Below are 91,173 nucleotides of genomic sequence, written 5' to 3' on the forward strand. Positions count from 1 at the left end.
CGGAGGCCCCGGTCTCCAAGATTTCTGCCGCACGCCCAAATCGCGAAGTTTTTGCTACTTGTGCTACCGTTTGCCCTCGCGCCCCCGGTCGCGTAATCGAACACACTGTGTGCCTTCCACGAGCCGGGGGCGCACATGCGTTCTGTCCGCTCGCTCGGTTAGAATCAATAGCGTTCGAAATGGGGTCGAAGGGCCTCGAGGATATTCTCAGCACATCAGTTAGGAGCCATAGCACATGGCATTCGTCCACCTGCACAACCATACCGTCTACTCCATGCTCGACGGCGCGACGCGCATCGGCGACATGGTCAAGCGCGCGGTCGATCTTGGCATGCCCGCCGTGGCAATCACCGATCACGGCTACATGTACGGCGTCCCCGAGCTCGGCCTCGCCTGCGACGCCATTAACCACGGCACGCCTGAGTACAAGGTATGGAGCAAGGACAAGTCGTTCCTCGAGAAGGGCCGCCGCGACGAGCTCGAGTGCCCCGACTCCGAGAAAGATCCGCGCGGGTACGAGCAGCATATGAAGGACCTCGCGATGTGGGATGCCCAGGGCAACATCGATGAGCTCAAGCCACCGCTGGTCATCAAGCCCATCTTTGGCTGCGAGGTCTATTTCACCCCCGACGAGACGCTCGCGCGCGACCGCAAGCCCGAGCTCTACCACATGGTGCTCTTCGCACAGAACGAAACGGGCTACGTCAACCTCATGCAGACGGTCTCCGAGGCCGCCGTGCAGGGTTTTTACTATAAGCCGCGTGTGACGTTGGACAATCTGCGCCGCCACCGCGAGGGCCTCATCGCGAGCTCGGCGTGCATCGCGGGCATCATCCCCAAGTGCATCGACCGCGGCGAGATGGACAAGGCGATCGAGTGGGCGGAGACCTTCCGCGACACCTTCGAGCCGGGCAATTTCTACATCGAGATCCAGGAGCACGGCATTACCACCGACTCCGGCATCACCGACGAGGAGCTCTCCAAGACCCTTATCGAGATCGCCCGCCAGGTGGGCGTCAAGGTCATCGCCACCAACGACTTCCATTACCTCACGCGTGACGACGCGCCGGTCCAGGACGTGGTCATGTGCATCGGCACGAACTCCAAGATCGACGACCCCAACCGCATCCGCATGGAGGGCTCCGAGTTCTACATGAAGACCGAGGAGGAGATGCGCGCGCTGTTCCCCTATTGCCCCGAGGCGTGCGACAACACCCTCGAGATCGCGGAGAAGTGCAACGTCGAGCTCGACTGGGACAGCATCATCTTGCCGAACTACCCGCTGCTCGATCCCGGCGAGACCCATGAGAGCCAGTTCCGTCGCGAGTGCGAGGAGGGTCTGGCCAAGCGCTACGGCGACGATTGGGATGGCAAGGAGATCGGCGGCGTTGACATCCGCGAGCGCTTCGAATTTGAATACAAAGTCATCTGCGAGAAAGGTTTCGCCGCCTACTTCCTCATCGTGGCAGAATACGTGCGCTGGGCAAAGCAAAACGGCATCGGCGTGGGTCCGGGCCGTGGCTCGGCAGCCGGCGCGCTCGTCGCCTACGCCATGGACATCACCACCTTCGACCCGCTATCGAACGGCCTCATGTTCGAGAGGTTCCTCTCTCCCGAACGAACTGAGATGCCCGATATCGATATGGACTTCGACGATGAGCGAAGGCTCGAGGTAATCGAGCACGTTCGCCAGCTCTACGGTCCCGAGAAGGTCACCCACGTCATCACGTACTCGACCATCAAGGCAAAGCAGGCCATCAACGACGCTGCGCGCGTGCTCGACTACCCGGTCTATATGGGCCAACGCCTGTCCAAGATGGTGTCGAGCGATCCCGGCGTCAAGCTCAAGCAGGTGCTTGAGAAGCAACCTGGCAAAGAGGACCTGTACAGCCCGGATTTCGTCGAGGCGTATCAGAAGGACGAGGACGCCCGCCGCATCATCGACACGGCGCTGTCCATCGAGGGCCTCACGCGCGGCGAGGGCGTTCATGCATGCGCGGTGCTCATCTGCCGCGACGCGGTGAACGAGCACGTGCCCACCAAGCTCGATACCAAGGGCGGTGTGGAGATCACCCAGTACGAGGGCCATACGGTTGCGGATATGGGCCTGCTCAAGATGGACTTCCTGGGCCTGCGCACCCTCACGGTCATCTCCAAGGCCAAGGCCAACATCAAGAAGAACTTCGGCATCGACATCGACGTGGACGCCATTCCCTTCGACGACCCCAAGATCTTCGAGCTCATGTGCGCGGGCCGCACCGCCGGCGTGTTCCAGGTCGAGTCCGCGGGCATGACCGCGACCATCAAGAACATGAAGCCGACCGAGTACAAGCACGTGGTCGCTCTAATCGCCCTGTACCGCCCGGGCCCTCTGGGCGCGGGCATGGTCGCGAGCTACATCAACCGCATGAACGGCAAGGAGGCGGCGGTCTCCTACGACCCTCGCCTTGACGGCATCTTGGGCGAGACCTACGGCACGATGGTCTACCAGGAGCAGGTCATGCTCATCTCGGTCGAGATGTGCGGCTTCTCCAAGGGCGAGAGTGACTCCCGTATCCGTAAACCCGTGGCCAAAAAGAAGATCAAGATGCTCACCGACCAGGTGTTCAAGTGGTCCGATGGCGAGGAGGAGACCATCTACGACCACTGGATGAACGGCGCGGTGCGCAACGATTACAAACGAGAGACAGCCCAAAAGATCTGGGACGACGTCCTTGAGTTCGCGTCCTACGCGTTCAACAAGTCCCACTCCGCGGGCTATGCCATCCTCGTCATGCAAACCGCCTGGCTCAAGGCCCATTACCCCAACGAGTACATGGCGGCGGTGCTCACCTCCTACACCGGCAAGACCGACAAGATTGTGCATTACGTCTCGGCGTGTCGCCACGACGGCATCGCGGTCCTGCCTCCGGACATCAACGAATCCGGCACCGAGTTCACGGCGACCGCCGAGGGAGTGCGCTTTGGCCTCGCGGGCATCCGCGGCGTGGGCGAGGGTGTGACCGAGGCGATCATCGCCGAGCGCGAGAAGGGTGGGCCCTTCAAAAACTTGCACGACTTCGTGGAACGCGTGGATTCGAGTCAGGCGAATCGCCGCGTGATCGAGGCCCTCATCAAGGGTGGTGCCTTCGATTCGACGGGGTATCCGCGTCGTCAGCTCATGCACTTCGTCGATCGCGAGAACCCCGAGAACATCATCGACGCCGCGGTGAAGCGCCAAAAGGACCGCGCGGCGGGTCAGACGTCGCTGTTCGATGTCTTCGGTGACGTCGAGGGGTCGGGCTTTGAGGTCATCGTCCCCGAGCCCGACGGGCAGGAGTGGGACCGCCACATGAAGCTCTCTTTCGAGAGGGAAGTCTTGGGCATTTACGTCTCCGACCATCCGTTGCGCCCGTACGAGTACGCGTTGGCGAAGGCGCGCGAGTTCACCCTTTCGCAGATCGACACGGGTTTTGAGACCATGGGCCCCACGGGCAACGCCGTGAACCAGGAGATTCCCGAGGGTAAAGCGTACTGGTGGGCGGGCATGGTGTCGAGCGTGGGCAAGCGTGTGACCAAGAACGGCGACCCCATGGCGATTGTTCAGCTCGAGGACATGGAGGGTGAGGCGACGGTCGTCATCTTCCCCAAGACGTACAAGCAATGCGAAGGGTATCTCTACGGCGAGGTGGACCCTGAGACGGGAGCGCAGCTCTCCGACGCCTTCATTCGTGTGAAGGGTAAGCTCGAGCGCTCCGACCGCGGCGATCAAATCATCGCGCAGGAGATCGAGCCGCTCGTGCTGAACGACGAGAGCAATCGCCCCAAGGTGTTCGAGATCATGATTCCGAGTGCCCGGTTCTCGCAGTCCAACATGGCGCGTTTGGCGACAGTGCTGAGCACCAATCCCGGTGGAGACCGCGTCGAGCTCTTCATCGAGCAGGGCGACGGGCAGACCATGCGGGCCGAGATTCCCACGCGAGTCAATGCGCGCTCGATTCCGCTTATTGCCGAGGTCAAGGGCATCGTGGGCAACAAGGGCCGCGTAACGGTGATCTAGTCCCAGCCGCCGCCGGAGTCCGCGAGCGCCCGGCTCTTATCCGGCGCTCGGGCAGTCCTGCGCAAGACGGAGCGTCCACTGGACGCTCCTTTGCGTGCGGAACTCGCGGCGGACAAGAGCCGGGCGCTCGCGGACTCCGGCGGCCTGCGCTTTCGATGCGTTCGCACCTCTATTCTGAGTTGATTGTCCCGGGGGTGCGGGACGATATGCCCCGCACTCACGGGACGACGCGTTACGTTGGAGCATATTTGGGCATACTATCCTTTGATTGCATCTGCAACGAAGTCTGAAAGGATCTACTGATATGGCAACGTTTTTCAAGAATGATGAGACGGGCAAGTTCCTCGCCGCCATCGATGCCGACATGGTCGCGCCCGCGGGGTATGCCGAGGTCGTCGCGAACTCGGTGGACGCCGCCACTGAGAAGCACGTCCCTGTAATCGATGTGCAGCGTGAGGGCCATGTCCTTAACGTGACCGTGGGCGAGGTCGAGCATCCCATGGAGGCCGAGCACTACATCGAGTGGATTGCGCTCGAGGCCGCCGGTCGCTTGGAGGTTCACTACCTCAAGCCCGGCCAGGCTCCCACCACCTTCTTCGCCGGCGGGGCCAAGACCGGTATCGCTTACGCCTATTGCAACCTTCACGGCCTGTGGAAGGCCGAGTTCTAAGGACTCGCTCTCTTAGTCGTCAGTCTGATGCAGGGGCCTGGCCCTCATGGTGCATCGCCGTCCGTCGGATGGGGGCACTGTGGGGGCCAGGTCCTTTGTCGTGCGGCTGCGAACTTCCAAGAGGGTATACTCGGTTGCATGCAATGTCCCGACACGCAGTCGGGGAACTCACGAACAAGAAAGATGGATTTCGCAGATGAAACTCGCACTTGCGCAGATACACGCTCGTCTCGGCGACTTGGATGGCATCTGCGCGCGCGTTGAGCAACAGCTCGCCATCGCCCATGAGGCGGGCGCGGACCTGCTCTGCCTGCCTTCGCCGCTCTTTTGCGGCGTCACGCCTGGCACACTCGTCGAGAGCGCTGACTTCGAGCACGATCTGCTATGCGTCCTGCAACGCCTCGCCCGCGTCGCCGACGACTTGGGAATGGCGTGCCTGGCGCCCGCCGTTCTCGCACTCGAGTCGGGTCAGCTGTTCGAGATTTTCATGCTGAGGAAGGGCCGCGTCGTTCCCTTGCGCCTCACGATGGTACGGCATCAGGAGATTCTGCCCGTATCGCCATGGAGCCCCCCGATCTTCGAAGTTGCCGGCACGAGGATAGCTGCCACCTTCGATGCCGCGCGCGACCTCGATTCCATTCCAAACGGGTGCGATATGGTCATCTTCTTCCCGGTGAATGGCTTTGACATGACCGATCCATCTACCACGGCCGTCGCCTCGGTGTCGCAGGGCGGTTTTCGTTCCGAGGTCGAGCGGGCGGGTGTTTGGTTCGCCTGCATGGAGCCCTTGGGTGGCTATGATGACGCCGTGTACACAGGCGGTTCCTTCGTCATGGATGACGGTGGCCGTGTGGTCGCGCAGGCCCCCTGTTTTGAGGAGGCCCTCCTTGTCCAGGAGGTGCGGCGCGGGGTGATGGTGGATGCGGTGGCACTGCACGATTTACCCATGTACCGCCGGGAGATCTGGTTGTGGGAGGCCCTTCGCCTGCATGTGCGCGACGCCGTCGCCGCCCATGGGTTTGGACGCGTGATCGTGCCCCTTACCGGCGATCTTCCGAATAGCCTGCTCGCCGTTTTGGCGGTCGATGCGCTGGGGCCGCGCAACGTCCTCGGCTTGCTTGTTGGCCATGAAGACGCCCTGACCTCTGCACAGGAGGTGGCCGAAGCCGAGCGCTCTGCCCTTGCGCGCGAGGTCGCCACGGGACTCCACATGCGCCTTCTCGAACGGACCGCCCCGAGCGCGACGCTTCTTGTCGATCGTGACGTTCCGGCTCCTGACGACTCGGGCATGCGCCGCGGCATCGACGCCCTTTTGTTGGCGGATACGGCCCGTGAGCTCTCTGCCCTCGTGCTCGCTCCCTTCACCAAGACCGATTACGCCCTGCGCGCGAACACGCTCGCAACGCTTCAACCATGTTGCCTCGCGCCTTTTGGCGACGTATATCTCTCCGCGCTCGAGTGGGTTGCCAAATTCCATGCGCGGGTCTCATCTGCACTTCCCAATCGGCTGATGGGATCCGAGGCGGTCTCCCATGTCCAAGCCACGATTGTGCGCGACGCGATTGGCCAGCTCAACATAGACGAGGCACTTGATCAGCGTGCCCGGCATCTGCTGGAGTCGATCGATTCGGCTCAAATCGACGCGACGCTCGAGGCGCACGTCGATCGCAACGCGGCCATCGATGCCCTGCCCCTCTCGACGATTTCTCCCGAGGCATCCGCTCTGCTGCTTATGCTTGTGCGCCACAATGAATCCGGTCGCCGGATGCTGCCACCTGCGCCCATCGTCTCGGCACGTGGGTTCACCGAACGACTTTGGCCTGTGCAGCTTGCCTGGTCCGACATGGGTACGCGTGGTGAGGAGCGCCTGCGCGCCTCAGATTTTGCCGAAGCGGAGTACCGTCGTATGGAGCGGAAGGGCTCGGAGCGCAGCGAGCAGGCGCGTGGCGAGATTTTCGGAATGCTCGGCGAGATGTTGGGGCTCACGCCCGAGCAACAGGCAGAGCTCATGAGTGAGGAAAGCCAGGAGCGCATGCGCGAAGAGCTGCGTGAAATGGAGGGCAATCTGCGCGAGCTGTTCCGACGCATGGCGGAATCTGGAGAGGGCTCCGAAGGGCCCGGCGCGTCACCCACCAGCGGGTTCAGCTTCTTCTCCTTGAACTGAGGCTGCGCGAGTTTTTAGCGTACTGCCGTGTCTGCTCATGTTATAGTAGAACAAACGTTCGAACAGCGGGAGGGGGCGCATGGTCATCTTGGGGATCGATCCGGGCTTGGCGAATACCGGCTGGGGCATCATCGAGGAGCGCCGAGGTGAGGTGCGGTGTCGTGCCTATGGCTGCATCGAGACCTCTTCCGGGTCGGATTTGGCAGCCCGCCTCCGTCGCATCGCCGATGAGCTGACGGCCGTTGTCGACCGTTATCACCCCCAGCAGGCGGCTGTTGAGGGAATATACTTCGGGGCCAACGTCCGTTCCGCCATCCCGACCGCCCATGCACGCGGTGCCGCCCTCGTGGCCTGCTCGCTTTGCGGGGTTGAGGTGGGGGAGTACACCCCTATGCAAATCAAACAGGCGGTGGTTGGCACCGGATCGGCAGATAAAGCCCAGGTGACCTACATGGTCCGTACGCTTTTGCACCTCGATCACGATCCCAAGCCCGATCACGCCGCCGATGCACTCGCGTGCGCCGTGTGCCATGCGCATCTGCAACGCACTCAAGTGCTGACCGGCGGCGTGTTCGCTCAACAGAAGGGAAACCCGTACGCATGATTTCTCAACTTCATGGCAGCGTGCTCGAGGCCACGCCGAGCATGGTCGTCATCGATGTCAACGGCGTGGGATTCGAGCTCGGCATCTCCGGCACGACCGCCGCGGCTCTGCCCGGGGTGGGCGGGGACGTTCGCCTGTACACGCGCATGGTCGTGCGCGAAGATTCCTGCACGCTCTTCGGCTTTGCCTCCAAGGACGAGCGGACGATGTTCGACAAGCTCGTCGCGGTGAGCGGCGTGGGCGCTAAGCTCGCGCTCGCCGTGCTCTCCAAATTCAGCGTCCCGCAGTTGTACACACTGGTCATGACCGAGGACGACAAGGGCATGGCGACGGTGCCCGGCGTGGGGAAAAAGACCGCGCAACGACTGATTCTCGAGCTCAAGGGCGTGTTCTCCAAAGACCGTAGCCTCGCCGGCTCAGAGGCGCCCGGATCCGTCCCGCTTCCACTCGAGCTCGTCTCCCCGGCGGCTACTTCGCCCGTGGACGACGCCACCTCTGCACTTCTATCCATGGGCTTTACGCCTTCGGAAGTCTCCTTGGCGTTAGGCGGGTATGATGGCAGGGATATGCGCGTCGAGGATCTGCTGGCCGCGGCGCTCAAACGCCTTGGAATGGATGCATGATGTGGGAAGTGGATGAATCGACCGATCTATGGGCCGACACGCCGGCGGCGCGGGGCTCCCATGGGGAGGGCGAGCGCTTCGTGACGGGTGAGCTCATCTCCGATGATCTCGATGTCGAGCGCAGCCTGCGTCCGCAGCGTCTCGATGACTATTGCGGGCAGGAGCACATCAAACAGAGCCTGAAGATCCTCATCGAGGCGGCTCAAACACGCGGTGAGAGTCTTGACCACGTGATATTCTCTGGACCCCCCGGCTTGGGAAAGACCACGTTGGCGGCGGTCGTCGCGAATGAGATGGGCGCGCAAATCAAAACGACTTCCGGTCCCGCCATCGCCCGTACGGGCGATCTTGCGGCGATCCTCACCAACCTGCAGCCGGGTGACGTGCTGTTTATCGACGAGATCCATCGCCTTAACCGTCAGGTCGAGGAGATCCTGTATCCGGCGATGGAGGATTTCTCCCTCGATATCGTGATTGGCAAAGGCCCGGCAGCTCGGTCCATTCGTCTGGACATCCCGCATTTCACCCTCGTGGGCGCCACTACGCGTTCGGGCATGCTCACGGGTCCCCTTCGCGACCGTTTTGGCATTTCGTTCAGGCTCGATTACTACGGCATCGAGGATCTTGCCGATATCGTGTGTCGCTCCGCGTCCATCTTGTCCGTGGATATCGACCGTGAGTCCGCAAAGGAGATCGCCTCACGCTCCCGCGGCACGCCGCGCTTGGCGAATCGCCTGCTCAAACGCGTGCGCGATTACGCTCAGGTGCGGGGAGGCGGGAGTATCGACTTGGCCATTGCGCAAGAGGCCATGGCGTTCTTCGAGATCGACGAGCTCGGTCTCGACTGGATGGACATCCGCATTCTCGAGATGCTCTGCAAAACGTTTCGCGGCCGTGCCGTGGGCCTGTCTACTTTGGCGAGCGCCACGGGAGAGGACGCCAACACGCTTGAGGACGTCTATGAGCCTTATCTGCTGCAATGCGGCCTGATTGTCCGCACTCCGCAGGGACGCATGGCAACGCCCGTTGCCTTTGAGCATCTGGGCCTGGAGACGATTGCCTTGTGACGCTTCTGAGCTTCATGCCCGTGCTATGCTGAACAAGTTATTCCTCGTGCAGAAGGGACCTTGCCATGTTGACCGACATCGAGATTGCCCATTCCGTTGAACCGTGGCCCATCCAGCAGGTCGCCGAGGCCGCTGGGGTGGATCCTAAGCACCTCATCCCGTACGGCTTCGACAAGGCAAAGGTCGACTATTCGCTGCTGAACGAGCCTTCCGACCACGAGGCCAAGCTCGTGCTCGTGACCGCCATCAACCCCACGCCCGCGGGCGAGGGCAAGACCACCACGACCATCGGCCTGGCCGATGCCCTGCGCCGTCGCGGCGTCAAGAGCGCCGTGGCCCTGCGAGAGCCCTCGCTCGGCCCCGTGTTCGGCGTGAAGGGCGGTGCCGCCGGCGGCGGTTACGCGCAGGTCGTTCCCATGGAGGACATCAACCTGCACTTCACGGGCGACTTCCACGCCATCGGCGCGGCCAACAACCTGCTCGCCGCCATGCTCGACAACCACATCCAGCAGGGCAACGCCCTCGGCATCGACGTCAAGCGCATCACCTGGAAACGCGCGGTCGACATGAACGACCGCCAGCTCCGCCACGTGATCGACGGTCTGGGCGGCAAGGCCCAGGGCGTCCCGCGTGAGGATGGTTTCGATATCACCGTCGCGTCCGAGGTCATGGCGATTCTGTGCCTGTCCACCTCCATCTCCGACCTCAAGCAGCGCCTGGGCGAGATTGTGGTGGGCTACACCTATACCGGCGAGCCCGTGCGAGCCAGCCAGCTCAAGGCTCAGGGTGCCATGGCGGCCCTGCTCAAGGACGCGCTCAAACCCAACCTCGTGCAGACGCTCGAGCACACGCCCGCGTTCGTCCATGGTGGTCCGTTTGCCAACATCGCGCACGGTTGCAACTCCGTGATGGCCACCCGCATGGCCATGCGCTTCGGCGATATCGCCATTACCGAGGCGGGCTTTGGCGCCGATCTTGGCGCCGAGAAGTTCCTCGACATCAAGTGTCGCATGACGGGCATTCGTCCGAGTGCCGTTGTGGTGGTTGCCACTGCGCGTGCCCTCAAGTACAACGGCGGCGTTGCCAAGGCCGAGCTCAACACCGAGAATCTCGATGCCCTGAGCGCCGGTATGCCCAACCTGCTGCGTCACGTCGACAACATCCAGAACGTCTATGGGCTGCCCTGCGTGGTCGCCATCAACCGCTTCCCGTCCGACACCGAGGCGGAGCTCGCGCTCATCGCGGAGGAGTGCGAGAAGCTCGGTGTGAACGTTCGCCTGTCCGAGGTGTGGGCCAAGGGCGGCGAGGGTGCCCTCGATCTCGCCGACGAGGTGCTGCGCCTGGTCGAGGAGCCGAGCGAGTTCCGCTTCGCCTACGAGGATGGCGCCGATGTCGCCGGTGCCCTCGAGGCGATCGCCACCAAGGTCTACCATGCCGACGGCGTTGACTTCACGCCCGCTGCCAAGCGCCAGCTCGCGGAACTGCGCGACAACGGCTTCGGCAACCTGCCGGTGTGCGTGGCCAAGACCCAGTATTCCTTCACCGATCAGGCGGCGATCCTCGGCGCGCCTGAGGGCTTCCGCATTACGGTGCGCGAGCTCAAGGTGAGCGCCGGTGCGCATTTCGTCGTGGCGCTTACGGGCAATGTCCTCACCATGCCCGGCCTGCCCAAGGTCCCTGCAGCCGAGAATATCGATGTTGACGACAACGGCGTGATTTCCGGCCTGTTCTAGTGGATGTATGAGGTGACGCGTGCCAAAGGGGGACGTATCCCTTTGGCACGCATGCCATTGGGGGACGTACCCTTTTGGCGCGCGCCCCTTGGCATGCGCGCGGTCCGATTATTCGATCTAAGAGAAAGCGACTTCATTGGCGACGATTATCGATGGTAAGAAACTTGCTGCCGACGTGCGCAACCGCGCGGCAGCCGAGGTTGAGGGCCTGACCAAGCAGGGGGTTGCCTGCGGTCTTGCCGTGGTGCTCGTGGGAGACGACCAAGGCTCCGCCACGTACGTACGTGCCAAGCTTCGCGACTGCGAGCAGTGCGGCATCCCGTCGCGGGACTTCAAGCTTCCCGAGCAAACGACGCAAGAGGAGCTCATGGATCTCGTCGTGCGCCTCAACGCCGATCCGGATATCGCCGGCATCCTCGTGCAGATGCCGCTGCCGAGTCACTTGGACGCGGAGGCGGTCGTCGCCGCAATCGATCCAAAAAAGGACGTCGACGGCTTTCATCCGGAGAACCTCGGCAGGCTCGTGCGCGGTCTTACCGGCTTGCGTCCTTGTACGCCCGCGGGCATCATGGAGATGCTCGAGGCATATGGCATAGACCCGTCGGGCAAGAACGCCGTGATCGTGGGCCGCTCGTCTATCGTTGGCAAGCCCATGTCGCTCATGCTGCTCGCCAAGAACGCCACCATCTCCGTGGCCCACTCGCACACCGACCCCCGCGAGCTCGCACGGATTTGCCAGAGCGCCGACATCTTGGTCGCCGCGTGCGGCATTCCCAAGATGATCAAGGGGCCGTGGATCAAACCCGGCGCCGCCGTCATTGACGTGGGTATGGACCGCGATGATGCCGGCAGGCTCTGCGGTGACGTCGATTTCGACTCCGCCGAGCTCGTGGCAGGTGCCATCACCCCCGTTCCGGGGGGCGTGGGCCCTATGACGCGCGCCATGCTCATGAGCAATGTGGTGCTCGCCGCAAAACTACAACATGGTTTGGAGGACTAATGGCTTGTACAACTATTCTGGTCGGCAAAAACGCGAGCTACGACGGTTCGACCATCATCGCACGTAACGAGGACTCGCCGAACGGACAGTTCGAGCCCAAGAAGATGAAGGTCGTGCATCCCGAGGAGCAGCCCAAGACGTATACGAGTGTGCTTTCCCACCTCAGCTTCGAACTCCCGGATAATCCGATGCGCTACTCGAGCGTCCCGGATGCGCTTCCGGGACATGGCATCTGGGCAGCTGCGGGCTTCAACACCGCCAACGTGGGCATGAGCGCCACCGAGACGATCACGAGTAACGAGCGCGTGCTCGGTGCCGATCCACTTGTCGAGTACATCCCCGCTCAGGGCACCGAGGGCGAGGAAGGCTACGTTCCCGCCGTTCCCGGTGGCCTGGGTGAAGAGGATTTCGTCACCGTGGTCCTGCCGTACGTTCGCACCGCCCGTGAGGGCGTGCAGCGTCTGGGTTCCCTGCTCGAGCAGTATGGCACCTACGAGATGAACGGTATCGCGTTTTCTGACGAGGATGAGATCTGGTGGCTCGAGACCATTGGTGGTCACCACTGGATCGCCAAGCGTGTGCCCGATGACGCCTACGTCACCATGCCCAACCAGCTCGGTATCGACTATTTCGATCTTCTCGATGCTGAGGGCGAGCAAGTCGAGCACATGGCCAGCCCCGACCTTCGCCAGTGGATGTCCGAGAACCACCTGAACCTCACGAACGCGAATCGCCTTGAGCCCGAGGACATTCTCGACGAGGAGTATTTCGATGAGGATCTCGAAGACTTGGATGAGGACGAGGCGGACGCCTATGAGGAGTACGTCGCCGACCTCATGGACCTCATCGCCGACGTGCGCGAAGGTATGATCTCCGGCGAGATCTTCAATCCACGCGAGGCTTTTGGCTCCCATTCAGATTCCGACCATGTCTACAACACGCCGCGCGCCTGGTACATGCAACGCTGCCTCAATCCTCGCGACGGCTGGGATGGTCCGGATGCGCCGTTCAGCCCGGAGTCGGATGATATTCCGTGGAGCCGCGTGCCCGAGCGCAAAGTCACTATAGAGGACGTCAAGTACGTTCTTTCCGCCCACTTCCAGGGCACGCCGTACGACTGCTACGGTTCCAAGGGAACTCCTGCGAGCCGCAACGCCTATCGTCCAATCGGCATCAATCGCAATAGCCAGCTTGCTGTCTTGCAGATTCGTCCGTACGTGGCGGAGCCTCTGCGCTGCATCCAATGGATGGCCTTCGGTTCGAACGTGTTTAATGCCCTGGTCGCGCTGTACGCAAATGTGGATGAGTTCCCCGCGTATCTCTCCAACACCACGGAGCGTGTGACCACGGAGAATTTCTACTGGGCAAATCGCGTTATCGCCGCCTTGGCCGACGCACGCTTCCACGAGACGTCCGCCAAGGTCGAGTCGTACCAAGAGAAGGTCGGCGCACTTGGTCACAGGATGCTTCGCGAGACAGACCGCGCCGTGTCTGACCTCGCAAACGCCGATATCCCCGCCTCCCTTGCCCGTGCGAATGAGGACCTTTGTGAGACTCTCAAGGGCGAGACCGAGAAGCTCCTCGCGACCGTGCTCTATACCACGAGCTGTGCGATGAAGAACGGTTTCGCGATGTCCGACAACGAGCGTTAGCTTTTCGCACGCCAAAGGGTTTGTCCCCTTTGGCGTGTTTTGGGTACAAGGGATTCATCTGGATGCGTCCATGCGCACAAAAGAGGAGCAAGGAGGCTCTCATGGCTATCAAGTTCGAGGAGCTCATTAATGGAATGGTCAATGTCGGTTTTGGCGCCGCCGCCGTCACGGCCGAGAAGGGCAAGGAGATCTTCGAGGATCTGAACGCCCGTGGTGAAGAGGTGCTGCGCGACCTTAACTCGCGCGGTGAGCACGTTCGCCATGATAGAGAGACTCCCGATTTCGCGCGCTCCATGTCCGATATTTTCGAGCAGGCCGGCGGCACCTTCTCCGATGTCACCGAGCGTCTGAGCGAGCGGGGTGCAACGGCAGCGGAGCGCGTGCTTGACGAGCTGATTCTCGCTCGCGTGCGTCTGTTGACCAAGACCGAGCGCGTCGAGTTCATGGCGCATGTGCGTGACCTCATCGACTCGGTCGACGACGATACGGTGACCGTCGAGGTCGAGGACGCTGTCGTCGTCGACGCCGACGAAGCCGATCTAGGCGCGGACGAGGCTCGAGACGCGTAATAGGCGAGAAACCGATATGGCAAGCGAAGTGGAACAAGAACGGGATGCCCGCGGGCCCGCTGCGACCAAGGCGGCGGGTATGCCGCTGAGTCCCGACGACACGGTCAACCTGGAGGGCGTTGAGGAGGCACTGAGGACTTCTTGGCGCGCCCCCCGTGCGGTCGACCTGTTCCCCGAGGAGCCTGAGGCCATGGCCCCCTCGGAGGAATTCAAGCTTTCCTCCGAGGGGCGTCGCAAGCGCATTGGCGAGATTCTCGGCATAGTGCGGAAATACGAGGCATGGCACAATATCACGCCGCGCCGTTTGCGCTGCATGCTCGAGGACCTTGGTCCCATGTTCGTCAAGATGGGGCAGATTCTGGCGAATCGCTCGGAGATCCTACCGCAGGAATACTGCGACGAGCTTCGCCGCTTGCGCTCGAATGTCGAGCCGGTGCCGTTTGCCGTGGTGCATGATTGCCTTGTCGCCGAGTACGGTCGCCCCCTTAACGAGATCTTCTCCCATATCGACCGCAGGCCCCTGGGCAGTGCCTCGCTCGCACAGGTGCATCGTGCCACGCTCGTGACTGGCGAAGACGTTGCCATCAAGGTGCAGCGTCCCGGTGCCCAACAGGTGATGGCTCAAGATATCGACATCATGCGTTCGATTGTGCGTCATGCGTCGCGCTTTGTGAAAACCGACCAGTTCATCGACCTCAAGGGCGTAGTCGAGGAGTTGTGGCAGTCGTTTCGCGAGGAGACGAATTTCCTCATGGAGGCCCGCAACCTCGATGACTTCCATCGTTTTCACGAGGGCTCGTCGTCCATATCCTGCCCGCGTTCCTACCTTTCGTACTGCACCGAGCACATCGTGGTTATGGATTATGTGGACGGTATCTCCATTGCCGATCCCGATCTCCTTGTCCGGGCGGGCTATAGCCTCGAAAAGGTCGGGGCGTCCATTGTGGACGATTACGCCACGCAGGTGCTCGAGGACGGTTTTTTCCATGCGGACCCCCATGCGGGGAACATCATCGTGAAAGACGGGGTCGTCTACTTCATCGACCTCGGCATGGTCGGTCGCATGTCGAGCCATGACCGCGGAATCGTTAAGGATATGATCTACGCCGTTGCGTCGGGTGACGTCCCTAAGCTCAAGGATTCGCTCATGCGTTTCGCGGTGACGCGCGGGGACTCATCGGAGCTCGATCACTCGACCTTCTTGACGGACCTCGATTTCATCGTCGCCGATTTCGCCAGTCTGGATTTGAAGGACCTGGACATCGGCGAGTTCCTCACGTCGCTCATCAGCTTGGCGCGCAAGAACGACGTGGAATTGCCCAGCGTGGTGACGATGTTCGCACGTGGCATGGTGACGCTTGAGGGGTTGCTCACCGAGTACATGCCCGATGTGAACATGATCGAGATCATCACCGACCACATTCGACATGAAAAGAGCTCGTACCGTCGTGCGCAGGAGGCTGCCGAGGAGCTCGCGGGAGCCTCCTATCGGGCACTCAAGGGTCATCTCGAAATGGCGGAGCAGCTCGGCTTGGCGTCGCGTATGCTCACCCGCGGCCAGCTCAAGATGAACATGCAGGTCCTTGGCAGTGAGCAGGTGCTGCGCCGTGTGGGCGGCATCGTCGACCGCATGTCGATGGCAATTGTGATCGCCGGACTGTTCATTGGCTCGTCGGTGGTTTATTACGCCAAGATCGAGCCGGTCATTTTCGGCATTCCCGTCATCGGCTTTTTTGGGTATACGAGCGCGTTGGTTTTGGCCCTCGGTTTGGGCCGCGAGATTTGGCGCAACGGCCACGCCAAGAAGTGATGCGCGGGACTGCCGCCCGGGGTGGCGGGCATACAGTTCCCTGCTCGGACAGTCCTGCTCGCGCGAAGGCCCCACTGGGGCCTTCGGCTCGTGCGGAACTCGCATGGGACTGTATGCCCGCCACCCCGGGCGGCAGCAACCGACTTGACGGAAGGGGCGTTTGGGCTGCTAAACGCCTTTTGTATCCCCTAAGGTTGCGTTGTTGGGGCCTACCTCGTCTCCTGCCCATGTGGACGGGCGCAGAGGACTTCGGCATCGACGGTGATGTTCGTCAGCTTGTCGAGCTCGAGTTCATCGGGGTCCATGCCGAAGGTTACGGGGCTCATGCGAACGAGGTCACGCGCGAGTTCGGGTGAAACGTAGCTCGTTTGCGTTACGCGTGCGCGGGTTGTCAGTTCCATATGGCGGGACAGGGGCTCGGCGACACCATGGTCCTGCATTGCGGAGTGAGCAAGTCTATCGCAGGCGAGATCGCGCAGCTCGTGCACATGGTCTGGTCCGGGTATGACTTTTACGAGCATTCCGTCGTGTTTGAGAATGCGCTGGAATTCGGTGTAATTTGCCGGCGTGAACACATTCAGGACAACATCGACGGAATGATTTCGGATCGGCATGTTCGCCAGGTCTGCCACAAGCCAGCGCTCGGCACCACCGCCACGAGCGGCGCAGCGGATGGCGTCCTTGACGATATCAATGCCGATGCATGTGCCGCAGAATCTCGATGAGATGGCTTTAAGATACGAGCCCTCCCCGCACCCCGCATCGATGATAATCGGGTCGTCAGGCAGGTCGAGATTCTCAAGCGTCTGAATAAGCGCTTCGTTCAGGATGCGATAGACCTCGGCCTCCATGACGCGTTGACGACTGGTGAAGAACGCCTCGTCGTACCCCTTGAGGGGTCCTTGCTGGGGGATAAGGTTGAGAAATCCCTTGGATGAGATCGCAAAGTCGTGGCCACGCGCACAGCGCAGCGAACACGTTATTGCGTGCAGGCGCTCATGGCAGAGGGGGCATTGCAGGAGCGATGCGATATCGAGGTGCTTTTGGATGCCGGGGCGTGCCATGGGCTATAGCAGTTTCTCGAACGCGATGCGCAGCGGGTCGGCTTCGCCCTCATAGGGGAGTGTGATGACGCCGCAGCGCGTATATCCGCATTTGGTTGCAAGCCCCTGCAACGGGAGGTTCCTCTCGTGCGTGTCGATGCGCAGGCTTTTCATGCCGTGCTCGCGCGCGATGCATTCACCCTCGGCAAACATGGAGGTCATGACGCCGCAGTGCGCTGCCTGCGCGCGTACCGCACAGCGGTGGATGACGCCGTAGGTGGGGGAGTTGGAGGAGGATTCGGTCAGCCATGCGCCATCGATGGCGTCGTAGGTCTTCTCGCCGTCAAACGAGAGTGCCATGACGCCCAACACTGTGCCGCCCTCATCGACAGCGACATATGAGGCACCGTGAGCCATATCGTCTTCGATATCGATGCGATCCGGATACTCGCCCTGCCATTGTGGGATATCGAGCGCGGCCAGGGCAGCCTTGCCGTCCTCGAGGGCGCGCTCGGCCGCCTCGACGTCTTGCGGGAGCGTTTGGCGTATGGTGAATGCCATGGGGGTCCTTTCGAGTGTGGACACGGGCGCGGCGCGCACCTCGACGGTTTAATACTGGCTCGGGTGCTTCTCGAAGAAGTCGAAGCGCGGCGGCAGCACCTTGATGGCGTGCGTACCCGCCTGTTCGCCCAGCTCGGCTACGAGCTCGTCGCAGGTCTCGAAGATGTGCTCCCAGCTAAAGAAGACCTCTGGTGCGATGGCAAAGTGCTCGCAGATCTTCTCGCAGCCCGAGGGCACGATGCCGTGCATGAGGACGGTGGCGGCGCGCAGCTCGTGGAAGGCGTCAACGAGTGCTTGCGTCATGAGTTTATCGTCCTCGGCGTTCTTCGCCGCCTTGCTCGCGTCGCTCCAGCGCTTGTTCGCGGCGCGGAGGAACTCGTCGCACACGCCGAGGGCGTGGTGCAGCTCGAAGGTGTGCATGGCCTGCTCGAAGGCGATAATTGCTTGCTCGGTTTCGGCGATGACCTCGTCACTGGGGGTGCCGGCGGGAATGCAGCCGGTGCGATACAAAGCCTCATCGCCCTCTTTCACCGCGACACCGTAGAAACACGAGCGGGCCAATCGGTTGAAGACGCCCGTGAGCATCGCGCCTTCCTTGAGGACGGGGTCGATCACGCGCTTGTCGTTGCAGGCGAGGATCTCGGTGCCGTCTTTATCCTTGCCGCTCACGCGCGTGTCGAAGGCCTTGGGGCTAAAGCTGACGGGCTTTTCTCCTAGGCCAAGTGACAGCCAGTGGGCGCGGAGCTGCTCGGGCGTGTAGTGCTCGAGCATCTCGTGGGCCAGCGGGGGCGGGGTCTGGGAGCTCGAGCTCGCCTTCTTGCCCATGTAGAGGATGTGGTAGTTGGCCGCGACGCAGGACTGCTGCATGTTCCAGTCGAGCGCCTCCCACATGCCGGATTGTGCGATGCAGTAGAAGTAGATGTTGTCCTGGCCGATGAACTGGTACGCGCGCGCGTCCTCGCTCGCCCACCAATCGCGCCAGTCGAGGCTGGCATGCGTGTACTCGGGCTCCGCCATGATCATCGCGGGGGCATCACCAACGAGCTCGGCATCGGAGACGGCGCATTCGGCGAGGCCGGAGGGGTCCGCGCCCGCGGCCTCGAGTTTGGCGGCGTCGCGCGCGAGCACCGCGCGGGTGAAGCTGATGGGCGCCCATAGGCTCTCTGGCCAGACCCAGCAGGTGAGGTCGGTGCAGCCGCAATCGTTGGGGACGGGCACGCCCCACTCGACGTTTCCCGTGATGCGGAAGGGGACGAGCGCCTTGCCGGAGCGGAAGCGCACGCCGCCGGCGTTGAGCATCTCATGGGCCTCATCTCGCTCGCGCCAGCTGGGAAACGCGACGGTGAAGGAGCTCTTGTTGCCCTCGGGCTCGATGACGGTGTGGGCGGGCAGCCCTCCCTCGATGGCGTCGAATGCCTCGCGGAACTTGTTCTGGATGTAGAGCTGAGCCGGATTGAGCCACTCCTCCATGGTCTTGGAGACCACCGAGCGCACCGTGGGGTCGTGCTCGAGCTGTTTGGTGTACGTCTTCAGGTACTCAAGGTGCTCGGGAAGATCGAAATAGAGGTTGTCGACGGGGACGAGTTCAGGCGTCTCGCCGGTGAGCGCGCTCTTGGGGGCGATGAGCTCCTCGGGCTCGAACTGGTGGCCGAGGTCGCACTCGTCCGCATAGGCCTTTTCGGACTTGCATCCCTGGATGGGGCAGCGGCCGAGCACTTGGCGGCCGTTGAGGAACTGGCCCGCCTTCCTGTCGTAGAACTGCTTGGTCGAGCGCTTCTCCAGCGCGCCTTTCTCATGTAGGCGACGGATGATCTCGCTGGTCACGCGCTCGTGGATGTGCACGGCGGGCTCCAGCGCGCTGCCGGCGTACAGGTCGCAAGACACGCCAAAGCTGGCAAGGTCGGCTTCCTGGCTGTCATGGTTCTCGCGCACGTAGTCTGAGATGTGCTTCTTGTAGTCGTCGGCCTCTTGGCGTTTGCGGAAGCCCTCCATGATGGGGGAGCCGTAGCAGTCGGTGCCCGAGACGAAGATCACGTTCTCGCGACCCAGGCGGTCGCGAAGGAACCGGGCGTAGAAGTCGGCGGGCACGAACACGCCGCCCACGTGGCCGAAGTGCAGACCCTTGTTGCCGTAGGGCATGCCGGCAGTGACGACGGCGCGCTTGGGCCAGGCGGGACGATCGGCGCGGGTGAGCTGTGTAGTCATGGCTATCCTTCTTTCGGCTGTGTTCTCAGTCGTTGGCGTGCGTCTGCGTTCGGGCGAGGCGAGGACGTAGACGTGGAGTCAAGTAGTCGCCACCCGGTGTAACCTCACATTATCGCACAGGTGTCCGCACGAGGCGTTACACTTAGGAACATGAGAAGAATTGGAGACATACACGTATTTGAGGACGATGCGTTTCTTCGCTTCATGCGCAGGGCGTCGGGCTTTACGGTGCTGGCGGGTATCGCCGCTGCTGTGGTCTGGGGCCTCGGCATGAGCGCCCTGCACCGCGTCCTGGGTGCTCCCGTGGTGCCTTTCGAGCTCGGTGCCATGTTCGGTGCCTGGGGCAATGGCGTCTTGGGGGTGGAAGGCGGGCAGAAGTTCCAGTTGTGGTGGTGGATCCTGCTCGTATTGGTTCCCCTTGCCTCCCTTGGTCTGCACGAGCTTGTGCACGCGTTCTTTTTCAGCCAATTTGCTCCACCCGGTTCTCGGGTGACCTTTGGGTCCAACTGGGAGATGGGCATGATTTACGCGAGTGCCGAAGGGATTATGTATACGCGAGACCAATACCTGGTGATCGCGCTTGCCCCGAGCATCGTCGTTTCTCTGCTGCTTATGGTCTTGGGCATGGGGCTCAGATGGCCCTTGTGGACCGTCATTGTGGTGACGGTACATTTGACAGGCTGCTCAGGCGACTGGGGCTATGTGCGTGCAATCAGGAACGATCCCGCCATCGCGTATTGCGAGGATACCTCGTACGGCGTCGCGTTCTATGGGATCGATCACGTTATTTCGCGCCCTACCTTGCACACGCGCGCGGAGGGCAGCGCCGGAGCAAGAGGAGTGGCCAGGGCAGACGAAGCTGCCGGGGTGGCCGGAGCTGCCGGAGCGGATGGGGTAGAGGCTGGCCGTTGTCCCGCTTCGCTTTCGGGAGATGACAGGGGCTTTACCGTTGTCGAGGGAGGACGCCGTTCATGACCGCCCTGCTATTGCATGCCTGCTGCGCCCCGTGCTCACTCGAGCCGGTTCGTTTGCTTGTGGAAGAGGGCTTTGAGCCCACCATCTGCTGGACGAACCCGAACATCCAGCCGCTGACCGAGCATGAGAAGCGGCTTGAGGAGCTGCGCCGCTGGGCTGCTGAGAACGGGTTGCCGCTTATCGAGGCCGGTGACGACCGCGCTCGCTGGGATGCATCGGTCGCGCGCCTGGGCGCCGATCGCGAGCGGCGCTGTCGCGCGTGCTACGCCCTGCGTCTCGCGGAGGCATGTCGGGTGGCCGAGCGCGAGGGCTTCTCGCATATCGCCACCACGCTCGCGGTGTCGCCGTACCAGCTATTCGACACCTGTAATGACGTGTTGGAGAAACTGTCGGCGGCACACGGCCTCACCCCGGTGATCCGCGATTTCCGCCCCTGGTACCCCCAGGCCACGCGGCGCTCCCGCGAATTGGGTATGTACAGGCAGAACTATTGCGGTTGCCGCTTCTCGGCCGCCGAGGCCGCCCTTGACCGCGCCCGCCTGCGCGATGAGCGAAAAGCGCAGAAGGCGCGCCGCGCCGCATCCCGGGGATAGGGCCCGCTGAGCTGCGCTATCATGGACGGCTGTTCGACAACTCGACTGCTCGGCCTTGGCCACGCGGCGCTCATATGAAAGGCGACTCCATGCGCACCGATGATTTCGATTACAACCTCCCCGACGAGCTGATCGCCCAGGCCCCCGCCGAGCCGCGCGACTCCTGTCGTCTGCTGGTGCTCAACCGCGAGCTCGAGGGCGGTGCGCCTCGCGCGGGCGATGCCGTGGCGCTCGAGCACGGCGGCTCCGTGGAGCATCGGCACTTCTACGACATCCTCGATTACCTGGAGCCCGGGGACCTGCTGGTGGCCAACCAGACGCGCGTCATGCCGGCGCGCCTGATCGGCAAGAAGCCCACGGGTGGTGTGGCCGAGACGCTGCTGCTTCGTCGCCGCGAGGACATCGATCCGCTCGGTCATGTGTGGGAGTGCCTGGTGAACCCCGGCAAGCGCCTCAAGCCGGGCAACGTGGTGGAGTACCGTGCCGGTGGCCTGCTCGCCCCCGAGGGCTCACCCGTGGTGCTCAAAGCCGAGATCATCGATTTCGTGGACGACTCCAAGGGCGGGCGCCTGGTGCGTTTCGAGCCCGTGGGCGTGAACGAGCAGGGGGTTGAGCGCACGCTGGATGAGGCGATTCACGCCGCGGGCCACGTGCCGCTGCCGCCCTACATCACCAGCTATGAGGGAGATCCCGAGAAGTACCAGACCGTGTACGCCATGAGCGAGGAGCATTCCGCCGCCGCGCCCACCGCGGGCCTGCATTTCACCCCGGAGCTCATCCAGCGCATCAAGGATAAGGGCTGCGGTTGGGCGGCCGTCGAGCTCGAGGTGGGCATCGACACGTTCCGCCTGGTGGAGGAGGACGATCCCACCGAGCACGTCATGCACACCGAGCGCTACCACGTGCCCGCCGAGGTCGTGGAGGCCGTGCACGCCACCAAGGCCGCCGGTCACCGTGTGATCGCCGTGGGTACCACCGCGGTGCGCTCGCTCGAGAGCGCGTGGGACGCCGCCGCGCCCTCGAGCGCCCCCGCCGTCACGGCACGCGGCTTCGAGGGCCGCGCGGACGGCGCCGACGTGTGCGGCGAGGGCGACATCACGGTGCGCGAGGACGCCACCACCAATCTGTACCTCATGCCGGGCTCGACGTTCCACGTTGTGGATGCGCTTATCACGAACTTCCACGTGCCGCGTTCCACGCTCATGATGCTCGTCTCGGCCCTCGCCACGCGCGATCAGGTCATAGATGCCTACGAGGAGGCCGTGCGGGAGGAGTACCGCTTCTTCAGCTTCGGCGATGCGATGCTCATCGAGTAATCTGCTTGAGGCACAGTTCTGTATGCCGTCTACGGATAAAAAGCTACCGTTTGCGGTTGAGTGGCCTCATTCATGAAAGACCAATGGTCGTCGGGGCATAAGCAGGTTGTACTAAAAGAGTCGCAACGTTACCGCGACCGAGACGGGAGGTGTGTCCGATGGGTTTTGAAGATATAGCAGCTTTCGGGCCCGCCGCTTGCGACACCGAGATCGGTTAGATGTGAAAAGCGAGCGTTCGCGCCGTTCTTTAGTTCCACCGGTTGGTTGGCAAGACGATCGATGAGGGAACGCGTCGGCGGGCTCGATGAATCGGATAGCCCCGTCCCAACGGTAAGAGATAGCGGGTGAGTCCACCGTAGGATTTGTAAAGGCGGCGGCATCGCGAGGAGCGGTGTCGTCGCCTTTTGTTGTGCCAGAAGACGATGCATGCGATAGGCCGGCATCGAATTTGGGTAGGTACGGGTAGAGATTAATCCGAGCGCTCTTGTGTCATTTTCCGAGCGCTCCCTTTGATTGGAGCCCCATGAACGAGCCCCTCATGACGAACCTGCGAAATTCCGACCCCACCATCGCCCAGGCCCTGGCGGGAGAGCTCACGCGTCAGCGCGGCACCATCGAGCTGATCGCGTCCGAGAACTTCACGAGCCCCGCCGTGCTCGAGGCCGTGGGCAGCGTGCTCACCAACAAATATGCCGAGGGCTATCCGGCGCATCGCTACTACGGCGGGTGCGAGCAGGTCGATGTGGTCGAGGACCTGGCCCGTGAACGCGCCTGCGCCCTGTTCGGCTGCAAATTTGCCAACGTGCAGCCCCATTGCGGCGCCAACGCGAATCTCGCCGCATACGCCGCCCTCGTCGAGCCGGGCGACACGATCTTGGGCATGAGCCTCGACCAGGGCGGGCATCTTACGCACGGCAGCCCGGTCAACTTCTCGGGCAAGCTGTACAACTTCGTGCCGTACGGCCTGGACCTTAAGACGGAGACCATCGATTACGAGGAGCTGGAGCGCTTGGCCGAGCGCGAGCGCCCCGCGCTCATCGTCGCGGGCGCCTCGGCGTATCCGCGCGTGATCGATTTCGAGCGCATGGCCGCGATCGCCCATGGCGTGGGCGCGCGCCTCATGGTGGACATGGCCCATATCGCCGGCCTGGTGGCGACCGGCGCCCATCCCTCGCCGTTCCCGCATGCGGACGTCGTGACCTCCACGAGTCATAAGACCCTGCGCGGTCCGCGCGGCGGGTTCATCCTCACCAACGACGAGAAGCTCGCCCGCGCCATCGACAAGGCGGTGTTCCCCGGCACGCAGGGAGGCCCACTCATGCATGTCATCGCGGGAAAGGCCGTGGCGTTTGGCGAGGCGCTGCGCCCCGAGTTCTCAGCCTACATCGATCATGTGGTGGAGAATGCCGCCGCGCTGGGCGAGGGCATGGTCGAGGGCGGCCTGCGCCTCGTGTCCGGAGGAACCGACAACCATCTGTGCCTGGTTGACCTCACGCCTGCGGGCATCTCGGGCAAGGAGGCCGAGACGCTGCTCGATGCGGTCGGCCTCACGGTGAACAAGAACTCGATCCCGGGGGAGACGCGCTCGCCGTTCGTGACGAGCGGAATTCGCGTGGGCTCCGCCGCCGCAACCACCCGCGGCTTCACGGCCGAGGAGTTTCGCGAGATCGGCGGCCTGGTCGCGCGCGTGGTGTTCTCCCCGCAGGATGCGCGCGAGCGCATGTGCGTGCGTAAGCGCGTTGAGACCCTGCTGGAGGTGCACCCGCTGTATCCGGGAATGGCGTAGCGCGAGTATGACGATTCTCGTCTGTCAAGGAAAAATCTGTTGACGTTGTCATTTTGCCGGCTGTATGGTTGATTGCATGTTCAATCACTGCCGACATATCTTCTGGCTCGTCGTTCGCCGCGACCTCCACGCGTTCAGTGGGGAGCGGACGTTGGCGGGTGCCAGCCGCACTATGAGGTCGTGCTCGCTGATCTGATGGGCGCGCCGGTGATTCCGGCTGGCGGGGGCACAGCGCCCCGTCGCAGGGAGGGCGCATCGCCCTCCCGATCTCTATAGCTTCACTGCAATCGAATACCGGCATCGACCCCGTTTCCAGCATGTATGGCACGGGTGCGATGCCATGTGTCCCGCATGCACATGCGGGGGAGAGGAGTGCGCGCATATGTCACATGCCGCATCCAAGCCGCGCGTCGATAAAGACGCGGTTGTCATCGTCGGGGTCATCACGCTCGGCGCGTTCGTCTCGCTGTTCAACCAGACCGTCATGGCGCCCGCGCTGCCGGCGCTCATGCGCGAGTTCGGGGTGACCGCCGGTGCCGCCCAGTGGGTCACGACCATCTACATGCTCGTCTCGGGCATCATGGTGCCGATCTCGGGCTACTTCATGGACAAGTACCCCACCCGCAAGCTCTTCTTCCTCTCGATGGGGCTGTTCGTGGCGGGTACGGTGATGTGCGCCCTGTGCCCCAGCTACCTGCTGCTCATCGCCGGCCGCGTCCTGCAGGCCGCCGGCGCCGGCATCCTCATGCCGCTCGTGGGCACCGTGCCCCTGCTCGTGTTCCCCGTCGAGCTGCGCGGCACCGCCATGGGTGTCGCCGGCATCGTGATGGCGGCCGGCCCGGCCGTGGGCCCGGTGCTGGGAGGCCTGGTCATCGACGCCTGGGGCTGGAGGCCCATGTTCCTCATCATCGCCGCCCTCGCCGGCGCGATCCTGCTGCTCGGCATCCCGCTCATGAGGAACGTCGGCGCCCTCAAGAACCCGCGCCTCGACATCGCCTCCGTCGTGATGTCCACGATCGCCTTCGGCGGCCTGCTCCTCGGCTTCTCCAGCGCCTCCGATGCCGGCTGGATGAGCCCCATGGTGATCGTTCCCGCCGTCATCGGCCTGATCGCCCTCGTCCTGTTCATTCGCAGGCAGCTGTCCCTCGAGGTGCCCATGCTCGAGTTGCGCTGCCTCAAGACGCGCAACTTCCTCGTCGCCGCGCTCATGGTCACGCTCATCAATGCCGCGGTCGCCGGCACCAACGTGATCTTGCCGCTGCTTGTCCAAAACGGCATGGGCGCCTCCGCGACCACGACGGGCATGGTCATGCTTCCCGCCTCGATCGCGGGCATCATCCTGTCGCCCATCTCGGGCATGCTGTTCGACCGCATGGGGCCGCGCCTGGTCACGGTGGGCGGTATGGCGGTCATCGTCGGCTCTCTGCTCGGGTTCGGCGTGATGGGCACCGGCCTGACGGTCGTCATGGCCGCCACCTTGTGCGCCCTGCAGGCGTGTGGCCAGGGCCTCGCCAACATGCCGGTGAACACCTGGGGCGTCAACGCGCTGCCCGATGAGCTCATCGCGCACGGCAACGCCATCGCCAACACGGGGCGCCAGGTCTTCGGCGCGATCTCGACCGCGCTGCTGGTCACCGTGATGTCGTCCGTTCAGGCCAATGCCCTGGCCGGTGGCGCGAGCACAGCGGCGGCGACGGTCGCCGGCGCGGGCGCGGCGTACTTCGGCTGCGCGGCGATCGCCCTCGTGGGCCTGGTCATAGCCGTGCTCTTCGTGCGCGAGAATAAGCGCGGGACCGCTGCCCCGGCGCGCGTGAACAAGGTCAAGTAGGGCTGAATCGGCCAGGCTTGTCGCAAAGAATAAGGGCCCGTTCCTGCGAACGGGCCCTTTCTCATGCCGATCGGCGCTTTGGTTTGCGCGCTTCGATGGTGGGTCGGCGGCCATCGGGGACCGCGCTAATCCCGTTTGACGCTCATCGCGCGCATGGCGTTGAGGATGGCGATCACCGCGACGCCCACGTCGCCGAAGACCGCGAGCCACATGTTCGCGATGCCGACGGCAGCCAACGCGAGGATGAGCACCTTGACGCCGATGGCGAACACGATGTTCTGATGCACGATGCGCATGGTCTTGCGCGCCACGCGGATGGCGCGGGCGATGTTGCTCGGCTTGTCGTCCATGAGGACGATGTCCGCGGCCTCGATGGCGGCGTCCGAGCCCATGGCGCCCATGGCGATGCCCACGTCGGCACGGGTGAGCACCGGGGCGTCGTTGATGCCGTCGCCCACGAAGGCGAGGTTGCCGCGAGCGGTTTCGAGGATGCGCTCGACCTGCTCGACCTTGTCGCCGGGGAGCAGCTGGGCGTGATACTCGTCAAGGCCGAGCTGCTTCGCCACGGCGTGCGCCACCTCGTCGCGGTCGCCGGTGAGCATGATGCAGCGCTCGACGCCCGCAGCGTGCAGGTCGGAGATGGCCTGCTCGGCGTCATCCTTCACGACGTCGGCGATGACGATGTGCCCGGCGTACGAGCCGTCGATGGCGACATGCAGGATGGTGCCGGTGATCTTGCAGTCGTTCCAGCTCACATCATGGGCGGCCATGAGCTTGTCGTTGCCCACGAGCACCTCGCGACCATCGATGGTGGCCGCGACGCCGTGGCCCGATTCCTCGGCCGCCTGCTCGACGCGCCCCTGTTCGATGACGCCGTCATAGGCTTCCTTGATGGAAACGGCGATGGGGTGGTCGGAGAACGCCTCTGCGTGCGCCGCCATGGACAGCATGTAGTCGGGGTCGACCCCGCCCTCGGCGTGGATCGCGACCACGTTGAAGGTGCCGTTGGTGAGGGTGCCGGTCTTGTCGAACACGACGGTGTCGACCTCGGACAGCGCCTCGAGGTAGTTGGAGCCCTTGACGAGGATGCCGAGTTTGGATGCCCCGCCGATGCCGCCGAAGAACGACAGCGGCACCGAGATCACGAGTGCGCACGGGCAGCTCACCACGAGGAAGGTGAGACCGCGCAGGATCCAATCGGGCCATGCGCCCATGCCCAGCAGCGGCGGGATCACGGCGATGCCGAGCGCCGCGAAGGTGACGATGGGCGTGTAGACGCGTGCGAAGCGCGTGATGAAGTTCTCGGTGTGCGCCTTCTTCTCGCTCGCGTTCTCCACGAGCTCGAGGATGCGGCTCACGGTCGAAGCGCCGAAGAGCTTGGTGGTGCGGACGCGCAGGACACCCGTCATGTTGATGCAGCCGGAGATGACCTCATCCCCCTCATCTGCCCGGCGCGGCACCGATTCGCCGGTGAGGGCGGCGGTGTCGAGTTGCGAGGCGCCGTCGACGACGATGCCGTCGATGGGCACGCGCTCGCCGGGCTTGATGACGATGATGTCGCCAATCTGAACCTCGTCGGGATCGACCTGCACGAGGGCGCCGTCGCGCTCGATGTTGGCGTAGTCGGGGGCGATGTCCATCATGGCGGCGATGGACTTGCGGCTCTTGCCCACGGCATAACTCTGGAACAGCTCGCCGACCTGGTAGAAGAGCATGACGGCCGCACCCTCCGCCATATGCGGCTCGGTGTCGGGGAAGAAGATCATGGCGAACGCGCCGATGGTCGCGACGGCCATGAGGAAGCTCTCGTCGAAGGCCTCGCCGCGGCGGATGTTGCGCCACGCCTTGAGAAGTACGTCGTGCCCGGCGATGAGGTAGGGGATGAGGTAGAGCGCGAAGCTCGCATACAGCGCGCCGGGCTCCCCGAAGATGCCCGCTAGCACGCCGAACTCGTCGAGCGCCATGACGGTGAAGAAGATGGCGAGCGCGAGGAGGATGCGCTTGAGCCACTTCTTTTGCTTCTTGTTCATGAATGGTCCAATCGATAGGGAGCGCCGGTCGTCGGCGGTCCACGGGTAGCTATGCGGGCTTGGCGGGGCGGTCGGCGACCGCGCGGTTCGCACGGTGCCGGCGGTGGGCGTCGCGCAGCGTGCGCGTCTTAGCGCAGGATCTCGCAGTCGGGCTCGACCTCCGCGGTGAGCTTGACCACGGACTCGAGGACGGCGTCGAAGTCCTCGTCGGCGGCCTCGAGCGTGAGCTTCTGGGTGAGGAAGTTGATCTTGGCGTCCTGCACGCCGTCGAGCTTCTTGATGGCCTCCTCGAGCTTGCCGGCGCACACGGCGCAGTCGATCTCGTCGAGCTTGAATACCTTACGCATGATGGGTTCCTTTCCGTTGGTTTGGAAAACTATCGAGAGCGCCCGGATGGGCGTTTACTCGCGGCTCCTCAATTGAGGGACTGCCCCCCCAATTGAGATGAGGGGCTACTCGCAGATGTGGGTGAGGCCCTGATCGAGGATGGTCAGGACGTGGTCGTCGGCGAGCGAGTAGTGGATGTTGCGGCCGTCGCGACGGAATTTGACCAGATGCGCCTGCTTGAGGATGCGCAGCTGATGTGAGACGGCCGATTGCGAGGCGCCGAGGCTCTCGGCGATCTCGTTGACGCTCTTCTCATCGTTCATGAGGGCGTAGAGGATCTTGATGCGCGTGGTGTCGCTGAAGACCTTGAAGAGGTCGGCGAGGTCGTAGAGCAGCTCTTCCTCGGGAAGGGACTCCGCGGCGTCGTCCAGAGCGCGCTCCGGGGTGCCGGCGTTCGGGCCGTGCTGGTTCTCGTGTGTATCCATGGCTCCTCCTTTCATATGAACACATGCTCATACATCAACTACAAATGATTATATGAACGTATGCTCATATGTCAAGGAAAAGTCTTGGAGCGGATGGCAGGTTTGCCGTTTGCCGGCAATTCGCTTCCCTTCGCCCTGTCACTTGCAAATAATTAATGACAAACATTAATAGTGGGGAATAACGTGGGCAGAACGAAAGGGTGTTCGAGATGGTTGGGAGATGGTGACGATGAAGGTTCCCGTCATGTTCGCGCAAGAAGTGCCGATCCATCGCGATGAGGCAGTTGGCGCGCTATCGACGTTCGCCCATCGGGCCGCATATGTGTGCGCGGGAGCGGCGGCGCTGTGCCTGGTGGCCGCCGTGCTCCTTGCCGTCTCCGCGCTGAACCGCTTTCCCGCCGCTGTGCCCGAGGTGTTGAGCTGGGTGTCCGTCGGGGAGGGGGCATCGTTCAACGGAGAGGTCGACCATCCCGTGTACGGGTATCTCGCCAAGGACCCGTATCGGGATGTCGCGGACGACGGCTCTGTGTCGACGGAATCGGATGACCGCTATCTTCTTTTTGACTGGGATAAATCGGTGCCCGCCGCCCAAGAGGCGGCTGACGTCCTTACGACGCTGATGGGGGCGTTCCTGCTGCTTCAGGGTGTGCGCTTCTTCCGTGATATCGAGCGCGAGGGAACCCCGTTCACCGCCGCGGCGGCGTGCCGCCTGAAGTCCGCAGGCCTTATCGCCGTTTTCGCCGTCGTGCTCTCCAATGGTGTGGGGTGGCTCATCTCGTCTTTGGCGCAGACGTTTTACCTGACCCCCGTAGGGATGTGGAAGATGGGTGTATGGGAGATCGGCGCGGAGGCGGGATGGATGCTCGCACTGGGCATGCTGCTCATCGCCGTGGGCATCGCTTTCGATTACGGTGCCGTCTTGCAGCGTCAAGACGACGAGCTCCTGTAAACGGATGGTGTGCGCATGATCGTGCTGCGATTGGACCGCATGCTCGCGGAACGCAAGGTGAGTGGAAAGGAGCTTGCCGAGCGCATCGGGTTGTCACCGGTTAACTTGTCGCGAATCAAGACGGGCAAGGTCAGCGCGGTGCGCTTCTCGACGCTCGAAGCCATGTGCCGCGCCCTTGATTGCCAGCCCGGCGATCTGCTGGAGTACATCCCCGATGACGAGGTTGAGGACCATTTGGGGCTACGCGGGCATGATTGACGGGCGCGGCGGCGCTTCTTCTAGAACGCGATGCCCAGCACGGAGGTGACGAACAGCGCGGCGGCGATGGCGCCGGCGAACGGCGCGATGCCGGGCACCACCAGGCCGTAGAGCCAGTTGTTATCGACCTTGCCGCGGATGGGCAGCAACTGGTAGGCGATGCGGGGGCCGAGGTCGCGCGCCTGGTTCATGGCGAAGCCCGTCACGCCTCCGAGCCCCATGCCCACGGCCCAAACAAGCAGGCCCACGCCGATGCCCAGCGCGAGCAGGTCGTCGCCCGCATGGGCCGCGATGCACAGGATGCCGGTGAGGAACACGAAGGTGTCGAACGCCTCGATGCAGAAATTACGCACCAGGTTGTAGGACTCGGGCGTGGGGTTGGTCGAGAAGATGTTGCGGATGGCGACGCCATCGACCTCGCCTTCGGAGGCGCGGAAGTCATCTGCGTAGATAAGCCATGCGATGCATGCGCCTGCAACGCCGCCCAGCATCTCGGCGATGGCGAAAGGCACCACGCTGTTCCAGGGGATGAGGCCAACGATTGCCTGGCAAAGGGCCATGGCGGGGTTCATGCACACGCCGCCAAAGATGAACAGGCACACGCTGATGCCAAACGACCAAGTGGTGATCGCGAACATGTGGCCGGAGTCGCGGTACTTACTGCCCTTGAGCGTGATGTCGCAATGGACGCCGACGCCGAAGACGATCATGAGGGCGGTTGAGGCGAACTCGGCGAGGATGGGGGTGATCATGTGGTTCCTTTCGATGGTCGTTTCGTCTGAGGCGATCGTTGCCGCCGTGTGTCGTGCTGGTCTGTCGGCGGCGGCGATCTTATTTGGCGGGCCGAGTCGTCAGCGCTGAACGACAACGCCGAGCCCATCGGGGATGACGGCGAAGCGCGCGTTCGGCCCCTTGAGCTCGCGGGCCAGCTGCACGGCCTCGTCGACGGTGCTTGCGGGCGTCATGTGCATGGCTCGAATCATGTCGTGGTCGCATAGGTCGCTCACGAGGATGACCGGATGATGGGCGAGGATGCGCGCGAAGATTTGGGCGGTCCACTGGTCGGGCAGCGTCTGGTCCTTGGGACGGTCGATGCAGGAGCGTTCGAACGCAGCGGGGTCGTTTTCCGCGATGTTCTTGAAGAAGCCCTCTCCGCCGTGGCCGTCGGCGCATCCCGCGACCGCGATGATGACGCCGCCTTCGTCGAGTGTCGCCTCGGCGGCGGTCATACCCTTGACGGCCTGGTAGATGTTCTGGTCGAGCGGGTAGCCGCCGTTGGTGGTGATGGCAACGTCGCAGTCCACGGCGCGCACGCCGGCGAGCCCGCGTACAAAGTCGCAGCCCGCCTCGTGCGCCGCATGGATGTCACCCGCGAACGCCCCGATGACACGGTGCTCTCCGTCCAGAACGACGTTCAGGATGAAAGCGAGGCCCGCCATTTCGGCGGCGGCCATCATGTCGTCGTGCACGCGGTTGCCCTCGATGATGCCCGCTCGCGACCGCGGGTCGTGCACGAACTGCCCGTTGTGGTTGTACATGATGGTCTTGTAGGACGCCACGCCCGGCAGCACCGACTTGCGAGACCCCGAGAAGCCGGCGAAGAAATGTGGCTCGATGAAGCCCTCGGCGAGTAGCAGGTCGGCTTCGGCTGCGATACGGTTGATGATGCACTCGCCGCCGGAGGGCAGGGTCCCGATTGCGGCCATCGCCTCGTCGTCGGTGGCGACGTGCATCACGATCTCCTCTTCGGCGACGATGCGTTCGCCATACTTGTCCACGAGCTCCTCATGTGTGGATGCCCGGTGCATGCCGGTCGCCACGAGGATGCGCACGTGCGCCTCGGGTGCCGCCGCGTGGATGCGACGCAGCAGGATGGGCATCGTCACGCGTGAGGGAACCGGGCGCGTGTGATCGGAGCTGATGATCACGATGTCGCGTTTGCCCTGGCAGAGCTGCTCGAGTGTGGGCGAGTCGTAAGGGGTGTCGAGCGCCCGCTCGACGAGCTCCTCCTGCCCAGCGTCGGGCGTGAAGTCTCCCTGTTTGCCCGCGAGCACGCCGACGACGCTTTCATCCGGCAGGCTCAGATGCATCCGTCCTCGGTCATATGGCAAATCTATATCAAACATGTGTGCCCCTCTCTTGGTTGATTGCCGGTACGGACGAGGGGTAACTATGGTGGTGATGGCATCGGGGCGGTCTGACCTATGTTGTTACCATTTGGTACAGCTTCGGCTTCACAGTCCGATAGAGTTGCGATTTCCGGAGGTCAGGTATGGGAGGGGTGCGCGTGATCGAGAGATCTGACTATCTCGTCGACTTTTTGCGCGAGCGGGGATTTCACGAGATGCGCAAAGCTCGCCATGAGTATCTCTCGTACTACGGCTTCGATCAGGAGTACGTGTTCGTTCTTGTGGAGGGCGTGGTCAAGGCGAGTGTCACGCTGCGCGAGGGTACCCGGTTCAACATCTCCTACATCAAGGGTCCGAGCCCCGTTTCGCTTCTCCGCGACGAGGTGAGCAGCCATGCGAAATCCCCCTACAGCGTGCGCGTGGAATCTCCCGAGGCGACCTACATGGCGGTTCCCCGCGTGAGGTTCTGGGAGTTCGTGAATGAGGATTCTCGCCTGCTGGGCTATGTGAAGGACTATTACCGCGCGAGCCTGGAGGAGAGCCTCTATCGCATGCGTTATCTGACGATGAATGGGAAGGTCGGCGCCGTGGGAGGGTTCTTGTACGACCTGAACGAGCGCTTCGGCGTGCCCTGCGACGAGGGGAGCGTGATCGCCCTCGATGTCACAAACGAGGACATCGCGCAGTTCTGCGGGGCCTCGTCGCGCACGAGCGTGAACCGCATCCTGCGCGGTTTCAGGGAGCAGGGCGTCATTTCGACGAGCGGGCACGATGGCCGCATCGTCATCCACGACGCGTCCATGCTGGAGCGTTATGTGATGGACTGACCCAGGTCGGGTGTACATGGGTTCGCCGGGCGCCTGCGAGTCGGCCCGCGCGAGGGCGAATTCATTTCTGCTGGCTGTCGCCAGCGCGTTCTATCCGTTCGCCAGGGCGATAAACGAATCGAGCGAATACTCTCCGGAGATGCGCACGCGCGGCAGCGCGGTGATGTCGTCGCCCACGTGAGCCCACGAGTTTTGCATGGTGAAGGCGCAGAGGATGCCGGCGTCTCGCACGGCCGCGCGGCCGTCGTCGGTGACGTCGCCGAAGGGATAGGCGAAGGCCTGGGTCCCGCCCGCGATTTCCTGGGCGTGCTTGAGATCCGCCGCGATGTCAGCGCGGCTCATGGCGCTGATGATGCCGCCGTGCCCCACGTTGCCGCCGGGCTTGTGCATCCCAAAGGAGTGGGACTCGAAGGCGATGTAGGGGCTGCGATGAAGTCGCCGTTGAGGTCCGCCGGCGGGTTTGCGGGGTCATAGACGTAGTGGTACATGAGGATAGGCGCGCCGCCCTGCATGGTTTCCATCGACTCGACAACATGTACGGTGCGCACTGCCTTTGCGGTATGACCAGACGAGTCCGACACGCGATAGCTCACTTTGTACGTGCCGGGTTTGGAGGTGTCGACCTTGCCCGAGATTTTAATCTTGGCGTTGAGCAGGCCGTCGGCGGGCTCGGCGGCATGGGCATCCGCCTCGAGGTATTCTTCTCCCTTGAGCACATAGGTTTCTTTGGATCCGTTGAGGCCGATGACAATCTCGCCGCCGCCAGCCGTGCTGTCTTCTATGATGGGCGTCATGGCGTCGAGTGTAACGCGAAAACGCTCCAAGAATAGGAGCGTTTTCTGAGAGTCGTCTTATGAAATTGTCATGCATCCGTTGGTGGCGGAGCTTTTTCGTACTGACTTTGAGAAACCCGGAGTTTGGAAGGTCTTGAGAGCAGCAAAACCGCAGGTTGCGGCAAGGCGCAAAGAGCGCGTACTCGGCAAATCGGGAAAACAGTACGAAAAAGCTCGACCCTTCAGCGGGGTCACCGCCCCGACGCAGTACGACCCTACTTGAGGAACATGTTCTTGAGGTTAAATTCCGCCTGCACAGTGCGCAGCATGAGGTCGGTGTCGTCGAGGCCCAGGTGCAGCTCGTTCTCGTCCGCGGCGAGCGTCCCGCGGCGACGCGCCCAGTTCTGAAGGCTCGCCGGGGCGCTCTCGCGGGGCAGGGTGCGGACCTCGCCGTCGATGGAGCGGCAGATGTGGCGCGAGTCGATGACGATGATCTTGCCCGCGCGCCGGGCCTCAGCGTACCCGGGGAGGTGCAGCATGAACCAGCTATCCTCGAAGGCCGCGTTATGGGCCATGATGGGATAGCGCTTCATGAGGCGGAGCAGCTCCTTCTGCAGCTTCGTATCGGAGCGGAACGGGGTCTTGCCCTCGAGGTCGCTCCACTGGATGTGGTGGATGTCGGCCAGCGGCACGCCGGTCTCGCGGTACATCTCGGGGATGCCGCAGTAGAAGGCCTGCGGGTCGTGCGGGACCGCGTCGCTCTTCAGGTCCATGAGCTCCCAGCCCACGTTGATGATGTAGCCGCGCTCCGGCGCGCGGCCGGTGGTCTCGATGTCGATGCCCAGCACGGTGCCCTTGATGGGCTTGCGGACGTAGGCGACGGAGTAGGCGTCGCGGTCGCCGCGGACCTCGCGGGCGACGCCGGCGGCGGTGCGGCCCTGCATCTTGGCGATGCCGGCGCACAGGTCTGCGTCAGTGAGGTTGCGGGCGAGCAGGGGGCTGGAGAGGTTGCGCAGGCGCGTCTCGCCGATCTGGTCGCACAGCTCGCGGTTCTGGTCGGCGAGGGTGAGGATGACGTCGAAGCCGAATCCGGGCTCGTCGTTCGCGCGCCACTCGTCGAGCAGCGCCTTCATGGCCTCCTCGCCGCGCTGGCGCTCGGACTCCATGGCATCGTAGTCGCCGTAGATGAACATGGGGATGAAGGGCTGCATCGAGTACTCGAGGGCTTGCTGGACGTTCATATGGTTCGTGCTCCTATCGTGGTGCGCCGCGCTCCGTGCGCGAGGCCGTGACGCCTGCGGCGGGCCCGCGGGGAATGCGCGGCGGTCGAAGTTTCCGCTCAAGAGTATAGAGGGTCATCGAAGGGTCGAAGTGTTTAGGGTGTGAAACTTTTAAGCCGGCGGATTGCCGGTGCCAAGCCGGCGGATTGCCGGTGCCGCGCGTGCCCGGTTGCCCGCGGCGCCTTGTCGCTCGCCCGCCGATCTCACGGGGCCGCGTGGTCGGGTCTTCGGAGGGGCTCAGCGGCGTCCGTGCGCCGGCGGTACAATCGAGGGGTAGGCACCCACAAGCTGTCGAAGAAAAGGAGGCTGCAGATGGCTAAGTTGGATGGTAAGGTCGCTCTCATCACCGGCGCCGCCGCCGGCCTGGGCGAGGGAATCGCCATGGCCTATGCCAAGTACGGCGCAAAGCTCATCATGGTCGACCTGTCCCCCTCGGTGGAGGAGACCGCCGCGAAGCTCCGCGAGGAGTACGGCTCCGAGATCATTACCGTGGTGGCAAACGTGGCCGACCGAGCCCAGATGGACGAGGCCGCCGCGAAGGGCATCGAGACCTTCGGCGAGATCAACGTCGCCTGCTGCAACGCGGGCGTGTGCCGCCTCGCCCCGTTCGAGGAGATGGACGACGCCACGCGCGACTTCCACATCGACGTGAACATCAAGGGCGTGTGGAACACCTGCAAGGCCGTGGTGCCCTACATGCTCAAGCAGGGCGGAGGCAACATCGTGATCGCGTCCTCCGTCACGGGCGACATCGTGGCGGACGCCGGCGAGGCCGCCTACGCTATGACCAAGGCCGCGCTCGTGGGTCTCACCAAGTGCCTGGCGGTGGAGTACGCCGATCGCAATATCCGCGTGAACTGCTCCCAGCTGGGCTACGCCCGCACCCCGATGGTCGAGAAGATGGCGCTCGAGTCCAACCCCGACGACCCCGAGTCCGCCATCGCCGACATCGCCGTGGGCGTGCCTATGAAGCGCCTGGCCAACCCCATCGAGGTGGGCGAGCTCTTCGCGTTCCTCGGCAGCGATGAATCCAGCTACCTCACCGGCTCGCAGATCGTCATCGACGGCGGCAGCACCCTGCCCGAGACGATGTCCATCGGCACCAACTAGTGCCTAGCGGCTGAGCGGCGAACCACCGAGTGCAACTGTCGCCCGACTGCGCGGCGCTGCGGTCGGGCAGATTTTTTATGGTTGTGAAATGCTGTCTGTCGTCATGAGTTATCCAAGGGAAACTATTAGTATACTGGTTCACTCGCGTATCGCGTGTTTGCCAGGTGGCGCACGGGGTATGTAAACAGCTACCCTCGGGGCGTCGGGTCCCGTTGGATGTTCCCGTTGAGGAGAGTCGTTCGTGGATCTGCTGCTGCATTTCTTTGAGCATGCGCTCGAGGACACCCTCGCGCTCGTGCCGTTCCTGTTTGTGACCTACATCGCGCTCGAAGCGCTCGAACATGCCGCGGGTGCCCGCGCGAACGCGGTTGTGCGCCGAGCGGGCGCTGCCGGACCGGTTGTCGGCGCACTGCTGGGCGTGGTCCCGCAGTGTGGCTTCTCGGCCATGGCGGCTACACTCTACGCTGGACGCGTGGTGACGCTCGGTACGCTCGTGGCGGTGTTTCTCTCCACGTCCGACGAGATGCTGCCCATGTTGGTTGCCGAGCAGGTCGAGGCGGGTTTGCTGTTTCGCGTGCTGGGGCTGAAGGTTCTGGTCGCGCTCATCACGGGCGTGGTGGCGGACCTCGCCATCCGCGCGCTGCGCAGGAATGCTCGCGTGCACGCGTTCTTGCGTCGCACGGTGCTCTCCGTTCGCCGCGATGGCATGGAGGCCGATGTGGTGGATCAGATGGCCGAGGGCGGGGAGACCGCCGAGCACATCTGCTGTCTGTGCGAACAGGACCATTGTGGCTGCGGGCATCGTCACGTGCATACGCATGGGGGCGAGCACGGCCACGAGCACGGTCATGACCACGGTCACGAGCACGCCGACGGACATGTTTCGGGTTGTGACCATGATCACGGCCACGGTCATGACCATGGTCATGCCGGTGGACGCTTCGGAATCGTCGGGTCAATCGTGATGAGCGCCGTCTCGCACACCGTGCAGGTGAGCCTCTTCATCTTCCTGGTAACGTTCGCGCTGGTGCTCGTCCTGGAAACGGTGGGTGAGGACGCTTTGGCCGCGTTCCTTTCGGGCAATCGGCTGCTCGCGGTATTCGCCTCCGCGCTGGTGGGCCTGGTGCCCAACTGCTCGGCGAGCGTGGTGATCACGCAGCTCTACCTGGAGGGCGTGCTGGGCTTCGCGCCCCTCATGGCCGGCCTGCTCGCGTCCGCCGGCGTTGGGTACCTCGTGCTGTTCCGCACCAATCGCCATCCGCGCGAGAATACCGTGATCGTGGCCGGGCTGTTCTTGGTCGCATGCGTTTGGGGCCTGGTGTTCGCAGCGCTGGGGCTGTAGCGCGATTTAGTTGTCGAGCGCCTCGCGCAGGAGCTGGGCGAGGTTGCGCTGGAAACGCTCGCGGTCGTCGTCGGTGAAGGCGGCCGGCCCCTGCGTGCGCCCGCCCGCGCGGCGGACCTTCTTCTCCTCGTGACGGATGAACAGCTGCATGTCGATGGTCGCCTTGTTGTAGACATGGCCACGCACCCCGATGGCCGTGGCTCCGCGGCCGAGCACCATGCTCGCGAGGCCGATGTCCTGCGTTACGACCACGTCGCCGGGCTGCAGGCGCTCGATGATGGCGAAGTCCGCGCTGTCGGCGCCGCAGGAGACGTCGAGCGTTTCCGCCCAAAAGCCCGGATGCGAGGTGTCGCGCCCACGGGCGTGCTCGGCGTCGCGCGGGTCGTCGCGCCGTATGCGCCGAGCGAGGTTTTGCGTGGAGTTACCGGCGATCAGCACGGGGACGCGTGCCGAGCGCGCGCAGGCGAGGGCCTCACGGGTGACCGGGCACGCATCGGCGTCGATGATGAGGGTGGGCATGGAGGGTCCAGTTTCTCGAGGGTCATTCGGTTTATTCGAAGATTACGGTGCGTGGGCGTGGCTGGCGACCGATGGGCCTGGCATTGATCCCTTGGCCTCCGTTGACATATTAAAATGGCTGCTCGCCGATTACATTGAAGCTTGAGGGTTTTTTGTCTGCACGGAATAGTATGGTGTACCTCGAGGACGAAAAAGGGCCCTCGATGAGGGCCCTGGCAAGTCAAACTGCCGCCTACGCGGCGCCGAAGGCATTTTTGGCAAAGCCGTATTTTGACTCGCAGTGTCGTCCTGACTGGTAATCAAGACGTGCTTACTGTAGCACAGATTGGGGACAAGATGAAACTGCGCAATATTCAAGGTGACTACAACATTGGTCTTGACCTTGGAACCGGCTCTGTGGGGTGGGCGGTTACCGGTGTAGATGGCGAGCTTCTCACGCAGAACGGTAGGCCGACGTTGGGAAGTCGCGTTTTCCCTTCGGGCGAAACTGCTGCGGACGCTCGGCTCAAGCGCGGTCAGCGCCGTAGGTATGAGCGTCGTCGTTGGCGTCTGGATTTGCTGCAGCGCTTTTTCGAGAATGATATGGCTGATGTAGATCGGACTTTCTTTATCCGCCTTAAACAGGCTCGCCTCTTGCGTGAAGATAGAGATGAGTCGTGTCGCGATTACCACAGCCCTCTCTTTCTCACCGTTGATGCGGAGAGAGACTATTACAAACGCTTCCCCACAATTTACCACCTTCGTGTCTGGCTGATGACCACCGAGAAAAAGGCCGACCTGCGGGAGATTTATCTCGCGCTGCACAACATCGTCAAGCATCGAGGCAATTTCCTCCACCAAGACAATCCCAGCTTGAGCGCATCTGCTGCCAACATGGAAGATTCTGTTGAGCAGCTGTGTCTTGCGCTGGAGGATCGATGCATCACCCTGGACATTCCTTGCTCTTGCGATGCGGCTTCTATCCAGCGGGTGCTCGAGGATTCGTCTCTCTCCCGCGCGGAGAAGTCGGAGTCGGTTGGCAAGCTGTTCGGCCTTGATAAGGACGCCCAGAAGACGATGGGGAGGGGCATCTCTCGCGCGATTGTGGGCTATAAGGTTGATTTTGCAGCCGTGCTCGGATGCGAGTTCGAGGACTCGTCTTTCACCCTTTCCGACGATGAGAAGGTAGATGCTGCCCTTGCGGCAATTCCCGACGTTGCCATGAGCTTGTTCGATGCGATTCGAGAGGTATATTCTGCATATGTGCTTTTGGGCATCTTGAGTTCCGGAAATGGTGCCCCTATCTCCTCGGGTTCTCTTTCATCTGTTTCTGGTAGAACGATTTCCTTTTGCAAGGTTCGGGAGTATGAGGTGTATAGAGCCGACCTCGCCCTGCTGAAGTCTCTTGTGCGTACGTATGCGCCCAGCCAGTATGACGCCTTCTTCCGTGGTGAGCTGATTCCGGGCACTTGCAACTATGACCCGACAAAGGCCAAGGGCTATACGCGTTACGACTTGGTTCATAAGGTTGCATATGCTGACTTCTTTAAAGAGGTCAAGAGCCTTCTCGATAAGACCGATGCCGTAACGGACGAACGTTATAAGGACATGCTGGGCCGCTTTGAGGAGGAGCGCTTCCTGCGGAGGCTCAAAACGAGCGATAACGGCAGCATCCCGTATCAACTCCATCTGGAGGAGATGGACGCGATTCTCAAGAATCAAGGCAAGTATTATCCGTTCCTGCTCGAGAACCTAGACAAAATCGAGTCGCTTGTCAGCTTCAGGATTCCATATTACTTGGGGCCTTTGACACAGAAAAACGCTGCTCTCGATCACCATGGCAATCCACGTTTTGCCTGGGCAACTCGTAAGCCCGGTATGGAGGACGAGCCTGTGTATCCCTGGAATTGGGAGGAGGTTATCGACAAGGGTCATGCGGCGCATACGTTTATCCAGCGCATGACGAGCGATTGCACCTACTTGATAGGGGAGGGCGTTCTTCCTCGCAATTCTCTTTTGTATGAGGAGTTCTGTGTCCTCAATGAGCTTAACGGCGCTCGGTATTCCGTTGATGGCGATGATTGGCGGCGCTTCGACTATGCCGACCGTATGGGTATCATGGATGACCTGTTCAGGCAGCGTCGAAGTGTTACGTACAAAATGGTCGAAGATTGGATGCGCGCCAATCGCGGATGGGCCCGTGTTCATGTCCGCGGTGGTCAGGGAGAGTGTAAATTCGAATCCTCCCTTTCGGCGTACCGTTTCTTTTGCAAAGACGTTTTCAAGACCGACGAACTGTCGCCTTCGATAATTCCTATGGTTGAGACCATAATCCTGTGGAGTACCTTATTCGAGGATCGTTCGATTTTGAAAGAGCAGCTCGTCCGCAATTTCTCAGATCGATTGAGCTCCGAACAGATCAAGATTATCTGCAAAAAGCGTCTGACGGGCTGGGGCAACCTATCGGAGAAGTTCCTGGCTGAGGTCGAGGCTGAGACGGATTGCGGACCTCGCTCCATCATGGATATCCTTCGCGAAGGCAGCCCTGTAGGCGGTGAACAGGGTAGGACCATGGTCCTTATGGAGGTGTTGCATGATGAACGCCTGGGCTTTGAAGATAAAATCGAAGAAATAAACGCTGAAAGAATCGCTGATGCCGGTCGCCTTGAGGTGGTTGACCTGCCTGGATCTCCTGCGCTGCGCAGGACGGTCAATCAGGCCGTCCGTGTTGTCGAGGAGATTGTCCATATAGCGGGCAAGCCTCCTGTGAACATCTTTATCGAGAACACGCGTGATGAAGATGCGTCGAAAAAGGGCAAGAGGACGAAGAGGCGCTACGATACGATAAAAGAGGCTGTTAATGCGTTTAAGAGGGAAAACGCTGATTTGGCGAGAGAATTGAAGGAGTTCAAGCCTGCCGATTTCGACGATGAGAGGCTGGCCTTGTATTTCATTCAGGGAGGTAAGAGCCTGTACTCCAAGGCTCCTCTTGACGTGACGAGGCTGTCTGAATATGAAGTCGATCACATCATTCCACAGTCCTACATCAAAGATGATAGCTTTGAAAACAAAGCCCTCGTTCTAAAGAGTGAAAATCAGACCAAGACGAATCGGCTATTGTTGCCTCAAGGGGTTCGCGTAAAGATGGCGAGCTATTGGCAAGAGCTGCACCGTTGCGGCCTTATAGGTGATAAGAAACTGAGAAACCTCATGTGCTCAGATGTCAGCGAGCGTCGGGTTAAGGGCTTTATCGCACGTCAGCTTGTTGAAACCTCGCAGATCGTCAAGTTGACGAAGATGATGCTCGAGAATCGCCTGCCTGAGTCGAGGCTGGTTCCCATCAAGGCGAGTCTGTCGCATGAGCTGCGCGAGGCCAAGCATTATTACAAGTGCCGTGAGATCAACGATTTTCACCATGCGCACGATGCACTTCTCGCTGCGGAGATCGGTAGGTTTTTGCTGCTGAGGCATGCTGGAATGTATGACAATCCCATCGGCTATGCGCATGTTGTTAAGGATTTTGTGCGCGTTCAAGCAGACGAGGCAAAGAGGACGGGCCGCCTGCCTGGATCGGCTGGCTTCATCGTGTCGAGCTTCCTGCATTCGGGTTTCGACAAAGATACGGGCGAGATCTTCAAGGATACGTGGGACGCCGAGTTCGAATGTGAGCGCATTCGCAAGTATCTCAACTATCGGCAGGTGTACCTGAGCCGTATGCCGGAGGAGACATCTGGTGCGTTTTGGGATGCGACTATCTATTCGCCGCGTGGAAAGATGAAACTCTCCCTCCCGCTTAAAGAAGGGCTCGATCCGTCTAAATACGGCGGCTATTCATCGGAGAAATATGCATATTTCTTCTGCTATTACGCGAAGGATAAGAAGGGCAAGCGACTTATTGACTTTGCTCCAGTTCCGGTGTCTCGCGCTGCTGGGGGGCAAGTCGATATCGAGGCTTTCGGGCGTGAGGTTGCCGAAGAGAGGGGATATGCGTTCGAGTCTATCGCTCGTGCGAAGATAGCTATCAAGCAGCTCATTGAAGTTGACGGATGCAGGTTGTTTATCACCGGTGCCGACCAGGTCCGGAGTGCCGTTCCATTGGCCTTTGGCCAGGAAGAGACGCATTTGGTTGAGAGGCTGCTTTCGGGCGCTCCGGTTGGTCCTCGCGTACGTGATTCCCTGTTCAATCAAATGATGGTCGGTATTAGGAGGTTTGACAGGCGTCTGTATGACAACTTGAAGTTGGATGACCGATCGGCTGCGTTTGAGCGGTTGGGGGAAGAAGATAAGGACCTCATCCTGAAAGGGCTTCTTGCGTTGTCCTCTGCTTCAAACAACATGGCAGACATGCGGCCGATTGGAGGCGCGAAGACTGCAGGCCAGTTGAAAATCGTCTTTAGAAACGTACTGAGCAATCAGGGCATTACGTTTATCGATCAGTCTGTGACCGGCATGTTTGAGAGGAAAACTTACATTGGGCTTTAGGACCATCTTCATAGAGAGCCCTTGCAGGCTCTCATACAAAAGTGGATATATGGTCGTACGTAAGGAAGATGATGTTGCGAAGGTCCATTTGTCGGAGATTTCGTCCGTCATACTTCAAACGATGCAGGTATACATCAGCGCCTATCTGATGGCGGAGTTGGCCAAGAGCAAGATCTCCCTCGTCTATTCAGACGAGAAGCACAATCCGGTCGGGCAGGCGCTGCCCCTATACGGGGCTCATAACGTGAGCAAGCGCATACAGGAGCAGCTGGCTTGGGGAGAGCCAATCAAAAAGCGTGTGTGGCAGCGCGTTGTTAGGGAAAAGATTCGACAGCAGGCCGCTGTTCTGGCCGATCGTGATCTGCCAGAAGCCCGAGTTCTCAAAACGGCCATTGACGAGGTTAGATCAGGTGACACCACCAATCGAGAAGCGCATGCGGCGAGGGTCTACTTTCAGGCTCTGTTCGGCAAATGGTTCTCCCGCGATATCAATTGTCCGGTGAACGACGCCTTGAATTACGGCTACGCTGTGCTTCTGTCATCGGTGAATAGGGAGATCGTCTCGCGTGGCTATCTGACTCAATGCGGGATATGCCATCACAGCGAATATAACGAGTTCAATCTAGCCTGTGACTTGATGGAGCCATTTAGGCCAATCGTTGATCGAATGGTTGATGAGTGGATCGGGGTTGAGTTCGATGCCGGATCACGTCGAATGCTTGGGGACCTAATGAATACGACAGTGCTGTATAAGGACGGGGAGTATAGGCTCTCTTCGGTTGTCTCCCTGTTCGTCCAGGATTGCATCAACGCGCTCAACAAGAAGATAGGTGTTGACGAAGTTCAGAGCTTCGATGTGCGATGAGCCCGAAAGGTCGAGTGAGGTACATGCGGTTGCTTGTATTTTTCGATTTGCCGGTCGGCACCGCGGCGCAACGCAAGAGATATTCACAGTTTAGAAAGTATCTGGTTAAAGATGGCTTTCTGATGTTGCAGCAGTCGGTGTATTCAAAGCTTGTCGTGAATGAGGCCGCGGCATCGGGGTCGATAGCCCGCATGAGGAAACATCGTCCTTCGGAGGGACTTGTCCAAGTGCTAAAAGTGACTGAGAAACAGTACGCAACGATGACCTATATAACGGGCAATGAGGCGGTTCACGACGAAGTCGACACGATGGAGGAGTTCCTTGTGTTATGAAGCTGATATTCGCTGGTGCCGACAGACCGATAGATATTGCAAGGGGGCACATCAGTACGGTCGAGGTTGAGAATTCCTGCTTGTTCGCGCGCATATGTCGGTCTCTTGTGTCGGATGGAGGAGAGGGCGTCTTCGAGCAGTTCTCCCTTTGGGATGAAGTCGGTAATGAGGTTGCGCCCTCGCGAGTCCTATTTACGGTCCCCGATCCGCTGCATCTTCCCTGGGATTGCACGGAGCTTTCCGGCAAGCTGCTTGGGATGATGGAGACGCTTCTCTATGAGGACGAGGAAGCCCGAAGATTATTTGAGGATTACGGCAGCCACTTGAGGGGATTCTCTCAGCGGTTGACGCATCAGGTGGAATGCGATTACCGATTCAACGTAGAATGGGATATGCGTCGTTATCTGAAATCGTTTGGTTTTTCGGCAGATAGGGGCGATGACCTTCCGTACATTGACATGCTGAATATGTTTTTAGATTTTGTCTCGGATGTGCAGCTCGAGAAGGTGCTTGTGTTTGTGAATCTAAAAACTTTTCTGGGCAAAATCGAGTTTGAACAGTTCCTCGACAGAGTCTTTTTCCATGAAATGCAGGTATTGCTATTGGAAAATAAGGTGTGCGATATAAGCTATAGTCATGAGAGCAAGATGCGTATTGACCAGCACTTTCTCGAGATATAACGACACGAATTGTCAGGACGTCCGTCCTCTTTGCAGGGAGGAATTTGCTTCAATGGTTTTGGAGCAGTGTCGTTCTGACTGGTAATCCAACATGGAGGCTATAAAGGTCGTATACCCGTCGGTTTTGGAGCAGTGTCGTTCTGACTGGTAATCCAACTACCTCGAGAGCGGGCAGCTCAGCGTCTAGTTTTGGAGCAGTGTCGTTCTGACTGGTAATCCAACCCCGCCGGGTTGCAGGCCGCGTGGCACTCCGTTTTGGAGCAGTGTCGTTCTGACTGGTAATCCAACAACTCGGTGCGCACCATGTCCCAACCCTTGGTTTTGGAGCAGTGTCGTTCTGACTGGTAATCCAACGTCAATGCCTAATTGCAGCCGCAACCGCAGGTTTTGGAGCAGTGTCGTTCTGACTGGTAATCCAACGGTCGAGACCGCGAGGATGTCCGTGGTGTGCGTTTTGGAGCAGTGTCGTTCTGACTGGTAATCCAACCCGCTCTCGCTCAATTCGTAAAACGCCTGGGTTTTGGAGCAGTGTCGTTCTGACTGGTAATCCAACACGGAGAAGGCCGCATGGGCTACCGCAACGTTTTGGAGCAGTGTCGTTCTGACTGGTAATCCAACGGCTACCAGGATTCTCCGTGGAATGAGGGCGTTTTGGAGCAGTGTCGTTCTGACTGGTAATCCAACAGTCGTCAAGGGTGCGAACGTCGAACTCGGGTTTTGGAGCAGTGTCGTTCTGACTGGTAATCCAACTGGCTCGCCGACGAGAACTACGACGGCCACGTTTTGGAGCAGTGTCGTTCTGACTGGTAATCCAACTAATCGACGAAGTTGTCGTCGATGCCTTTAGTTTTGGAGCAGTGTCGTTCTGACTGGTAATCCAACGGGTTCTGCGTGCCGTAGTCGACGCTCACGGTTTTGGAGCAGTGTCGTTCTGACTGGTAATCCAACAGTGGAAGTCTCAACATTCCAGGTATTAGTGTTTTGGAGCAGTGTCGTTCTGACTGGTAATCCAACTGTGAATCTCTGGTTCCATCAAGCCTCCTTGTTTTGGAGCAGTGTCGTTCTGACTGGTAATCCAACGTACGACGTGCTCAAGTGGGTCGGCCTGCTGTTTTGGAGCAGTGTCGTTCTGACTGGTAATCCAACCCATCTCACCGACCCATGAGGCCACGTTGGGTTTTGGAGCAGTGTCGTTCTGACTGGTAATCCAACGTGACGAGCTCCTTGGAGATGTAGATCACGGTTTTGGAGCAGTGTCGTTCTGACTGGTAATCCAACGCGCTCGTCGCCGAGATACGCGACCAAGGCGTTTTGGAGCAGTGTCGTTCTGACTGGTAATCCAACCCGAGAGCCGCCTTGCGTGCGTCGCCGTTGGTTTTGGAGCAGTGTCGTTCTGACTGGTAATCCAACGCACCGCCGGCGTTGCCTGTGAATTCGAATGTTTTGGAGCAGTGTCGTTCTGACTGGTAATCCAACATGTCCTCGGAATCGCTGTCGATGGTCTCCGTTTTGGAGCAGTGTCGTTCTGACTGGTAATCCAACCGGCACCGCTACAGAATCCTCAGCTGATAAGTTTTGGAGCAGTGTCGTTCTGACTGGTAATCCAACAAAAATCCACGAGACAAGCAACACGCTTCCGTTTTGGAGCAGTGTCGTTCTGACTGGTAATCCAACCGGTGAGGTCGCAGCGATCGCGCTTGAAGTGTTTTGGAGCAGTGTCGTTCTGACTGGTAATCCAACTCGCATGTCACGCCGTCGACGTCTTTGCCCGTTTTGGAGCAGTGTCGTTCTGACTGGTAATCCAACTGCACATTGGTGCCCGTTATCGGTGATGTGGTTTTGGAGCAGTGTCGTTCTGACTGGTAATCCAACGACCCGGCTGGCGTCTGGCATGCGGTCGGGGTTTTGGAGCAGTGTCGTTCTGACTGGTAATCCAACTCAAATTTAACAACGCTGTGCAACGCAAGGTTTTGGAGCAGTGTCGTTCTGACTGGTAATCCAACGAAGACATGTGGCCTAAGCTGTATCGCGTCGTTTTGGAGCAGTGTCGTTCTGACTGGTAATCCAACCCGGGGACTCTTTTCCTGCAGCATTGCGTGTTTTGGAGCAGTGTCGTTCTGACTGGTAATCCAACATATGCAAGACGTTGCAAGATGAATACACAGTTTTGGAGCAGTGTCGTTCTGACTGGTAATCCAACAAAGCTTGGCTTCGTCAACCGTGATCGTGGGTTTTGGAGCAGTGTCGTTCTGACTGGTAATCCAACGGACACAATCGCGTTGCAGTCGACGTTGCCGTTTTGGAGCAGTGTCGTTCTGACTGGTAATCCAACAATCGGAGCGCGTTGAATCGGAAGTTGTCGAGTTTTGGAGCAGTGTCGTTCTGACTGGTAATCCAACAAGGGGCAATGACCTGAAGGAGGTCGGAATGTTTTGGAGCAGTGTCGTTCTGACTGGTAATCCAACCTTGCGTCACGACACGGCACGTAATCGGCGGTTTTGGAGCAGTGTCGTTCTGACTGGCAATCCAACCTGCACAGGGCGTTCGCCCTCAAGCAGGGGTTTTGGAGCAGTGTCGTTCTGACTGGTAATCCAACACGATCGCCCTGTCTATCGTGAGGCCCCTGGTTTTGGAGCAGTGTCGTTCTGACTGGTAATCCAACTTTCGGTTATTCATCAGAAGGCGGTGGGAGTTTTGGAGCAGTGTCGTTCCGACTGGTAATCCAACTCACGGGCTTGCAGCACTCCATGATACGCGTTTTGGAGCAGTGTCGTTCTGACTGGTAATCCAACCATGCGGATCGATGATAAGAAGTTCACCGACCTCATCAAGGAAGCGGCGGAGGAGATGAAATGACACTACCGAGCGCGATAGCGGCGAAACTCAGAGAGCTGCGCGAATCCGCCCCGTGCAAGATCGCGATGAACGACCCCGTGCGGGTCAACGAGGGGACGCTCTACGTGCCGTTCTACGACGCTGAGGGGGACGATGTCCCCGACTCGTGCATGCCGCTGCTCCTCATGGCTCCAAACGGCTCGGTTCGCGAGGTGTGCGGCCCTTCTGGCGAATGGCTCGCACTCATCGAGCAGATACCCGAATAGCCACAACAGAAGTCACACAGAAGGCCGCCCCACGGGGCGGTTTTTTTCCATGGCGCAGAAATGCCGCGCCAACGCCGATGGCACGGAAATACCATGCCGCGAACCCGCCGCGCGACACATGCCGTACCTTCTCCGCATCGCATGGGAACGCGTAAAAATCCCGCCTGTCCCGCGCAGGGAAGCGCGCAACCAAACCCAGGAAGGAGAAGGACATGGCAAACGAGGGCAACGTCAAGACCGAACCGCAGGAGACCGACCCGCAGACCGACCCGTTTTGGAGCAGTGTCGTTCTGACTGGTAATCCAACAGATGTTTGTCTAACAGTAGTAACGCAAGAGTTTTGGAGCAGTGTCGTTCTGACTGGTAATCCAACACAGATTCAGGAAATCAGCGACAAGCTTTCGTTTTGGAGCAGTGTCGTTCTGACTGGTAATCCAACCGCTATCGCTCTTGCAGTCCCCCACGTGGGGTTTTGGAGCAGTGTCGTTCTGACTGGTAATCCAACTCGGTCTTGCAGAGCTTGGCGACGAGACCGGTTTTGGAGCAGTGTCGTTCTGACTGGTAATCCAACCTATCGACCACTACCCTACGCCGTGGGATGTTTTGGAGCAGTGTCGTTCTGACTGGTAATCCAACCTTGCGTCACGACACGGCACGTAATCCGCGGTTTTGGAGCAGTGTCGTTCTGACTGGTAATCCAACGGAGGTGTACTGGAGGTACAGGTCCTTGGAGTTTTGGAGCAGTGTCGTTCTGACTGGTAATCCAACAGGGTCTCCGCTATGAAGCGTTGAGAGATGTTTTGGAGCAGTGTCGTTCTGACTGGTAATCCAACTGGATGAGGTGGATTGCCTCGACGATGTCCGTTTTGGAGCAGTGTCGTTCTGACTGGTAATCCAACAAGAACCGGAAGGCGCTTGAGAGGATGGCGTTCTGCGCCACATGGCCGGACTAGACGGGCCTTGAGTCGCGACAGGGCAACCTTCTATGGTGGTCTCTTATCTAAATATTCTTTATATTTCTACCGCCAAACAGCTAAACAGTATTTATAATTAAATGCGTCAGGAAGGAGAGCGATGACCAAGAGAAGGGAAGTCGTGAGGTTCCTCGAGCGCCACGGTTTCGAGTCGCGCGGCGGCACGAACCACGAGAAGTTCGTTCACCCGGACGGGCGCGTGGCCATCGTGCCGAGGCACCGGGAGATCAAGGATCGCATGTTCGAGATCATCAAGCGGCAGGCGGGGCTCAGGTAGCCCCGCCCCTTCCCCATGAGAGGAGCGACACATGAAGTCAACGGTATACGAGTTCGAGGTCTACGAGGACGACGGCTGGCTCATCGCCGAGCCGTTCGACCTCGATGGCGGCACGCAGGGCGAGGATTACGAGGATCTCTGCGCGATGGTCACCGATTGGCTTAAGGTGACCGTCGAGGACAGCGCCATCCGCGGCGTCGAGATGCCCAAGCCGACCTTCGGCAACGCGCCGCGCCACGGCGGCTCCATCCTGCTCGTGTCCGTCATGGCCGGGCTTGAGACCGTGGAGCGCGTGACCGCCGCCGAGGCCGCCCGAATGCTCGGCGTGAGCGCCGGCCGCGTGTCCCAGATGCTCGCATCCGGGCAGCTCGAGGGCTGGCGCGACGGGCACAGCTCGTACGTCACGCTCGACAGCCTGCGCGCACGCATGGCTGCGCCGCGCGAGGCAGGGCGACCGCGCGCCGCAGCGTGCGCCTAGGCAGAGCCGTCTCCATTCGGACACAAAGCCCCTCCACCCTTCCGCCGACCAAAGCAAGACAGGATGAAGGGGGGCCAAGGGGACGCGGGGCCGTAGCCGATCGCGCACATTCCAGCCACGAAGGGGTTTTGGAGCAGTGTCGTTCTGACTGGTAATCCAACCGAAAAAGGCGGGGAGCACCGCGCCCCCCGCGTTTTGGAGCAGTGTCGTTCTGACTGGTAATCCAACTGTTCGTTGTTTTTCTCATCAGCTCCAATTGTTTTGGAGCAGTGTCGTTCTGACTGGTAATCCAACATGGGGCACCAAGGGCTACTCTGGCGGCTTGTTTTGGAGCAGTGTCGTTCTGACTGGTAATCCAACCAGAGCGCGGACGTGACCGTCATGGGTTGCGTTTTGGAGCAGTGTCGTTTTGACTGGTAATCCAACGTGAAGTTGTCCGTCGCGATCGACAGGTCGGTTTTGGAGCAGTGTCGTTCTGACTGGTAATCCAACTTCCACAGGAAGGAGGTAAACCGTGTCATTGTTTTGGAGTAGTGTCGTTCTGACTGGTAATCCAACGCTGGCCGCACAGCCAGCACGGCGGCCTCGTCCTCATACACTCGCCGAAGAACTCCCGCTTCAGCTCCTTGAACTTGCGCGTGCTCCTGCGCTCTCCTGCGTACGCCATGATGCGACCCCTTTCTCATCGGGCTCAATCATGCCGTTCGGGTCCCCCGCAAAGCGAAGGGCCCCGGTCTCCCGGGGCCCGCTCGCCTAGCTCTCGATGTCGCTCTTGAGGTCTTGGATGACGTCCCTGAGCTTCTCCGACATCTCCTCGTCCCCGCTCTCGACCGCGTCCTCGAGCCGCTTGACCAGCTGCTTGAGGAAGCTCTTGAACTGAAGGTCGCTCATTCCCATGTCTTCCATACCCTTCTCCTTTCGGCGGGCCCGTTGCCCTCCCTGTTGATATATATATTACTATATATCTAAGGGAGTTACAAGTATTCTACTATATATTCTCTTGCATCTTTTCTCGTACCATCTTCTTGAGGAAGCCCGACACGTTGCTCTGCGACCTCAGGAACTCGATTATGTCCGCGTCCTTCTCGTTGTGGCAGCGGAACACGAAGGTGGTCTGCTTCTCCTTGATGTACTTCGTCGTCGCCTTCACCTGCGCTGCCGTCGCCATCGCCGCCTCCTCGTAATGACTTTTATATAGCCTACTATATCACAGCTCGCTTGCCTCGACGTAGATGCCACTCGGGTCGCTCCACGCCTTGGACAGCTGCTCGCCGCAGATGATCGCGTCGTCGGCGATGACGCCCGAGCGCACGAGGCAATCCTCCAGCGTCTTGAGCATGTTGCCCATGTCCGGCTTGGCGGTGTGCGGCTCGCCGTCCGAGTGCTCGCCCTCCGTCGGGAAGCACCATGCCACCCTGAGGTTTTGGAGCAGTGTCGTTCTGACTGGTAATCCAACCGCATGATGCGCGAGGGCATCTCCACGGTCGTTTTGGAGCAGTGTCGTTCTGACTGGTAATTCAACGAGCCGAGGTCAATATCCACATGGGATACTGTTTTGGAGCAGTGTCGTTCTGAGGCCGTCACGCGCCCCAAATGCTGGCATAAGTGCCGTGTTGCTTAAGGGGCGGTTGAGTGCCAGTGTCATCAGCATGGGTCCTTCCGAGTGAAGGCGTGTCATCCAAGGGGGTGTTGTCAGGCCGCACAGCAGCGATGATTCGCGACCTCAAGGGGTGCGTCGTCGTCTGCGCGCCGCACCCTTCATGGGTGACGAGCACTGGCCAACTTCGATGAGAGCTTGAAGGCCATGAGTCCGGAGAGCAAGATTCATACTGGTAAGTATAAAATCGCAACCGTAAGGGGGGGCAATGCAGACGGAAGCGCAGCGCCGTGCGACCAACAATTATCGCAAGAAGGTTAAGCAGCTAACCATTCGGTTTTATCCGAACAGCGACGCCGATGAAGAGATGTATACGTGGTTGAAATCGCAAGACAACACAACGGACTATATCAAGAATCTCATTTCGGCAGATATGCAGAATCGCAGATAGGCGGCTTGCTGTAATTGCGCCAAACCTCAATTTAGGGACTGTCCCTAAATTGAAGTGGGGGATATCGATGCCTGCGTTTACGTTCGCTCAAGGGGGCGCATGAAGTACTACATCGAGGACAACGGCATCGGGATTCATCGCATGGACGATACGGTGTGCCAGACCTACGACTTCGCCCGGGCGCGCTGGGTCCACAGCATGGAGATCATGGACATGCTCATCGGCGAGCTGTGGGTCGACGAAGTGAGCGAAGCCGAGGAGGATGCGTTCATCGCCAAAAAGGCCCGCGAACTCGGAAGACATGGGAGTTCCGACGGGGCGGCGAGACGCGAAGACCCTCCCGCACGCCCGCACGCGCCCAGCTTGCTCTTCAGCGATGGGCTGTACGATCGCACCTTATCGCCGTTTGGGCGCCGGGTTCTCCTTCAAGGCAAGCCAAAAGACCGAGACGAATAGCGCCACGACAACCGCTGCCGTGATTTTGACCAGGTTAATCACGCCACGGCCCAAAGCGATGAGAAGCCTTTTGCGCATCACTCGTTGCTCTGCTACGGGCTTCTTGCGATATTCAAGGTACGCGTAGACGAGGAGGCCCAGTATGCCGAGTGTGAACATGGCAAGCGACAAGATGATCTGAGCCATCAACGTGTTTGTCGTCCTATCCATTCGAGATTCCATTCAACGGCATTTCGCGTATCGCCGGGAAACTCATTCCTTGCGATAATGGTACCGATTCGTCCGGACGCAATTCGATGCTGGCGGCTAAGGGTGCGAGTTCGATTCATGCTATTAATCGTCGCGCCGCCTCGGCTTGTTATGGGAGGGCTGCTCGATGGAACCTAGGGGTCTCATCTTCTTCGACATCGATGGAACGCTCACGCGCGGTGTGAATTCGGGCATCTTCGTCGCCGAACGCCTGGGCATCGGCGATGAGATGCGCGCCGCCGAGGAGGCGTACGCACGCGGCGAGATGGATAACGCCGCGGTGTGTCGCGTGGATGCGGCGGGTTACGCCGGCCTTCGCGTTCAGGACGTCGAGGCGTGGCTTGACGGCATGCCCCTCATCGATGGTATCGCGCCCGCCCTCGCCATATGCCGCGACGCGGGCCTCGAGCCATATCTGGCTTCCTGCACCTGGTCCTATATCGGGGCGTATCTGGCGCGGCGCTTCGGTTTCTCCGGGTGGTGCGGACCAGAGCTCGAGGTGGTCGACGGCGTGTTCACGGGCGAAGTGGCGCGCGATGCCGACGAGTTTGCAAAACCGGCGTTCGCACGGGACCGTGCCCGCGCGCTCGGCGTCGATGTGGCCGCGTGCATGGCGGTGGGGGACAGTCGCTCCGATATGCCGCTGTTCGGGGTTGTGGGCGCCTCGCTCGCGATCAACGCCTCCGCCGAGGCATGCGCCGCCGCCACTGCCGCATGGGAAGGCGACGACCTCGCCGACGCGGTTCGTCATCTCCTGCGCGAGGCGGGCCCACTGGGTCGCGGTGCGGACGTCGTCGGGAAGTAGCCGTTCACGCTCCTCTCATGCCGCGCGATACGGGCGGGCGCCGTCCGTCGGCCCAATGCCCCGCCGGTGCACGATATTCGAGGGGCGTTCCTACCTCGCGTGCGCGGTGATCGCACCGTGCAGCCAGGTGGCGCACCCGGCGACGTTCCCGTCGTAGTATGCGGTGGAGCGCTCGTCGGCGACGTACATCTCGGTCAGGCCGCGATGCGCTTCGGGCGTGTAGAAGTTCCAGGTGAATCCGAGCCACTCGCGGTGCATGGAGCAGATGCGCTCGCCTTCTTCGCCCGTCGGGTCGGCGCCCGCGGTCACGGCGGCCTCGAGCGCCTCGTTGATGGCCCGTCCCAACTCCTGGAAGCGCTCGAATTCCCCCTCGCTCAGGTTGAGCATCTTGCGGTTCGCCTCGTCTGCCGCGGCGTCTCCCCAGCGCTCGCGAACCTCCTTGCCGTGCTCGCGCTCGTTGTCCTCGATGAGGCCCCGCTTCATGCCCTCGAATTTGGCCTTGTCACTCATGGGCGTTCCTTTCTCGATGTGTTCGATGGTGGTTTCGACGGTTCGGATGAGCGCCTCGAGGCGCGCATGCTCCGTCTTGAGCGTTTCGAGATGATGGGCGAGCGCGTGGCGGCGCTCATCTTCGGTGGCGCTCAGGGCGCGTGGGATCTCGGCCGTGCCTACGCCCATGTGGCGCAAGAGCAGGATCTCCTGCAGGCGGTCGATGTCCGCCGGCGTGTAGCGGCGGTACCCGTTGGGGCCCCTCGTGGGCTTCAGCAGCCCCTCTTCCTCGTAGAAACCCAAGGTGCGGGTCGATACTCCCGCGATCTTGGAGACCTCTCCGATGCCGTATGTTTCCCGTAAGTCCATGTCGGCCTCCTCGACGTCGATCGTCCGTAGAATAAACCTTTCCGCAACGTTAAGGTCAAGGACGGGCTTGGTCGGCATTTCGCCGTCGATTGATACAATCGGAACACATAGATGTAAACAAATGCGACGCCCGCTCGCGCGACGGGGCGCCAAAGGGGGGTATTGATGCACGGCGACCTGTATCTTGTCCGACACGGCAAGACCATGTTCAACGAGAAGCGAGTGATCCAAGGTTGGTGCGATGCGCCTCTCACGCTCGAGGGCGAGGAGCAGGCGGAGCGCATCGGCAGGTATTTCGAGCGCGAGGGAATCACGTTTGACCATGCGTACACTTCCACGCTGACCCGCACACAGCAGACTATCGAGCGCATCGTGGATATGAGCTATGAGCGCGTCGAGGACCTGCGTGAATGGGGGTTCGGCGCGTTCGAGGGGGAGCGCGTGAGCCTTATGCCGCCGTTCCCGTGGGGCGATTTCTATGTCCCCTTCGGTGGTGAGGCGCAGGTGGACGTGCGCCGTCGTGTGAGCGATGCGCTTGCGCAAATCATGGCGCGTCCCGGCCATGAGCGCGTGTTGGCGGTGAGCCACGGGTCGGCATGTCGCGAGTTCCTGACCCGATGGGTGCCCGACGGCGGGTTCGATCATGGGAAGGTGCCCGGCAACTGCAGCATCATGCATTTTGCGTTCAGCGAGGGGATGTTCGAGCTGATTGAGGTCATCGAGCAGGATCGGTTGAGGGTGCTGCTCGGGGAGTAGGCGCTTCGCGTCTCGGATGCGTCTTTTCGGCAGCACCGGTTGCGCGCTTTGCGCATGGGCTTTCAAGTGGCGCGCGGCAAGACCGCCCGGCTTCCATGGAACCGGGCGGTCTTGCATAAAATGACATGAATCGCAGTGGTGAATGAATAAGTTCTAAGGCCGAGGGCTTGGCGCCCCATACGATTCCGGTCAAGTGGTCAAAATGCCCTGTTTGTGCGCTGAACCTCAAGAAGCCTCAAGACAAAACCCCAGGATTGCGCGATCTCCGGGTCGTGCTCGCGCAGGCGATCGCCGGTCTGGTTCATTAGATGAGAGCAAAGCCCCAGGATTCACATGTGCGGCCGAGTATGCATCGCTGGAAACGAGGTCATGTTGGCGCACAACTAGGGTATTTTGACCATCATCGTGAAAATGCACGGAACCAAGGGCCGGAAAGCGGCTTTGAGCTACTTCGCGATGCGGTGGATGAACAGGCCGCTGCGCAGTTTGGGTTCGAACCAGGTCGATTTGGGCGGCATGACCTCGCCGGCGTCCGCGATGGTGAGCAGCTGGTCGATGCCGGTGGCGCACAGCGTGAACGCTATGCCGTTCTTGCCCGCCCGGGCCTCAAGCTCATCGGTTCCGCGAATGCCGCCCACGAATGAGATGCGGGGGTCGGTACGAGGATCGTCGATGCCCAAAATGGGCGCGAGGATGTGGTCCTGCAGGATGGAGACGTCGAGGGAGGCGACGGCGCTCACGGCGTCGCGCATGTCCCCGTGCAGCTCATACCAGGTGCCGTCGGTGAACATGCCGAACACCCCGCGCTCGCTCGGCTCGACCGGCCCCGTTGCCTCGATGATTCCAAAGCCCGTGCCGCTCAGAGCCTCGAGCAACTCGTGTGTATCGAGGCCGTTGCGGTCGGCGACCACGCGATTGTACGGCAGGATGGTGAGCTGGCTAGCCGGGAACAGGACGGAGAGGAAGTAATTGAAGGGTTCTTTACCGGTGTACGTGCCCTCCGCCTTGGCCTGCTCGCGCATGCGCTGGGCAACTTTCACCGCGCTTGCGGCGCGATGGTGGCCGTCGGCGATGTAGGCGCATGGAATCTGGCCGAGCATGGCGTGGAGCGCATCCACGGCGTCGCGACGCGCGACCTCCCACACGGTCTGGCGCACCCCGGCCTCGTCGGTGAAATCGTACAGGGGCGTTGAGGTTTTGGCGGCGCCCACGATCATGTTCAGCACGGGCTGGTCGCGGTAGGTGAGGAAGATGGGCCCAGTTTGGCAGCCGAGGGCCTCGATGTGCTCGATACGATCGCGCTCCTTGTCTTCGCGCGTGAGCTCGTGGCGTTTGATGACGCCCTGCTCGTAATCGTCGACGGCGCAAACGCATGCGATGCCGGTTTGGACGCGGCCCTCCCAGGCGAGTTGGTAGATGTAGTACGCCAGGTTCTTGTCCTCGACGAACGTCCCGTCCTCGATGCGCTCGCGCAGCAGCTCCGCCCCGCGCGCGTAGACCTCGGGGGCGTACATGTCGTGTTCAGGGTCGAATTGCGTTTCGGGGCGGTCGATGTTCAGGAACGACAGGGGGTGTCCCGCCACATACGCCGCCGCCTCGGCGCGGTCGAACACGTCATACGGCAGCGCGGCGACCTCCGCCGCATGCTCGGGAACGGGGCGGATGCAGGGAAATGGGAGGGCCTTCATGGGGCCTCCTTTCAGATGACGAGGCGTGACTGCCCACTATTGTACGCGCCCGGCGGGCTCGACGGCGGCCGCTCTAAGCGGGGGCGCCGTCGAGCCTACTTGATCACGCGGACGCGGTACATGCCGGAGATGTCCTTGAGGGCATCGATGGTTACGCTGTCGAGGTGCTCATCGGTGTCGAACATCGTGTAGGCGTTCTCGCCGGCACTCTCGTTGACCATGCGCTGCACGTTGGCGTTGTCCTTCGCGAGAATGGCGGTGATTTGGCCGATCATGTTCGGGACGTTGGCGTGCAGGCATGCGATGCGGCTCGCCGCGCGGGCCTTTCCCATGGAGCAGGACGGGTAGTTCACCGAATGCGCGATGTTGCCGTTTTCCAGGTAGTCCTTGAGCTCCGAAATCGCCATGTCGGCGCAATTTGCCTCCGCCTCGGCGGTGCCGGCGCCGGAGTGCGTGGTAATGAAGGTGCGGGGCATCTTCACCGTTTTGGGCGTGGCGAAGTCGCAGGCGAACCAGGCGAGCTTCCCGGATTCGAGCGCCGCGGCGACTGCGTCCTCGTCGATAATGGTCTCGCGGGCGAAGTTGATGAGCACGGCGCCTGGGGCGAGCAGGGCGAGTTGCTCGGTGGAGATCATGCCAATGGTGTCTGCCTTGGACGGCACGTGCAAGGTGAGATAGTCGCAGCCGCGACAGAGGTCCTCGAGCGTGCCCACGCGCTGGACTTCGCGGTTTAAGGCCCACGCGTGCTCGACGGAGATGAACGGGTCGTAGCCGTAGACGTCCATGCCGAGCTCGACGCAGGCATTGGCGACCTTGGACCCCACGTTGCCGAGGCCCACGACGCCGATGCGCTTGCCGCGTACCTCGCGCCCGACAAACGCCTTTTTCGCCTTTTCGGCATCGACCATGATGTTGGGATCCTCGGCGTTGTCACGCACCCACTGCATGGCCTGCACGATGCCGCGACTCGACATGATCATCATGGCAATGACGATTTCCTTGACGGCGTTTGAGTTGGCACCAGGGGAGTTGAACACCACCACGCCGCGGCGCGCGTACTCCTCGACGGGGATGTTGTTCACGCCCGCGCCGCAGCGACCGATGGCACGGATACCCTCGGGCAGCTCGTAGCCATGCAGGTCGGTGGAACGCATGAGGATCGCGTCGGCGTCCTTGGCGTCCTCGACGAATTCGTATCCCGCGCCGAAGTCGACGCTGCCGTCCTTGGTGATGTCGTCGATGGTTTTGATGTATCTCATGAATGCCTCACATTCCCGCTGACCGGTCCTTGCGAGGCCCGGTGCTCGGACAGTCTTGCTGGTGCGCATGACGCGTTTCGCGGCCTTCGGCTCGTGCGGAACTCGCGGCGGACCTCACGGGAGCCGGCCTGACGTTCCACACGCGATGCGGTGGCGCAATGGGAGAGGGGCGGTGCCCCTAGATAGATCGCGACGGCAATTTCCTCTCGAATTCCTTCATGCACGTCACGAGGGCCCCCACGGAGTCCATGGTCACCGCGTTGTAGATGCTGGCGCGCATGCCGCCCACCAGGCGGTGTCCCTTCACGCCCTCGATGCCCCGTTCGCGCGCGAAGGAGATGAAGGCGGCGTCGAGGTCTACGTCGTTGGTGCGGAAGGTGACGTTGCAGATGGAGCGGCTGTCGCGTTGGGCCGTGCCGTGGAAGAGCTCGCTTTCATCGAGCATGTGGTAGAGGAGCTCTGCCTTGGCGCGGTTGCGCTGTGCCATGGCGACGAGCCCGTCGGTCTCCTCGATCCAGCGGAAGACCTTGCCGCATAGGTAGATGCCGAAGGTGTTGGGCGTGTTATACATGGAGCCTTTACTCGCCTGCAGCTTGTAACCCATGTAGGTGGGGCAGATGTCGGTGCGCGCGGGGCCGCCTTCGATGAGGTCCTCGCGAACGATCACCACGGTCACGCCGGAGGGGCCGGCGTTCTTTTGGGCACCGGCGTAGATGAGGCCGTAGCGCTCGATGTCGAGCGGCATGGACAGGAAGCAGCTCGAGACGTCAGCCACGAGGGGCGTCGACCCGCAGTCGGGCAGCTCGTGGAACTGCGTGCCGAAGATCGTGTTGTTCTGGCAGATGTGGACGTAGTCGAGGTCGCCCGCGGCGGCGCGTTCCTTTACGGGTGTGAGGTCGGGGATGCGGTCGAAGTTCGTGTCCTCGCTGCTGGCGAGAACCTCTGCCTGGCCGTACTTGCATCCTTCCTTCCAGGCGAGTTTGGAGAAGTTACCGCTCACGACGTAGCCCGCATGGCCACGGCGCATGAGGTTCAGCGGTACGCCCGCGAACTGCAGGGTCGCGCCGCCCTGCAGGAACAGCACACGGTAGTTCGAGGGGATGGCGAGCAGTCGGCGCAGGGTCGCCTCGGCTTCGTCGATGACGGCCTGATAGACGGGGGAGCGGTGGCTCATCTCGAGCACAGACATGCCGCTGCCCGCGAAGTCGAGCAGCTCGGATTGAGCTTCGCGCAGCACGCGCTCGGGGAGCGCGGCGGGACCGGCGGAGAAGTTGTGCACGCGTGCCATGGCTGTCCTTTGGGGAGTCGTTTGGATAATGCGATGTACTTTATCACTCTAAAGCATACGGCGCATGGGGGCGCTTTCCATATTCAATTGTTTACACGGCCGCGACACGGGAGTTTGAGATATGCGCCTGAGGGGAATACAATAACCCTAACGTTCAAGTTGACCTTGAAGGGAAGACTGCATTGGCGACGTATGTGACATCGGACGCGCACGGACATGCGCGGGCACTCGACCGCGCTTTGGAATTGGCGCAGCCTGGATCGAATGATGCCGTCTTCGTCCTGGGGGACATGGTCGATCGTGGCCCCGATCCCCTGGGCGTGGTGCGCATCGTGCGCTCTCTGCCCAATACGCACGTGCTTATGGGCAACCACGAAGCGATGCTACTCGAGACGATTCTCACGGGTGACGAGTCGGACATGATGGCGTGGCACATGAATGGCGGTTTCGTCACATCTGAGCAGCTCGACGCGCTTGCGCGCGACGCGTACGTCGATGTCATGGATTGGTTCGCGGAATTGCCGACGTTCGCGGTCGTGGAGGTTGACGATGCACGGCGCTCCGTGGCTCCCGGTGCCCGTCGCTCGCACGTGTTGTGTCACGCGGGCATCGACGCTTCACGGTTGAGGGAGTCGCTTGCCGCGATGGGCGTGACGGCCGATACGCAGGGAGGCTATGGCGGAGCCACGCCACGCAACCTACTCGATGCTATGGTTCAACAACGGGTTGACGACCTTCTGTGGATACGCCGTGAGTTCTGGTCGGAACCCACGGGACTGGTCGGTTGCGACGGACGGGGCCCCGTGGTCATTGCCGGACACACGCCCTCGGTGCTTTTGGGTCGATACGCGACGCTCATGTGCGGTGATGGCGTGGATGAAGCCCTGCGCGGCGTGATGGTGGAGGTTGGGCCCTCGCGCGACACGGGTGGTGTGGCCGATCGCATCTGCATCGACTGTTCTGCCGCCACCGGGTATCCGAGCGGCCGCGTGGGCATTATGCGCCTCGAGGACCGCCGCGTGTGGCTCGCGGACATCGAAGAAGGGGAGTAACCCCTGCCGCATCGCAGCGCCGTGCATCAAGAGCGGAACGGCGAACGGTTGCGCTGCGAGAGGTTTTGCCTGATGCGGTAGTACTTGATGCCGAGGAGCGTCAATAGGAGTGTCATCGACGCGAGGTAGCCTATGACCGCGCCGTCGAGGCCTATGATCCAGATGAGCGCCGTGGGTACGACAAGGGCGAACGCGAAGGTGATGAGATAGGGTTTGGTCGCCGAGCTCTGATGACGCAGGACGGTGATGATGGCGTAGAGAAAGTCGATCGACGCGCTCACGCCTCCCGCGATGATCATGAGGTTCGCCGCCACACGGTATCGCTCGAAATCGATGCCGTACATGAAACTCATGACCGATATGCCTATCCAGCCCATGAACACGAGGGTCCCCAGGGTGAGCAGGGTGATGACGCCCAACATGGCGAGCACGATGAGGTCAAAGCGCTTGCGACGGCGTGGGTTGGACCAGATGTTCGCCAGCCTGAGCAGCTGGGGTTTATACATAAACCCGGAGGCGAGCAGAATGCCCTGCGCGGGAAAGAAGAGCGCGTTGAAGTAGAGCTGGTTATCGTAAGAGAGCATGCCCTCCATGGCGAACTTGGGCAGGCTCTCGATGAGGTTGAAAAGGAAAACCGCGGAGAACAGCGGGAAGCAGTGGCGGAAGAGGGAACCCACCTCTCCCATATTCCACGGGCGCGACCCTTCCGTTTCGAGCAGCGCGAGGGGAATGGAGACGAGGATGAGCGAGGCGACGGCGGCGATGGCCATTCCTGCCGCCGCGACGGCGCAGCTCCTGGTGAGGAACAGCAGGATGCAGAATGCCGCCATGGAGGCAAGGGAGCGCAGTGCCTGGCTGATGCCGGCGAGATAGAGTTTGTCCGCCTGCTGGAGACGACCCTCGTATACGTCGGCGAGGCCGTCGACGATCTTGTAGACGTAGACGCCCATGGACAACATGAGCATGCCGGGGCCGTAATCGCGAATGGTGCAGTACAGGAGTCCCATCACGAGTGCGATGATCGAGGTGATCCAGCGATTGAGCTGATAAGAGGCGAAGGAGTTCTTCTCGTCGATGTCAGATACTTGGAACGTCCGCACGCCGTAGTTCGACAGGAACATGAGCAGGGTGCCGGCGGCGAACGCCATGGAGAAGCGTCCTGCCTGTTCGGTGCCGGCGAGTTGGGTGGCGACGACGGTGAGCACGGGAAAGACCATGCCCCATACGCCGATGCCGATGGTGTTCCACACGTAGTCGCGCCGTGTTTCGCCGCTTTCGTACTCTGCCTCCTGTGCGGAGAGCCCACCGTCGTAAATCGATTCGATAAGCCGCGTCCACCAGGCATTCGCCAGGCGTGCGAGTGGACCAGGTTCGCGCGGGGAGGGTTGTTCCGCGGCTTCCGTGCGCGAGCTGCTGGGTCGTCCGCCTGCGATATACGCGCGGTTGCCATCTCCGTGACGCGTGTGGAGATCGCGGATTTTGACACGGAGGTTGTCGAGCGGATGTGAAGGCACGGGCATTCCAATCGGTTGGGTTGCTCGGAAGTATAGCCCCTTTGTTTTCCGAAGGGCGGCGTGGACGATTTGGAAGCGGCCCGATACGGACGGAGTCGACCGGAGCGTACGGCGGTGCGTCCCGACGGGGCGTCGGTTGGGGTGAGCGGGTGAGTGGTACTATGGTCCGGCGCGCGGCGGTGCGGTTGTTCAGCACGAGGCGTATGGCTCGTCGCGCATTGGACTCATTGTCGGATATCGGATGTCGTTAGGAGCCGTTTTGTCAATTGCCGACCTTGCCATCCCCTTCATATTGGCCCTTTTGCCCATCGTCTGGTTGATCGTCGCGCTCGTGGCGCTTCGCCTTCCCGCGTGGAAGGCGGCGTCGGGATCGTTCGTCATTTCCTGTGTGCTCGCGCTTGCATGGTGGGGCATGCCCATCCCCGAGGTCGCCACGGCGAGTCTCGAGGGCTTTCTCATGGCGCTGTGGCCTATCGTGCTCGTGATCATCGCGGCGGTCTTTACCTATAACCTGTGCGTCCGCACGGGGGCCATGGACGTGATCGGGTCGATGATCACCTCGCTCTCGACCGATCGCCGCGTTCTCGCATTGCTGGTCGCTTGGTGCTTTGGTGGCTTCATGGAGGGCATGAGCGGATTCGGGACCGCCGTGGCGATTCCGGCGGGCATGCTCGCGGCACTCGGTTTCCCAGCGTTGCAGGCAGTTCTCATCTGCCTGGTCGCCAATGGCGTTCCCACCTGCTTCGGTTCCGTGGGCGTTCCCACCGTGTCGCTCGCGGGCCTCACGGGGCTCGACCCGGTTCGCCTTGCCTTTACCGAGATGGTTCAGCTTGCGCCATTTTTCGTCATCGTTCCGTTCATCGTCGTGTTCCTCGCCGCCGAGACCGGTGAGGAGTGCGCGCCGGGTGCCGGCGTGGGTACGCGTCTCGGCGGCGTTTGGCATATCGCCCTGGCGTCGGGTGTCGCCTACGCGCTGCCGTCCTTGGCGGTCGCGGCGTTCGTGGGGCCTGAGCTCACGGTTGTGGTCGGCTCCCTGTGCTCGCTTATCGTCACGGCGTTGTTGGCGCGCCGTCCGGGCGCGGCACGCGACGAGTATCGCATGGAGATCGCATCGACCGAGAAGGCGACCTTGGCAGGTGCCCTGCGTGCATGGTCGTGCTTTATCTTGATCTTCGTGCTGCTGCTCGCGACCTCGAAGCTCGTGCCGTCCCTGAACGCGTGGCTCGCCCAGTTCTCGAGCTCGGTCACGATCTTCTCTGGTTCCGATCCCTCGACCGTCACGTTCACGTGGATCAACACACCCGGCGTTTGGATCTTCATCGCCGCGTTCATTGGCGGCCTCATCCAAGGTGCGGCTCCGCGCGTGATGTGCGAAGTGCTTGCCGCCACCGTCAAGCAGATGATGCCCACGGTCATCACCATGCTCGCCGTACTCGGCTGCGCGAAGGTCATGGGATACGCCGGCATGATTTCGGCCGTGTCGTCGTTTTGCATCGCGGTCACCGGCTCGTTGTTCCCGTTGATGGCGCCGGTCATCGGCGCGGTAGGCGCGTTCGTCACGGGGTCTGGCACGAGCTCGGGGCTGTTGTTCGGCTCGGTGCAACAGCAGGCTGCGGAGGCACTCGGCATGGACTCCTACTGGATGGTGGCGCTCAATTCGCTCGGCGTGGGCGCGGGCAAGATGATCTCGCCGCAGACGCTCGCCATTGGCCTGGCTGCCGTCAAGACCGTGGGTGTGGAGGGAAAGCTCCTTGCCCGCGTGATGCCCATCGCCATCGTGTTCATGGTGTTGATGGCCGCCCTCGGCTTGGGTGGGGCGCTGCTGCTCTAAGTGCGGCTGATCCCGTCGCCGCGAGGCCCTGCGGGTTTTCCCTTCGCGCGTGGTTCCGCTTCGCTCCACAAAAACGCGCTGCGGGGAAACCCTCCGGCGCCTCGCGGCTGCGTTGCCGTAGCTCAGGCTCCGGGGCATTCTCCCGTAGACCGTTTTGTGGAGCGCAGCGGAACCACGGTCGAAGGGAGTATGCCCTGGAGCCTGAGCGGTGAGGTCGCCGGCGAAGAAGGAGCCCCGTGCAGGTGGGTGCACGGGGCTCCTTTTCGCTTGCTATGACGTGGGGCCTTAGGCGCGCGGGCCTGCGTTCTTCACGTTCTCGGGCAGGTGGGCGTACTTCTTCTCGAAGTTCTCCTGGAACATGCCGGCGAGCTTCTTGGCCGTGGCGTCGTACTCTTCCTTGCTGGCCCAGCACTTCCACGGGACCATGACGTCGTCCGGCACGCCGGGGCAGGTGGTGGGGATGTCCAGGTTGAAGACCTCGTCGTGGATGAACTCGGCATCCTCGAGCGAGCCGTCGAGCGCGGCGTTGACGTTGATGCGGTTGTAGACGAGCGGGATGCGGTGACCCACGCCGTAGGAGCCCTCGACCCAGCCGGTGTTGACCAGGTAGACGCGGGTCTTGCCTTCGGCGATGCGCTCGCCGAGCATGTCGGCGTAGACCATCGGGTCAAGCGGCATGAAGGGCTCGCCGAACAGGGCGGAGAAGGTGGGCACGGGCTCCTTGATGCCGAGCTCGGTGCCGGCGACCTTGGAGGTGAAGCCGCTCACGAAGTGGTACATGGCCGCATCGGCGGACAGGCGGGCGATGGGGGGCAGCACGCCGAAGGCGTCGCAGGTGAGGAAGATCACCGCGGTGGGCTCGCCGCCCGCGCCCTCGAGGCAGCTGTTGGGAATGTGCTCGACGGGGTAGCCCACGCGGGTGTTCTGCGTGAGGGAGACGTCGTCGTAGTCGGGGTCGCGGTGCTCGTCGAGGATGACGTTCTCGCACAGGGCGCCGAACTTGACGGCGCGGAAGATCTCGGGCTCGCGCTCCTCGGTGAGGCCGTCGCACTTGGCATAGCAGCCGCCCTCGATGTTGAAGATGCCCTCGCCCATGGCCCAGCCGTGCTCGTCGTCACCGATGAGCAGGCGCTTGGGGTCGGCGGACAGGGTGGTCTTGCCGGTGCCGGACAGGCCGAAGAAGACGGCGGTGTCGTGCGTGGCGGGGTCCATGGAGGCCGAGCAGTGCATGGGCAGCACGTGGTCCTCGACGGGCAGGAGGTAGTTCATGACGGAGAAGACGGACTTCTTGATTTCGCCGGAGTACTCGGTGCCGGCGACGACCACGGTGCGCTCGGAGAAGTTGACGAGCACGGCGGCCTCGGAGTTCAGGCCCTCGATGGCAGGATCGCACTTGTAGCCGGGGGCGGCGAGGATGGTGAAGTCGGGCTCGCCGTAGGCGGCGCGCTCCTCATCGGTGGGGCGGACGAGCAGTTGGGTGATGAACAGGGCCTGGCTGGCGCGCTCGCAGGCGACCATGAACTTGCGGGCGTGGCCGCGGTCGGCGCCGGCGAGGCCGCGCACCACGTAGAGGTCGCGCTCGGAGAGGTAGGCGGCGACGCCGTCGCGTACCTTCTCGTAGCTTTTCTGGGAGATGGGAACGTTGACGTTGCCCCAGGCAATGGTGTCGTGGACGTCGGGGGTGTCTACCACGAAACGGTCCTTGGGGCTGCGACCGGTGTACTTGCCGGTTTCGACCACAAGGGATCCGTTGGAGGCGAGCTTGCCCTCGTGATGGGCGAGGGCCTGCTCGACGAGTTCGGCGGGGACCATGTCCACATGGACAGAGCCCTCGGCAGCGTTGACGCCGTAGCGGTCCAGCACCTGGGTGACGGAATCAATAGACATGTCGATCCTCCTAAAGGACGAGCGGGGCAGCGGTCATTCGATGTGCCGTCTCGATGCCGCGCGCTCAAGCGCGTGCGCCACCTGTCGTTTGCGAGAATCTGCGCACCGAAAAACGTTTTACCGTTCCAACGCTCCTATTGATACCCCATGCGCCGTGCGGACATGTGATGGAGTCGGCAAGGGTTGCGCGTCATTCGGCGAGCGGTAGTTTATTCAGTAAGCCGGCCATGGGCGCCTTAGGACTTGGTTTCCATTTTGGAGTGGCAGCGCGGGCAAGTGACGCGGATCTTGCCCTTACCCTTGGGGACGGAGAGGATCTGACCGCAGGTGGGACATTTGAGGAAGTGCGAGGTCTTGCGCTCTTTCCACATCTTTTGGGCGGTGCGCTTGGCACGGTTGAAGTCGGTTCCGGCGGGTTTTGCGGCATTGCGTGCGGATGTCCTGGCACCCGCACGACTTGCCCCGACGCTCTTCACGTAATCGCCGAGGACAGGCACACGCGAGGCGAGGGAGAGAAAACCGTCGTTTTCCTTGCGGCGGGCCGCCTCGTTCTTTGAGAACGCGCGGGCGAGCGCGACGAGGATGCTCGCGAGCGCCAGCCACGTGAGCGGGTCGAACTTGGCGATGGTGCCGATGAGGGCGAGCAGTAGCCCCAGCGCGCCCAGGACCCCGGTGAGCTCGTCGACGCCGTAGCGGTCTTTCATGAAGTCGTTCATCTGTGCCTTCCGTTCCTACGTGTGCGCCTGGTTGCGGGCTGCCTTGGCGGTGCTGCGCTCCTCGGTGCGGCGGTGTGTCGTCGGCGTGTCCATTGCCGTTACCGTACCCGATAATAGCCCGCTCGTGCCGCTCAATATCCTATTTCGCGAGCTTTTCGATAATCCTCTCGACTTCGGCGAGTTTCTCGGCCTGCTCCGCCTCGGTTCCGCATGTCGCCGCGCGGCGCACGCAGCCTTCGATATGGGCCTTGAGGACGTCGGCATTGATGCGCCCGATGAGCGACTGGGTCGCCATGAGTTGCGTGGAGATGTCAACGCAGTAGCGGTCGTCCTCGACCATCTTGATGATGCCGTCGATTTGCCCCCGCGCTGTTTTGAGGAGTCTCAGCGTGCGCTCGTGGTCGGCCATCATGGCGCGCTTACACCTCCTCTACGGTCAGGGCGTGGAATTTCTCACCGGCAGCCTCGACGGCGGCGGTAAGCTGATCGGGCGAGACGGCATCGGAGCATTCGACGGTGACGGTCTGCGTCTCGTGATCGGCCTCGGCGTCCGTCACGCCCGCGACGTTGAGCAGGGCGGTCTCGACGGAGGCATCGCAATGGCCACACATGAGGCCTTCGGTCTTGATGATGTAGTTCATGTTCGTTCCTTTCCTTGTTGGAAGCCGCGAATCGGGCGATTTTGTAACGAAAAACGGAATGCATCGAGTATAGGGCGGTTTCGCCACCATGTGACCAGCGGTTATTCCGATGAACAGACCTCTCTACTCGGAGCGTCTCGATATTCGTTACATAATCGTCCGATTTGCGGCAAGTTGACGGTCTGGAATCCGCTTGCGCGTCAAGTTCGGGGCTTGAAGCCGCGCAGGCGCAGGGCATTCCCCACCACGCACAAGCTCGACAGGCTCATCGCCGCTGCGCCGAACATCGGTGAGAGCTGCCAGCCGAGCATGGGATAGAACACACCCGCAGCCAGCGGGATGCCCAGGGAATTGTAGAACAGCGCCCAGAACAGGTCCTGCTTGATGTTGCGGATGACGGCGCGGGAGAGCTCGATGGCGCGAGCGACGTCGAGGAGGTCACTTCTCATGAGCACGACGTCCGCCCCCTCCTTGGCGACGTCGGTGCCAGCTCCGATGGCGAGGCCCACATCGGCGCGGGCGAGGGCAGGGGAGTCGTTGATGCCGTCGCCTACCATGGCGACCGTCTGGCCGGCAGCCTGCAGCTCGCGTACCACACGCTCCTTGTCGGCGGGTAGGACGTCGGCGATGACGTTGGCAACGCCCACGCGCTCGGCGATGGCGCGCGCGGTGAGTTCGTTGTCGCCGGTGAGCATGATGGACTGGATTCCCAAACGCCTCAATGCCGCGATGGCGTCCGTGCTGGTTGGTTTGACCTCGTCGGCGACGGCGATGATGCCCATGATCTCACCGTTCTTGGCGAAGAAAAGGGGCGTCTTTCCCTGAAGGGCGAATCGTTCGAGTTCGTCGTGGTCGATGTCGATGCCCTCATCTGCCATAAGCGTGGCGTTGCCCGCAGCAATGTGGTTGGTCCCCTCGAATGCAGTCACGCCACGGCCGGGGATGGCTTGGAATGCTTTTACCGAACGCGCGACGATGCCGCGCTCCTCCGCGCACGCCATGATCGCCTCGGCGAGCGGATGCTCACTGCTGCGCTCGAGGGCGGCGGCGAGTTTGAGGAGCCCCTTCTCTGTTATGGCGGCGGTGCCGTCCGCACGTTGTGCGGGAAGGATGTCGGTTACGACGGGCTTGCCCCGCGTGATGGTGCCGGTCTTGTCGAGCACCACCGTTTTCACGCCACGCAGCGTCTCGAGGGCCTCGGCGCTTTTGAACAAGATGCCCATCTCGGCACCCTTGCCGGTGCCCACCATGATGGCGACGGGCGTGGCGAGTCCCAACGCACAGGGGCAGCTGATTACCACTACGGCGACTGCCGCGGTGAGTGCCTCATTGACGTTTCCGCCGGTGGTGACGAGCCATATCGCGAAGGTGGCTGCGGAGATGATGAGCACTGTCGGCACGAAGACGGCGGCGACCTTGTCTGCCAGGCGCGCGATGGGGGGCTTCGTGGCGTTGGCTTCCTCGACGAGGCGGATGATGCGGGCGAGGTTCGTATCGGCTCCGACGCGCGTTGCGCGGAAGGCGAAGGATCCCGTGCGATTGACTGTGGCGGCGCTCACGGTGTCGCCGGGTGTCTTTTCCGCCGGGATGGACTCGCCCGTGAGGGCGCTCTCGTCTATGGAGGACGAGCCCTCGAGAACCACGCCGTCCACGGGGACGGTTTCACCCGGACGCACTAAGATCACCTGGCCGGGCTTGATGTCGTCCGCGTTCACCACCGTCTCGACACCTTGCTCGTCCACGATGGTTGCGGTCTTAGGTGCGAGGTCGATGAGCGCCTCGATGGCCCCACCCGTCTTTGACTTGCTGCGGGCCTCGAGGTACTTGCCAATGGTTACCAGCGAGAGGATGGTTCCCGCGCTTTCCAGGTAGAGATTGTCCATGCCGATGGTGTGGGCACTCATGGGGTCGCCCGCCGCGAGTTCCGCCGCGATGCGGTAGATTCCGTAGATGGACCAGCCTACGCTGGCGGTGGCGCCGATGGCGATGAGTGCGTCCATGGTGGGAGCACCATGAACGAGCGACTTGAAACCGTTGATGAAGTAGGCATCGTTGACGTAGAGGATGGGTGCGAGTAGCAGCAGTTCGGTGAGCGCGAGGTTCATGACGTTCTCATGCGCGCCGAAAAATGCCGGCAGCGGCCAGCCGAGCATGTGCCCCATGCCCAGGTAGAACAGGGGGATGAGGAACACGATCGAGGTGATGAGGCGCCCGCGCATGGCACGCGCGGCGGCCTCAAGCTTCTTGGTGGGGGAGACGAGGGGTGCTGAGACGGCGTTCGCGTTGACACCGGGCATGGTTGCCCCTGCCGCGCCGGCGCCAGCTCCGCCTACGGGCGCCGCCGAGTAGCCCGCACGGTCGACGGCGTCGCAGATGTCGTCGTCGCTGAGGAGCGTTTCGTCGAAGGTGACCTGCATGCTGCCCGAGAGCAAGTTGACGGCGACGTCGGTCACGCCGTGCAACTTGCAGACGGCCTTCTCGACGTGTGCCTGGCATGCCGCGCACGTCATGCCGCCGACGTCGAATTTCTCCTGAGCCATGTGTAGCTCCTTTCGTAGCAATGTCACGGTTGAGTATACCCCACCCCCCGGGGGTATTTGATTAGAATGTCGATTTGCTTCCAAGGCGAACCCCGGGCGAGCCCGGGGCCGATCGCGACCGACCCTTGTGTCTGCGGGAACTTGGAGTGGGGTGCTCCGCGAAAGTGAACTCTCGCGGAGCATTTTGCTCGAAAGGGCGGGGAAATCGACGCGAGAGTTAACTTTCGCGATGCCTGTGCGCGGGGGGGGATGGGTACGCGTAACGTGGGGTTGTGTAATTTAGGGACAGTCCCCTTTTTGCACATCGGGTGCCCGTATACTTGCCTGCGGTGGAATCTGCTCCATGCGTTACGCATGCGCCCGCAATAGCCTGAGAGGCTGCAGGGATATGCCGGTTGCGAACGTGCTCCACCGCGCGGACCGGCCCGCGCAATTGCTTGTTATATGAACCTCCTTGCGCGGACGGTTTGACGAGCGCGCCCCGTTGCCGGGCGCCGCTGTGTTGAGGCCCACCGCGCGGAAACGGACATTCACACCCCCATGCCGCTGTTTATTAAGAAGAACACGAAAAAGGACGACGCCATCGAGACCGTCGAGGTACGCGAAACCAATCTCGCCTCCTCGTCCGATCAAGACGCCGGCCCCGAGACCACGTTCGCCGACCTTGGCCTGTCCGAGCAGGTCCTCTCCGCCGTTGCCGATATGGGCTATACCGCCCCGACGCCCGTGCAGGCTGCCTCGATCCCGCACGCACTCGATGGCGAGGACGTGCTTGCCGCTGCCCAGACGGGCACCGGCAAGACCGCGGCGTTTTTGCTGCCCACCATGAACAATCTGCCCCATGTGCCCCGTTCCCGCGCGCGTGGTAAGGTCGCTCCCCAGGGTCCGCTCATGCTCGTGGTCACGCCCACGCGTGAACTTGCCCAGCAGATCGAGGACGTGTGCCGCTCCATTGCGCACCACACCGGGCATACCAGCGTGACCGTTGTGGGCGGAGTGAGCTACAACCCGCAGCGTGACAAGCTCAAGCGCGGGTGCGACATCCTCATCGCCACGCCGGGCCGTCTACAGGACCTCATCGATCAGGGCGCGTGCATGCTCGACCAGGTGCAGGTACTCGTGCTCGACGAGGCGGACCGCATGCTCGACATGGGCTTTCTGCCCGCCGTTCGCCGCATCGTGGGCTACACGCGCGATGATCGCCAGACCCTGTTGTTCTCCGCAACGCTTGACGATGCGGCAGTTGGCTCGATCACCGACCTTGTGCACGATCCCGCCCGCGTCGAGATCGCCCCGGTGACCTCGACGGCGGAAACGGTTGAGCAGTACGTGCTCCCGGTTTCCCTCGAAGCGAAGAACGCCTTGCTCGCCCGTGTACTCAAGCGCGAGGGGGCGAGCCGCGTCATCGTGTTCTGCCGCACCAAGCACCGCGCCGATGCTTGCAGCCGCCGTCTTGCGCGTGCGGGCATCACCTGCGCTGCCATTCACGGCGACCGCAGTCAGGCCCAGCGCGAGCGGGCCCTCAAGGCGTTCCGCGCCGGGGAGTGCGACGTGCTCGTGGCCACCGACGTCCTCGCCCGTGGCATCGACATCTCAGATGTGCGCTACGTGGTGAACTTCGACGTCCCCACCGACCCGGTGGATTACATCCATCGCATCGGCCGCACGGGCCGCGCGGGTGAGGAGGGCTGGTCCCTGACATTCGTGACCCCCGATGATGTCGCCGAGTTCTACGACATCGAGGCAGTCATGGGCAAGACCGCCGCGCTCTTCGATGCGGACGGCTTCGAACTCGGAGCGTCCGCGCCCGAGGTCGACCCCAACCGCGTGCCCGCCAAGGCACCCGCGGGCAAGAAGGAGAAGAAACGCCGCCGCAAAGCGAAGGCCAAGGCGGGCGCCGGTTCGCGAGCCGAGTCCCGAGGCGGTTCCCGCTCTGGCTCGAATGGGGAGGCCCATGGCAAGGTGTCTTCCGATACCCGCGCGGGTGCATCTCGACGTGCTGAGGACGAGGCCAAGGCCAAGCCCTCCCGGAGGAAGCGCAGCGGTAAGACCCGGGTGCGTGCGGACGAGGGCGACGCTTCCGTCGAGCTGTTGACCGCTTCCGAGGCGCGTACCGCCTCCCGCCCCTCGCGCACTGGCGCGAATCGTCGTTCCACCTCATCAGGCGGGCGCGAGGCGTGGCGCAATTACGATGAGCCCAGCGAGCGTCGTGGTCGCGGCGGCCGAGGCGCCCGCAAGGCATCCAATCCCCACGGCGGCCGCGTCGACCGCGGGGGCTCGGCTTCGCGCACCGGTCGCCGCCCGGGGGACCGCGGTGGTCGCCGATAACCCTATTGCGCGATTTCACACGTCCTTCACGGGCGTGATACGCAAGTTCTGTGGAGGGGCGCGCCGGCTTCGTTATCGAGCTGGTGCGCCCCTCGCGCTGCAACAGGGCGTTGTCGGCCTCTGGTCGGATTCGTGTCGGGACATGGTCTGGGAGCGTGCCCAATCTGTACAGGCGGCATGCCTCCGATTTGCCGCTGCACGCCGGTGACGCCCTCTCGCGCCATAGCCTAGGGGTGTACGGGCATCGCCGAGCCGTAAGGGGGGCACCATGTATCAACTATCCGCCGTCGACCGGGACATCCTTGATTTTGCCGAGTACTGGGGCGCGCGCAAGGCGCGCTGGATCGACGCCGCCTCGTCGGAGTTCGAGGAATACGTGCATCCCTTTGCGATGCGCATGAGGAGCCCCTTGCCCCGATACCTCGCCATGACGAACATCTACTTCACCGAATGGGCCTTGTTCGAGCGCCCCCTCATTGACGGGCGCACGCCGCTGCAGCTCTATATCGAGCAGTCCGCCCGCACCCTTCCCGAGGATTCGCTCGATCGTATGAGACAGGTCGAGCGCACCCAGTTCTTCTCGCGTTTCTCGATTGTCGAAAAGGATGTGGCGGCGTCTCGCGTACGGCTGGTGGATGTTTGGACGGGAAGTGCCTACGAGGTCCTCGATCCGGTGATCTGCTCGACCGAGCGTTGGCGCGAGGGCACCATCGCCGAGCGCATCGCGTGCGTGGACGGCATCTGGTGCCCTGTGGGGCAGGCGCGCCTGTACGACTGCGCCCCTGTCGGCCAGTCGATCCAAGATGACTTGGGGGAGCCTCGGGACGTTGGTGCGCAGGGCGAGGAAGCGGGCAGTTACTATCTGCACCTCCTGCGTGACGTGATTGGCGTTGATGGTCGCTTTTCCAATACGCTTAAGTTGGTGGAGGTAGATCCCGAGGCCGATCTCGAACCGGCTTCCGCCGTCTAGCACTCTGCCGCTAGGATGCCGCTCGCATACGTCTCGGCGATGGCCGGGGCGGTGGGTGAATCACTGTCTGTGGGGCCGGGAGGCATCGCGGTCGCGTTCTTCGCGCGGGAGTAGCGGGGGTCTATCCACAAGGGGCTGTTTCGAACATGTGATGACCTGATGATGGCTTGATTTAGCAGTACACTACTGCGGGTTATGTCCATTATCTAATCTGAAGGGGTCCATTATGTCCGTTCGCATCATCACCGACTCCGGTTCCGATTGCCTTCAGGGCGATCATCCCCAGCTCGACGTCCTGCCTCTTTCCGTGGGGTTCGGTACCACCACGTACCAGGCCGATGTCGAGCTCTCGCGCGAGCGTTTCTACGAACTCCTCGTCGAGGGCGATGAGTTTCCCACTACCGGCCAAGTCAACCCTTACGCGTTCTCCCAGGCCATTGAGCGTGCCCAGGCCGCAGGGGAGGACGTCGTGATCCTTGCCCTGTCCGCCAAGCTCTCCGGTACACACCAGTCCGCCTGCACCGCCGCCGCCGAGGCGAGCGACGCCACCGAGGTCCACGTGGTCGATACCAAGAGCGTCACCGTGGGCGAGCACATCCTCGTCGACTACGCTCTGCGCTTGTTGGACGAGGGCAAGTCGGCTGCCGAGATCGCCGGCGCCGTCGAGGCCGTCGTCGATCGCGTGGTCGTGGTCGGCCTGCTCGACACCCTCGAGTACCTCAAGCGCGGTGGCCGCATCTCGGCGGCGGCGGGCACGGTGGGCGAGCTGCTCTCCATCAAGCCGGTTATCACCATCGACAACGGAGAGGTGGCGGTGCTCGGTAAGGCGCGCGGGTCCAAGAACGGACGCAACCTGCTGCGCCAACAGGTCAAGGCCGCCGGTGGCATCGATTTCTCCATGCCCGTGATGCTCGGCTATTCGGGCCTTTCCGACAAGCTTCTGCGCAAGTACCTCGACGACTGTCGCTCGGTGTGGGAGGACAGGATCGCCGAGGAGGACATCCCTGTCCTTATGGTGGGCGCCACCATTGGCACGCATGTCGGGCCGGGTGCCATTGCCTTGGCCTTCTTTAAGAGCGCATAGCTCAAGTCCCCGCCGATGCTCGGGGTGCTAAGATAGGACTATCCGTGCATACGACCACCGAGGAGGAAGCACATGACCGTTTCGGCTCCTATCGACGCCACGCAGACCCCCGCTTGGAAGGCGCTTCAAGCTCACTACGACGAGCTCCAGGCCAAGGGCATCAGCCTGAAGGACTGGTTCGCCGCGGACCCCGAGCGCGTTGGTAAGCTTACGTTCAAGGCCGGTGACCTGCACTTTGACCTGTCCAAGAACTTGATCACCGATGAGACGGTCAAGCTCCTCGCCGATCTTGGACGCGCGTGCGGGGTGGAAGAGCGTCGCGACGCCATGTTCTCCGGCGTGCACATCAACACCACCGAGGACCGCGCCGTGCTCCACACCGCCCTGCGTCGTCCCGCCGAGCAGAAGGGCGAGCTCATCGTCGACGGCCAAGACGTCGTGGCCGACGTGCACGAGGTGCTGGACCGCATGTACGCCTTCGCCGAGCGCGTCCGCTCCGGCGAGTGGACCGGTGTCTCCGGCAAGAAGATCGAGCATCTGGTCTCCATCGGCATCGGCGGTTCGGACCTTGGCCCCGTCATGGCCTATGAGGCCCTGCGCCCCTACGCCGACGCTGGGATCGACTGCCGCTACATCTCCAACATCGACCCCAACGACATGTCCGAGAAAGTGAAGGGCCTCGATCCCGAGACCACGCTCGTCATCATCGTCTCCAAGACGTTCACCACGCTCGAGACCCTCACCAACGCCCGTGAGGTCAAGGCCTGGATGCTCGAGCAGCTCCGCGCGGCCGGTGCCATCGACGGCACGCCCGAGCAGGACGCCGAGGCCATCGCGAAGCACTTCGTGGCCGTCTCCACCGCCCTCGACCTCGTCGCCGACTTCGGCATCGACCCCGAGAACGCCTTCGGCTTCTGGAACTGGGTCGGTGGCCGCTACTCCGTCGACTCCGCCGTGGGCCTGTCCCTCATCGTCGTCCTCGGTCCCGAGCGCTTCCAGCAGTTCCTCACCGGCTTCCGCGCCATCGACGAGTACTTTGAGAACACGCCGCTCGAGGAGAACGTCGTCGCGCTCATGGGTCTCATGAACGTGTGGTACGTCAACTTCTTCGGCGCCGACACGCATGCCGTGCTGCCCTACACCCAGTACCTGCATCGTTTCTCGGCATACCTGCAGCAGCTCACCATGGAGTCCAACGGCAAGCAGGTCCGTTGGGACGGCAGCGCAGTCACCTGCCACACCGGTGAGGTCTTCTGGGGCGAGCCCGGCACCAACGGCCAGCACGCGTTCTATCAGCTGATCCATCAGGGCAACGTGATGGTCCCCGCCGACTTCATCGCATTCGCCAACACGCATAACCCGGCCCAGGACAACGGCCAGGACGTCCATGAGCTGTTCTTGGGCAACTTCCTCGCCCAGACCAAGGCGCTCGCCTTCGGCAAGACCGCCGACGAGGTCCGTGCCGAGGGCACGCCCGAGGAGATCGTCCCCGCTCGCGTGTTCACCGGTAACCGTCCGACGACCTCGATCTTCGGCGACACCCTCACTCCGTTCGCACTCGGCGAGCTCATCGCGCTGTACGAGCACATCACCTTTGTCGAGGGCACTGTGTGGGGCATCGACTCCTACGACCAGTGGGGCGTCGAGCTGGGCAAGCAGCTGGCCAAGCAGATCACGCCCGCCTTCCACGACGACGAGGCGCTGGCGGCTCAGGACGCCTCCACGAAGGCCCTCATCGAGTTCTACCGCGCCACGCGCAAGTAACGGAGTCTTTGCCGATTCAAGAATTCGGTGTCGCCTCGCATAGGTTGATATGGCTACACCTATAGAGGGCGAGTCCATCCGGGCTCGCCCTCTTTGCGTTTCGAGGAGTGTTCCTCGTGGAGTCAACATCCCCTGTCTCTCACACAGGGGTATCATGTTCGCTTGGAAAACCTCCACTCGAAAGGATCTTGAATGTCCATTAAGGCAATTGCGCTCGACATCGACGGCACGCTCACCAACGATGCGAAGGTTGTCACCCCCCGTACCAAGGAGGCGCTGCTCGCCGCTCAACGTTCGGGTATCCGGCTCATCCTTTCTTCTGGGCGTCCGGTGCAGGGCCTCCGCGCCATTGCCGCCGAGCTCGAGCTTCAAGACAATGGCGGCCTGCTCGTCGCCTTCAACGGTGCGCGCGTGATCGACGCCCAGACCGACGAGGTGCTCTTCGATCAGCCCATGGAGGAACGCGCTCTGCGCGCGCTCGTTGGGCACATGCGCGACTTCGACGTCATCCCCTGGATCACCGAAGGTAAATACCTGTACGTGGAGCGCGGTTGCAGGCACACCATCACGTATCGGGACGCTCCCTTTGACATCGTCGACTACGAGCGCAGGATGTGTGACCTCGAACTCGTCGAGGTCGACGACCTGCTCGAAGTGTGCTCTCGCCCCCAGGATAAGCTCCTGTGCGCCTCCGAGCCGGAGTACCTACAGGCGCATTGGCGCGCGATGCACGAGCCCTTCACTGACACACTTTCCGGTATGTTCACGGCCGACTTCTACTTCGAGTTCATGGCCCCTGGCATCAACAAGGGCAATGCGTTGGCCGGCTCGCTGCCCAAGATCGGCATCGACGCGTCCGAGGTGATCGCGTTCGGAGACGCCCAGAACGACATCTCCATGCTCGAATGGGCGGGCATCGGCGTGGCGATGGGCAATGCGACCGATGCCGCCAAGGCTGCGGCCGATGAAGTCACCGCCTCCAACAACGAGGACGGCATCGCGCTCGCGCTCGACAAGTTTTTGGGCTAAGGACGTCTCGCCGGGGCGATTGTGGTACCGTCTCATATGATGGCTTAAGACGTATCAATACAGGAGGAGATCGATATGGCGAAGATGCTTGACGATGGTTCTTCGACGCCTCTCTATGCTCAGCTGCGCGAGCTCCTCAAAGGCCAGATTGTGGATGGCGCTTTCGTTCCCGGAGAGAGGATTCCCTCCGAGGACAAGCTCAACGGCCTGTATGGCGTGAGCCGCATTACCATTCGCCGCGCCCTGCAAGAACTCGTTAACGAGGGATATCTCGTCAAGTGTCCGGGCAAGGGCACCTATGTGAGCGAGCGTCTCCCGGGCACATCCGTTTCGTCCAAGGTCCGTGCCAAGTTCACCCAGAACAATGACGTCCAAAGCTTCACCGAGGCGTGCGAGAGCAACAACCAACGCGCCGGCGCGCATTTGATGTCGATCGAGGAGGTAGAGGGCCTCGACGATGCCCGGGCCTTCTTTGGTTTTGGCAACGAGGGACGCCTGCTGAGGGTTGTGCGCATCCGGACGGCGGATCGCACACCCATCATGGTTGAGGAGAATTACTTCCCCGCCGAAGCTTATGCGTTCCTGCGCAGTGCGGATTATGAGGACACTTCACTTTACGACATCATTCTGTCCAACGGCCATGGCGAGCCGATGCTCACCGAGCCGTGCGACCTTGATCTTGAGAAGGCGTCCGCCGAGCTTGCGCCGCATCTCGATGTTCCCGTCGGCGAACCACTCTTCTGCCTTGAGGGCCGCTATTACGATACCGACGGGTCGCCCATGTACCTTGGCAGGCAGCATATTGTGGGCACACGGTATACCTTCCGCATTTAATGTGCGCTAAGAGTGCTCCTGATTGGGGCCGGCGGAGCACCGCGTCCGTACAGCCGAATTTCGATCGGCCCCCGGGCTCTATGAGAATTAACGCCCCGATGGTGTCTCCATGGGGGCGTTACGTGTATGTGAACACCTCTGATTCCAACGGACAATGGACGCGTTGCCGGTGAAAATGGTCTTTCCTACGGAAGAAGGTAATGCTGTACTAACCTGTCATATACAACTTAGAACTAAGAAAAACCACTCACCGCGAAATACAGGCCGTTTACAGAACGCTTCCTATAACAGGATATGACAGGTTATACCCTGCCTATAATAGGTCTTGCATCGACGAGATAAGTTGGATGAGGGGAATGCATAATGGCTCAAATCATCATCGCAACGCACGGCGGGCTCTCCCGCGGCATGCTCGATTCACTCCACATGGTCGCCGGCGGTGCAGCCGACGGCATCGAGACCTACAGCCTCGAGTTCGGCCAGAATCCCAATGACTACTACGAGCAGCTCCGCGAGCGCATCTCTGCATCCGACGAGCAGTTCATCATCATGTGCGACATTAAGGGTGGTAGCGTCCACAACGCCCTGTTCCGCCTCACCGAGTTCCCCAACGTCGTGATCTTCTCCGGCCTCACCATGGGCATGGCGCTCGAGATCGCCCTTACCGCCCGCGACGGCCTCGATGCCGCCGCCGCCGAGCGCGTGCTCGAGGCCGCCCGCGAGGGCGTCACCGTCTGCATGGGCGGCGAGGTCGTCGACGAGGAAGAGGACGAGGACTTCTAACCATAGGGGGCAGGGTCCGTTGCGGCCCTTTCGCCATCCACACCACATCGGCAACGCCGCATGAGCGGCTCAGATGAAAGGAAAACGACATGATCAAGATGCTTCGCGTCGATCACCGTCTGCTTCACGGCCAGGTGGCCGTCTCGTGGAAGAGCGCCCTGGATGTCGACTGCATCCTCGTCGCCAACGATTCCGTGCCTGGCGATGCGCTGCGCAAGAGCGCCATCAAGCTCGCCAAGCCTGCCGACACCAAGCTCGTCATCAAGACGATCGACGATTCCATCGCGGCCATCAACAGCGGCAAGACCGACAAGTACAAGCTCTTCATCGTCGTCGAGTCCATCGCAGACGCCGCCCGCCTCTGCCGTGAGTGCGGCATCAAGCAGCTCAATCTCGGCGGCACGAAGGCTACCGCCGAGACCCGTGCCATCTCCAAGGCCATGAACGTCACACCGACGGAGGAGGAGACGCTGCGTGCGCTCGTTTCCGAGGGTGTGGATGTCGAGATCCAGATGGTTCCCGACGATGCCGCCGTCAAGGTGGAGCGCGCGCTGTAGCAGACCCTCGAGCGACGTGCCGTGAGGTGCCGCCGCTTTGAAACCTTCCCACAACCTGGCATGCAAGGCCCATCGGCGCATGGGTAGGGGAGGTTTGTGCCTGAAATGCCAGGTTTGCTTATGCACAAAGGGGTGGCGAGGGGCCGCCTCTTGAGATATGCAGAAAGGAGCACAGATGATCGTCCAAGCCATCCTGCTGGGCCTCGTCGCCATGCTCGGCAACGCTGAGTACCTGCTCGGTACCAGTTGCCTGTCCCGTCCGCTGGTGATGGGAGCGCTCACCGGCATCATCATGGGTGACATCCCCACGGGAGTCACGCTCGGTGCCACCCTGGAGCTCGCCTTCATGGGTTCGTTCTCCATCGGTGCGAGCATCCCGCCCGAGATGATCTCCGGTACCGTCCTCGGCACCGCGTTCACCATCTCGACCGGCTCCGGTCTCGAGACGGCACTCACCATCGGTATCCCCGTGGCCTCTCTCGTCCTCATCGTGAAGAACGTCGGCATGGTCTTCATCCTCCCGCCGTTCGTCCACAAGGCCGACGACTACGCCGCCAAGGGTGATATGGCCGGCGTCGCCCGCATGCACTTCCTGGGCGGCTTCTTCGGCGTCAACCTCATCATCGGCCTGTGCGTCGCCATCGGCTTCTACGCCGGCGGCCCCGCGGTCCAGGCGCTGCTCGACATGATCCCCGAGTGGGTCTCCAACGGCCTGCAGATCACCATGGGCCTGCTGCCCGCCATCGGCTTCGCGCTGCTGCTCAAGATGATCATGAACAAGACGGTCGTCTGCTTCTTCATCGCCGGCTTCGCGCTGTCCACCTACCTTGGCATCCCGACCACCGGCATCGCCATCTTCGGCGCGGTCGTGGCCGTCGTGCTCGCCCAGATCCAGCAGAAGCTGAACGCCCGTCCCGCTCTCGCCACCGAAGGAGGTATGGACGATGACGACGACTTCTAACGACGCCGCGGTCCAGACCGCAGACGAGCGCAAGCTCACCAAAAAGGACCTCAACAGGGTCGCCATCCGCTCGCTCGGCATGGAGTGGGACTGGAACTACGAGCGGCAGATGAACATGGCGTTCTGCTACTCGATGCTCCCGATCATCAAGAAGTTGTATCCCAACAAGGATGATCAGACCGAGGCCATGCAGCGTCACCTCGAGTTCTTCAACACGACGCCGCACATGTCCACGCTCATCCTGGGCATCACCGCCGCCATGGAGGAGCAAAACGCCAACGACCCCGAGTTCGAGACCGAGTCCATCAACAACGTCAAGGTCTCCCTCATGGGCCCCTTGGCGGGCATCGGCGACTCCTTCATCTGGGGTACGCTGCGCATCATCGCCACCGGCGTCGGCGTGAGCCTCGCCGCCCAGGGCAACATCCTGGGACCCATCCTGTTCCTGCTGCTCTTCAACATCCCCGCTCAGGGCCTGCGCTTCTACCTCATGCACGCCGGCTACAAGCTGGGAAGCGGCTTCCTCGCCAAGGTGCAGGAGAGCGGCCTCATGGAGGTCCTCACCTACGGCGCCTCCGTCCTGGGCCTCATGGTCATCGGAGGCATGACCGCCGAGAACGTTGGTATCAACGTGCCGCTCGTGATCGGCTCCGGCGAGACCGCGACCACGCTGGGCGACATCTGCAACACGATCATGCCCGGCCTGCTCCCGCTCGCCTTCACGCTGCTGATGTACTGGCTTGTGAGCAAGAAGAACGTCAAGACCACCACCCTGCTCGTGGCGCTCGTGGTCGTCGGCCTCGTCGGCTCGTTCTTCGGCATCTTGGGCGTGTAGGCCGCGACCGGCCGAGGTATCGCCTGAACGGGGTGCCACGTTGTGACGGAAAGGCGGCTCGCACGGACGGGGAGCCGCGCCCCATCAACATTTGGAGCGGGGCGTCGCACCGTGGGCGTTGCGCCTGCGTGCGGCGCCCCGCTTCCCTAATTTCAAGGAGGGGACATATGGACACGTTGGAAGAGCGCGTATGGTCGATGGGGGACTACGTCGACGAATCTCCCCGCGTGGCGCGCGAGAACCTCGCCCGCGCCGATGAGCTTACCGAACCGCTCGTGGCATGCTGCGGCGGCCGCGTCCCTGCAAGGATCCGCCTGGTGGCATCTGGCTCGTCGTTCAACGCCTGCCAGTGCGCACTGCCGTTCATGGCGTCGTGCCTTCCTGGCGTCCAGATCGATGTCGTGACGCCGCACCGGTTCACCTATTACGAGCCCGAGGTCCGCGAGGGCGAGCTCGTGGCGGTCGTGACCCAAAGCGGCCTGTCGACCAACGCGCTGGAGGCACTCGACGTCATCCGTGCCCAGGGGGCCCGCGCTGTGTGCCTGACCGGCAACGTGGGGGCTGACGCCCGCGACCATGGCGACGTCATGGTCGATTGGGGGGCGGGCACCGAGCTCGTGGGCTACGTGACGAAGGGCGTGACGACGCTCGCGCTGTTTCTCATGATGTTCGCCGCCCGCCTGGGCGGGCGCCCCGAGCGCATGGCCGACCTCGCGGCGGCGGTGGAGGTCCTGGACGCGGTGCGCGCCTCGACCTACGAGTTCTACCGCGCCCACGAGAAGGCGCTGACGTCGATGCGTCTGAGCTACAGCATCGCCGCCGACGGAGCCCGCGGCGTCGCCCTCGAGGGGGCGCTCAAAATCGGCGAGACGGTGCACGTCCCGAGCCCCGCCTACGAGGTGGAGGAGTTCATCCATGGGCCCAACCTGCAGATCACGCCCGCGTATACCATGTTCTTCTTCGATGCGCCGGATGCCGCTCGTGAGCGCTGCCGCTTGATCTACCGCGCGGCCCGCGAGGTGAGCGACGCCGCGTTCCTGGTGACGAGTGCACAGGCAGCCGAGCCCGCCTCGACTGCGGAGCTCGCCGGCGACCCGAACGTCCTTGTGGCCCCCGAACTTCCCGCTGCCGACCTCGCCTCCTTCGCCTACCTGCCGTTCGTGCAGCTGGTGAGCCATCTGGCGAGCAGCGCGCTCGGCAGCTCGAAGCAGCATCCCCTGCTCAAGCGGTTCAAGGCGATCGCCGCGGCGAAAACCGAGAACTTCGTGAACTACGACGGCGATGACTGATTTTCGGCGGAGAGCCGAAATAACCCCTACAATCATGCAGAGCGGCACGCGCGCATCCACCTGCGCCCCGGGCGGGGAGGATGCTTGGGCGCGTGCCGATTTCACTAACCGGACAGGAGACCCCGCTCATGACCCAGCCCGCCTTTCCCTTCAAGGCCGTCATCTTCGACATGGACGGCGTGATCGTCGATACCGAGAAGTTCTATTTCGACACGCTCGCCGGGATGTTCGACGCCGCCGGCATCGATGTGCCCCGCGAGTCGTTGTGCTCCGCGGTGGGCGCGTCCTTCAAGGACTTCAAGCGCAACCTGGTAGCGTGGTACGCGCTGGGCGGCGAGCAGATCACGGAGGACGAGGGGCTCGAGCGCTATAACGCCTGGGAATCCGCGCATTATCCGGATTTCGCGTCCCTGCTCAACCCCGGGGTGGTCGAGACCGTCGACGAGCTCAAGCGCCGCGGCGTCCGCGTCGCGCTCGCCTCATCCTCGCCCATGGGCAACATCCGCGAGGTCCTCGCCGCATGTGGCCTCGCCGATGCGTTCGAGCTGGTCACGAGTGGCGAACAGTTCCACCAAAGCAAGCCCAATCCCGAGATCTACCTGCACACGCTCGAGAGCCTTGGCCTCATTGCGGACGAGTGCTGTTGCGTGGAGGATTCCGTCCCCGGCATCACCGCGGGCAAGGCGGCCGGCCTCACCGTGGTCGCCAAGCGCGAGGACCGCTTCGGCTTCTCCCAGGAGGCGGCCGACTATACTATCGATTCGATTCCCGACCTGCTCGAGGTCGTTATGCCGCTCGGTCGATAGAGGCTGCGGTTGCCCCGCGCGCGTGGTCGTGTTTGAGAGGAAGTGACGGCGTGGCAGATGAGCCTATGGGCATCCCGCCCAAAGACCGAGCCCAGGAGGGCATCCGGTGGTATATCCACAACGCCGGCCTGACCGGAGGGGACAAGTTGCCCTCTGAGCGTGTGCTTTCCGAGCGCCTCGGTGTCTCGCGCACGGCGCTTCGTGCGGCAATCACCCAACTCATCTCGATGCACGTGCTCGAGAGCAGGCAGGGGTCGGGCACGTACGTGTTGCCGCCTAAGCCCATCAACATCTTCCAGGAAACCCGGAACTTTTCCGATGCCGTCCGCCGCGTGGGTCGTGAGCCCGGCGCCCGCCTTCTCGACGCCCGCGTTGTGGATGCCGATGAGGTGCTTGCGGCCAAGTTCGATCTTGCCGTCGGTTCGCGCGTGTTCGAGGTCCGCCGCGTCCGCTTCGCCGACGACGTTCCCGTCGCCGTGGAGACCTCTTATATCAACTACGCGCTGTGCCCCGGTATCGAGGGGCACGACTTCTCGCGCGAAAGCCTCTACGACGTGCTGGCCCATGAGCACGGGATCCGCGTCGGGCACGGTACGGAGCGCGTCTCCATCGCCCGCGCGACTTCCCAGGAGGCGGAGAGCCTGCTGATCGACGAAGGTGAGCCGGTCTTTTTCGTGCAGGCGCTCGAGCGAACTGCCGCCGGCGTGCCCATGGAGTATCTGAAGGCCGTCTACGTACCGAGCAGGTATCGGTTTGCGAGCAACGGCTGCAAGAACGGCGAGGTTCCCGAGGGGGTGTCGAGCACATGGCTCACGTGGTAGGTCACAACGCGGTGGTGCGAGACGAAGCCGGCGTACGAGACTTCCGCCGCCATGACCTGGAGGTGACCGCCCTCGGGGCTCCATGTGTTTCGCGTCATGCCGGCGAACCCCGATACGTGCAGATTCGCCATGCCATCGAGCACCGCATCGCCGAGGGGGCCTATGCGCCGGGGTCGGCCATCCCCTCGGAGCACGAGCTCGCCGCTGCGTTCTCGACCACGCGCCTGACCGTGCGCAATGCCATCGACGGTCTCGTTGAGCGGGGGCTCATCCGCCGCGTGCAGGGTAAGGGGGCATTCGTTGCCCAGGGCGGCGCGGACTCCGGCTCGCGGGTGAGCGGATTTAGGTCCGCTGCGGGGGCGGCCCGCGAGGTCGCCTCGGTGCGTCAGCTCTCCAAATCGCTGCGTGCCGCCGGGCCGCTATACGCCCATCTCTTCGATATCGATGAGGGCGATGAACTCTACTCCATCCGCCGTCTCAACAGCACTGACGGAACGCCCGTGTCGCTCGAGCAGACGCTCGTCCCCGTCAAGCTGTTTCCGGGCATTGAAGATGTCGATGTATCGGTGTTCAGCCTTTATGAGACGTATGAAATGTGCGGTAGGCCCGTTGCCCTTGCACAGGAGAAGCTCGACGTCGTTGCGTTGTCCGCGCGTGATGCAGGGCTGCTCCAGGTTGAGCCGGGGAGCCTCGCCCTATCCCTCGAGTGCGTCAGTTTCGACGCCGATGGCAGGCCCATCGAGCACGCCTATTCATTGACGCCTGCAAACCAGGGTGGATACACCTATCAGTACTAATATACATCGAATGACGGCGGACAGGTGCTCACGCAACCTGTTCGTCGTTGTCTGATTCAGGGGAAATAACCGCTTACGGAGAAGATGTGACCGTTCGCGGGAAACCTTCTGGCATCACCAAAATGGTATGAAAAAGCGTTAAGATGTACTCAACAAGTGGTATTAAAAACTCTCAACTTGGATATGAGAGGCCACGGCGGCGAAGGGAGCCAGCAATGAAGGAGACCGAGAAGATCGAGATCATGCACTTCGACCAGGAGGGCTACCTCGAGGACGGCAGGAACGTCTACGAGGCCGGCAAGAAGATGACCGCCCTGGCCGACCGCGTGCACGAGGAGGGCTACGACGCCGTGTTCCTCATGGGCGTCGGTGGCACCTGGGACGAGTTCATGCAGCTCGAGTACCTCATGAACAAGTTCGGCGACAAGGACCTCGAGGTCTACCTCATCCACGCCGCCGAGTGGAACGTCATGGGCCACAAGCGCATGACCGAGCGCTCCATCGTGCTGACCGCCTCCGAGTCCGGTACTACCCCCGAGGTCCTCGAGGCCATCGGCAAGATGAAGGAGATGGGCGTTCGCGTCTACGCCATGACCAACCCCGAGGGCAAGATCGGCCAGGCCGTGGGTGCCGAGAACTGCGTCATGATGGCCTCCGACCACGGTGCCGGCGGCTGCGAGAAGGGTTACTACCTCGCCGACTGCTTCGGCCTGCGCCTCCTCAACCGTCGCGGCTGCTTCCCCAAGTTCGACCTGTTCATCGAGCAGACCAAGGACATCTGGAAGGACATGCTCGACATCCGCAAGCGCTTCGAGCCCCGCGCCGAGGAGCTCGCCCGCAAGTACGCCCTGGCCGACTACACCATGTTCATCGGCTCCGGCGCGCTGTGGGGCGAGACCATCCTCTACTCCATGTGCCTGCTCGAGGAGATGCAGTGGAAGCGCATCCGCCACATCACCTCGCATGACTTCTTCCATGGCACCCTCGAGCTCCTCGAGCCCGGCGTACCCGTGTTCCTGTTCATGGGCGAGGACGAGTGCCGCGCCCTCGACGAGCGCGTCCGCGCCTTCCTCACCAGCGGCGTGACCGGTGACGAGGATTACGTCATCATCGACACCGCCGAGTACGCGATTCCCGGCCTGGACGACGACTTCCGCGTCATCGTGTCCCCCTGGATCCTCTCCGTGCTCACCACCGACCGCCTCGCCCGCAACTACGAGCTGGTTACCAAGCATAACCTCAAGTACCGTCGTTACTATCACCAGTTCGACTACTAAGAGATCAGTTGCCAAGGACCTGGTTGCTCATGTCTTAGCTGCCGCGGGTTCATCTGCTGCGAGTCCGGCTCTCAGCAGATTGGGAAATGCGGCTGTCATATGGTCAATTCTGGGGTGCCCGCCATGATGCGGGTGCCCCATTTTCGCTATCTGCTCGGTGTGCTTGTTGAATGAGAGCGTGCGCGGAAATGCGTCGCATACGGAGGGTTGGAGGGCTGGCAGCCTCTCGTCGTTTCGATATGTATAAAACAAGCAATTATCGCGATATTATCGCATAGAAAAAGAGTGCTCCGCGGCTGGCCATCGTGTGGGTTTCCGCAATTGGTCAAAATACCTAAATATTGCGCCCGCGCCGTGCGGACGGATTATCAAAAGCGCAGGTCATAAAAATCAGATCGCTGGCATAGCGGGTGGCGACGGCGGTATTGTTCGGTTCGCTCGGAAAAACCGCAGGAATTGCGAACGAGGGTCGTTATGCATGCTAGAGATTCATTCTGATTTGCGCACTATTTGGGTATTTTGACCACAATCGCAAAATCACATGGCTCAGCTCCTGCTCGATATCGAACTTGTCGAATGCTCCCTCGCTTTGCGCGTCGAAGTATGGCAAGCACCGAGAGCCAGATCCCGTTGACGTCATTTGGATCGCTTACGCGAGTATGCGCGGGCAAACGAGTGCCGTGCGTCAAATCTTGGTGGCGTTATTTTCCGAGAATCGCCGCGCTCGTTTGTGCCATGTACGCGGCGAGTTCGCCCTGCTCGATGCCTCGAATGCGCGCGAGGGCGTTAAGCGTACGGTTCAGCGAGGACTCGAGCTCCTCGGCGGAGTAGGGGGATCCAGGCTGCGCCGGGGCATCCGTCTCCAGGTGCAGTCGACCGAGGGGCATCTGCCGGGCGTATTCCCGTCCGCGCTTGGTGGCGAGCATGCGTTCGTTGACGGAGATGTGGCAACCGAGCTTGCGGAGGCGCATGAAGTCCTCAGAGGTTCCCGAGAACCAATGGAAGATGCAGGTGGCAAGGCGGGGAAAGTTGTGACGTTCAAGGACGTCGAGGGCTTCGGAGGCCGCTCGTACGGCATGAATGGACACGACGCGCCCTGCAAGCGGGCTTTCGCCGCATGCATCTAGGATGCGTTCGAAGGCGGCGAGCTGGGCTGCGCGCGTGCCTATATGGGAAGGGGAGAAGTCAAGGCCGATCTCTCCGATGAATGTATCGCCCGCGGCAAGAGTTGCGGCCTGCTCGACCATCAAGGGGTCTTCGTCGACCCACCAGGGGTGCAGACCTGCGCCAACGCGGATATTGTGGCGCGGCGCGAACTGTTCTCGGGCGGCGAGCGCATCTGCGGGCGTTACGGTCGTGCAGAACGCGGCGATGCCCATGCTTTCGAGCTCGGATGCCACCTCGGCGCCGTTTGCCATGCGGTCCAAGTGGCAGTGCATGTCCACGAGGTTCCAAGGGCGATGTTCACGGCCGTTCGAGCTTGCGTGAAGGGTAGTTTTATCGAAAAAACGCTCCGAATCGGGCTCAGTTTTCGACATTTCTACCCTTTTCGAGCACGGTGTACACTCAGTCGGTACGCGCGCACTCATGCGCGGCCGCCCCGTTTGCCAGCAAGTCGGCCCTTTTGCGCAGCGTCATGCATGGCGAGCGCGGCGGAGACGTCGTCGCCCGCGCCAAGACCCGAAATATGTCGTAGGACCTCGCCGGCAATCATTTGGCCCATGATGGGCGGCATGAAGCTCGCGGTGCCCAAGTCGGTGCGCTCCGAGCGCGCGGCGCCGGGCGCGGCGGCGATGCGCACCGGCTCTTCGCAGGAATAGAGCACGCGCAGGTGGCGGATGCCGCGCTTGCGGCACTCCTTGCGCATGATGCGCGCCAGCGAGCAGTTGACCGTCTTGTGCACGTCGGCGATGCGCAGGCATTCGGGGTGAATCTTCTTGGCGCCCCCCATGGAGCTGATGAGTTCAAAGCCTCGCGTTTGCGCGAGAGCGGCGAGGGCGAGCTTGGTGGACACCGTGTCGATGGCATCGACCACGTAGTCAATATGCCCATCTGCCTCTGTAAGGCAGATGTCGTAGAGGTCTTCGAGGTTCTCCGCAAGGACGAAAGCGTCATGGGCAAAGACGCGGCAGGACGGGCTGATATCTGCGATCATGGCGGCCATGACGTCGACCTTGCGCTGACCAACCGTACTCTCGAAGGCAATGGCCTGACGGTTGATGTTGGAGGGCGCGACCACATCCTTGTCGACGATGAGGAGGGTACCCACACCTCCGCGCGCGAGCGCCTCAACGCAGCTCGACCCAACGCCACCGCAGCCGAACACGAGGACGCAGGCGCCTTCAAGGCGAGCGAGGCGTTCATCGCCGAGTATGATACGCAGGCGGTCCTTCATGGTTTCCATCGGGGCTCCTTGGGAGATTGCAGGCATGCGTGGTGACCTCATATTGTAGCGTGACGCGCACGGCTTGGTGCAATGTCGAAGCGAGGAGATGGTGGGTCGTATATGAGGCGCTCGCACGCAGCGAGGCGCCGGAGCGCGTGCGGGCTGCGGCTCCAAGGCCGCCGTTGCTCTTTGATGCGGCGACGCACGCAACCTGCCGTTCGAGGCCCATGCGCTTGAACGACCACAGCTTGAAACCATGGTGAAGCGAAACGGAAATGCGACCGAAACGAACGCTTGGTCAGGTTGACGGCCGTCCTGCACCTCACTAGGATGCATTCAGCAACCCATCCATTAGATAGGAAAAAACGGGAAGCAATGTCGCACCTGTGAGTGGGATTGCGAGGAGTAGTTTTTCGCCGAGAACCCAAGGAGCACGTTATGAGTCGTTTTACTAAGAACCCCGACCACGAGTTTGGCTTCGACACCCTGCAATTGCATGTCGGACAGGAGAGTCCCGACCCCGCGACCGACGCCCGCGCCGTCCCAATTTATCAAACGACGAGTTACGTGTTCCGCAATTCCCAGCATGCCGCCGATCGCTTTGGGCTGGCCGACGCCGGCAACATCTACGGGCGCCTGACCAACTCCACCCAGGGTGTACTGGAGGATCGCATCGCCGCACTCGAAGGTGGAGTGGCGGCGCTTGCGGTTGCGTCGGGCGCGGCAGCGATCACCCTCACCGTCCAAGCGCTTGCTCGCGCCGGGGCTCACGTGGTTGCCCAGAAGACCATCTACGGCGGCACATACAACCTGTTGGCCCACACCCTCGCCGATTTTGGGGTCGAGACCACGTTCGTGAATATCCACGATCTGGCCGAGGTCGAGGCGGCGATCCGTCCTGAGACTACGCTCGTCTATCTCGAGACCCTTGGCAACCCCAACTCTGATATCCCCGACATCGATGCCGTCTCCGCGCTTGCCCATGCCCATGGGTTGCCCGTGGTGGTGGACAACACGTTCGGCACGCCTTATCTCATCCGTCCGCTCGAGCACGGCGCCGATATCGTGGTGCATTCGGCGACTAAGTTCCTGGGCGGTCACGGGACGAGCCTGGGTGGCATCATCGTCGACGGCGGGTCTTTCGACTGGACCGTGGGCGGTAAGTTCCCGCAGATTGCCGCCGCCAACCCGAGCTATCACGGCGTTGCATTCACCGACGCGGCTGGCGCCGCGGCCTTCGCCACGTACGTGCGCGCCGTCCTCCTGCGCGATGAGGGCCCCTGCATCTCACCCTTCAACGCGTGGATTCTGCTGCAGGGTGTCGAGACACTTTCGTTGCGCCTCGACCGTCACGTTGAGAACACGAAGCGCGTGGTTGAATACCTCGCCTCCAGCCCGTACGTGGCCAAGGTGAATCACCCGAGCCTGCCCGATCACTCTGACCACGAGCTCTACAAGCGCTATTTCCCGCGCGGGGGCGCATCGATCTTCACCTTCGAGATCAAGGGCGGCCAAGACGCCGCGTGGAAGTTCATTGACCATCTGCAGGTGTTCAGCCTGCTGGCCAATGTCGCCGACGTGAAGAGCCTGGTCATTCACCCTGCCACCACCACGCACTCTCAGCTCACCGAGGCGGAGCTCGCCGACCAGGGCATCACGCCCGCGACCATTCGCCTTTCCATCGGTACGGAGGACATCGAAGACATCATCTGGGACTTGGATCAAGCCTTTACTGCACTGTAGGCGTGTGCTAACACCTCAATTAACTGCCTGCCCCTAAATCGAGGTAATGTGTCGGGGTGGATTGGCTGCGCAATTCGTCGAGAATTCCTGCAGTTCTCGGTTTCATGCGACAATGGGGAACGTTAGACCGCGTAAACCCTTGGAAACGGAGCCGTCCATGGCAGAGTTCATCTACCAGATGTATCAGGCGCGCAAGGCGCATGGCGACAAGGTCATCCTCGACGATGTGACCCTGTCCTTCTATCCGGGCGCCAAGATCGGCGTCGTGGGTCCCAACGGCATGGGCAAGTCCACGTTGCTCAAGATCATGGCGGGCATCGAGGAAGTTTCCAACGGCGACGCCAAGCTCACGCCCGGTTACACCGTGGGCATCCTCCAGCAGGAGCCCCCGCTGGACGAGGACAAGACCGTGATCGAGAACGTCCGCCTCGCCTTCGCCGACATGGTCGCCAAGGTCGAGCGCTTCAACCAGATCTCGGTCGAGATGTGCGACCCGGATTGCGATATGGACGCCCTGATGGCCGAGATGGGCCGCCTGCAGGACGAGATCGACGCCGCGGACGGCTGGGACATCGACTCCAAGCTCGGCCAGGCCATGGACGCGCTGCAGCTGCCCGATTCCGACATGCCGGTGAACATCCTCTCCGGTGGCGAGCGTCGCCGCGTGGCCCTGTGCAAGCTCCTGCTCGAGGCACCCGACCTGCTGCTGCTCGACGAGCCCACCAACCACCTCGACGCCGAGTCCATCCTGTGGCTCGAGCACTTCCTCAAGAACTACCCCGGCGCCGTGCTCGCCGTCACGCATGACCGCTACTTCCTCGACCACGTGGCCGAGTGGATCTGCGAGGTCGACCGCGGGCACCTCTACCCCTACAAGGGCAACTACTCCACCTACCTGGAGACCAAGGCAGCTCGCGCCGCGGCGCAGGGCCAGCGCGAGGAGCGCCTCGCCAAGCGCATCGCGGCAGAGCTCGACTGGGTCCGCTCGTCCCCGAAGGCCCGTCAGGCAAAGAACAAGGCGCGTCTGGCTCGCTACGAGGAGATGGAGGCCGAAGCCCGCGCCAGCCAGAAGGTCGACTACACCGACATTCGCATCCCCGTGGGCCCGCGCCTGGGCTCCAAGGTCCTGGTGGCCGAGCACCTGCATAAGGAATTCGACGGCCGCGTCCTCATCGACGATCTTTCCTTCACCCTGCCGCGCAACGGCATCGTGGGCGTGATCGGCCCCAACGGCGTCGGCAAGACCACGCTGTTCAAGACCATCGTGGGCCTGGAGCCGCTCACGAGCGGCAGCCTCGAGATCGGCGAGACCGTCAAGATCTCCTACGTCGACCAGATGCGCGGTGGCATCGACCCCGATAAGACCCTGTGGGAGGTCGTGTCCGACGGTCTGGACATCATGCAGGTGGCCGAGAACGAGGTCCCGAGCCGCGCCTATGTGGCGAGCTTCGGCTTCAAGGGCCAAGATCAGCAGAAGCGCGCCGGTGTGCTTTCCGGCGGCGAGCGCAACCGCCTGAACCTCGCGCTCACCCTCAAGCAGGGCGGCAACCTGCTGCTTCTCGACGAGCCCACCAACGACCTCGACGTGGAGACCCTCTCCGCGCTCGAGTCGGCGCTGCTGGAGTTCCCCGGCTGCTCCGTGGTCATTTCCCACGACCGTATGTTCCTCGACCGCGTGGCCACCCACATCCTCGCGTGGGAGGGCACCGACGAGAACCCGGGCAACTGGTATTGGTTCGAGGGCAACTTCGAGCAGTATCAGGAGAACCGCGTCGCCCGCCTGGGCGAGGACGCCGCCAAGCCGCACCGCGTCCACCGCAAGCTCACGCGCGACTAAACTGACTTGCATCGCCGCGTGCCAAAAGGGGGCGTACCCCTTTTGGCAC

General features: G+C 61.9%; 79 protein-coding genes and 3 CRISPR repeat arrays. Of the genes, 51 read left to right on the forward strand and 28 right to left on the reverse strand.

Annotated features, from left to right (window positions below; all coding sequences use genetic code 11):
- Nucleotides 1-235: 235 nt before the first annotated feature.
- From dnaE to DWV48_RS02355, 11 genes are all read left to right on the forward strand, one after another.
- Complete coding sequence (dnaE, locus tag DWV48_RS02305; protein WP_118653063.1) at nt 236-4,039, forward strand: DNA polymerase III subunit alpha; 3,804 nt, start codon at nt 236-238, stop codon at nt 4,037-4,039.
- A 304-nt stretch (nt 4,040-4,343) separates the two neighbouring features.
- A complete protein-coding gene (locus tag DWV48_RS02310; RefSeq protein ID WP_118653065.1) occupies nt 4,344-4,709 on the forward strand; it encodes a desulfoferrodoxin family protein in 366 nt (121 codons plus the stop codon).
- Nucleotides 4,710-4,905: 196 nt separating this feature from the next.
- Entirely contained in the window at nt 4,906-6,873 is a 1,968-nt protein-coding gene (locus DWV48_RS02315; RefSeq protein ID WP_118653067.1) for a hypothetical protein, read from the forward strand.
- Nucleotides 6,874-6,952: 79 nt separating this feature from the next.
- Nucleotides 6,953-7,477, forward strand: a complete 525-nt coding sequence (ruvC, locus tag DWV48_RS02320) for a crossover junction endodeoxyribonuclease RuvC (RefSeq protein ID WP_118653069.1) — start codon at nt 6,953-6,955, stop codon at nt 7,475-7,477.
- Complete coding sequence (ruvA, locus tag DWV48_RS02325) at nt 7,474-8,100, forward strand: Holliday junction branch migration protein RuvA (RefSeq protein ID WP_118653071.1); 627 nt, start codon at nt 7,474-7,476, stop codon at nt 8,098-8,100. Before ruvC ends, ruvA begins: the two co-directional genes overlap by 4 nt.
- Nucleotides 8,100-9,167 carry a Holliday junction branch migration DNA helicase RuvB gene (gene ruvB / locus DWV48_RS02330; protein WP_118653363.1) on the forward strand — a complete coding sequence of 356 codons (1,068 nt, stop codon included), beginning with the start codon at nt 8,100-8,102 and terminating at the stop codon, nt 9,165-9,167. The genes ruvA and ruvB overlap by 1 nt, the downstream gene beginning before the upstream one ends.
- Nucleotides 9,168-9,232: 65 nt before the next feature.
- Nucleotides 9,233-10,900: a formate--tetrahydrofolate ligase gene (locus DWV48_RS02335; protein ID WP_118653073.1), complete on the forward strand. Its 1,668-nt coding sequence runs from the start codon at nt 9,233-9,235 to the stop codon at nt 10,898-10,900.
- Between the two features lie 136 nt (nt 10,901-11,036).
- The gene (gene folD / locus DWV48_RS02340; RefSeq protein WP_118653075.1) at nt 11,037-11,900 is read left to right on the forward strand and encodes a bifunctional methylenetetrahydrofolate dehydrogenase/methenyltetrahydrofolate cyclohydrolase FolD; all 864 of its coding nucleotides are present in this window, start codon (nt 11,037-11,039) and stop codon (nt 11,898-11,900) included.
- Complete coding sequence (locus DWV48_RS02345; protein WP_118653077.1) at nt 11,900-13,552, forward strand: C69 family dipeptidase; 1,653 nt, start codon at nt 11,900-11,902, stop codon at nt 13,550-13,552. The genes folD and DWV48_RS02345 overlap by 1 nt, the downstream gene beginning before the upstream one ends.
- Nucleotides 13,553-13,653: 101 nt before the next feature.
- Nucleotides 13,654-14,121: a hypothetical protein gene (locus tag DWV48_RS02350; protein WP_118653079.1), complete on the forward strand. Its 468-nt coding sequence runs from the start codon at nt 13,654-13,656 to the stop codon at nt 14,119-14,121.
- A 16-nt stretch (nt 14,122-14,137) separates the two neighbouring features.
- Nucleotides 14,138-15,931: an AarF/ABC1/UbiB kinase family protein gene (locus DWV48_RS02355; protein ID WP_118653081.1), complete on the forward strand. Its 1,794-nt coding sequence runs from the start codon at nt 14,138-14,140 to the stop codon at nt 15,929-15,931.
- 209 nt (nt 15,932-16,140) lie between these two features.
- Here DWV48_RS02355 and DWV48_RS02360 read toward each other — a convergent pair whose 3' ends face one another.
- Genes DWV48_RS02360 through DWV48_RS02370 form a run of 3 tightly spaced genes read right to left on the reverse strand, consistent with a single transcriptional unit; the run spans nt 16,141 to nt 19,740 of the window.
- A complete protein-coding gene (locus DWV48_RS02360; protein ID WP_118653083.1) occupies nt 16,141-16,995 on the reverse strand; it encodes a methyltransferase domain-containing protein in 855 nt (284 codons plus the stop codon).
- A gap of 3 nt (nt 16,996-16,998) precedes the next feature.
- On the reverse strand, nt 16,999-17,535 hold the full coding sequence (locus DWV48_RS02365) for a GNAT family N-acetyltransferase (RefSeq protein WP_118653085.1): 537 nt from the start codon (nt 17,533-17,535) through the stop codon (nt 16,999-17,001).
- Nucleotides 17,536-17,583: 48 nt separating this feature from the next.
- Nucleotides 17,584-19,740 carry a methionine--tRNA ligase gene (locus DWV48_RS02370; protein WP_118653087.1) on the reverse strand — a complete coding sequence of 719 codons (2,157 nt, stop codon included), beginning with the start codon at nt 19,738-19,740 and terminating at the stop codon, nt 17,584-17,586.
- Between the two features lie 150 nt (nt 19,741-19,890).
- Between DWV48_RS02370 and DWV48_RS02375 the strand changes: the two genes are divergently transcribed.
- From DWV48_RS02375 to DWV48_RS02395, 5 genes are all read left to right on the forward strand, one after another.
- Nucleotides 19,891-20,715, forward strand: coding sequence for a DUF3267 domain-containing protein (locus DWV48_RS02375; protein WP_118653089.1), 825 nt, complete (start codon nt 19,891-19,893; stop codon nt 20,713-20,715).
- Entirely contained in the window at nt 20,712-21,308 is a 597-nt protein-coding gene (locus DWV48_RS02380) for an epoxyqueuosine reductase QueH (RefSeq protein ID WP_118653091.1), read from the forward strand. The genes DWV48_RS02375 and DWV48_RS02380 overlap by 4 nt, the downstream gene beginning before the upstream one ends.
- Nucleotides 21,309-21,397: 89 nt before the next feature.
- Entirely contained in the window at nt 21,398-22,624 is a 1,227-nt protein-coding gene (gene queA, locus DWV48_RS02385; RefSeq protein WP_118653093.1) for a tRNA preQ1(34) S-adenosylmethionine ribosyltransferase-isomerase QueA, read from the forward strand.
- Between the two features lie 523 nt (nt 22,625-23,147).
- A complete protein-coding gene (gene glyA / locus DWV48_RS02390) occupies nt 23,148-24,410 on the forward strand; it encodes a serine hydroxymethyltransferase (protein WP_304650847.1) in 1,263 nt (420 codons plus the stop codon).
- 382 nt (nt 24,411-24,792) lie between these two features.
- The gene (locus DWV48_RS02395) at nt 24,793-26,238 is read left to right on the forward strand and encodes an MDR family MFS transporter (RefSeq protein ID WP_118653095.1); all 1,446 of its coding nucleotides are present in this window, start codon (nt 24,793-24,795) and stop codon (nt 26,236-26,238) included.
- Nucleotides 26,239-26,363: 125 nt separating this feature from the next.
- On the opposite strand, the gene DWV48_RS02400 is transcribed toward DWV48_RS02395, so the two are convergent.
- From DWV48_RS02400 to DWV48_RS02410, 3 genes are all read right to left on the reverse strand, one after another.
- Entirely contained in the window at nt 26,364-28,268 is a 1,905-nt protein-coding gene (locus DWV48_RS02400; protein WP_118653097.1) for a heavy metal translocating P-type ATPase, read from the reverse strand.
- A gap of 128 nt (nt 28,269-28,396) precedes the next feature.
- Nucleotides 28,397-28,615 carry a cation transporter gene (locus tag DWV48_RS02405; protein ID WP_118653099.1) on the reverse strand — a complete coding sequence of 73 codons (219 nt, stop codon included), beginning with the start codon at nt 28,613-28,615 and terminating at the stop codon, nt 28,397-28,399.
- Between the two features lie 105 nt (nt 28,616-28,720).
- Complete coding sequence (locus DWV48_RS02410; RefSeq protein WP_199588854.1) at nt 28,721-29,080, reverse strand: metalloregulator ArsR/SmtB family transcription factor; 360 nt, start codon at nt 29,078-29,080, stop codon at nt 28,721-28,723.
- A gap of 220 nt (nt 29,081-29,300) precedes the next feature.
- Between DWV48_RS02410 and DWV48_RS02415 the strand changes: the two genes are divergently transcribed.
- A complete protein-coding gene (locus DWV48_RS02415) occupies nt 29,301-30,029 on the forward strand; it encodes a hypothetical protein (protein ID WP_118653103.1) in 729 nt (242 codons plus the stop codon).
- Between the two features lie 15 nt (nt 30,030-30,044).
- On the forward strand, nt 30,045-30,287 hold the full coding sequence (locus DWV48_RS02420; RefSeq protein WP_118653105.1) for a helix-turn-helix transcriptional regulator: 243 nt from the start codon (nt 30,045-30,047) through the stop codon (nt 30,285-30,287).
- 20 nt (nt 30,288-30,307) lie between these two features.
- Here the strand turns inward: DWV48_RS02420 and larD are convergent, their stop codons facing one another.
- Nucleotides 30,308-31,039 carry a D/L-lactic acid transporter LarD gene (gene larD, locus DWV48_RS02425; RefSeq protein WP_118653107.1) on the reverse strand — a complete coding sequence of 244 codons (732 nt, stop codon included), beginning with the start codon at nt 31,037-31,039 and terminating at the stop codon, nt 30,308-30,310.
- A 99-nt stretch (nt 31,040-31,138) separates the two neighbouring features.
- Nucleotides 31,139-32,413 (reverse strand): nickel-dependent lactate racemase, encoded by a 1,275-nt coding sequence (gene larA, locus DWV48_RS02430; RefSeq protein WP_118653109.1) that lies wholly within the window; start codon nt 32,411-32,413, stop codon nt 31,139-31,141.
- Between the two features lie 161 nt (nt 32,414-32,574).
- On the opposite strand from larA, the gene DWV48_RS02435 reads away from it, so the two are divergent.
- A complete protein-coding gene (locus tag DWV48_RS02435) occupies nt 32,575-33,243 on the forward strand; it encodes a Crp/Fnr family transcriptional regulator (RefSeq protein ID WP_233546068.1) in 669 nt (222 codons plus the stop codon).
- A gap of 90 nt (nt 33,244-33,333) precedes the next feature.
- Here DWV48_RS02435 and DWV48_RS09260 read toward each other — a convergent pair whose 3' ends face one another.
- From DWV48_RS09260 to DWV48_RS02445, 3 genes are all read right to left on the reverse strand, one after another.
- On the reverse strand, nt 33,334-33,585 hold the full coding sequence (locus DWV48_RS09260) for a hypothetical protein (RefSeq protein ID WP_199588856.1): 252 nt from the start codon (nt 33,583-33,585) through the stop codon (nt 33,334-33,336).
- Nucleotides 33,582-34,067 (reverse strand): DUF5011 domain-containing protein, encoded by a 486-nt coding sequence (locus DWV48_RS09475; protein ID WP_317440196.1) that lies wholly within the window; start codon nt 34,065-34,067, stop codon nt 33,582-33,584. Before DWV48_RS09475 ends, DWV48_RS09260 begins: the two co-directional genes overlap by 4 nt.
- Before the next feature lie 224 nt (nt 34,068-34,291).
- The gene (locus DWV48_RS02445; protein WP_118653111.1) at nt 34,292-35,257 is read right to left on the reverse strand and encodes a 3'-5' exonuclease; all 966 of its coding nucleotides are present in this window, start codon (nt 35,255-35,257) and stop codon (nt 34,292-34,294) included.
- A gap of 351 nt (nt 35,258-35,608) precedes the next feature.
- Here DWV48_RS02445 and ucpA point away from each other — a divergent pair, with 351 nt between their 5' ends.
- A complete protein-coding gene (gene ucpA, locus DWV48_RS02450) occupies nt 35,609-36,406 on the forward strand; it encodes an SDR family oxidoreductase UcpA (protein ID WP_118653113.1) in 798 nt (265 codons plus the stop codon).
- Nucleotides 36,407-36,647: 241 nt separating this feature from the next.
- Nucleotides 36,648-37,748 carry a putative manganese transporter gene (locus tag DWV48_RS02455; RefSeq protein WP_118653115.1) on the forward strand — a complete coding sequence of 367 codons (1,101 nt, stop codon included), beginning with the start codon at nt 36,648-36,650 and terminating at the stop codon, nt 37,746-37,748.
- A 6-nt stretch (nt 37,749-37,754) separates the two neighbouring features.
- Here DWV48_RS02455 and DWV48_RS02460 read toward each other — a convergent pair whose 3' ends face one another.
- Nucleotides 37,755-38,267 (reverse strand): DUF188 domain-containing protein, encoded by a 513-nt coding sequence (locus tag DWV48_RS02460; RefSeq protein WP_118653117.1) that lies wholly within the window; start codon nt 38,265-38,267, stop codon nt 37,755-37,757.
- Between the two features lie 306 nt (nt 38,268-38,573).
- On the opposite strand from DWV48_RS02460, the gene cas9 reads away from it, so the two are divergent.
- From cas9 to DWV48_RS02495, 7 genes are all read left to right on the forward strand, one after another.
- Nucleotides 38,574-42,728, forward strand: coding sequence for a type II CRISPR RNA-guided endonuclease Cas9 (gene cas9 / locus DWV48_RS02465; RefSeq protein ID WP_233546070.1), 4,155 nt, complete (start codon nt 38,574-38,576; stop codon nt 42,726-42,728).
- On the forward strand, nt 42,718-43,593 hold the full coding sequence (gene cas1 / locus DWV48_RS02470) for a type II CRISPR-associated endonuclease Cas1 (RefSeq protein ID WP_118653121.1): 876 nt from the start codon (nt 42,718-42,720) through the stop codon (nt 43,591-43,593). The genes cas9 and cas1 overlap by 11 nt, the downstream gene beginning before the upstream one ends.
- Nucleotides 43,594-43,616: 23 nt before the next feature.
- A complete protein-coding gene (cas2, locus tag DWV48_RS02475; RefSeq protein ID WP_118653123.1) occupies nt 43,617-43,925 on the forward strand; it encodes a CRISPR-associated endonuclease Cas2 in 309 nt (102 codons plus the stop codon).
- Nucleotides 43,922-44,605, forward strand: coding sequence for a type II-A CRISPR-associated protein Csn2 (gene csn2, locus DWV48_RS02480; protein WP_118653125.1), 684 nt, complete (start codon nt 43,922-43,924; stop codon nt 44,603-44,605). The genes cas2 and csn2 overlap by 4 nt, the downstream gene beginning before the upstream one ends.
- Before the next feature lie 55 nt (nt 44,606-44,660).
- A CRISPR array of direct repeats spans nt 44,661-47,397; the repeat unit is 36 nt; unit sequence GTTTTGGAGCAGTGTCGTTCTGACTGGTAATCCAAC.
- 60 nt (nt 47,398-47,457) lie between these two features.
- Nucleotides 47,458-47,706 carry a hypothetical protein gene (locus DWV48_RS02485; protein ID WP_118653127.1) on the forward strand — a complete coding sequence of 83 codons (249 nt, stop codon included), beginning with the start codon at nt 47,458-47,460 and terminating at the stop codon, nt 47,704-47,706.
- A 271-nt stretch (nt 47,707-47,977) separates the two neighbouring features.
- Nucleotides 47,978-48,605: a CRISPR direct-repeat array (repeat unit 36 nt; unit sequence GTTTTGGAGCAGTGTCGTTCTGACTGGTAATCCAAC).
- Between the two features lie 175 nt (nt 48,606-48,780).
- Nucleotides 48,781-48,957 carry a type II toxin-antitoxin system HicA family toxin gene (locus DWV48_RS02490; RefSeq protein ID WP_118653129.1) on the forward strand — a complete coding sequence of 59 codons (177 nt, stop codon included), beginning with the start codon at nt 48,781-48,783 and terminating at the stop codon, nt 48,955-48,957.
- 31 nt (nt 48,958-48,988) lie between these two features.
- The gene (locus DWV48_RS02495; protein ID WP_118653131.1) at nt 48,989-49,435 is read left to right on the forward strand and encodes a helix-turn-helix domain-containing protein; all 447 of its coding nucleotides are present in this window, start codon (nt 48,989-48,991) and stop codon (nt 49,433-49,435) included.
- Nucleotides 49,436-49,560: 125 nt separating this feature from the next.
- A CRISPR array of direct repeats spans nt 49,561-49,993; the repeat unit is 36 nt; unit sequence GTTTTGGAGCAGTGTCGTTCTGACTGGTAATCCAAC.
- 195 nt (nt 49,994-50,188) lie between these two features.
- On the opposite strand, the gene DWV48_RS09130 is transcribed toward DWV48_RS02495, so the two are convergent.
- The 3 genes from DWV48_RS09130 to DWV48_RS02505 all read right to left on the reverse strand — a co-directional run bounded on the left by DWV48_RS09130 (nt 50,189) and on the right by DWV48_RS02505 (nt 50,849).
- Entirely contained in the window at nt 50,189-50,341 is a 153-nt protein-coding gene (locus DWV48_RS09130; RefSeq protein ID WP_158574798.1) for a hypothetical protein, read from the reverse strand.
- Nucleotides 50,342-50,423: 82 nt separating this feature from the next.
- Nucleotides 50,424-50,603 carry a hypothetical protein gene (locus DWV48_RS02500; protein WP_118653133.1) on the reverse strand — a complete coding sequence of 60 codons (180 nt, stop codon included), beginning with the start codon at nt 50,601-50,603 and terminating at the stop codon, nt 50,424-50,426.
- A gap of 39 nt (nt 50,604-50,642) precedes the next feature.
- Complete coding sequence (locus DWV48_RS02505; RefSeq protein WP_158574799.1) at nt 50,643-50,849, reverse strand: RusA family crossover junction endodeoxyribonuclease; 207 nt, start codon at nt 50,847-50,849, stop codon at nt 50,643-50,645.
- Between the two features lie 451 nt (nt 50,850-51,300).
- Between DWV48_RS02505 and DWV48_RS02510 the strand changes: the two genes are divergently transcribed.
- Both DWV48_RS02510 and DWV48_RS02515 read left to right on the forward strand, forming a co-directional pair.
- On the forward strand, nt 51,301-51,483 hold the full coding sequence (locus tag DWV48_RS02510) for a hypothetical protein (RefSeq protein WP_118653137.1): 183 nt from the start codon (nt 51,301-51,303) through the stop codon (nt 51,481-51,483).
- Nucleotides 51,484-51,582: 99 nt separating this feature from the next.
- A complete protein-coding gene (locus DWV48_RS02515) occupies nt 51,583-51,939 on the forward strand; it encodes a hypothetical protein (protein ID WP_118653139.1) in 357 nt (118 codons plus the stop codon).
- Here DWV48_RS02515 and DWV48_RS09135 read toward each other — a convergent pair.
- Nucleotides 51,880-52,125, reverse strand: a complete 246-nt coding sequence (locus DWV48_RS09135; RefSeq protein ID WP_158574800.1) for a hypothetical protein — start codon at nt 52,123-52,125, stop codon at nt 51,880-51,882. The genes DWV48_RS02515 and DWV48_RS09135 overlap by 60 nt on opposite strands.
- A gap of 190 nt (nt 52,126-52,315) precedes the next feature.
- On the opposite strand from DWV48_RS09135, the gene DWV48_RS02520 reads away from it, so the two are divergent.
- The gene (locus tag DWV48_RS02520; RefSeq protein ID WP_118653141.1) at nt 52,316-52,993 is read left to right on the forward strand and encodes an HAD family phosphatase; all 678 of its coding nucleotides are present in this window, start codon (nt 52,316-52,318) and stop codon (nt 52,991-52,993) included.
- Between the two features lie 90 nt (nt 52,994-53,083).
- Here the strand turns inward: DWV48_RS02520 and DWV48_RS02525 are convergent, their stop codons facing one another.
- The gene (locus tag DWV48_RS02525) at nt 53,084-53,851 is read right to left on the reverse strand and encodes a MerR family transcriptional regulator (RefSeq protein WP_118653143.1); all 768 of its coding nucleotides are present in this window, start codon (nt 53,849-53,851) and stop codon (nt 53,084-53,086) included.
- Between the two features lie 165 nt (nt 53,852-54,016).
- On the opposite strand from DWV48_RS02525, the gene DWV48_RS02530 reads away from it, so the two are divergent.
- Nucleotides 54,017-54,607 (forward strand): histidine phosphatase family protein, encoded by a 591-nt coding sequence (locus tag DWV48_RS02530; RefSeq protein ID WP_118653145.1) that lies wholly within the window; start codon nt 54,017-54,019, stop codon nt 54,605-54,607.
- A 446-nt stretch (nt 54,608-55,053) separates the two neighbouring features.
- Here DWV48_RS02530 and DWV48_RS02535 read toward each other — a convergent pair whose 3' ends face one another.
- From DWV48_RS02535 to serC, 3 genes are all read right to left on the reverse strand, one after another.
- Complete coding sequence (locus tag DWV48_RS02535; protein WP_118653147.1) at nt 55,054-56,295, reverse strand: DUF1015 domain-containing protein; 1,242 nt, start codon at nt 56,293-56,295, stop codon at nt 55,054-55,056.
- Between the two features lie 95 nt (nt 56,296-56,390).
- A complete protein-coding gene (locus DWV48_RS02540) occupies nt 56,391-57,554 on the reverse strand; it encodes a phosphoglycerate dehydrogenase (protein WP_118653149.1) in 1,164 nt (387 codons plus the stop codon).
- A 178-nt stretch (nt 57,555-57,732) separates the two neighbouring features.
- On the reverse strand, nt 57,733-58,842 hold the full coding sequence (gene serC / locus DWV48_RS02545; RefSeq protein ID WP_118653151.1) for a 3-phosphoserine/phosphohydroxythreonine transaminase: 1,110 nt from the start codon (nt 58,840-58,842) through the stop codon (nt 57,733-57,735).
- A 182-nt stretch (nt 58,843-59,024) separates the two neighbouring features.
- Between serC and DWV48_RS02550 the strand changes: the two genes are divergently transcribed.
- Nucleotides 59,025-59,894, forward strand: coding sequence for a metallophosphoesterase (locus DWV48_RS02550; protein WP_118653153.1), 870 nt, complete (start codon nt 59,025-59,027; stop codon nt 59,892-59,894).
- Between the two features lie 26 nt (nt 59,895-59,920).
- On the opposite strand, the gene DWV48_RS02555 is transcribed toward DWV48_RS02550, so the two are convergent.
- Nucleotides 59,921-61,408: a lipopolysaccharide biosynthesis protein gene (locus DWV48_RS02555; RefSeq protein WP_199588866.1), complete on the reverse strand. Its 1,488-nt coding sequence runs from the start codon at nt 61,406-61,408 to the stop codon at nt 59,921-59,923.
- Between the two features lie 259 nt (nt 61,409-61,667).
- On the opposite strand from DWV48_RS02555, the gene DWV48_RS02560 reads away from it, so the two are divergent.
- Entirely contained in the window at nt 61,668-63,239 is a 1,572-nt protein-coding gene (locus DWV48_RS02560; protein ID WP_199588868.1) for an L-lactate permease, read from the forward strand.
- 285 nt (nt 63,240-63,524) lie between these two features.
- Here DWV48_RS02560 and pckA read toward each other — a convergent pair whose 3' ends face one another.
- The 5 genes from pckA to DWV48_RS02585 all read right to left on the reverse strand — a co-directional run bounded on the left by pckA (nt 63,525) and on the right by DWV48_RS02585 (nt 69,023).
- On the reverse strand, nt 63,525-65,126 hold the full coding sequence (gene pckA / locus DWV48_RS02565; protein ID WP_118653157.1) for a phosphoenolpyruvate carboxykinase (ATP): 1,602 nt from the start codon (nt 65,124-65,126) through the stop codon (nt 63,525-63,527).
- A gap of 236 nt (nt 65,127-65,362) precedes the next feature.
- The gene (locus DWV48_RS02570) at nt 65,363-65,830 is read right to left on the reverse strand and encodes a hypothetical protein (RefSeq protein WP_233546073.1); all 468 of its coding nucleotides are present in this window, start codon (nt 65,828-65,830) and stop codon (nt 65,363-65,365) included.
- Between the two features lie 151 nt (nt 65,831-65,981).
- The gene (locus DWV48_RS02575; RefSeq protein WP_118653161.1) at nt 65,982-66,254 is read right to left on the reverse strand and encodes a metal-sensing transcriptional repressor; all 273 of its coding nucleotides are present in this window, start codon (nt 66,252-66,254) and stop codon (nt 65,982-65,984) included.
- Between the two features lie 7 nt (nt 66,255-66,261).
- Nucleotides 66,262-66,483: a heavy-metal-associated domain-containing protein gene (locus DWV48_RS02580; protein ID WP_118653163.1), complete on the reverse strand. Its 222-nt coding sequence runs from the start codon at nt 66,481-66,483 to the stop codon at nt 66,262-66,264.
- Between the two features lie 200 nt (nt 66,484-66,683).
- Nucleotides 66,684-69,023 (reverse strand): cation-translocating P-type ATPase, encoded by a 2,340-nt coding sequence (locus tag DWV48_RS02585; RefSeq protein ID WP_118653165.1) that lies wholly within the window; start codon nt 69,021-69,023, stop codon nt 66,684-66,686.
- A gap of 540 nt (nt 69,024-69,563) precedes the next feature.
- On the opposite strand from DWV48_RS02585, the gene DWV48_RS02590 reads away from it, so the two are divergent.
- The 15 genes from DWV48_RS02590 to DWV48_RS02660 all read left to right on the forward strand — a co-directional run bounded on the left by DWV48_RS02590 (nt 69,564) and on the right by DWV48_RS02660 (nt 85,158).
- Nucleotides 69,564-71,351, forward strand: coding sequence for a DEAD/DEAH box helicase (locus DWV48_RS02590; RefSeq protein WP_118653167.1), 1,788 nt, complete (start codon nt 69,564-69,566; stop codon nt 71,349-71,351).
- A gap of 268 nt (nt 71,352-71,619) precedes the next feature.
- Nucleotides 71,620-72,321 (forward strand): hypothetical protein, encoded by a 702-nt coding sequence (locus DWV48_RS02595; protein ID WP_118653169.1) that lies wholly within the window; start codon nt 71,620-71,622, stop codon nt 72,319-72,321.
- Nucleotides 72,322-72,547: 226 nt separating this feature from the next.
- Nucleotides 72,548-73,405, forward strand: a complete 858-nt coding sequence (locus DWV48_RS02600; protein WP_118653171.1) for a DegV family protein — start codon at nt 72,548-72,550, stop codon at nt 73,403-73,405.
- A 72-nt stretch (nt 73,406-73,477) separates the two neighbouring features.
- The gene (gene pgi, locus DWV48_RS02605; protein ID WP_118653173.1) at nt 73,478-75,169 is read left to right on the forward strand and encodes a glucose-6-phosphate isomerase; all 1,692 of its coding nucleotides are present in this window, start codon (nt 73,478-73,480) and stop codon (nt 75,167-75,169) included.
- A 192-nt stretch (nt 75,170-75,361) separates the two neighbouring features.
- A complete protein-coding gene (locus DWV48_RS02610; RefSeq protein ID WP_118653175.1) occupies nt 75,362-76,198 on the forward strand; it encodes a Cof-type HAD-IIB family hydrolase in 837 nt (278 codons plus the stop codon).
- A gap of 75 nt (nt 76,199-76,273) precedes the next feature.
- Entirely contained in the window at nt 76,274-77,032 is a 759-nt protein-coding gene (locus DWV48_RS02615; RefSeq protein ID WP_118653177.1) for a GntR family transcriptional regulator, read from the forward strand.
- Between the two features lie 363 nt (nt 77,033-77,395).
- Nucleotides 77,396-77,815 (forward strand): PTS sugar transporter subunit IIA, encoded by a 420-nt coding sequence (locus DWV48_RS02620; protein WP_118653179.1) that lies wholly within the window; start codon nt 77,396-77,398, stop codon nt 77,813-77,815.
- 89 nt (nt 77,816-77,904) lie between these two features.
- Complete coding sequence (locus DWV48_RS02625; protein ID WP_118653181.1) at nt 77,905-78,372, forward strand: PTS sugar transporter subunit IIB; 468 nt, start codon at nt 77,905-77,907, stop codon at nt 78,370-78,372.
- Nucleotides 78,373-78,547: 175 nt separating this feature from the next.
- Nucleotides 78,548-79,333, forward strand: coding sequence for a PTS sugar transporter subunit IIC (locus DWV48_RS02630; protein WP_118653183.1), 786 nt, complete (start codon nt 78,548-78,550; stop codon nt 79,331-79,333).
- Nucleotides 79,317-80,168 carry a PTS system mannose/fructose/sorbose family transporter subunit IID gene (locus tag DWV48_RS02635; RefSeq protein WP_118653185.1) on the forward strand — a complete coding sequence of 284 codons (852 nt, stop codon included), beginning with the start codon at nt 79,317-79,319 and terminating at the stop codon, nt 80,166-80,168. Before DWV48_RS02630 ends, DWV48_RS02635 begins: the two co-directional genes overlap by 17 nt.
- A 167-nt stretch (nt 80,169-80,335) precedes the next feature.
- Nucleotides 80,336-81,457, forward strand: coding sequence for an SIS domain-containing protein (locus DWV48_RS02640; RefSeq protein WP_118653187.1), 1,122 nt, complete (start codon nt 80,336-80,338; stop codon nt 81,455-81,457).
- A gap of 128 nt (nt 81,458-81,585) precedes the next feature.
- Nucleotides 81,586-82,263 carry an HAD family phosphatase gene (locus DWV48_RS02645; protein WP_118653189.1) on the forward strand — a complete coding sequence of 226 codons (678 nt, stop codon included), beginning with the start codon at nt 81,586-81,588 and terminating at the stop codon, nt 82,261-82,263.
- A 50-nt stretch (nt 82,264-82,313) separates the two neighbouring features.
- Complete coding sequence (locus DWV48_RS02650) at nt 82,314-83,084, forward strand: GntR family transcriptional regulator (protein ID WP_233546074.1); 771 nt, start codon at nt 82,314-82,316, stop codon at nt 83,082-83,084.
- A complete protein-coding gene (locus DWV48_RS02655) occupies nt 83,069-83,881 on the forward strand; it encodes a GntR family transcriptional regulator (RefSeq protein ID WP_118653193.1) in 813 nt (270 codons plus the stop codon). Before DWV48_RS02650 ends, DWV48_RS02655 begins: the two co-directional genes overlap by 16 nt.
- Nucleotides 83,882-84,096: 215 nt before the next feature.
- Entirely contained in the window at nt 84,097-85,158 is a 1,062-nt protein-coding gene (locus DWV48_RS02660; protein WP_118653195.1) for an SIS domain-containing protein, read from the forward strand.
- A 701-nt stretch (nt 85,159-85,859) separates the two neighbouring features.
- Here the strand turns inward: DWV48_RS02660 and DWV48_RS02665 are convergent.
- Nucleotides 85,860-86,597 carry a TatD family hydrolase gene (locus DWV48_RS02665; RefSeq protein WP_233546080.1) on the reverse strand — a complete coding sequence of 246 codons (738 nt, stop codon included), beginning with the start codon at nt 86,595-86,597 and terminating at the stop codon, nt 85,860-85,862.
- Between the two features lie 146 nt (nt 86,598-86,743).
- A complete protein-coding gene (locus tag DWV48_RS02670; RefSeq protein ID WP_118653199.1) occupies nt 86,744-87,562 on the reverse strand; it encodes a ThiF family adenylyltransferase in 819 nt (272 codons plus the stop codon).
- 420 nt (nt 87,563-87,982) lie between these two features.
- On the opposite strand from DWV48_RS02670, the gene DWV48_RS02675 reads away from it, so the two are divergent.
- Entirely contained in the window at nt 87,983-89,287 is a 1,305-nt protein-coding gene (locus DWV48_RS02675) for an O-acetylhomoserine aminocarboxypropyltransferase/cysteine synthase family protein (RefSeq protein WP_118653201.1), read from the forward strand.
- 157 nt (nt 89,288-89,444) lie between these two features.
- Nucleotides 89,445-91,124, forward strand: coding sequence for an energy-dependent translational throttle protein EttA (gene ettA, locus DWV48_RS02680; protein WP_118653203.1), 1,680 nt, complete (start codon nt 89,445-89,447; stop codon nt 91,122-91,124).
- The last annotated feature ends 49 nt before the right edge of the window (nt 91,125-91,173 follow it).

Source organism: Collinsella sp. AF08-23, assembly GCF_003479805.1.
Lineage (GTDB): Bacteria > Actinomycetota > Coriobacteriia > Coriobacteriales > Coriobacteriaceae > Collinsella.

Bases quoted from the DNA above. Each gene is read 5' to 3' on its own strand.
- DWV48_RS02420 (WP_118653105.1), top strand. From the start codon at position 30,045: ATGATCGTGCTGCGATTGGACCGCATGCTCGCGGAACGCAAGGTGAGT.
- DWV48_RS02585 (WP_118653165.1), bottom strand. From the start codon at position 69,023: ATGGCTCAGGAGAAATTCGACGTCGGCGGCATGACGTGCGCGGCATGC.
- ruvB (WP_118653363.1), top strand. From the start codon at position 8,100: ATGTGGGAAGTGGATGAATCGACCGATCTATGGGCCGACACGCCGGCG.
- serC (WP_118653151.1), bottom strand. From the start codon at position 58,842: ATGGCACGCGTGCACAACTTCTCCGCCGGTCCCGCCGCGCTCCCCGAG.
- DWV48_RS02370 (WP_118653087.1), bottom strand. From the start codon at position 19,740: ATGACTACACAGCTCACCCGCGCCGATCGTCCCGCCTGGCCCAAGCGC.
- DWV48_RS02375 (WP_118653089.1), top strand. From the start codon at position 19,891: ATGAGAAGAATTGGAGACATACACGTATTTGAGGACGATGCGTTTCTT.
- DWV48_RS02610 (WP_118653175.1), top strand. From the start codon at position 75,362: ATGTCCATTAAGGCAATTGCGCTCGACATCGACGGCACGCTCACCAAC.
- larA (WP_118653109.1), bottom strand. From the start codon at position 32,413: ATGTTTGATATAGATTTGCCATATGACCGAGGACGGATGCATCTGAGC.
- DWV48_RS02400 (WP_118653097.1), bottom strand. From the start codon at position 28,268: ATGAACAAGAAGCAAAAGAAGTGGCTCAAGCGCATCCTCCTCGCGCTC.
- DWV48_RS02360 (WP_118653083.1), bottom strand. From the start codon at position 16,995: ATGGCACGCCCCGGCATCCAAAAGCACCTCGATATCGCATCGCTCCTG.
- csn2 (WP_118653125.1), top strand. From the start codon at position 43,922: ATGAAGCTGATATTCGCTGGTGCCGACAGACCGATAGATATTGCAAGG.
- DWV48_RS02405 (WP_118653099.1), bottom strand. From the start codon at position 28,615: ATGCGTAAGGTATTCAAGCTCGACGAGATCGACTGCGCCGTGTGCGCC.
- DWV48_RS02485 (WP_118653127.1), top strand. From the start codon at position 47,458: ATGACACTACCGAGCGCGATAGCGGCGAAACTCAGAGAGCTGCGCGAA.
- DWV48_RS02520 (WP_118653141.1), top strand. From the start codon at position 52,316: ATGGAACCTAGGGGTCTCATCTTCTTCGACATCGATGGAACGCTCACG.
- DWV48_RS02600 (WP_118653171.1), top strand. From the start codon at position 72,548: ATGTCCGTTCGCATCATCACCGACTCCGGTTCCGATTGCCTTCAGGGC.
- DWV48_RS02315 (WP_118653067.1), top strand. From the start codon at position 4,906: ATGAAACTCGCACTTGCGCAGATACACGCTCGTCTCGGCGACTTGGAT.
- ruvA (WP_118653071.1), top strand. From the start codon at position 7,474: ATGATTTCTCAACTTCATGGCAGCGTGCTCGAGGCCACGCCGAGCATG.
- dnaE (WP_118653063.1), top strand. From the start codon at position 236: ATGGCATTCGTCCACCTGCACAACCATACCGTCTACTCCATGCTCGAC.
- DWV48_RS02535 (WP_118653147.1), bottom strand. From the start codon at position 56,295: ATGAAGGCCCTCCCATTTCCCTGCATCCGCCCCGTTCCCGAGCATGCG.
- DWV48_RS02445 (WP_118653111.1), bottom strand. From the start codon at position 35,257: ATGAACGTCCAGCAAGCCCTCGAGTACTCGATGCAGCCCTTCATCCCC.
- DWV48_RS02525 (WP_118653143.1), bottom strand. From the start codon at position 53,851: ATGGACTTACGGGAAACATACGGCATCGGAGAGGTCTCCAAGATCGCG.
- DWV48_RS02515 (WP_118653139.1), top strand. From the start codon at position 51,583: ATGAAGTACTACATCGAGGACAACGGCATCGGGATTCATCGCATGGAC.
- DWV48_RS02645 (WP_118653189.1), top strand. From the start codon at position 81,586: ATGACCCAGCCCGCCTTTCCCTTCAAGGCCGTCATCTTCGACATGGAC.
- DWV48_RS02310 (WP_118653065.1), top strand. From the start codon at position 4,344: ATGGCAACGTTTTTCAAGAATGATGAGACGGGCAAGTTCCTCGCCGCC.
- DWV48_RS02460 (WP_118653117.1), bottom strand. From the start codon at position 38,267: ATGCCCACCCTCATCATCGACGCCGATGCGTGCCCGGTCACCCGTGAG.
- cas2 (WP_118653123.1), top strand. From the start codon at position 43,617: ATGCGGTTGCTTGTATTTTTCGATTTGCCGGTCGGCACCGCGGCGCAA.
- DWV48_RS02580 (WP_118653163.1), bottom strand. From the start codon at position 66,483: ATGAACTACATCATCAAGACCGAAGGCCTCATGTGTGGCCATTGCGAT.
- ucpA (WP_118653113.1), top strand. From the start codon at position 35,609: ATGGCTAAGTTGGATGGTAAGGTCGCTCTCATCACCGGCGCCGCCGCC.
- DWV48_RS02355 (WP_118653081.1), top strand. From the start codon at position 14,138: ATGGCAAGCGAAGTGGAACAAGAACGGGATGCCCGCGGGCCCGCTGCG.
- DWV48_RS02380 (WP_118653091.1), top strand. From the start codon at position 20,712: ATGACCGCCCTGCTATTGCATGCCTGCTGCGCCCCGTGCTCACTCGAG.
- DWV48_RS02500 (WP_118653133.1), bottom strand. From the start codon at position 50,603: ATGGCGACGGCAGCGCAGGTGAAGGCGACGACGAAGTACATCAAGGAG.
- DWV48_RS02350 (WP_118653079.1), top strand. From the start codon at position 13,654: ATGGCTATCAAGTTCGAGGAGCTCATTAATGGAATGGTCAATGTCGGT.
- DWV48_RS02665 (WP_233546080.1), bottom strand. From the start codon at position 86,597: ATGCACTGCCACTTGGACCGCATGGCAAACGGCGCCGAGGTGGCATCC.
- queA (WP_118653093.1), top strand. From the start codon at position 21,398: ATGCGCACCGATGATTTCGATTACAACCTCCCCGACGAGCTGATCGCC.
- DWV48_RS02365 (WP_118653085.1), bottom strand. From the start codon at position 17,535: ATGGCATTCACCATACGCCAAACGCTCCCGCAAGACGTCGAGGCGGCC.
- DWV48_RS02415 (WP_118653103.1), top strand. From the start codon at position 29,301: ATGGTGACGATGAAGGTTCCCGTCATGTTCGCGCAAGAAGTGCCGATC.
- DWV48_RS02570 (WP_233546073.1), bottom strand. From the start codon at position 65,830: ATGAAAGACCGCTACGGCGTCGACGAGCTCACCGGGGTCCTGGGCGCG.
- DWV48_RS02335 (WP_118653073.1), top strand. From the start codon at position 9,233: ATGTTGACCGACATCGAGATTGCCCATTCCGTTGAACCGTGGCCCATC.
- DWV48_RS09260 (WP_199588856.1), bottom strand. From the start codon at position 33,585: ATGAGCCGCGCTGACATCGCGGCGGATCTCAAGCACGCCCAGGAAATC.
- DWV48_RS02395 (WP_118653095.1), top strand. From the start codon at position 24,793: ATGTCACATGCCGCATCCAAGCCGCGCGTCGATAAAGACGCGGTTGTC.
- DWV48_RS02660 (WP_118653195.1), top strand. From the start codon at position 84,097: ATGAAGGAGACCGAGAAGATCGAGATCATGCACTTCGACCAGGAGGGC.
- larD (WP_118653107.1), bottom strand. From the start codon at position 31,039: ATGATCACCCCCATCCTCGCCGAGTTCGCCTCAACCGCCCTCATGATC.
- DWV48_RS02630 (WP_118653183.1), top strand. From the start codon at position 78,548: ATGATCGTCCAAGCCATCCTGCTGGGCCTCGTCGCCATGCTCGGCAAC.
- DWV48_RS02345 (WP_118653077.1), top strand. From the start codon at position 11,900: ATGGCTTGTACAACTATTCTGGTCGGCAAAAACGCGAGCTACGACGGT.
- glyA (WP_304650847.1), top strand. From the start codon at position 23,148: ATGAACGAGCCCCTCATGACGAACCTGCGAAATTCCGACCCCACCATC.
- DWV48_RS02655 (WP_118653193.1), top strand. From the start codon at position 83,069: ATGGCTCACGTGGTAGGTCACAACGCGGTGGTGCGAGACGAAGCCGGC.
- DWV48_RS02595 (WP_118653169.1), top strand. From the start codon at position 71,620: ATGTATCAACTATCCGCCGTCGACCGGGACATCCTTGATTTTGCCGAG.
- DWV48_RS02510 (WP_118653137.1), top strand. From the start codon at position 51,301: ATGCAGACGGAAGCGCAGCGCCGTGCGACCAACAATTATCGCAAGAAG.
- DWV48_RS02410 (WP_199588854.1), bottom strand. From the start codon at position 29,080: ATGGATACACACGAGAACCAGCACGGCCCGAACGCCGGCACCCCGGAG.
- DWV48_RS02490 (WP_118653129.1), top strand. From the start codon at position 48,781: ATGACCAAGAGAAGGGAAGTCGTGAGGTTCCTCGAGCGCCACGGTTTC.
- ettA (WP_118653203.1), top strand. From the start codon at position 89,445: ATGGCAGAGTTCATCTACCAGATGTATCAGGCGCGCAAGGCGCATGGC.
- DWV48_RS02640 (WP_118653187.1), top strand. From the start codon at position 80,336: ATGGACACGTTGGAAGAGCGCGTATGGTCGATGGGGGACTACGTCGAC.
- DWV48_RS02635 (WP_118653185.1), top strand. From the start codon at position 79,317: ATGACGACGACTTCTAACGACGCCGCGGTCCAGACCGCAGACGAGCGC.
- DWV48_RS02625 (WP_118653181.1), top strand. From the start codon at position 77,905: ATGATCAAGATGCTTCGCGTCGATCACCGTCTGCTTCACGGCCAGGTG.
- DWV48_RS02615 (WP_118653177.1), top strand. From the start codon at position 76,274: ATGGCGAAGATGCTTGACGATGGTTCTTCGACGCCTCTCTATGCTCAG.
- DWV48_RS02575 (WP_118653161.1), bottom strand. From the start codon at position 66,254: ATGATGGCCGACCACGAGCGCACGCTGAGACTCCTCAAAACAGCGCGG.
- DWV48_RS02530 (WP_118653145.1), top strand. From the start codon at position 54,017: ATGCACGGCGACCTGTATCTTGTCCGACACGGCAAGACCATGTTCAAC.
- DWV48_RS02675 (WP_118653201.1), top strand. From the start codon at position 87,983: ATGAGTCGTTTTACTAAGAACCCCGACCACGAGTTTGGCTTCGACACC.
- DWV48_RS02495 (WP_118653131.1), top strand. From the start codon at position 48,989: ATGAAGTCAACGGTATACGAGTTCGAGGTCTACGAGGACGACGGCTGG.
- DWV48_RS02620 (WP_118653179.1), top strand. From the start codon at position 77,396: ATGGCTCAAATCATCATCGCAACGCACGGCGGGCTCTCCCGCGGCATG.
- pckA (WP_118653157.1), bottom strand. From the start codon at position 65,126: ATGTCTATTGATTCCGTCACCCAGGTGCTGGACCGCTACGGCGTCAAC.
- DWV48_RS09130 (WP_158574798.1), bottom strand. From the start codon at position 50,341: ATGGAAGACATGGGAATGAGCGACCTTCAGTTCAAGAGCTTCCTCAAG.
- DWV48_RS02540 (WP_118653149.1), bottom strand. From the start codon at position 57,554: ATGAGATACATCAAAACCATCGACGACATCACCAAGGACGGCAGCGTC.
- DWV48_RS02590 (WP_118653167.1), top strand. From the start codon at position 69,564: ATGCCGCTGTTTATTAAGAAGAACACGAAAAAGGACGACGCCATCGAG.
- DWV48_RS02670 (WP_118653199.1), bottom strand. From the start codon at position 87,562: ATGGAAACCATGAAGGACCGCCTGCGTATCATACTCGGCGATGAACGC.
- pgi (WP_118653173.1), top strand. From the start codon at position 73,478: ATGACCGTTTCGGCTCCTATCGACGCCACGCAGACCCCCGCTTGGAAG.
- ruvC (WP_118653069.1), top strand. From the start codon at position 6,953: ATGGTCATCTTGGGGATCGATCCGGGCTTGGCGAATACCGGCTGGGGC.
- DWV48_RS09135 (WP_158574800.1), bottom strand. From the start codon at position 52,125: ATGGCTCAGATCATCTTGTCGCTTGCCATGTTCACACTCGGCATACTG.